This window comes from Streptomyces sp. NPDC002640 (genome assembly GCF_053592575.1).
Map to the genome: position 1 here is coordinate 1 of NZ_JBSFVZ010000020.1, position 110,240 is coordinate 110,240.

The 110,240-nt window shown below is 72.6% G+C and carries 106 protein-coding genes and 2 pseudogenes; 43 read left to right on the forward strand and 65 right to left on the reverse strand.

The genetic code is table 11. The features are described 5' to 3' along the window. Nucleotides 1-347: 347 nt before the first annotated feature. Nucleotides 348-998: a DNA-3-methyladenine glycosylase gene (locus ACWD3O_RS24135; RefSeq protein ID WP_451417322.1), complete on the reverse strand. Its 651-nt coding sequence runs from the start codon at nt 996-998 to the stop codon at nt 348-350. Between the two features lie 200 nt (nt 999-1,198). Between ACWD3O_RS24135 and ACWD3O_RS24140 the strand changes: the two genes are divergently transcribed. The 3 genes from ACWD3O_RS24140 to ACWD3O_RS24150 all read left to right on the forward strand — a co-directional run bounded on the left by ACWD3O_RS24140 (nt 1,199) and on the right by ACWD3O_RS24150 (nt 3,287). Further along, a complete protein-coding gene (locus ACWD3O_RS24140) occupies nt 1,199-1,984 on the forward strand; it encodes a sporulation protein (protein WP_451412373.1) in 786 nt (261 codons plus the stop codon). Between the two features lie 72 nt (nt 1,985-2,056). Next, on the forward strand, nt 2,057-2,596 hold the full coding sequence (locus tag ACWD3O_RS24145) for a YbhB/YbcL family Raf kinase inhibitor-like protein (protein WP_451412374.1): 540 nt from the start codon (nt 2,057-2,059) through the stop codon (nt 2,594-2,596). Nucleotides 2,597-2,774: 178 nt separating this feature from the next. Beyond that, nucleotides 2,775-3,287 (forward strand): HNH endonuclease, encoded by a 513-nt coding sequence (locus tag ACWD3O_RS24150; protein ID WP_451412375.1) that lies wholly within the window; start codon nt 2,775-2,777, stop codon nt 3,285-3,287. 153 nt (nt 3,288-3,440) lie between these two features. On the opposite strand, the gene ACWD3O_RS24155 is transcribed toward ACWD3O_RS24150, so the two are convergent. From ACWD3O_RS24155 to ACWD3O_RS24165, 3 genes are all read right to left on the reverse strand, one after another. Continuing rightward, nucleotides 3,441-4,394: an SPFH domain-containing protein gene (locus ACWD3O_RS24155; protein ID WP_451412376.1), complete on the reverse strand. Its 954-nt coding sequence runs from the start codon at nt 4,392-4,394 to the stop codon at nt 3,441-3,443. A gap of 153 nt (nt 4,395-4,547) precedes the next feature. After that, a complete protein-coding gene (locus ACWD3O_RS24160) occupies nt 4,548-4,976 on the reverse strand; it encodes an NfeD family protein (protein WP_451412377.1) in 429 nt (142 codons plus the stop codon). A gap of 90 nt (nt 4,977-5,066) precedes the next feature. Continuing rightward, nucleotides 5,067-5,864 (reverse strand): ABC transporter ATP-binding protein, encoded by a 798-nt coding sequence (locus ACWD3O_RS24165; RefSeq protein WP_451412378.1) that lies wholly within the window; start codon nt 5,862-5,864, stop codon nt 5,067-5,069. 157 nt (nt 5,865-6,021) lie between these two features. Here ACWD3O_RS24165 and ACWD3O_RS24170 point away from each other — a divergent pair, with 157 nt between their 5' ends. After that, the gene (locus tag ACWD3O_RS24170; RefSeq protein ID WP_451417323.1) at nt 6,022-6,825 is read left to right on the forward strand and encodes a hypothetical protein; all 804 of its coding nucleotides are present in this window, start codon (nt 6,022-6,024) and stop codon (nt 6,823-6,825) included. Between the two features lie 86 nt (nt 6,826-6,911). On the opposite strand, the gene ACWD3O_RS24175 is transcribed toward ACWD3O_RS24170, so the two are convergent. After that, nucleotides 6,912-7,547: a response regulator gene (locus ACWD3O_RS24175; RefSeq protein ID WP_451417324.1), complete on the reverse strand. Its 636-nt coding sequence runs from the start codon at nt 7,545-7,547 to the stop codon at nt 6,912-6,914. Further along, nucleotides 7,540-8,721 (reverse strand): GAF domain-containing sensor histidine kinase, encoded by a 1,182-nt coding sequence (locus ACWD3O_RS24180; RefSeq protein WP_451417325.1) that lies wholly within the window; start codon nt 8,719-8,721, stop codon nt 7,540-7,542. Before ACWD3O_RS24180 ends, ACWD3O_RS24175 begins: the two co-directional genes overlap by 8 nt. 453 nt (nt 8,722-9,174) lie before the next feature. Between ACWD3O_RS24180 and ACWD3O_RS24185 the strand changes: the two genes are divergently transcribed. Next, nucleotides 9,175-9,912 carry a transglycosylase SLT domain-containing protein gene (locus tag ACWD3O_RS24185; RefSeq protein WP_451417326.1) on the forward strand — a complete coding sequence of 246 codons (738 nt, stop codon included), beginning with the start codon at nt 9,175-9,177 and terminating at the stop codon, nt 9,910-9,912. Between the two features lie 114 nt (nt 9,913-10,026). Here ACWD3O_RS24185 and ACWD3O_RS24190 read toward each other — a convergent pair whose 3' ends face one another. Then, entirely contained in the window at nt 10,027-12,636 is a 2,610-nt protein-coding gene (locus ACWD3O_RS24190) for an FHA domain-containing protein (RefSeq protein WP_451417327.1), read from the reverse strand. A 287-nt stretch (nt 12,637-12,923) separates the two neighbouring features. On the opposite strand from ACWD3O_RS24190, the gene serB reads away from it, so the two are divergent. After that, nucleotides 12,924-14,135, forward strand: coding sequence for a phosphoserine phosphatase SerB (serB, locus tag ACWD3O_RS24195; protein WP_451412384.1), 1,212 nt, complete (start codon nt 12,924-12,926; stop codon nt 14,133-14,135). Nucleotides 14,136-14,180: 45 nt separating this feature from the next. On the opposite strand, the gene ACWD3O_RS24200 is transcribed toward serB, so the two are convergent. From ACWD3O_RS24200 to ACWD3O_RS24215, 4 genes are all read right to left on the reverse strand, one after another. Further along, on the reverse strand, nt 14,181-14,699 hold the full coding sequence (locus ACWD3O_RS24200; RefSeq protein ID WP_451412385.1) for a SixA phosphatase family protein: 519 nt from the start codon (nt 14,697-14,699) through the stop codon (nt 14,181-14,183). 91 nt (nt 14,700-14,790) lie between these two features. Continuing rightward, nucleotides 14,791-14,994 carry a hypothetical protein gene (locus tag ACWD3O_RS24205; RefSeq protein WP_451412386.1) on the reverse strand — a complete coding sequence of 68 codons (204 nt, stop codon included), beginning with the start codon at nt 14,992-14,994 and terminating at the stop codon, nt 14,791-14,793. A gap of 197 nt (nt 14,995-15,191) precedes the next feature. After that, nucleotides 15,192-15,302, reverse strand: coding sequence for an SGM_5486 family transporter-associated protein (locus ACWD3O_RS24210; RefSeq protein WP_356138392.1), 111 nt, complete (start codon nt 15,300-15,302; stop codon nt 15,192-15,194). A gap of 48 nt (nt 15,303-15,350) precedes the next feature. Next, nucleotides 15,351-16,742 (reverse strand): CynX/NimT family MFS transporter, encoded by a 1,392-nt coding sequence (locus tag ACWD3O_RS24215; RefSeq protein ID WP_451417328.1) that lies wholly within the window; start codon nt 16,740-16,742, stop codon nt 15,351-15,353. 90 nt (nt 16,743-16,832) lie between these two features. On the opposite strand from ACWD3O_RS24215, the gene ACWD3O_RS24220 reads away from it, so the two are divergent. Both ACWD3O_RS24220 and ACWD3O_RS24225 read left to right on the forward strand, forming a co-directional pair. Then, the gene (locus ACWD3O_RS24220) at nt 16,833-17,510 is read left to right on the forward strand and encodes a FadR/GntR family transcriptional regulator (RefSeq protein ID WP_451412388.1); all 678 of its coding nucleotides are present in this window, start codon (nt 16,833-16,835) and stop codon (nt 17,508-17,510) included. Nucleotides 17,511-17,575: 65 nt separating this feature from the next. Beyond that, a complete protein-coding gene (locus ACWD3O_RS24225; RefSeq protein ID WP_451417329.1) occupies nt 17,576-17,998 on the forward strand; it encodes a pyridoxamine 5'-phosphate oxidase family protein in 423 nt (140 codons plus the stop codon). A gap of 48 nt (nt 17,999-18,046) precedes the next feature. Here ACWD3O_RS24225 and ACWD3O_RS24230 read toward each other — a convergent pair whose 3' ends face one another. The 3 genes from ACWD3O_RS24230 to fabG form a co-directional block, all read right to left on the reverse strand. Beyond that, nucleotides 18,047-18,370, reverse strand: a complete 324-nt coding sequence (locus tag ACWD3O_RS24230; RefSeq protein WP_451417330.1) for a hypothetical protein — start codon at nt 18,368-18,370, stop codon at nt 18,047-18,049. A gap of 359 nt (nt 18,371-18,729) precedes the next feature. Beyond that, nucleotides 18,730-19,497: an enoyl-ACP reductase FabI gene (gene fabI, locus ACWD3O_RS24235; protein ID WP_451412391.1), complete on the reverse strand. Its 768-nt coding sequence runs from the start codon at nt 19,495-19,497 to the stop codon at nt 18,730-18,732. A 5-nt stretch (nt 19,498-19,502) separates the two neighbouring features. Then, nucleotides 19,503-20,222 (reverse strand): 3-oxoacyl-[acyl-carrier-protein] reductase, encoded by a 720-nt coding sequence (gene fabG / locus ACWD3O_RS24240; RefSeq protein ID WP_451412392.1) that lies wholly within the window; start codon nt 20,220-20,222, stop codon nt 19,503-19,505. Nucleotides 20,223-20,558: 336 nt separating this feature from the next. On the opposite strand from fabG, the gene ACWD3O_RS24245 reads away from it, so the two are divergent. The 3 genes from ACWD3O_RS24245 (at nt 20,559) to tyrS (ending at nt 24,890) form a co-directional block, all read left to right on the forward strand. Continuing rightward, entirely contained in the window at nt 20,559-22,082 is a 1,524-nt protein-coding gene (locus tag ACWD3O_RS24245; RefSeq protein ID WP_451417331.1) for a TldD/PmbA family protein, read from the forward strand. Then, nucleotides 22,079-23,473, forward strand: coding sequence for a metallopeptidase TldD-related protein (locus ACWD3O_RS24250; RefSeq protein ID WP_451417332.1), 1,395 nt, complete (start codon nt 22,079-22,081; stop codon nt 23,471-23,473). Before ACWD3O_RS24245 ends, ACWD3O_RS24250 begins: the two co-directional genes overlap by 4 nt. A 148-nt stretch (nt 23,474-23,621) precedes the next feature. Then, the gene (tyrS, locus tag ACWD3O_RS24255) at nt 23,622-24,890 is read left to right on the forward strand and encodes a tyrosine--tRNA ligase (RefSeq protein WP_451417333.1); all 1,269 of its coding nucleotides are present in this window, start codon (nt 23,622-23,624) and stop codon (nt 24,888-24,890) included. Between the two features lie 90 nt (nt 24,891-24,980). Here tyrS and ACWD3O_RS24260 read toward each other — a convergent pair whose 3' ends face one another. After that, a complete protein-coding gene (locus ACWD3O_RS24260; protein ID WP_451417334.1) occupies nt 24,981-25,277 on the reverse strand; it encodes a GlsB/YeaQ/YmgE family stress response membrane protein in 297 nt (98 codons plus the stop codon). Nucleotides 25,278-25,479: 202 nt separating this feature from the next. On the opposite strand from ACWD3O_RS24260, the gene ACWD3O_RS24265 reads away from it, so the two are divergent. Next, nucleotides 25,480-25,899: a DUF3099 domain-containing protein gene (locus tag ACWD3O_RS24265; RefSeq protein WP_451412397.1), complete on the forward strand. Its 420-nt coding sequence runs from the start codon at nt 25,480-25,482 to the stop codon at nt 25,897-25,899. Nucleotides 25,900-26,109: 210 nt separating this feature from the next. Then, nucleotides 26,110-26,346, forward strand: a complete 237-nt coding sequence (locus tag ACWD3O_RS24270) for a hypothetical protein (protein ID WP_451412398.1) — start codon at nt 26,110-26,112, stop codon at nt 26,344-26,346. A gap of 23 nt (nt 26,347-26,369) precedes the next feature. Here the strand turns inward: ACWD3O_RS24270 and moaA are convergent, their stop codons facing one another. The 3 genes from moaA to ACWD3O_RS24285 all read right to left on the reverse strand — a co-directional run bounded on the left by moaA (nt 26,370) and on the right by ACWD3O_RS24285 (nt 29,482). Next, the gene (gene moaA, locus ACWD3O_RS24275) at nt 26,370-27,362 is read right to left on the reverse strand and encodes a GTP 3',8-cyclase MoaA (protein ID WP_451417335.1); all 993 of its coding nucleotides are present in this window, start codon (nt 27,360-27,362) and stop codon (nt 26,370-26,372) included. 117 nt (nt 27,363-27,479) lie between these two features. Beyond that, entirely contained in the window at nt 27,480-29,102 is a 1,623-nt protein-coding gene (locus ACWD3O_RS24280; protein ID WP_451412400.1) for a solute symporter family protein, read from the reverse strand. Continuing rightward, nucleotides 29,099-29,482, reverse strand: coding sequence for a DUF485 domain-containing protein (locus ACWD3O_RS24285; protein WP_451412401.1), 384 nt, complete (start codon nt 29,480-29,482; stop codon nt 29,099-29,101). Before ACWD3O_RS24285 ends, ACWD3O_RS24280 begins: the two co-directional genes overlap by 4 nt. Before the next feature lie 286 nt (nt 29,483-29,768). Between ACWD3O_RS24285 and ACWD3O_RS24290 the strand changes: the two genes are divergently transcribed. Next, nucleotides 29,769-31,307, forward strand: coding sequence for a S8 family serine peptidase (locus ACWD3O_RS24290; protein WP_451412402.1), 1,539 nt, complete (start codon nt 29,769-29,771; stop codon nt 31,305-31,307). A gap of 222 nt (nt 31,308-31,529) precedes the next feature. Continuing rightward, nucleotides 31,530-32,552 carry a CopD family protein gene (locus ACWD3O_RS24295; protein ID WP_451417336.1) on the forward strand — a complete coding sequence of 341 codons (1,023 nt, stop codon included), beginning with the start codon at nt 31,530-31,532 and terminating at the stop codon, nt 32,550-32,552. On the opposite strand, the pseudogene ACWD3O_RS24300 reads toward ACWD3O_RS24295, so the two are convergent. The 3 genes and pseudogenes from ACWD3O_RS24300 to ACWD3O_RS24310 form a co-directional block, all read right to left on the reverse strand. Further along, a pseudogene (locus ACWD3O_RS24300) lies at nt 32,518-33,230 on the reverse strand (lysoplasmalogenase). The gene ACWD3O_RS24295 and the pseudogene ACWD3O_RS24300 sit on opposite strands and share 35 nt — an antisense overlap. Continuing rightward, a complete protein-coding gene (locus ACWD3O_RS24305; protein ID WP_451417337.1) occupies nt 33,227-34,144 on the reverse strand; it encodes a sterol desaturase family protein in 918 nt (305 codons plus the stop codon). The pseudogene ACWD3O_RS24300 and the gene ACWD3O_RS24305 overlap by 4 nt, the downstream one beginning before the upstream one ends. Nucleotides 34,145-34,273: 129 nt before the next feature. Further along, nucleotides 34,274-34,966, reverse strand: a complete 693-nt coding sequence (locus ACWD3O_RS24310) for a VIT1/CCC1 transporter family protein (RefSeq protein ID WP_451412406.1) — start codon at nt 34,964-34,966, stop codon at nt 34,274-34,276. Between the two features lie 164 nt (nt 34,967-35,130). Here ACWD3O_RS24310 and ACWD3O_RS24315 point away from each other — a divergent pair, with 164 nt between their 5' ends. Continuing rightward, nucleotides 35,131-36,150 carry a DEDDh family exonuclease gene (locus tag ACWD3O_RS24315; RefSeq protein WP_451417338.1) on the forward strand — a complete coding sequence of 340 codons (1,020 nt, stop codon included), beginning with the start codon at nt 35,131-35,133 and terminating at the stop codon, nt 36,148-36,150. A 36-nt stretch (nt 36,151-36,186) separates the two neighbouring features. Here ACWD3O_RS24315 and ACWD3O_RS24320 read toward each other — a convergent pair whose 3' ends face one another. Next, the gene (locus tag ACWD3O_RS24320) at nt 36,187-36,435 is read right to left on the reverse strand and encodes a hypothetical protein (RefSeq protein ID WP_451412408.1); all 249 of its coding nucleotides are present in this window, start codon (nt 36,433-36,435) and stop codon (nt 36,187-36,189) included. Between the two features lie 177 nt (nt 36,436-36,612). Here ACWD3O_RS24320 and ACWD3O_RS24325 point away from each other — a divergent pair. The 3 genes and pseudogenes from ACWD3O_RS24325 to ACWD3O_RS24335 all read left to right on the forward strand — a co-directional run. Next, nucleotides 36,613-36,747, forward strand: a pseudogene (locus ACWD3O_RS24325) (ribose-phosphate diphosphokinase); the annotation flags it as partial. A gap of 126 nt (nt 36,748-36,873) precedes the next feature. Continuing rightward, nucleotides 36,874-37,683: an SURF1 family cytochrome oxidase biogenesis protein gene (locus tag ACWD3O_RS24330; RefSeq protein ID WP_451417339.1), complete on the forward strand. Its 810-nt coding sequence runs from the start codon at nt 36,874-36,876 to the stop codon at nt 37,681-37,683. Nucleotides 37,684-37,711: 28 nt separating this feature from the next. Beyond that, the gene (locus ACWD3O_RS24335) at nt 37,712-38,467 is read left to right on the forward strand and encodes an SDR family oxidoreductase (protein ID WP_451412410.1); all 756 of its coding nucleotides are present in this window, start codon (nt 37,712-37,714) and stop codon (nt 38,465-38,467) included. A gap of 99 nt (nt 38,468-38,566) precedes the next feature. Here ACWD3O_RS24335 and amaP read toward each other — a convergent pair whose 3' ends face one another. From amaP to ACWD3O_RS24360, 5 genes are all read right to left on the reverse strand, one after another. Continuing rightward, nucleotides 38,567-39,154, reverse strand: a complete 588-nt coding sequence (gene amaP / locus ACWD3O_RS24340) for an alkaline shock response membrane anchor protein AmaP (protein ID WP_451412411.1) — start codon at nt 39,152-39,154, stop codon at nt 38,567-38,569. Further along, nucleotides 39,151-39,807 carry a DUF6286 domain-containing protein gene (locus tag ACWD3O_RS24345; RefSeq protein WP_451417340.1) on the reverse strand — a complete coding sequence of 219 codons (657 nt, stop codon included), beginning with the start codon at nt 39,805-39,807 and terminating at the stop codon, nt 39,151-39,153. Before ACWD3O_RS24345 ends, amaP begins: the two co-directional genes overlap by 4 nt. Further along, nucleotides 39,804-40,187, reverse strand: coding sequence for a hypothetical protein (locus tag ACWD3O_RS24350; protein WP_451417341.1), 384 nt, complete (start codon nt 40,185-40,187; stop codon nt 39,804-39,806). The genes ACWD3O_RS24345 and ACWD3O_RS24350 overlap by 4 nt, the downstream gene beginning before the upstream one ends. 2 nt (nt 40,188-40,189) lie before the next feature. Further along, nucleotides 40,190-40,372, reverse strand: a complete 183-nt coding sequence (locus tag ACWD3O_RS24355) for a hypothetical protein (RefSeq protein ID WP_356138306.1) — start codon at nt 40,370-40,372, stop codon at nt 40,190-40,192. A gap of 85 nt (nt 40,373-40,457) precedes the next feature. Beyond that, complete coding sequence (locus ACWD3O_RS24360; RefSeq protein ID WP_451412414.1) at nt 40,458-40,883, reverse strand: Asp23/Gls24 family envelope stress response protein; 426 nt, start codon at nt 40,881-40,883, stop codon at nt 40,458-40,460. A gap of 86 nt (nt 40,884-40,969) precedes the next feature. On the opposite strand from ACWD3O_RS24360, the gene ACWD3O_RS24365 reads away from it, so the two are divergent. After that, nucleotides 40,970-41,743, forward strand: coding sequence for a nucleopolyhedrovirus P10 family protein (locus ACWD3O_RS24365; protein WP_451417342.1), 774 nt, complete (start codon nt 40,970-40,972; stop codon nt 41,741-41,743). An 82-nt stretch (nt 41,744-41,825) separates the two neighbouring features. On the opposite strand, the gene ACWD3O_RS24370 is transcribed toward ACWD3O_RS24365, so the two are convergent. Both ACWD3O_RS24370 and ACWD3O_RS24375 read right to left on the reverse strand, forming a co-directional pair. Beyond that, nucleotides 41,826-42,047 (reverse strand): hypothetical protein, encoded by a 222-nt coding sequence (locus ACWD3O_RS24370; RefSeq protein WP_451412416.1) that lies wholly within the window; start codon nt 42,045-42,047, stop codon nt 41,826-41,828. Between the two features lie 37 nt (nt 42,048-42,084). Beyond that, nucleotides 42,085-43,338, reverse strand: a complete 1,254-nt coding sequence (locus ACWD3O_RS24375) for an anion permease (protein ID WP_451417343.1) — start codon at nt 43,336-43,338, stop codon at nt 42,085-42,087. Between the two features lie 303 nt (nt 43,339-43,641). Here ACWD3O_RS24375 and ACWD3O_RS24380 point away from each other — a divergent pair, with 303 nt between their 5' ends. From ACWD3O_RS24380 to ACWD3O_RS24390, 3 genes are all read left to right on the forward strand, one after another. After that, entirely contained in the window at nt 43,642-44,280 is a 639-nt protein-coding gene (locus tag ACWD3O_RS24380; protein ID WP_451417344.1) for a class II aldolase/adducin family protein, read from the forward strand. Between the two features lie 85 nt (nt 44,281-44,365). Next, complete coding sequence (locus ACWD3O_RS24385; protein WP_451417345.1) at nt 44,366-45,499, forward strand: alpha/beta hydrolase; 1,134 nt, start codon at nt 44,366-44,368, stop codon at nt 45,497-45,499. Nucleotides 45,500-45,738: 239 nt separating this feature from the next. Next, nucleotides 45,739-47,052: a hypothetical protein gene (locus tag ACWD3O_RS24390; protein ID WP_451417346.1), complete on the forward strand. Its 1,314-nt coding sequence runs from the start codon at nt 45,739-45,741 to the stop codon at nt 47,050-47,052. Between the two features lie 33 nt (nt 47,053-47,085). On the opposite strand, the gene ACWD3O_RS24395 is transcribed toward ACWD3O_RS24390, so the two are convergent. Beyond that, nucleotides 47,086-47,502 (reverse strand): VOC family protein, encoded by a 417-nt coding sequence (locus tag ACWD3O_RS24395; protein ID WP_451417347.1) that lies wholly within the window; start codon nt 47,500-47,502, stop codon nt 47,086-47,088. A 255-nt stretch (nt 47,503-47,757) separates the two neighbouring features. Here ACWD3O_RS24395 and ACWD3O_RS24400 point away from each other — a divergent pair, with 255 nt between their 5' ends. The 3 genes from ACWD3O_RS24400 to ACWD3O_RS24410 all read left to right on the forward strand — a co-directional run bounded on the left by ACWD3O_RS24400 (nt 47,758) and on the right by ACWD3O_RS24410 (nt 50,823). Beyond that, a complete protein-coding gene (locus tag ACWD3O_RS24400) occupies nt 47,758-49,356 on the forward strand; it encodes an ABC-F family ATP-binding cassette domain-containing protein (RefSeq protein WP_451412422.1) in 1,599 nt (532 codons plus the stop codon). A gap of 319 nt (nt 49,357-49,675) precedes the next feature. Next, nucleotides 49,676-49,897, forward strand: a complete 222-nt coding sequence (locus ACWD3O_RS24405) for a helix-turn-helix domain-containing protein (RefSeq protein ID WP_030578326.1) — start codon at nt 49,676-49,678, stop codon at nt 49,895-49,897. Between the two features lie 134 nt (nt 49,898-50,031). Continuing rightward, entirely contained in the window at nt 50,032-50,823 is a 792-nt protein-coding gene (locus tag ACWD3O_RS24410; protein WP_451417348.1) for an enoyl-CoA hydratase/isomerase family protein, read from the forward strand. Between the two features lie 329 nt (nt 50,824-51,152). Here the strand turns inward: ACWD3O_RS24410 and ACWD3O_RS24415 are convergent, their stop codons facing one another. Then, complete coding sequence (locus tag ACWD3O_RS24415) at nt 51,153-52,244, reverse strand: amidohydrolase family protein (RefSeq protein ID WP_451417349.1); 1,092 nt, start codon at nt 52,242-52,244, stop codon at nt 51,153-51,155. 33 nt (nt 52,245-52,277) lie between these two features. Continuing rightward, nucleotides 52,278-53,780, reverse strand: coding sequence for a PstS family phosphate ABC transporter substrate-binding protein (locus tag ACWD3O_RS24420; RefSeq protein ID WP_451417350.1), 1,503 nt, complete (start codon nt 53,778-53,780; stop codon nt 52,278-52,280). 218 nt (nt 53,781-53,998) lie between these two features. Between ACWD3O_RS24420 and ACWD3O_RS24425 the strand changes: the two genes are divergently transcribed. The 3 genes from ACWD3O_RS24425 to ACWD3O_RS24435 all read left to right on the forward strand — a co-directional run bounded on the left by ACWD3O_RS24425 (nt 53,999) and on the right by ACWD3O_RS24435 (nt 57,157). Then, the gene (locus ACWD3O_RS24425; RefSeq protein ID WP_451417351.1) at nt 53,999-55,099 is read left to right on the forward strand and encodes a pyridoxal-phosphate-dependent aminotransferase family protein; all 1,101 of its coding nucleotides are present in this window, start codon (nt 53,999-54,001) and stop codon (nt 55,097-55,099) included. A 200-nt stretch (nt 55,100-55,299) separates the two neighbouring features. Continuing rightward, nucleotides 55,300-56,019: a DsbA family oxidoreductase gene (locus tag ACWD3O_RS24430; RefSeq protein WP_451417352.1), complete on the forward strand. Its 720-nt coding sequence runs from the start codon at nt 55,300-55,302 to the stop codon at nt 56,017-56,019. A 91-nt stretch (nt 56,020-56,110) separates the two neighbouring features. Beyond that, nucleotides 56,111-57,157 carry an aminotransferase class V-fold PLP-dependent enzyme gene (locus ACWD3O_RS24435; protein WP_451417353.1) on the forward strand — a complete coding sequence of 349 codons (1,047 nt, stop codon included), beginning with the start codon at nt 56,111-56,113 and terminating at the stop codon, nt 57,155-57,157. A 69-nt stretch (nt 57,158-57,226) separates the two neighbouring features. Here ACWD3O_RS24435 and thpD read toward each other — a convergent pair whose 3' ends face one another. The 5 genes from thpD to ACWD3O_RS24460 all read right to left on the reverse strand — a co-directional run bounded on the left by thpD (nt 57,227) and on the right by ACWD3O_RS24460 (nt 61,556). Next, nucleotides 57,227-58,066 carry an ectoine hydroxylase gene (thpD, locus tag ACWD3O_RS24440; protein ID WP_451417403.1) on the reverse strand — a complete coding sequence of 280 codons (840 nt, stop codon included), beginning with the start codon at nt 58,064-58,066 and terminating at the stop codon, nt 57,227-57,229. Between the two features lie 80 nt (nt 58,067-58,146). After that, nucleotides 58,147-58,572 carry an ectoine synthase gene (locus ACWD3O_RS24445; protein WP_451417354.1) on the reverse strand — a complete coding sequence of 142 codons (426 nt, stop codon included), beginning with the start codon at nt 58,570-58,572 and terminating at the stop codon, nt 58,147-58,149. A gap of 70 nt (nt 58,573-58,642) precedes the next feature. Continuing rightward, nucleotides 58,643-59,914 (reverse strand): diaminobutyrate--2-oxoglutarate transaminase, encoded by a 1,272-nt coding sequence (gene ectB / locus ACWD3O_RS24450; RefSeq protein WP_451412429.1) that lies wholly within the window; start codon nt 59,912-59,914, stop codon nt 58,643-58,645. A gap of 97 nt (nt 59,915-60,011) precedes the next feature. After that, a complete protein-coding gene (gene ectA, locus ACWD3O_RS24455; RefSeq protein WP_451412430.1) occupies nt 60,012-60,578 on the reverse strand; it encodes a diaminobutyrate acetyltransferase in 567 nt (188 codons plus the stop codon). A 354-nt stretch (nt 60,579-60,932) separates the two neighbouring features. Further along, nucleotides 60,933-61,556 carry a TIGR03086 family metal-binding protein gene (locus ACWD3O_RS24460; protein WP_451417355.1) on the reverse strand — a complete coding sequence of 208 codons (624 nt, stop codon included), beginning with the start codon at nt 61,554-61,556 and terminating at the stop codon, nt 60,933-60,935. A 168-nt stretch (nt 61,557-61,724) separates the two neighbouring features. Here ACWD3O_RS24460 and ACWD3O_RS24465 point away from each other — a divergent pair, with 168 nt between their 5' ends. Beyond that, nucleotides 61,725-62,972 carry a TerD family protein gene (locus ACWD3O_RS24465; RefSeq protein ID WP_451417356.1) on the forward strand — a complete coding sequence of 416 codons (1,248 nt, stop codon included), beginning with the start codon at nt 61,725-61,727 and terminating at the stop codon, nt 62,970-62,972. 61 nt (nt 62,973-63,033) lie between these two features. Here the strand turns inward: ACWD3O_RS24465 and ACWD3O_RS24470 are convergent, their stop codons facing one another. From ACWD3O_RS24470 to ACWD3O_RS24480, 3 genes are all read right to left on the reverse strand, one after another. Further along, a complete protein-coding gene (locus ACWD3O_RS24470; protein ID WP_451417357.1) occupies nt 63,034-64,620 on the reverse strand; it encodes a TROVE domain-containing protein in 1,587 nt (528 codons plus the stop codon). Nucleotides 64,621-65,143: 523 nt separating this feature from the next. Further along, complete coding sequence (locus ACWD3O_RS24475) at nt 65,144-66,562, reverse strand: alkaline phosphatase PhoX (RefSeq protein WP_451417358.1); 1,419 nt, start codon at nt 66,560-66,562, stop codon at nt 65,144-65,146. Nucleotides 66,563-66,749: 187 nt separating this feature from the next. Then, nucleotides 66,750-68,210 (reverse strand): hypothetical protein, encoded by a 1,461-nt coding sequence (locus ACWD3O_RS24480; RefSeq protein WP_451417359.1) that lies wholly within the window; start codon nt 68,208-68,210, stop codon nt 66,750-66,752. A gap of 324 nt (nt 68,211-68,534) precedes the next feature. On the opposite strand from ACWD3O_RS24480, the gene dapA reads away from it, so the two are divergent. Continuing rightward, complete coding sequence (gene dapA / locus ACWD3O_RS24485; RefSeq protein ID WP_451417360.1) at nt 68,535-69,422, forward strand: 4-hydroxy-tetrahydrodipicolinate synthase; 888 nt, start codon at nt 68,535-68,537, stop codon at nt 69,420-69,422. Nucleotides 69,423-69,762: 340 nt separating this feature from the next. Here dapA and ACWD3O_RS24490 read toward each other — a convergent pair whose 3' ends face one another. The 3 genes from ACWD3O_RS24490 to dapD all read right to left on the reverse strand — a co-directional run bounded on the left by ACWD3O_RS24490 (nt 69,763) and on the right by dapD (nt 72,750). Beyond that, a complete protein-coding gene (locus ACWD3O_RS24490; RefSeq protein WP_451417361.1) occupies nt 69,763-71,007 on the reverse strand; it encodes a WD40 repeat domain-containing protein in 1,245 nt (414 codons plus the stop codon). Further along, nucleotides 71,004-71,552, reverse strand: a complete 549-nt coding sequence (locus tag ACWD3O_RS24495; RefSeq protein ID WP_451417362.1) for a SigE family RNA polymerase sigma factor — start codon at nt 71,550-71,552, stop codon at nt 71,004-71,006. Before ACWD3O_RS24495 ends, ACWD3O_RS24490 begins: the two co-directional genes overlap by 4 nt. 208 nt (nt 71,553-71,760) lie before the next feature. After that, nucleotides 71,761-72,750 carry a 2,3,4,5-tetrahydropyridine-2,6-dicarboxylate N-succinyltransferase gene (gene dapD, locus ACWD3O_RS24500; protein WP_451417363.1) on the reverse strand — a complete coding sequence of 330 codons (990 nt, stop codon included), beginning with the start codon at nt 72,748-72,750 and terminating at the stop codon, nt 71,761-71,763. Nucleotides 72,751-72,988: 238 nt separating this feature from the next. Here dapD and ACWD3O_RS24505 point away from each other — a divergent pair, with 238 nt between their 5' ends. Both ACWD3O_RS24505 and ACWD3O_RS24510 read left to right on the forward strand, forming a co-directional pair. After that, on the forward strand, nt 72,989-74,071 hold the full coding sequence (locus ACWD3O_RS24505) for a hypothetical protein (RefSeq protein ID WP_451417364.1): 1,083 nt from the start codon (nt 72,989-72,991) through the stop codon (nt 74,069-74,071). Nucleotides 74,072-74,141: 70 nt separating this feature from the next. Continuing rightward, the gene (locus ACWD3O_RS24510; protein ID WP_451417365.1) at nt 74,142-74,501 is read left to right on the forward strand and encodes a DUF2200 domain-containing protein; all 360 of its coding nucleotides are present in this window, start codon (nt 74,142-74,144) and stop codon (nt 74,499-74,501) included. A gap of 123 nt (nt 74,502-74,624) precedes the next feature. On the opposite strand, the gene ACWD3O_RS24515 is transcribed toward ACWD3O_RS24510, so the two are convergent. The 8 genes from ACWD3O_RS24515 to ACWD3O_RS24550 all read right to left on the reverse strand — a co-directional run bounded on the left by ACWD3O_RS24515 (nt 74,625) and on the right by ACWD3O_RS24550 (nt 81,174). After that, nucleotides 74,625-74,957, reverse strand: a complete 333-nt coding sequence (locus tag ACWD3O_RS24515; protein ID WP_356131074.1) for a metal-sulfur cluster assembly factor — start codon at nt 74,955-74,957, stop codon at nt 74,625-74,627. Further along, nucleotides 74,954-75,418 (reverse strand): Fe-S cluster assembly sulfur transfer protein SufU, encoded by a 465-nt coding sequence (sufU, locus tag ACWD3O_RS24520; RefSeq protein WP_451412442.1) that lies wholly within the window; start codon nt 75,416-75,418, stop codon nt 74,954-74,956. The genes ACWD3O_RS24515 and sufU overlap by 4 nt, the downstream gene beginning before the upstream one ends. A gap of 17 nt (nt 75,419-75,435) precedes the next feature. After that, a complete protein-coding gene (locus ACWD3O_RS24525) occupies nt 75,436-76,695 on the reverse strand; it encodes a cysteine desulfurase (RefSeq protein ID WP_451412443.1) in 1,260 nt (419 codons plus the stop codon). Further along, complete coding sequence (gene sufC, locus ACWD3O_RS24530) at nt 76,692-77,456, reverse strand: Fe-S cluster assembly ATPase SufC (protein WP_451417366.1); 765 nt, start codon at nt 77,454-77,456, stop codon at nt 76,692-76,694. Before sufC ends, ACWD3O_RS24525 begins: the two co-directional genes overlap by 4 nt. Before the next feature lie 7 nt (nt 77,457-77,463). Next, nucleotides 77,464-77,784 (reverse strand): bifunctional 3-phenylpropionate/cinnamic acid dioxygenase ferredoxin subunit, encoded by a 321-nt coding sequence (locus tag ACWD3O_RS24535; protein ID WP_356131066.1) that lies wholly within the window; start codon nt 77,782-77,784, stop codon nt 77,464-77,466. Next, on the reverse strand, nt 77,781-78,965 hold the full coding sequence (gene sufD / locus ACWD3O_RS24540) for a Fe-S cluster assembly protein SufD (RefSeq protein ID WP_451412445.1): 1,185 nt from the start codon (nt 78,963-78,965) through the stop codon (nt 77,781-77,783). Before sufD ends, ACWD3O_RS24535 begins: the two co-directional genes overlap by 4 nt. Before the next feature lie 62 nt (nt 78,966-79,027). Beyond that, nucleotides 79,028-80,449: a Fe-S cluster assembly protein SufB gene (sufB, locus tag ACWD3O_RS24545; RefSeq protein WP_451417367.1), complete on the reverse strand. Its 1,422-nt coding sequence runs from the start codon at nt 80,447-80,449 to the stop codon at nt 79,028-79,030. Next, on the reverse strand, nt 80,446-81,174 hold the full coding sequence (locus ACWD3O_RS24550; protein ID WP_451412447.1) for a helix-turn-helix transcriptional regulator: 729 nt from the start codon (nt 81,172-81,174) through the stop codon (nt 80,446-80,448). The genes sufB and ACWD3O_RS24550 overlap by 4 nt, the downstream gene beginning before the upstream one ends. Nucleotides 81,175-81,362: 188 nt before the next feature. On the opposite strand from ACWD3O_RS24550, the gene ACWD3O_RS24555 reads away from it, so the two are divergent. The 4 genes from ACWD3O_RS24555 to ACWD3O_RS24570 are packed head-to-tail and all read left to right on the forward strand — an operon-like array spanning nt 81,363 to nt 84,973. Further along, complete coding sequence (locus tag ACWD3O_RS24555) at nt 81,363-82,166, forward strand: aminoglycoside N(3)-acetyltransferase (RefSeq protein WP_451412448.1); 804 nt, start codon at nt 81,363-81,365, stop codon at nt 82,164-82,166. Nucleotides 82,167-82,216: 50 nt separating this feature from the next. Continuing rightward, nucleotides 82,217-83,149, forward strand: coding sequence for an ABC transporter ATP-binding protein (locus ACWD3O_RS24560; protein WP_451417368.1), 933 nt, complete (start codon nt 82,217-82,219; stop codon nt 83,147-83,149). Further along, nucleotides 83,146-83,916: an ABC transporter permease gene (locus ACWD3O_RS24565; protein WP_451412450.1), complete on the forward strand. Its 771-nt coding sequence runs from the start codon at nt 83,146-83,148 to the stop codon at nt 83,914-83,916. The genes ACWD3O_RS24560 and ACWD3O_RS24565 overlap by 4 nt, the downstream gene beginning before the upstream one ends. Before the next feature lie 55 nt (nt 83,917-83,971). Further along, nucleotides 83,972-84,973, forward strand: coding sequence for a COX15/CtaA family protein (locus tag ACWD3O_RS24570; protein ID WP_451417369.1), 1,002 nt, complete (start codon nt 83,972-83,974; stop codon nt 84,971-84,973). A 176-nt stretch (nt 84,974-85,149) separates the two neighbouring features. Here ACWD3O_RS24570 and ACWD3O_RS24575 read toward each other — a convergent pair whose 3' ends face one another. Together ACWD3O_RS24575 and ACWD3O_RS24580 are read right to left on the reverse strand one after the other, a co-directional pair. Beyond that, nucleotides 85,150-85,503, reverse strand: coding sequence for a hypothetical protein (locus ACWD3O_RS24575; protein ID WP_451412452.1), 354 nt, complete (start codon nt 85,501-85,503; stop codon nt 85,150-85,152). 97 nt (nt 85,504-85,600) lie between these two features. Continuing rightward, nucleotides 85,601-86,557, reverse strand: a complete 957-nt coding sequence (locus tag ACWD3O_RS24580; RefSeq protein ID WP_451412495.1) for a heme o synthase — start codon at nt 86,555-86,557, stop codon at nt 85,601-85,603. 418 nt (nt 86,558-86,975) lie between these two features. Between ACWD3O_RS24580 and tkt the strand changes: the two genes are divergently transcribed. From tkt to pgl, 5 genes are read left to right on the forward strand one after another with little or no spacing between them, the layout of a single operon-like run. Continuing rightward, on the forward strand, nt 86,976-89,063 hold the full coding sequence (gene tkt, locus ACWD3O_RS24585; protein ID WP_451417370.1) for a transketolase: 2,088 nt from the start codon (nt 86,976-86,978) through the stop codon (nt 89,061-89,063). Nucleotides 89,064-89,097: 34 nt separating this feature from the next. Further along, nucleotides 89,098-90,216 (forward strand): transaldolase, encoded by a 1,119-nt coding sequence (tal, locus tag ACWD3O_RS24590; RefSeq protein WP_451417371.1) that lies wholly within the window; start codon nt 89,098-89,100, stop codon nt 90,214-90,216. Between the two features lie 3 nt (nt 90,217-90,219). Further along, nucleotides 90,220-91,758 carry a glucose-6-phosphate dehydrogenase gene (zwf, locus tag ACWD3O_RS24595; RefSeq protein WP_451412455.1) on the forward strand — a complete coding sequence of 513 codons (1,539 nt, stop codon included), beginning with the start codon at nt 90,220-90,222 and terminating at the stop codon, nt 91,756-91,758. After that, nucleotides 91,755-92,900: a glucose-6-phosphate dehydrogenase assembly protein OpcA gene (opcA, locus tag ACWD3O_RS24600; protein ID WP_451417372.1), complete on the forward strand. Its 1,146-nt coding sequence runs from the start codon at nt 91,755-91,757 to the stop codon at nt 92,898-92,900. The genes zwf and opcA overlap by 4 nt, the downstream gene beginning before the upstream one ends. After that, nucleotides 92,897-93,652: a 6-phosphogluconolactonase gene (gene pgl / locus ACWD3O_RS24605; RefSeq protein WP_451412457.1), complete on the forward strand. Its 756-nt coding sequence runs from the start codon at nt 92,897-92,899 to the stop codon at nt 93,650-93,652. Before opcA ends, pgl begins: the two co-directional genes overlap by 4 nt. 95 nt (nt 93,653-93,747) lie before the next feature. On the opposite strand, the gene pgi is transcribed toward pgl, so the two are convergent. The 11 genes from pgi to ACWD3O_RS24660 form a co-directional block, all read right to left on the reverse strand. Then, the gene (gene pgi / locus ACWD3O_RS24610; protein ID WP_451417373.1) at nt 93,748-95,400 is read right to left on the reverse strand and encodes a glucose-6-phosphate isomerase; all 1,653 of its coding nucleotides are present in this window, start codon (nt 95,398-95,400) and stop codon (nt 93,748-93,750) included. 207 nt (nt 95,401-95,607) lie between these two features. Next, entirely contained in the window at nt 95,608-95,943 is a 336-nt protein-coding gene (locus ACWD3O_RS24615) for an RNA polymerase-binding protein RbpA (protein WP_003957010.1), read from the reverse strand. A 268-nt stretch (nt 95,944-96,211) separates the two neighbouring features. Continuing rightward, nucleotides 96,212-96,442, reverse strand: a complete 231-nt coding sequence (gene secG, locus ACWD3O_RS24620; protein WP_451412496.1) for a preprotein translocase subunit SecG — start codon at nt 96,440-96,442, stop codon at nt 96,212-96,214. Nucleotides 96,443-96,619: 177 nt separating this feature from the next. Further along, nucleotides 96,620-97,396: a triose-phosphate isomerase gene (gene tpiA, locus ACWD3O_RS24625; protein WP_356131037.1), complete on the reverse strand. Its 777-nt coding sequence runs from the start codon at nt 97,394-97,396 to the stop codon at nt 96,620-96,622. Between the two features lie 4 nt (nt 97,397-97,400). Then, on the reverse strand, nt 97,401-98,612 hold the full coding sequence (locus ACWD3O_RS24630) for a phosphoglycerate kinase (protein WP_451417374.1): 1,212 nt from the start codon (nt 98,610-98,612) through the stop codon (nt 97,401-97,403). A gap of 117 nt (nt 98,613-98,729) precedes the next feature. Continuing rightward, on the reverse strand, nt 98,730-99,737 hold the full coding sequence (gene gap, locus ACWD3O_RS24635; RefSeq protein WP_451412460.1) for a type I glyceraldehyde-3-phosphate dehydrogenase: 1,008 nt from the start codon (nt 99,735-99,737) through the stop codon (nt 98,730-98,732). A gap of 250 nt (nt 99,738-99,987) precedes the next feature. Next, nucleotides 99,988-100,977, reverse strand: a complete 990-nt coding sequence (whiA, locus tag ACWD3O_RS24640) for a DNA-binding protein WhiA (RefSeq protein ID WP_451412461.1) — start codon at nt 100,975-100,977, stop codon at nt 99,988-99,990. Further along, nucleotides 100,968-102,056: a gluconeogenesis factor YvcK family protein gene (locus tag ACWD3O_RS24645; protein ID WP_451412462.1), complete on the reverse strand. Its 1,089-nt coding sequence runs from the start codon at nt 102,054-102,056 to the stop codon at nt 100,968-100,970. Before ACWD3O_RS24645 ends, whiA begins: the two co-directional genes overlap by 10 nt. Next, complete coding sequence (gene rapZ / locus ACWD3O_RS24650) at nt 102,053-103,009, reverse strand: RNase adapter RapZ (protein WP_451412463.1); 957 nt, start codon at nt 103,007-103,009, stop codon at nt 102,053-102,055. The genes ACWD3O_RS24645 and rapZ overlap by 4 nt, the downstream gene beginning before the upstream one ends. Beyond that, entirely contained in the window at nt 103,006-105,513 is a 2,508-nt protein-coding gene (gene uvrC / locus ACWD3O_RS24655) for an excinuclease ABC subunit UvrC (RefSeq protein WP_451417375.1), read from the reverse strand. Before uvrC ends, rapZ begins: the two co-directional genes overlap by 4 nt. A 26-nt stretch (nt 105,514-105,539) precedes the next feature. Further along, a complete protein-coding gene (locus ACWD3O_RS24660) occupies nt 105,540-105,971 on the reverse strand; it encodes a Rieske (2Fe-2S) protein (RefSeq protein ID WP_451417376.1) in 432 nt (143 codons plus the stop codon). Nucleotides 105,972-106,084: 113 nt separating this feature from the next. Between ACWD3O_RS24660 and ACWD3O_RS24665 the strand changes: the two genes are divergently transcribed. Continuing rightward, on the forward strand, nt 106,085-106,993 hold the full coding sequence (locus ACWD3O_RS24665) for a carbohydrate kinase family protein (RefSeq protein ID WP_451417377.1): 909 nt from the start codon (nt 106,085-106,087) through the stop codon (nt 106,991-106,993). A 103-nt stretch (nt 106,994-107,096) separates the two neighbouring features. Here the strand turns inward: ACWD3O_RS24665 and uvrA are convergent, their stop codons facing one another. Next, nucleotides 107,097-110,009 carry an excinuclease ABC subunit UvrA gene (uvrA, locus tag ACWD3O_RS24670; protein ID WP_451412467.1) on the reverse strand — a complete coding sequence of 971 codons (2,913 nt, stop codon included), beginning with the start codon at nt 110,007-110,009 and terminating at the stop codon, nt 107,097-107,099. Between the last annotated feature and the right edge of the window lie 231 nt (nt 110,010-110,240).

Genomic DNA, 110,240 nt, shown 5'->3' on the forward strand with positions numbered 1-110,240 from the left:
CGTTCCGATTTCCTCGGTGCTTTCCAGTTCCAGCACCACTTTCGCGGCGCTTTTCCTTTCCGGCGGTTCCGACTCTATCAGACCCTTTCGGTGTCCGATTCCCTGTCGGAGGGGATTGCCGTGGGCTTCCGGACCAGGTCCGTGGGCCTTTCGACGTTCACTACGCTAACCAACTCCGCCACGGAACTCATAATCGAGTCGCGCAGTTCGAATTCCCGGCGTGCGGGCACGCAAGAATTCGCCCCGCTGAGGGGAGAGGTTGAGTAGTGGAGTGGCCGCACACGGTGAGGCAGAACGCCCACCGCGTCTGACGGCTCGGACTACCTTACGGACCGCTGGAGTCGGAGTCAAGCGCGGCGGCGACGCGGGACGTGGGCCCGGTACGGACTCACCGTGCGGTCGCCGTCGATCCAGTATCGCCAGGGGTGGATGTCACCGTCGCCGCCGTCGCCGGAAACGCCGGTGCGCGGGCCGTTCCGTACCTGGTCGGAGGGGACGGGCGCACCGGTGAGGACCGTCAGGGGCGACCCCGTCGAGGCGCAGGCGTCGGTGCCGTCGAGGGCGCGGTCGATGTCCAGGGCGGTGGCCAGACGGGCCGGGCCTTTGGCCAGTTCCTTGTCATGGCGTGCCGAAAGGCGACGGGTGCGGGCGAGCTCCGCACCCTCCAGGACCTCGCCCGCGCGGAGGAGGACAGCGCTCGCCCGCCCTTCCGGTCCGCAGACCAGGTTCATGCAGTGCCACATGCCGTAGGTGAAGTAGACGTACACGTGACCGGGTTGACCGAACATGACCGCGTTCCGCGCGGTGCGTCCACGGAAGGCGTGCGAGCCGGGATCGTTCGGGCCGTCGTAGGCCTCTACCTCGGTGAGACGGAGGACGATCGGACCCTCGGGCGTCGTGCGGACCAGGAGCCGGCCGAGCAGGTCGGGTGCCACCTCGAGGACGGGGCGGTCGAAGAAGGACCTGGACAGGGGCGTACGGTCGAGGCTCGCGATCATGTCCTCCGAGAGTACTGGAGCCGCGCGGGTCGCCTGCCGGGAGCGCCGATGCGGAGGATTCCGGTCCGTTCTGTGGGGATCCGGGCGACAGGAACCGTCCCACCGTCCCGCGCGTTACCAGTAATCGTCAGGAATCACAGAATTTCAGGGACTACTGAGCGGGCGCGGACCCACGGGGGCGCCTGGAAAGAGGGGAACAGATGGGGTTCAAGAAGCTGCTCGCGAGTCTCGGTGCCGGCGGCGCCTCGGTGGAGACCGTGCTGACCGAGGTCAACGTGGTGCCCGGTGGTGTGGTCCAGGGTGAGGTGCGGATCCAGGGCGGGTCCGTGGCACAGCAGATCGAGGGCCTGGCGGTCGGTCTCCAGGCGCAGGTCGAGGTGGAAGGGCCGGACGACACGGAGCACCGGCAGAACATCGAGTTCCTGAAGGTCCCGCTGGGCGGCGCCTTCCAGCTCGAGGCCGGCGCCGTGCACACCGTGCCCTTCGGCATCGACGTGCCGTGGGAGACGCCGATCACCATGATCGAGGGTTCCCCGCTGCGCGGGATGCACGTCGGGGTCACGACGGAGCTGGCGATCGCGCGGGCGGTGGACTCCTCCGACCTGGACCCGATCAACGTGCACCCGCTGCCGGCGCAGAAGGCGATCCTGGACGCCTTCGTCCGTCTGGGCTTCCGGTTCAAGAACGCGGACCTGGAGCGCGGGCACATCCGCGGTACCCGGCAGAAGCTGCCGTTCTACCAGGAGATCGAGTTCCTGCCGCCGCAGCAGTACCGGGGGCTGAACCAGGTGGAGATCAGCTTCGTCGCCGACCAGTCCGAGATGGACGTGGTGCTGGAGATGGACAAGAAGCCGGGGCTGTTCAGCGAGGGCAGCGACACGTTCCGCTCGTTCCAGGTCGGTCTGCAGAACTACCAGGCCACCGATTGGACGGCCTACCTCAACCAGTGGCTGTCCGAGGTCGGCAGCAAGCGCAACTGGTTCTAGGCTCGGACGGGACAGGTAGATCCAGAAGACCCAGTAGATCCAGCTTTCGCAACACAGCCAGGAGGTACCGAGGTGACCCAGTCCACCAGGCCGCCGCTGCCGCACGACTTCCACCCCGAGGTGCCGTCGTTCACGGTGACGAGCGACGATGTCGAGGCGGGCGGCAGGCTCGCGGACGCCCAGGTGCACGCGGCGGGCAACACGTCGCCGCACCTGCGCTGGGAGGGCTTCCCCGCGGAGACCAAGAGCTTCGCGGTGACCTGCTTCGACCCGGACGCGCCCACCGGCAGCGGTTTCTGGCACTGGGTGCTCTTCGACATCCCGGCCACCGTGACCGAGCTTCCGGTCGGTGCGGGCTCCGGGAAGTTCGAGGGGCTGCCCGAGGGCGCGGTGCACGCGCGCAACGACTACGGCACCCGCGACTTCGGCGGCGCGGCGCCGCCGCCCGGCGACGGACCGCACCGGTACGTGTTCACGGTCTACGCCGTGGACCAGGAGAAGCTCGGCCCGGACGCGGACGCCTCTCCGGCGGCCGTCGGATTCAACCTGCGCTTCCACACGCTGGCCCGGGCGCACCTGATCGGTGAATACGAGGTTCCCGCCGGAAGCTGAGTGCGCGTCAGTCCCGCGCGGCACGTTTGCCCGCCCCTGGTATTGGAATTGATCAGGGGCGGGCTTCTTTTTCTGCCGTTGGGGCGGCGGATATTGCGTTGTCCCTTGCGGCACGCCCGGCCAGAGTGGGGTTCCGGCCTGCCAGGGGGGCGGCCGGCACACGAGAGGTGGGCTGGTTGTGCGGGACACGCTGGTGCTGAACGCGAGCTTCGAGCCGCTGTCGACGGTGACGCTGAACCGTGCGGTGGTGCTGGTCCTCCAGGACAAGGCGGTCGTGGAGCAGGCCCACCCCGATCTGCGGATGCGGGCCGCCGCGGTGGACATACCCGCGCCACGGGTGATCAGGCTCTGCAGGTACGTCCGGGTGCCGTTCCGAAGACAAGCGCCATGGTCGAGGCGGGGTGTGCTGGTACGGGACCGGCACCGGTGCGCGTACTGCGGTGGGCGCGCCACCACCGTCGACCACGTCGTTCCCCGGGCGCAGGGCGGCAAGGACTCGTGGCTGAACACGGTCGCCTCCTGCGCGGAGGACAACCACCGGAAGGCGGACCGGACGCCGGAGCAGGCCGGGATGCCGCTGCTGCACCAGCCCTTCGAGCCGACGCCGGCGGACGCGATGCTGCTGGCGATGGGCGGGAACCGCGACCTCGAGGACCTGCCGGAGTGGCTGGCGGTACGGGCGGCCGCCTGAGTCCCTCCCGCATGACGGACGGCCGAGGGCCCGTCACCCCGGGCGGGTGACGGGCCCTCGGCCGTGTTCCGAAGAGCCGCGTCCCGAAGAGCCGCGTTCCGTAAGGCCGCGTTCCGAAGAGCGGAGACCGCGGCCGGAAGCCTGGGCCGCCGGTCAGTCGATGGTCGGCTTCTCGAGGCGGTCGCTGCCGCTGCCCGCGGGCCTGGGCACGGAGCCGGGTGAACCGCCGTTCTGCGGGGCGAAGTTGCCGAAGGCGCCGCCGAGGCCCTTGAGGGCGTCGCCGATCTCGCTGGGGACGATCCAGAGCTTGTTGGCGTCGCCCTTGGCGATCTGCGGCAGCATCTGGAGGTACTGGTAGGCGAGCAGCTTCTGGTCCGGGTCGCCGGCGTGGATGGACTCGAAGACCGTGCGGATGGCCTGGGCCTCGCCCTCGGCGCGGAGGGCGGCCGCCTTGGCCTCACCCTCGGCGCGCAGGATCTGCGACTGCTTCTCACCCTCGGCGCGCAGGATCTCGGACTGCCGGACACCTTCGGCCTGGAGGATCGCGGCGCGCTTGTCGCGGTCGGCGCGCATCTGCTTCTCCATCGAGTCCTGGATGGAGGTGGGCGGTTCGATGGCCTTGAGCTCGACGCGGTTGACGCGGATGCCCCACTTGCCGGTGGCCTCGTCGAGGACGCCGCGGAGGGCCGCGTTGATCTCCTCGCGGGAGGTGAGGGTGCGCTCGAGGTCCATGCCGCCGATGATGTTCCGCAGCGTGGTGACGGTGAGCTGCTCGATGGCCTGGATGTAGCTGGCCACCTCGTAGGTGGCTGCCCGGGCGTCGGTGACCTGGTAGTAGATCACCGTGTCGATGTTCACCACCAGGTTGTCCTGGGTGATCACCGGCTGCGGCGGGAACGGGACGACCTGTTCGCGCAGGTCGATGCGGTTGCGGACGGTGTCGATGAACGGCACCACGATGTTGAGGCCCGCGTTGAGGGTGCGGGTGTAGCGGCCGAAGCGCTCGACGATCGCGGCGCTGGCCTGCGGAATGACTTGGATGGTCTTGATCAGGGCGATGAAGACCAACACCACCAGAATGACCAGAACGATGATGACCGGTTCCATCGTGGCTCCCCGTACCCCTCTCGGCCGCGTCGCGGGCGGCAGATGGCGTGGTTGTCGAAGATCTTTCCGCTCGAGTCTCGCAGACCCCGGTGGCCCCTGGGGCGGGTTCCGGCCACTTGACCGGGCCGCGGGAAGGGCGGCGGGGCGGCGGGCTCACATCACGACGGCGGTCGCTCCGTCGATGTCGACGACGTCCACCTCCTCCCCGGCCTCGAATACGGTGCCGGGGTCCAGGGCCCGCGCGGACCAGACCTCGCCGGCGAGCTTGATCCGGCCGCCGCCACGGGAGTCCACCCGTTCGAGCACGACCGCCTGACGGCCGCGCAACGCGTCGACCCCGCTGGAGAGTTGGGGCCGGTTCCTGTGCCGTGCCGCGATGGGGCGCACCACGGCGATCAGGGCCACGGAGACGACCACGAAGGCCGCCACCTGCAGCACGATGCCGCCGCCGAGACCTCGGGTGATGGCCGCGGCGACCGCGCCGACGGCGAGCATCCCGAGTTCGGGCATCGCTGTGATCACCAGGGCGATGCCGAGCACCGCCGCCGCCACCAGCCACCAGACCCACGCGTCGATGTCCACGGGGTCATGGTAGGACCGCGCCCCCGTCGCCGACAGTGCGCGAACGGGGGCGCGGTGAAAGGCCGTTGGGTCGCCGGTGCCGGAGAGCTCCTAGGTGAGCGGCAGGCCGTGGGCGGTCCAGCGGTCGCCGACCTGCTCGACGACGAGGGGCAGGCCGAAGCAGTGGGAGAGGTTGCGGGAGGTGAGCTCCAGCTCGATGGGGCCGGCGGTCAGGACCTCACCCTGGCGGATCATGAGGACGTGGGTGAAGCCGGGGGCGATCTCCTCCACGTGGTGGGTCACCATGATCATGGAGGGGGCGATCGGGTCGCGGGCCAGGCGGCCCAGGCGGCGCACCAGGTCCTCGCGGCCGCCGAGGTCGAGGCCCGCGGCCGGCTCGTCGAGCAGCAGCAGCTCGGGGTCGGTCATCAGGGCGCGGGCGATCAGGGTGCGCTTGCGCTCGCCCTCGGAGAGGGTGCCGAAGGTGCGGTCGGTGAAGTCGCTCATGCCGAGGCGGTCGAGGAAGGCGGCGGCGCGCTCCTTGTCGACGTCCTCGTACTCCTCCTGCCAGGCGGCGGTCATGCCGTAGGCGGCGGTGAGCACGGTCTGCAGAACGGTCTGGCGCTTGGGGAGCTTCTCCGCCATGCCGATGCCGGCCATGCCGATGCGGGGGCGCAGTTCGAAGACGTCGGTGCCGGGCCGGCCCAGGGTCTCGCCGAGGATCGTGGCGGTGCCCTTGCTGGGGTAGACGTAGCTCGAGGCGACGTTGAGCAGGGTGGTCTTGCCCGCGCCGTTGGGTCCGAGGATGACCCAGCGCTCCCCCTCCTTGACCGACCAGGAGACCCGGTCCACCAGAGCCCGGCCCTCGCGGACCACGGATACGTCCTCAAGCTCCAGAACATCGCTCATCAGCGCGCTGTCTCCCCTTGCGTTCTCGGCCCTCCCCGTCGTGACGGCGGCGGCCGGTGTCGGCTGTCGTGTGCGCCGGCGGGCGCAGCCCTTTCGGAAAAATCTACGCCACCCGGTGTCCTGGGGAATCCAGTGGGACGGTCCTTAGGCTGGGCGCATGCTGACCGAACCACGTGCGGGGCGCCTGGCCGCCTGGGGAAATGCCCTTCTTGCCCACCTTGTACCGCCTGATGACGCGGTGGCCGCGATTGTCGGCGACGACGCGCTGCACCGGGTGGAGGGCCTGCCCGGGGAGGACCGTGCCGTAGGCCTGTCGCTGGCCCTCGGCCGGCTGCGCGCCCTGGGGGCCGCCGGGCTGCGGCTGGCGCTGCCCGCGCCGGGGCATCCGCTGGGACTGAGCGGTCCGGCGGAGTTCAACGCGCGGGCGCTCGAGGCGGAGGAGGCGGTGGTCTGCCACGGGGTGGCGCTCGGCCTGGTGCCCGAGGTGTACGAGGCGGGGCCCGAGGGGGCCGGCGGGGCGGAGGACGTGCACGTCGAGGTCGTCTGGCACTGCCTGCCGGTGCGGGAGGCGCCACCGGCCGACGTCCCCTCGCTGGGCGAGGCGGAGCGGGAGCTGGCGGAGGCGCTGCGGGAGGCGACGGAGGTGCTGACGCGGCTGGACGTGGCGGCTTCCGGGCCGGTCGCCGAGGCGGCGCTGGACGCGTACCGGGCGCGGGCGGAGCGGGCGCAGGGGCGGGACGCGCTGGCTCCGGGGTATCCGCCGCGGGCGGCGCGGGTGCTGCGGCTGGCGGAGCGGGTGGGACTGCTGGTCTCACTGGCGTACGAGCGGGGGCACGGGGGTGCGGTGAGCGCCGGGGAGATGGCGGCGCGGCGGGATGCGCTGCGCCCGGTGGAGCGGACGGCCCGGCGGGCGATGGTTGCCGCGTACAACGCGGCGGTGGAGGAGCGTCACCGGGGGTGACGGCTCTGCCCCGGCCGAACGCCCCGGCCACTCCCCCGGCCGCACCTCGCCGGCCGCGTCTCGCGCACGCACGCGCGCGCGGGTGGTCAAGGGAGGTCGTTGCGGACGGCCCAGAGGGCGGCCTGGGTGCGGTCGGAGACGTCGAGTTTCATGAGGACGGAACTGACGTGGGTCTTGATCGTCTTCTCGCTCAGGAAGAGGGAACGGGCGATCTCCCGGTTGGAGCGGCCCTCGGCGATCAGGGCGAGGACCTCGCGTTCCCGGTCCGTGAGGGCGGCGCCGCGGCCCTCGCCCGCGCCGTTCTCCTCGGAGAGGAGCACCTCGGCGACCTCCGGCTGAAGGACGGTGTGGCCCGCGTGGACGGACCGGATGGCGGTGGCGAGGGCGTCGGGGTCGACGTCCTTGTAGAGGTAGCCCGCCGCTCCGGCCCGCAGCGCGGGGACCACGGTGCGGCGCTCGGTGAAGCTGGTGACCACCAGGACGCGGGCCGGGTTGCCGAGGGCGCGCAGGCGGCGCAGGGCCTCGATGCCGTCGGAGCCGGGCATCCGGACGTCCATCAGGACGACGTCGGGCCGGAGCTCCTCGCAGCGGGTGACCCCCTCCTCCCCGTCCCCTGCCTCGCCGACGACCTCGATGTCGTCCTGCACCTCGAGGAAGGTGCGCAGGCCTCGCCGGACCACCTGGTGGTCGTCGACGAGCAGGACCTTGACCGGGTCAGCCACCGGGAACCTCCATCTCGACGACGGCGCCCTTGCCGGGCGCCGAGCTGACCGTGAGCGTGCCGCCCACGCCGGTGGCGCGGTCCCGCATGGAGACCAGGCCGAGGTGGCGGCCGGTCCTCAGGACCGCGTCGGGTTCGAATCCGCGGCCGTCGTCGGTGACGCGCAGCACGACCGACGGGCCGTGGCGTTCGAGGACGACGTCCACGGTGCTGGGCCGTCCGTGGCGCAGCGCGTTGTGCAGGGCCTCCTGGGCGACCCGCAGCAGGGCGGCCTCCTGCGCGGCGGACAGCGCGCGGACGTCGTGGCTGGTGAAGGAGACCCGGGCGGCGTGGGCGCGGTCGAGGACCTGGACCTGGCTGCGCAGGGTGGCGACCAGGCCGTCCTCGTCCAGGGCGGCGGGGCGCAGCTCGATCACCGCGGCGCGCAGTTCGTCGGCGGCCTCGGCGGCGAGCTGGGCGACCTCGCCGAGGGCCTCCTTGGCGCGGGCGGGCGCCCGGTCGACGAGGGTGGCCGCGGCCTGGGCGGTGAGGCGGAGCGAGAAGAGCTTCTGGCTGACCGCGTCGTGCAGCTCGTGGGCGAGGCGGGAGCGCTCCTCGGCGATGGTGAGCTCGCGGCTGCGCTCGTAGAGGCGGGCGTTGGTGAGGGCGATGGCGGCGTGCTGGGCGAAGAGGGAGAGGAGCTCCTCGTCCTCCTCGGTGAAGCCGCGGGAGGCGTCGGGGCCGGTGTCGCCCCGGGCGGCCCCTTCCCGCCCGGGGTCCTCCTTGTTCGCCAGGTAGAGGGCGCCGAGGATCTCCTCGCCGTCGCGGATGGGCATGCCCAGGAAGTCGGTCATCTCCGGGTGGGCGTCGGGCCAGCCCTCGAAGCGGGGGTCGGCGCGGACGTCGTCGAGGCGCTGCGGACCCTCGTGGAGCATGGCGGCGAGGATGCCGTGCTGGCGCGGGAGGGGGCCGATGGCCTTCCAGGTGGGTTCGTCGACGCCGTCGACCACGAAGCGCGCGAAGCCGCCGCAGTCGTCGGGCACGCCCAGGGCGGCGTAGCGGGCGCCGAGCAGTTCCCGGGCGCGGCACACGATCGTCTTGAGGACGTCTCCCACCTCCAGGCGCCGGCTCATGGCGAGCAGGGCGTCGCTGACGGCCGCCAGTCCGGCCGGCGAGCGGGGGGTGCCTTCGTTCATGGCGGTCACGCTACCGGCGGTCCCGGGCTGCCGGATCGGTCCCGAGGACCGTCCGAGGACCGGTCGCTGGTCCCGGTCCGTCTCCGTAATCCGCTGACGCGATGCGTTGCGCCAGCAACTCTGTGTGAAACGGAGCAGGGAGCCGTGTGAGGCCGTCCACGAGACCCCCGTCACTTACGAAGGGAGATAGGAGACAACCAGGACATTCAGGCGCCGCCTGAACAGGATCTACGTGCGCGTCTGTCCTGATTTGCCGGTTACGTTCTCCTATCCAGGATCGTAGGTCACATGATTGCCAGGCGATTTTGCGGTCGCTAAGAATTGCTCATGTCGCTCACCGCAGCGGATTCGTCCGCGGCGCAGAGACGCCCCTCGGGTGCACTTCCGTCCGGCTCGTCCGGACAGTCCGAACCCCCGGACGCCGAGCGACATCCGCGCAACGAATGAGGTTCCATGCCGAAGTTCAACCTTTCCGCTTATCGCACCGCCGTCACCAAGAAGCAGATGCAGAAGATCGGCATCGCCGGTGCCGGTGCCCTGAGCGCCGCGGCTCTCGCCTTCACCGTCGTCCCGGCCGACGCCGAGACCACCACCAACGAGGCCGCCCAGGCCAAGCCGGTGGTCTACAGCGCCGACCAGATCCAGAACGTGAAGGCCAACGTCGCCGACCAGGCCGCGGGTGCGAGCGTGAAGGCCGAGGCCGTCGCCGCCCAGCAGGCGGAGCAGAAGGCCGCGGAGAAGAAGGCCGCCGACGAGGCCGCTGCCAAGAAGGCCGCTGCCGCGAAGGCCGCCGAGGAGCGCCAGGAGAAGGAAGCCAGCCGCTCCGCCGCCCGTCCGGTCGCCAAGCAGGCCGAGACGAAGAAGGTCTACGCGAACAACCTGGACGGTTGGATCCGTGAGGCCCTCGACATCATGGACGAGAAGAACATTCCGGGTTCGTACCACGGTCTGTACAAGAACATCATGCGTGAGTCCTCGGGCAACCCGAAGGCGATCAACCTCTGGGACATCAACGCCAAGAACGGCATCCCGTCCAAGGGCCTGCTGCAGGTGATCCCGCCGACCTTCGAGACGTACCACGTCGACGGCACGCCGTACGACATCTACCACCCGGTGTCGAACATCGTGGCCGCGGCCAACTACGCCGCCGACCGTTACGGCACGATCGACAACGTCAACAGCGCGTACTGAGGCAGGCGCGGACCTCTGAGCAGGAACCGCTGACACGTTGAAAGGGCGGCACCCCCACCGGGGTGCCGCCCTCGCGTCATGTCCGGACCCGCCTCGGGGACGGGTCCGCGCGGATCACTTCCGCATGACCTCCGGCTCGTGCCGCCGCAGGAAGCGGGCCACGAAGAAGCCGCAGATCACGCCGAGACCGATCAGCGCGATCATGTCCAGCGACCAGGTGCCGAGGGTGTGCTCCCAGAGCGGGTCGTTGTCCGCACCGGCCTCCGGCGGGGCGATCCGGTTGAAGTCGAGCGTGGCGCCCGCCGCCGCGACCGCCCACCGGGACGGCATCAGGTACGAGAACTCGTTGACGCCGAGCGTGCCGTGCAGGGCGAAGAGGCAGCCGGTGAAGACCACCTGGATGATCGCGAACATCACCAGCAGCGGCATGGTCTTCTCGGCCGTCTTCACCAGCGCCGAGATGATCAGGCCGAACATCATCGAGGTGAAGCCGAGGCCCATGATCGGCAGCGAGAGCTCTATCAGCGACATTCCGCCCAGGAGGAGCCCCTCCTCGGGGATCTCCCGGCTCGCGAAGCCGATCACGCCCACGAGCAGGCCCTGGAACACCGTGATCAGGCCCAGCACGAAGACCTTGGACATCAGGTACGCCGACCGGGACAGGCCGGTGGCCCGCTCCCGCTCGTAGATCACGCGTTCCTTGATCAGCTCGCGGACCGAGTTGGCCGCGCCGGCGAAGCAGGCGCCCACGGCGAGGATCAGCAGGACCGTGGTGGCCGTGCCGTTGGGGACGATCCGGCCGGTCTGCGGGTTGAGCGGGTTGGGCAGCAGGCCGCGGTCCGGGTTGATCAGCAGGCTCACCGAGCCGATGACGGCCGGCAGGATCACCATCAGCGCGAGGAAGCCGCGGTCCGAGGCGATCACCGACACGTAGCGCCGCACCAGCGTCATGAACTGGGAGAACCAGCCCTGCGGCTTCGGCGGCCGGACGGCCTGCGGCGGCGGGGCGTACGCGAACTGCGGGGGCGCGGCGTCGGCGTCCGCGGCGTACATCTGGTAGTGCTGCGAGCCCTTCCAGCGGCCCGACCAGTCGTAGTCGCGGTAGTTCTCGAACGCCGAGAAGACGTCGGCCCAGGTGGAGTAGCCGAAGAAGTTCAGCGCCTCGTCCGGCGGGCCGAAGTACGCCACCGCGCCGCCGGGGGCCATCACCAGCAGCTTGTCGCAGATCGCCAGCTCGGCCACCGAGTGGGTGACGACCAGCACGGTGCGGCCGTCGTCGGCCAGGCCGCGCAGCAGCTGCATCACGTCGCGGTCCATGCCCGGGTCGAGGCCGGAGGTGGGCTCGTCCAGGAAGATCAGCGACGGCTTGGTCAGCAGCTCGAGGGCGACCGAGACGCGCTTGCGCTGGCCGCCGGAGAGTGAGGTGACCTTCTTGTCCTTGTGCACGTCCAGCTTGAGCTCGCGCAGCACCTCGTCGATCCGGGCCGCGCGCTCGGCGGACGTGGTGTCCGCGGGGAACCGCAGCTTGGCCGCGTAGCCGAGGGCCTTCTTGACGGTGAGCTCCTTGTGCAGGATGTCGTCCTGCGGCACCAGACCGATGCGCTGGCGGAGCTCGGCGAACTGCTTGTAGAGGTTCCGGTTGTCGTAGAGGACCTCGCCCTGGTCGGCGGGCCGGTAGCCGGTCAGCGCCTTGAGCAGGGTGGACTTGCCGGAACCGGACGGACCGATCACCGCGATCAGCGACTTCTCCGGGACGGCGAAGGACACGTCCTTGAGGATCTGCTTGCCGCCGTCGACGGTGACCGTCAGGTGGCGGGCCGAGAAGCTGACCTCACCGGTGTCGACGAACTCCTCCAGCCGGTCGCCGACCAGCCGGAACGTCGAGTGGCCGACGCCGACGACGTCGCCGGGGCCGAGGACCCGGGTGCCGCCCTTCTGGACGGGCTCGCCGTTGACGTACGTGCCGTTGTGCGAGCCGAGGTCGCGGATCTCGCAGCGGCCGTCGGGCATCGCGTGGAACTCGGCGTGGTTCCGGGAGACCTGCAGGTCCGAGACGACCAGCTCGTTCTCCAGGGCGCGGCCGATGCGCATCACGCGGCCGAGGGCAAGCTGGTGGAACGTGGTGGGGCTGCGCTCGGCGTGGACCGGCCGGCCGCCGCCGTTCTGCTGGTGCGCGGAGGGGGCCGCCCCGCCCTGCTGGGGGAAGGAGGGCTGCGCGGGCGGCGGACCCCAGCCGGGGGTGCCCTGCGGTCCGCCGCCGGCCGGGAACTGCGGCTGGACGTGCGGCGCCGGGGGCGCGGCGTGCGGCACCCGCTGCGGGGCCTGCGCGGGCTGCGGGATCGGGGCCGCCTGGGCGGGCGGGGTGTGCGCGGCCGCCTGCGCGGGCTGCGCTGCCTGCGCGGGCTGGGCGGCGGGCGCGGGCTGGGCGGCGGGCGCGGTCGAGGGGGTCAGCCGCGGGCCGTCCGTGGCGTTGCCGAGGTGGACCGGTGTTCCGGGCTGGAGCCGCGTGCGCTGGACGCGGTGGCCCTGCACGTAGGTGCCGTTGGTGGAACCGTGGTCCTCCAGCACCCAGCCGCCGTCGGCCTGGCTGACGGTCGCGTGACGCCAGGAGACCCTGGCGTCGTCGACGACCAGGTCCCCCTGCGGGTCCCGGCCGATCGTGTAGGACCTGGACGAATCGAGCGTCCAGGTCCGTCCGTTGAATTCGAGTACGAGTTCTGGCACTCCATGCCCCACTGAGTTGTCCCCCGAATTGGCCCCCGACACAGGGAGTCCAGGGATGTCGAACGTCCGGGGGAACTATCCCAGGCGGGGTGGGGGGACCGGAAGCCGGGACGGGGGACAGGTACCGAATCGCCACCTTTCCCGAACTCTTCGACAGCGCCGCGACCGTTCCGGCTCCCGTGCCCGCCCGTGCCGCCCGCGGGGCGGGGCCGCCGCGCAGGAGGGAGCGTCCGGGTGGCGGACCGGTGGGGCGGGTGGGGTGGGCGGGCGGATACGGTGGGAGGACCATGAGCGCTGCGCAGAACTCCGACGCCCCCACCCTCCTCGTCAAGATCTTCGGCAAGGACCGCCCAGGGACCACCGCCGGTCTGTTCGAGACCCTCACCGCCTACCGGGTCGACGTCGTCGACATCGAGCAGGTCGTCATCCGCGGCCGGATGGTGCTCTGCGCACTGGTCACCCAGCCCCCCTCCGGGCAGGAGGGCGACCTCCGCGCCGCCGTCCACAGCTGGGCCGGCTCCGTGAAGATGGAGGCGGAGATCCTCTCCGGCACCGGCGACAACCGCCCCCGCGGCAGCGGCCGCTCCATCGTCACCGTGCTGGGCAACCCGCTGACCGCCGAGTCGACCGCCGCGATCGCCTCCCGGATCACCGCGACCGGCGGCAACATCGACCGCATCTTCCGCCTGGCCAAGTACCCGGTGACCGCTGTGGAGTTCGCGGTCTCGGGCGTGGCGACGGAACCCCTGCGCACCGCCCTGGCCACCGAGGCCGCCGCGCTCGGCGTGGACATCGCCGTGGTCTCCGCGGGTCTGCACCGCCGCGCGCAGCGGCTGGTGGTGATGGACGTGGACTCCACGCTCATCCAGGACGAGGTGATCGAGCTGTTCGCGGCCCACGCCGGCTGCGAGGAGCAGGTCGCCGAGGTGACGGCGGCCGCGATGCGGGGCGAGCTGGACTTCGAGCAGTCGCTGCACGCCCGGGTGGCGCTCCTGGAGGGCCTGGACGCCTCGGTGGTGGAGAAGGTGCGCAGCGAGGTGCGGCTGACGCCGGGCGCCCGCACCCTGGTGCGGACCCTGAAGCGCCTGGGCTACCAGGTGGGTGTGGTCTCCGGCGGCTTCACCCAGGTCACCGACGACCTGAAGGAGCGGCTGGGGCTGGACTTCGCGCAGGCCAACACGCTGGAGATCGTCGACGGGCGCCTGACCGGCCGGGTGGTCGGCGAGGTGGTGGACCGCGCGGGCAAGGCGCGGCTGCTGCGCCGCTTCGCGGCGGAGGCGGGGGTGCCGCTGGCGCAGACGGTGGCGATCGGCGACGGCGCGAACGACCTGGACATGCTGAACACCGCGGGCCTCGGCGTCGCCTTCAACGCGAAGCCGGTGGTCCGGGAGGCCGCCCACACGGCGGTGAACGTGCCCTTCCTGGACACCGTGCTGTACCTGCTGGGGATCAGCCGCGAGGAGGTCGAGGCCGCCGACGGCGGCCTCGCCGAGCACTGACCGGTGCGCGCCGCGGAGGACGTCCTCCGCGGCGCGCACCCGTCGTCACTTCGTGGGCGCCCAGTAGTCGGTCAGCGTGCCCGCGCCGGGTTCCAGGGACTTCCAGGACCCGGTGAAGGTGAGCACCGCGAAGGCGGCGGTGGGGAAGCCGCGGCGGACCATCCGCTCCCGGGCGTCGCCCTCGTCCCCACCGGCCAGTACCTCGGTCACGCCGTGGATGCCCGGGTTGTGGCCGATCATGAGGACGTTCCGCACGTCGTCGGGCGTCTCGTTCAGCACCGCGATGAGCTCGCCCGGCGTGGCCTCGTAGATCCGCTCCTCGTAGACCGTCCGGGGACGGCGCGGGAACTCGTGGACGGCGAGCTTCCACGTCTCCCGGGTGCGGACGGCGGTGGAGCACAGGGCCAGGTCGAAGGGGATGCCGGAGTCGGCGAGCTTGCGGCCGGCGACCGGGGCGTCCATGCGCCCCCGCTCGGCGAGCGGCCGTTCGTGGTCGGCGACCTCGGGCCAGTCGGCCTTCGCGTGCCGGAAAAGGACGATCGTGCGGGGTTCTGCGACGCTCATGGATCCCAGCTTGGCACGAAAGAGGCGGCGAGGCGCAGGGAGTTGGCCGGCGTCACCGCCACGGGGCGGCGGCGGTCCTCGGCGGCCGGCCTCAGCGGCCGGCCATGTCCGCCAGACGGGTGACCAGCACGCCGATGTCCGGTCCCCCGTCGGCGGCCGGGTCGGCGACCAGCAGGAGCAGCGTCACGAAGGCCAGGACGGACGGCAGGAGGCTCCACCAGGGCAGCGTCCGCCCGGTTCCGGCGCCGTCACCGGCGGCGCGGGCGGGGCAGGAGGTCGTCGTGGGGACCGGCATGATGCCTCCGAATGGTGGGGGGCGCGTCCCGGCGGGGGCACGGCCGGTGGCCCTTCCCGGGCCACCCCACAGACGCTACGCACCGGGCGCCGGGCGTCACATCCGGTGATCCACCCATTCGACCCTGAGGACCGTCCCCTAGGGGATGGGGGGACAGCCCCACCCCCACCGGTTCCGGGCGGGCCGGAGGCGGCCCGTCAGGGTGCGGCGATCGAGGCGATCACGCCGATGATCACCATGATGAGCAGGAACGAGCTGAGAACGAGCAGCAGCTTCTTCTGGCCGTTCTGGGGGTTCGGGTCGAGCACCATGGCCCCAGTCTCGCACTCCCCCGGCGCCGTCCCGGAACCGGGTGGTCAGCGCCGCGCGGCGCCCGCCTGCTCGTCCCGCCCCTCCTGCTCCTCCTGCTCGTCCCGGGGAACGAGCTCGTCCTCGACCGTCCGGTTCTTCCCGGCCAGCACGCCGAAGATCATCTGCGGGATCATGAGGCCCGCCATCAGCGTCAGCGGCAGGCCCCAGCCGCCGCTGTGCTGGTAGAGGACGCCGACCAGCACGGGGCCGGGGATGGAGATCAGGTAGCCGGTGCTCTGGGCGAAGGCGGAGAGGCGTCCGACGCCCTCCCCGGTCCGGGCGCGCATGCCGACCATGGTCAGGGCTAGCGGGAAGGCGCAGTTGGCGATGCCCAGCAGGACCGCCCAGAGCCAGGCCCCGGCCGCCGGGGCGACGATCAGGCCGGCGTAGCCGGCGAGGCCGCTGACGCCGAGGGCGATGACCATCGGACCCTGGTGGGGCAGCCGGGCGGCCAGCCGCGGGATGACGAAGGAGAGCGGCACGCCCATCACCATGGTCACGGCGAGCAGCACCCCGGCCGTGCCGGCGGAGACCCCGGCGTCACGGAAGATCTGGGCGAGCCAGCCCATGGTGACGTAGGCGCAGGTGCCCTGGAGGCCGAAGAACACGGCGAGGGCCCAGGCGGTGCGGCTGCGGGTGATGCTCCGCATCGGCGCCTTCGCGGGCGCGGACCGCTCCGCGGCACCGCGGCGGGGGCCGGGCACCCGGTTTCCGCGGGCGCCGCGCCCGCGCACCAGCGGCAGCCAGGCGAGGCCGGCGGCCACGGCGAGCAGGGACCACGCGGCCAGGCCCAGGCGCCAGTCGCCGCCGAGGGCGCCGGTCAGCGGCACGGTGAGGGCGGCGGCCGTGGAGGTGCCGAGGGCCAGGGCCATCGAGTACAGGCCGGTCATGGAGCCGACCCGGTCGGGGAACCGTTCCTTGACGATCACCGGCATCAGGATGTTGCCGACCGCGATGCCCATCAGGGCCAGCGCGGTGGCGGCCAGCAGTCCGGCCGTGGAGCCCGTCCAGGGGCGTACGAGCAGGCCGACGGCGATGGCGGCCATGCCGGCGCAGACGACCGCGGGCGCGCCGAAGCGGCGGGCCAGCCGGGGGGCGGCGACGCCGAAGACGGCGAAGCAGAGGGAGGGCACCGAGGTGAGCAGGCCGGCCACGGCGCCGCTCATCCCGAAGCCGTCGCGGACCTCCTCGAGCAGGGCGCCGAGGCTGGTGACGGCCGGCCGCAGGTTGAGCGCCGCCAGCACCACGGCGGCCATCAGCAGGCGGGTGCGCCAGGCGGTGGACACCGCCTTCGCGGCTCCCGCGGCTCCCGCGGCGTCCGCGTCGCCGCGGGTGGTGCCCGGCCGCCGGGCCGGGTTCTCGGTCGCCTCGTAGGAGACGTTGCGCCCATCAGACATGGATCCATCATAGAATCATGGGATGATTGGCTGTCCACTTCTGCTGGTTCTCCCGGCTCCGTGCCGGCCCGCCTCGTGCGAAGGTGTGCCATGCCTCTGACCCACCCCCGCCGCTCGGCGCTGTCCGAACAGGTGATCGCGTCGTTGCGGACCCAGATCACCTCGGGCGAGTGGCCGGTCGGCTCCCGCATCCCGACCGAGCCGGAGCTGGTCGAGCAGCTGGGCGTGGCCCGCAACACCGTCCGCGAGGCGGTGCGCGCGCTCGCGCACAACGGGCTGCTGGACATCCGTCAGGGCTCGGGCACGTACGTCGTGGCCACCAGCGAGCTGGCCGGGGTGATGCACCGCCGCTTCGCCGACGCCGATCCCCGGCACGTCGCCGAGCTGCGCTCCTCGCTGGAGGCGAGCGCGGCCTCGCTGGCGGCCGAGCGGCGCACCGAGCGCGACCTGCGGCAGCTGGAGGCGCTGCTGCGGCGGCGCGACGAGGCGTGGGAGTCCGGTGACGTGGAGGCGTTCGTGACCGCGGACACCGGGTTCCACATGGCGGTGGTGGCCGCCTCCCACAACGACGTGATGACGGCGCTGTACGCGGACCTCGGCGAGGTGCTGCGGACCTGGCTGCGCGGTGACGTCGGGGCGGCGCTCACGCCGGAGACGTACATGGACCACGCCCCGCTGGTCGAGGCGATCCGGCGGGGCGACGCGACGACGGCGGCGAAGGAGGCCGCGGCGTATCCGCTGTCCTGCCGGCCGGGGCGAACGGTTTGAGCCGTTCTGCCGCCCGTCGGGTGTGTTCGGCCGCGGCGGCACACGCCGCCTTCTAGCGTCGGGGCATGGCGCTTTCCAAGGAGGAACGCGAGGCGTTCCTGGCAGAACCGTTGACGGCGGTGCTCGGTGTGGCGGCGGGGCCGGAACGGGGGCCGCTGCTGGTTCCCCTCTGGTACTTCTACGAGCCGGGCGGCCGGCCGTGGATCCTCACCGGGCGCAACTCGCGCAAGGCCGGGCTGATCGCGGAGACCGGCCGCTTCTCGCTGCTGGTGCAGCGGCTGACGCCGACGGTGCGGTACGTGTCGGTGGAGGGGCCGGTGGAGGAGTCCGTGCCCGCGACGGCGGAGCGGGTCCGGGAGATCGCGGGGCGGTACCTGTCGGGGGAGGCGCTGGAGCAGTACCTGGCGTCGCCGGTGGCCACGGAGGAGTCGGTGGTGATCCGGATGCGGCCCGAGCGGTGGACGTCGTCGGACCTCGGGGCCTGGTGACGCGGCAGGGGCCTGGCGGCGGCGAAAGGGTCCTGCCGGCGGCGGGGCTCAGGCCGGGCGGTGGCTGACCCACGCGGAGGCGACCTCCTTCCAGCACCGCCCGGTGAGCTCCACGCCGCGGGCGGGGGCGGCGTCGACCGGGGCGCCGTCGGTGTCCACGTCCCACCAGCGGGCGCACTCGACGTGCAGGCGGAGGCGGTCCGTGCGGGAGTGGGGGTTGTGGCACAGGGCGGTCACCGTGGAGCCGGTGGTCCGCACGGCGCAGTCGGCGCCGGATTCCGCGGGGGCGGGCGTGGGGGAGGCGGGGGCGATCGTCGCCAGGACTGCCGCGGTGAGCAGGGCCGCGTGCGCGGGGCGGAAACGGGGGGTCACGGTGCCTCCCGGGGGTGTGGTCGCGCTCCCAGGCTCCCCTGCGCGGAGGCGAGCCGCCCCCGCTGTTCCCCCGGCCGGGTGACGGCCCCCGCGGGGGGCCTGACCTTGGTGGGGCGAGCCGCGACGAGCGTACGGCACCGCTCGCCCGGGCCTGGTCCGGCGAGCCGCCAGCCGCGTAAGGCACCGCCCTGCGCCCGCCCGTGCCGCCCTCCGGGCGGCCCAGCCGCCCGCGGGGGTGTCCGTGCCGCCTGGCGATCGTGCCGCTCGAGCGGGTGGGGGACGTGGACGCCGGGCGCGTACGCGCGCCGCCGCCCCGCGCGGGTGGCGCGGGGCGGCGGCAGCGGGACGCGGAGAAGGGCTCAGGCGCCGATCGCGTGGAGCCCGCCGTCGACGTGGATGATCTCGCCCGTCGTCTTCGGGAACCAGTCGCTCAGCAGCGCGACGACGCCCCGCGCCGGCGGCTCCGGGTCCTCGAGGTCCCACACCAGCGGGGCCTGGTTGTCCCAGACCTTGGCCAGGTCCCCGAAGCCGGGAATGGACTTCGCGGCCATGGAGCCGATCGGCCCGGCGGAGATCAGGTTGCAGCGGATGTCCTTCTCGCCCAGGTAGCGCGCGAGGTACCGGCTGGTGGCCTCCAGCGCCGCCTTGGTCGGGCCCATCCAGTCGTACTGCGGCCAGGCGTACTGCGCGTCGAAGGTGAGGCCGACGACCGAGCCGCCGTTCTCCATGAGCGGCAGGCAGGCCGTGGTCAGCGACTTCAGCGAGAACGCCGAGACGTGCATCGCGGTGGCCACCGACTCGAACGGCGTGTTCAGGAAGTTGCCGCCGAGCGCGTCCTGCGGGGCGAACCCGATGGAGTGGACGACGCCGTCCAGGCCGCCGAGCTCGTCGCGGACCAGGCCCTCCAGGCGGTCCAGGTGCTCCTGGTTGGAGACGTCGAGCTCGATCACCTTGGTGGGCTTCGGCAGCTTCCTGGCGATCCGCTCGGTCAGCGTGGGGCGCGGGAAGGCGGTGAGGATGATCTCGGCGCCCTGCTCCTGGGCCAGCCGGGCCGTGTGGAAGGCCATGGAGGACTCCAGCAGCACACCGGTGATCAGGATGCGCTTGCCCTCGAGAATTCCGCTCATGTCGATCAGTGACCCATGCCCAATCCGCCGTCAACGGGGATGACGGCTCCAGTGATGTACGACGCCTCGTCCGAGGAGAGGAACCGCACCACGCCGGCGATCTCCTCGGCCTCGGCGTACCTGCCCAGCGGGACCTTGGACAGGAAGTCCTTGCGCGTCTCCTCGGGGAGCGAGCGCGTCATGTCGGTGTCCACGAAGCCGGGGGCGACGACGTTGAAGGTGATGTTGCGCGAGCCCAGCTCACGGGCGAGGGAGCGCGCGAAGCCGACCAGGGCGGCCTTGGAGGCCGCGTAGTTGGCCTGACCCGCCTGGCCGGCGAGGCCCACCACGGAGGAGATCAGGACGACGCGGCCCTTGCGTGCCCGCAGCATGGCCTTGTTGGCCCGCTTGACCACGCGGAAGGTGCCGGTCAGGTTGGTGTCGATGACGGAGGTGAAGTCCTCCTCCGACATCCGCATCAGGAGCTGGTCCTTGGTGACGCCGGCGTTGGCCACCAGCACCTCGACGGGACCGTGCCGCTCCTCGATCTCCTTGTAGGCCTGCTCCACCTGCTCGGTGTCGGTGATGTCGCAGCGGACGGCGAGGCAGCCGAGGTCGGCGAGCTCGGCCGGCGGCTCGCCGGAGCGGTAGGTGTACGCGACCTTGTCGCCGGCCTGGGCGAACGCGCGGGCGATGGCGAGGCCGATGCCCCGGTTGCCTCCGGTGACGAGAACCGAGCGGCTCATCCGTCCCCCTTCGTGCTTCGTTGGTCTCCCCGCCCGGCCGCGCTCTGGCGCCGACGGGCGGCTTCCTTGAAAACCTATCGGTCCGCCCGCCGCCGGGGGCCTTCGGGCACGAACAGCAGCGCACCCCCGCCCACTGTGGGGTTCCTACAGTCACGCACCGTCGCGGACGGCCCCGGGAAGCCCCGATCGTGCGGCTTGTCGCACGGGTGTCGCGGGGCCGTTGTGGCAGCCCGCCAGCGGACCGGCCCGGCGGCGGCGAAACCCGGGCACGGCACGGCCGCCCCGTGGTGTACTGCCCTGTTGTCAGCGCAGTGACCGCCTGAAGGGATGCCGTCCGTGCCCCATGAAATCGATCCGTCGTTCCTGGCACTCCCCTTGAGGGCCCTGGCCGACGCCGCGCTGGCGCGGGCCAGGGCGCTGGGCGCGGCACACGCGGACTTCCGGTTCGAGCGGGTGCGCAGCGCGGCCTGGCGGCTGCGGGACGCGCGGCCGGCCGGGTCGTCGGACACCACCGACCTCGGCTACGCGGTGCGCGTGGTGCACGGCGGCGCCTGGGGTTTCGCCTCCGGGGTGGACCTCACCATGGACGCCGCCGCCAAGGTCGCCTCGCAGGCGGTGGCGATGGCGAAGCTGACCGCCAAGGTCATCGCGGCGGCCGGGTCGGACGAGAGGGTGGAGCTGGCCGACGAGCCGGTGCACGCGGAGAAGACCTGGGTGTCCGCCTACGGGACCGACCCGTTCGAGGTGCCGGACGAGGAGAAGTCGGGGCTGCTGGCCGAGTGGAGCGCCCGGCTGCTGGCCGCCGACGGCGTGGACCACGTGGACGCCTCGCTGCTGACCGTCCACGAGAACAAGTTCTACGCGGACACCGCCGGCACGGTCACCACCCAGCAGCGGGTCCGGCTCCATCCGCAGTTCAACGCCGTCTCGGTGGACGGGTCGACCGGCGAGTTCGACTCCATGCGCACCCTGGCCCCGCCCGTGGGCCGGGGCTGGGAGTACCTGACCGGCACCGGCTGGGACTGGGACGCGGAGCTCGCCGAGATCCCGGAGCTGCTGCGCGAGAAGATGCGCGCGCCCAGCGTGCGGGCCGGGGTGTACGACCTGGTCGTCGACCCGTCGAACCTCTGGCTGACCATCCACGAGTCGATCGGCCACGCCACCGAGCTGGACCGCGCGCTGGGCTACGAGGCCGCGTACGCGGGCACCTCCTTCGCCACGTTCGACCAGCTCGGCAAGCTGAGGTACGGCTCCGAGAAGATGAACGTCACCGGCGACCGCACCGCCGAGCACGGGCTCGCGACCATCGGCTACGACGACGAGGGCGTGGCCGGCCAGTCCTGGGACCTGGTGAGGGACGGCGTGCTCACCGGTTACCAGCTGGACCGGCGGATGGCGAGGCTGACCGGCTTCGAGCGGTCCAACGGCTGCGCGTTCGCGGACTCCCCCGGGCATGTGCCGGTGCAGCGGATGGCCAACGTGTCGCTGCTCCCGGACCCGGCGGGGATGTCCACCGAGGACCTGATCGGCAGCGTGGACAACGGCATCTACGTGGTGGGCGACCGGTCGTGGTCCATCGACATGCAGCGGTACAACTTCCAGTTCACCGGGCAGCGCGCCTACCGGATCAAGGCCGGGCGGCTCGACGGCCAGGTGCGGGACTTCGCCTACCAGGGGATCACCCCGCAGTTCTGGGGGTCGATGGAGGCCGTCGGCGGCCCGCAGACCTATGTCCTGGGCGGCGCCTTCAACTGCGGCAAGGCCCAGCCGGGCCAGATCGCGGCCGTCTCCCACGGCTGCCCGTCGGCCCTGTTCCGGGGCGTCAACATCTTGAACACCACGCAGGAGGCCGGTCGATGAGCCCGCGTACCAACAAGCCGCACGAGGTCGTCGAGCGTGCCCTGGAGCTGTCCCGGGCCGACGGCTGTGTCGTGATCGCGGCGGAGACGTCCAGCGCCAACCTGCGGTGGGCGGGGAACGCCCTCACCACCAACGGCGTCACGCGGGGCCGGCACCTCACGGTGATCGCCACGGTGGACGGCAAGGAGGGCACCGCGGCGGGCGTGGTGAGCCGGGGGGCGGTCACCGCGGAGGACCTGGAGCCGCTGGTGCGGGCCGCGGAGGCGGCGGCCCGCGGCGCGGCCCCGGCCGAGGACGCGACCGAGCTGGTCACCGGGGTGCCGCACTCCCCCGGTTTCACCGAGGCGCCCGCCGAGACCACCTCCGCGGTGTTCGACGCCTTCGCGCCCGCCCTCGGAGAGGCCTTCGCCCGCGCCCGGACCGGCGGGCGCGAGCTGTACGGCTTCGCCCACCACGAGATGGTCACCAGCTACCTCGGCACCTCCACCGGGCTGCGGCTGCGCCACGACCAGCCCAACGGGACCCTGGAGATCAACGCCAAGTCCCCCGACCGGCTCCGCTCCGCGTGGGCGGGCCGTTCCACGCGGGACTTCACCGACGTCGATCCGGCCGCGCTGGACGCGGAGCTGGCCCAGCGGCTGGTGTGGGCCGAGCGGCAGGTCGAGCTGCCCGCCGGGCGGTACGAGACGCTGCTGCCGCCGTCCGCCGTGGCGGACCTGCTGGTCTACCAGCTCTGGTCGTCCTCGGCCCGGGACGCCGCCGAGGGGCGGACGGTGTTCAGCAGGCCGGGCGGCGGGACGCGGGTCGGGGAGAAGCTGACCGCGCTGCCGCTCACCCTGCGCAGCGACCCGCTGGAGCCGGGCCTGGAGTGCGCCCCGTTCGTGCTGGCGCACTCCTCGGGGGACGACGCGTCGGTGTTCGACAACGGGCTGCCGGTGTCGGCGACCGAGTGGGTGTCGGGCGGCGAGCTGCGCCACCTCACCTCCACGCGGCACAGCGCGGCGCTCACGGGGATGCCGGTGACGCCGTCGATCGGGAACCTGGTCCTCGAGGGCGGGGACGACCGGTCGCTGGAGGAGATGGTGGCCTCCACGGAGCGGGGGCTGCTGCTGACCTGCCTCTGGTACATCCGGGAGGTCGACCCGGCGACGCTGCTGCTGACCGGGCTCACCCGGGACGGGGTGTACCTGGTGGAGAACGGTGAGGTCACCGGGGCGGTGAACAACTTCCGGTTCAACGAGTCGCCGGTGGACGTGCTGGGCCGGGCCGTCGAGGCGGGGCGGACGGAGCGGACGCTGCCGCGGGAGTGGAGCGACTGGTTCACGCGGGCGGCGATGCCGGCGCTGCGGGTCCCGGACTTCAACATGAGTTCCGTGAGCCAGGGGGTGTAGGCCGGGGCGGTCCGGGGCGTTCGCCCGCCCCGGACCGTCCCGGACCGCCCCGGAAAACCCGGTCCCGGCGGGGGCGGCGGGGCGTATAACCTCGTAGGGACCGCCGGGAGGGCGGTCGCAGCAGATCGTTCTAGGAGACACGAGAACCGTGACGGACATCGTCGACGACCTGAAGTGGCGCGGGCTGTTCGCCCAGTCCACCGACGAAGACGCCCTGCGCAAGGCGCTGGCGAACGGTCCCGTCACCTTCTATTGCGGCTTCGACCCGACCGCCCCGTCGCTGCACGTCGGCCACCTGGTGCAGGTGCTCACCATGCGCCGGCTCCAGCAGGCGGGTCACCGCCCGCTGGCCCTGGTGGGCGGGGCGACGGGCCAGATCGGCGACCCCCGGCCGACCGCCGAGCGCACGCTGAACGCGCCGGAGACGGTCGCCGCCTGGGTGGACCGGCTGCGGGCGCAGATCGAGCCGTTCCTGTCCTTCGAGGGCGAGAACGCGGCGGCCATGGTCAACAACCTGGACTGGACCGCCGGCCTGTCGGCGATCGAGTTCCTGCGGGACGTCGGCAAGCACTTCCGCGTCAATAAGATGCTGACCAAGGACTCCGTGGCCCGCCGCCTGGAGTCGCAGGAGGGCATCAGCTACACCGAGTTCAGCTACCAGCTCCTGCAGGGCATGGACTTCCTGGAGCTGTACCGCCGCCACGGCTGCACGCTGCAGCAGGGCGGCAGCGACCAGTGGGGCAACCTCACGGCCGGCATGGACCTGATCCACCGCCTGGAGCCGGAGGCGCACGTCCACTGCCTGGCGACGCCGCTGATGGTGAAGGCGGACGGCACCAAGTTCGGCAAGAGCGAGGGCGGCGCCGTCTGGCTGGACCCGGAGATGACCACGCCGTACGCGTTCTACCAGTTCTGGCTGAACACGGACGACCGTGACATCAGCCGGTACCTGCGCATCCTCTCCTTCCGCTCCCGCGAGGAGCTGGAGGAGCTGGAGCGGCAGACCGAGGAGCGTCCGCAGGCGCGGGCCGCCCAGCGCGCGCTGGCCGAGGAGCTGACGACGCTGGTGCACGGCGCCGACCAGACCGCCGCCGTGATCAACGCCTCACGGGCGCTGTTCGGCCAGGGCGAGCTGGCGGAGCTGGACGAGCGGACGCTGGCCGCGGCGCTCTCCGAGGTCCCGCACGTGCGGGTCGCCGAGCTGGAAGCGGTGGTGGACCTCTTCGCCGAGGTCGGCCTGGTGGCCAGCAAGTCGGCCGCCCGGCGCACGGTCAAGGAGGGCGGCGCCTACGTGAACAACGTCAAGGTCGCCGCCGAGGACGCCGTGCCGGCCCGCGAGGACCTGCTGCACGGCCGGTGGCTGGTGCTGCGCCGCGGCAAGAAGAACCTGGCGGCCGTCGAGGTCACCGGGGCGTGACGCGCGGCGGGACGTGAGGATCGCGGCCGGCGGGCCGGGAAGGGCACTCGCCCCCTCCCGGCCCGCCGTGTCTCGTCGGTCGGTTCGCATCTAGGCGACGGTGCCGCGGGTGGAGGTGGTCCGCCTCTTGGACATGATGGCGTTCCACGCGGCGGCTCCGACGGCCACCAGGACGATCGCCGCGACCAGCTGCAGCGCGTGCCGGCCCCAGTCGATGCCTGGCGTCGCGTCGATGCCGATGCCGCGGGCGATCGCGTTGCCCGCGATCGCGCCGCCGATGCCGAGCAGCGTCGTCAGCCACAACGGAATGTTCTGCTTGCCCGGCAGGATCGCCTTGGCCAGCAGGCCGAGCACGAAACCGATGATGATCGCCCACAACCAGCCCATGGCTGCCTCCTCGTACGGATCGACGTGAGCATTACGCCCAGTCTCCGCCCGCCCTCCGTACGGCGCATGTCGGACAAGTCCGTACGCGGGACGGACCGGCCCCTCCGGTCCTGGGAGCCGCCCCGCCGCCCGCGCCCGGCGGGCCGGGGCGTACCGTGGGGGGTGCCGGTTTTGGACCGATGCTGGTGGATGGTGGAATGTGATGCGGAAGCGGCGGCAGAGCGGCTCGACGGGTCAGGTCTTCCGGATCACCGGCGCCCGCCAGAGCCTCGCGGACGACGTCCGCGGGCGGCAGCGGCGGTACGTGATCTCCATGCTGGTCCGGACCGTCTCGGTGATCCTGGCGGCCACGCTGTGGAACGTGCAGCGTCCGGTCGCCGTGGTGGCGCTGGTGCTGGGCGTCCTGCTCCCCTATGTGGCCGTGGTGATCGCCAACGCGGGCCGGGAGAACACGCCCTCGTTGCCGTCGACCTTCGTGGCCCCGCCGGTGCGGCCGATGATCGCGCCGCCCCCGGCGGACGCGGTTGCGGAGCCCGGCGGGGAGCGGTACCGGGAGCCGTACGGGGAACCCGGCCGGGAGCGGGCGGCCCGGGCCGGACAGGCGTCCGGCGAGGGCGACTGACCGCCGGTCGCGGCGGGTTCACCACCTGCCGGAACCGCCGAACGGGTCCCGCCGGACAGGGCTCGCGTGACATACTTCCCAAGCGCTCCGCATCCCCCGTCGGAGTGATGGACCGACGCCGGGCAGCTCCCCCCGTGGCTGCCCGGCGTCACCTTTTCCGGCTGTTTTCCCCCGCCTGTTTTCCGCTTCTTTCCTTCCTGTGAGACGACCGTGAGTGACGAGACCGCCGTCTGTTCCGCCAAGGGGTGCCGCGAGGCCGCCGTGTGGGTGCTGGCCTGGAACAACCCCAAGGTGCACACCCCCGAGCGCCGCAAGACCTGGGTGGCCTGCGGGGAGCACCGGGAGCACCTCTCGCAGTTCCTGGGCGTGCGCGGGTTCCTGAAGGACGTCGTGCCGCTCGCCGAGTGGCACGACGCCGAGCCGCCGCGGCGGACCCCGGCGGAGTAGGCGGCGGAGCAGGCGGCGGGCCGTCAGCCGCCGATCGCCGACATCGGCCGGTCGGGCTGGAGGAAGGCCGGGTCGTCGAGGCCGGAGCCGGCCTTCTTGCCCCACATGGCGGCGCGCCACACGCGGGCGATCTCCTCGTCGCTCGCGCCGGAGCGCAGCGCGCCGCGCAGGTCGGTCTCCTCGGTGGCGAAGAGGCAGGTGCGGACCTGTCCGTCGGCGGTGAGCCGGGTGCGGTCGCAGGCGCGGCAGAACGGCCGGGTGACCGAGGCGATGACGCCGACCCGGTGCGGGCCGCCGTCGACCAGCCAGCGTTCGGCGGGGGCGGAGCCGCGGGCGGTGTCGCCCTCGGGGGTGAGCGCGAAGCGGGTGCGCAGGGAGGTCAGGATGTCACCGGCAGTGACCATGCCCTCGCGCTTCCAGCCGTGCTGGGCGTCGAGCGGCATCTGCTCGATGAACCTCAGCTCGTAGTCGTTCTCCACGGCCCAGGCGAGCAGGTCGGGGGCCTCGTCCTGGTTGAGTTCGGGCATCAGGACGGCGTTGACCTTGACGGGCGTGAGGCCCGCCTCGCGGGCGGCGGCGAGTCCGGCGAGGACGTCGTGGTGCCGGTCGCGGCGGGTGAGGGCCTTGAAGACGTCGGGGCGCAGCGTGTCCAGGGAGACGTTGACCCGGTCGAGTCCGGCCTCCTTGAGCGCCGGCGCGATCCGTCCGAGGCCGATGCCGTTGGTGGTCAGCGACATCTCGGGGCGCGGGTCCAGCTCGGCGACGCGTTGCACGATGCCGGTCAGGCCGGGGCGCAGCAGCGGTTCGCCGCCGGTGAAGCGGACCTCGTCGACGCCGAGCAGGGTGACGGCGACGCGGATGAGCCGGACGATCTCGTCGTCGGTGAGCAGGTCCGGTTTGGCCAGCCACTGCAGGCCCTCCTCGGGCATGCAGTAGGTACAGCGCAGGTTGCACCGGTCGGTCAGCGAGACCCGCAGATCGGTGGCCACCCGGCCGAAGGTGTCGACGAGCGTCACCTGGACCCCTCCCTCGCAGTCGAGTTCCCGAGCCTCGAGCCTACGTGACGGCGGCGGCCGCGCCGCCCCGAGTCTCCCCGGGGGCGGCGCGGCCGCGCGTGCCGTGCGACGGCGGGGTCAGTGCGCTCCGGTGCCGGTGAGCGAACGGACCTCCAGCTCGGCGTACTTGCCCTTGTCGGGCTGCTCCTTGGAGAGGATGGTGCCCAGCCAGCCGAGAAGGAAGCCGACCGGTATCGAGATGATGCCGGGGTTGGACAGCGGGAACCAGTGGAAGTCGACGTCCGGGAACATGGCCGTCGGGGCGCCGGAGACGACCGGCGAGAACAGCACCAGGCCGACGGCGGTGATCAGGCCGCCGTAGATGGACCACAGCGCGCCCTGGGTGGTGAAGCGCTTCCAGAACAGGCTGTAGAGGATCGTCGGCAGGTTGGCGGAGGCGGCGACCGCGAAGGCCAGGGCGACGAGGCCGGCGACGTTGAGGTCGCGGGCGAGGGCGCCGAGGGCGATGGAGACGATGCCGATGAAGACGGTGGACCAGCGGGCCGCCTTCATCTCCTGCTTGTCGGTGGCCTGGCCCTTCTTGATCACGTTCGCGTAGATGTCGTGGGCGAACGAGGAGGAGGAGGCCAGGGTGAGGCCGGCGACCACGGCGAGGATGGTGGCGAAGGCGACGGCGGAGATCGAGGCCAGCAGGATCGCGCCCCAGGTGGAGTCGACGCCGCCGAGGTGCAGGGCGAGCAGGGGCGCTGCCGTGTTGCCCGCCGCGTTGGACTCGGTGATGTACTCGGGCTTCATCAGCGCGGCGGCGCCGAAGCCGAGGGCCAGGGTCATCAGGTAGAAGGCGCCGATGAGGCCGATGGCCCAGAGCACGGACTTGCGGGCGGCCTTGGCGGTGGGGACCGTGTAGAAGCGGATCAGGATGTGCGGCAGGCCGGCGGTGCCGAGGACCAGCGCGATGCCGAGAGAGAGGAAGTCGATCTTCGACATCTCGCTGACGCCGTACTTGAGGCCGGGCTCCAGGAAGGCGCTGCCCTTGCCGCTGTTGGAGGCGGCGGTGCCGAGCAGGTCGGAGATGTTGAAGTTGAACTTCAGCAGGACCAGGAAGGTCAGCAGCAGCGCGCCGAACATGAGCAGCACGGCCTTGACCATCTGCACCCAGGTGGTGCCCTTCATGCCGCCGATGGAGACGTACATGATCATCAGGACGCCGACCAGGGCGACGATGCCGATCTTGCCGAACTCGCTGGTGATGCCGAGGAGCAGGGCGACCAGGACGCCGGCGCCCGCCATCTGCGCGAGCAGGTAGAAGATCGACACCACGATGGTGGAGATGCCGGCCGCGGTGCGGACCGGGCGCTGGCGCATCCGGTAGGCGAGCACATCGCCCATGGTGTAGCGGCCGGAGTTGCGCAGTGGTTCGGCGACCAGGAGCAGGGCGATGAGCCAGGCGACCAGGAAGCCGATGGAGTAGAGGAAGCCGTCGTAACCGGAGAGGGCGATGGCGCCGGCGATGCCGAGGAAGGACGCGGCAGACATGTAGTCGCCGGAGATGGCGAGGCCGTTCTGGAATCCGGAGAACTGGCGGCCGCCGGCGTAGAAGTCGGCGGCGTCCTTGGTCTGGCGGCCGGCCCAGATGGTGATGGCCAGGGTGGCCACGACGAACGCGCTGAACAGGCTGATGATCAGTGTGCGGTGTTCGCTGGCCTCGTTGGCCGCGAGGAACACGAAGTCGGTGCTCACGCGCCGCCCTCCATCCGGGACTTGATGGCGTCGGCCTTCGGGTCGAGCTTGGCGGCGGCGGTGCGCGCGTACCACCAGGCGATCAGGAAGGTGCTGACGAACTGGAGAACGCCCAGGACCAGGGCGACGTTGATGTTGCCGACGACCTTGGTGCCCATGAAGCCGCCCGCGTAGTTGGACAGCAGGACGTAGAGCAGGTACCAGAGGACGAACGCGATGGTCAGCGGGAACGCGAACGAGCGGTAGGAGCGGCGTAGTTCGGCGAACTCCGCGCCTTCCTGGACCTCGACGTACTCCTCGGTGGACGGCTGCCGTGGTTGCGGCGATTCGAGCGGCGGTGCGTCTGCCACGGAGTCTCCTCGTGTGATGGATGGGGTCATAGGAAAATCAGCCTGCTTGTGACGTGGATCACTGAACAAAGTCGAGATGCTAGGGCCCCGGAACGTGATCCGACAGGGGGTCGCGGCTCTTCACCCCTTGTCCGCCTTCACGGAGCGGAGCGGCGACCGGTTCACCGTCGTCGCCATGTTCGGGAATCGTCGCGGCGGAGCGTTGCTGGCCAGCGACTTCGAGGGATAGCTTCTCTTCCTGAACCATCCGTCATGTACCTGCCCGCGACCCACCTCCGCCCGGGCGGGCTTCGATTCAGGATGATGTGGAGACCCCATGGCTCATCTGGGCTCACGACGCCGCCTGGCCCTCGCGCTGCCGGTCGCGCTGTCGCTGACCGCGTCGCTCGGCTTCCTTCCGGCCACCGCCGCGGCGGCGCCCGCCGTCGAGGTCGCCCCGGCCGCCGCCGCGGCCGAGAAGACGATGTCCTACGTCGTCAACACCAGGACGGACCGCCGCACCCTCGCCTCGGTGAAGAAGGCGATAGCCAGGGCCGGTGGTTCGATCCTCACGTCGTACGACAAGATCGGCGTGATCGTCGCCCACTCGGCCGACCCGTCCTTCGGCGCCACGATGCGCGCCGTCCGCGGTGTGGAGAGCGCGGGCGCGACCCGCACCGTGCCGTTCACGCCGGTCGCCTCCACCCAGGTCGACGCCATGGACCGCCTCGACGCCAAGGAGATCGCGAGGATCACCGAGGCCTCCGCCGACGCCGGCCTGGGCGAGCCGCTCGAGGCCGACCAGTGGGACCTGCGGGCCATCGGCGCCGACAGGGCCGCCGAGGTGAACCCGGGCAGCCCGGACGTCACCGTCGCCGTGATCGACACCGGCGTCGACGACCTGCACCCGGACCTGGCTCCCAGCTTCTCCCCCTCCCAGTCCGCCGACTGCTCCAGCGGCGTGGCCGACGCCTCCGAGGGTGCCTGGCGCCCGGTCGACCTCGACCACGACCACGGCACCCACGTCGCCGGTGAGATAGCCGCCGCCCGCAACGGCATCGGCGTGGCCGGCGTCGCGCCCGGCGTGAAGGTCGCGGGCATCACCGTGGCCCAGCCGGACGAGACCCAGCTGTTCTTCACCGAGGCGATCGTCTGCGCCTTCGTGTTCGCCGCCGACAAGGGCGTCGAGATCACGAACAACAGCTATTACACCGACCCGTGGGAGTTCAACTGCCCCGACGACGACGACCAGAGGGCTCTCCTGGACGCCGTCACCCGGGCCAAGAGGTACGCCGAGTCCAAGGGCACCCTGCACGTCGCCTCGGCCGGCAACTCGTACCTCGACCTCGACTCGGACGCCATCGTCGACGACGGCAGCCCGAACGACGGCACCCCGGTCACGCGGACCATCGACCCGCACGTCTGCCTCGACATGCCGGCCCAGCTCGACGGCGTGGTCACCGTCTCCTCGACGGGCTACTTCGACAAGAAGTCGTACTTCTCGAACTACGGCAAGGGCGTCATCGACGTCGCCGCGCCGGGGGGCGACGCGCGCCAGCTCCCGCCGGACACCCCGTCGAAGAACGGCCGCATCCTGTCCACCCTCCCGGGCGGCGGTTACGGCTGGTCCCAGGGCACCTCGATGGCCGCCCCGCACGCGGCCGCCGTCGCCGCCCTCATCAAGTCCACGCACCCGAAGGCGACTCCCGGTGCGCTGGCGGCCATGCTGAAGGCGCAGTCGACCAAGTTCCCCTGCCCCGACACGTACGACTACAACAACGACGGCGTCCAGGACGCGGTCTGCGTCGGCGGCCCGCGCGGGAACGGCTTCTACGGCGCCGGCATCGTCGACGCCCTCAAGGCCGTCACCAAGTAGCTCCGGCGGCTCCGGCCCGCCAGGCCCGCCGACGGCACCACGACCCCACCATCAAGGCACCACGGCACGACGACGTCCGCCCGGCCCCTCGGCCCGGCGGACGTCGTCGTGTCCCCGCCGGGCACGCGCGGCGGGGACCGTCGCGGTCGCGGAACGGAGCCGCGTCCGCCACTTGCCGTGGCCTGCTTGCCCGGATTCATCCCCTCCGGTGAAGATCGTCCCGTGACCTTGACGACGCCAACCCCCGGACCCGCCACGGCGCCTGACGGACCGGCGCCCCGCAGAGCTCCCGCCGGGCGGGCCGTCGCCCTGCTCGCCCTGGTGACGGCCGGTGCGCTGGTCCCGCTGCTGGGCCCGTCCGCGGCGCTGCACGGCAGCGGGGAGGCCGCGGCCCCGGGCACGCCCGGCATCGGCCTGCTGCGGGCCGTGCTGTTCGCGGCCCTCTGCGTGCCGCTGGGCGAGCTGTTCGTGGGCCGGGCGGCACGGCGGCTGCGGCCGGGGGGCGTGCTGCCGCCCGGCCGGTCCGCGTGGGCCGCCGGGGCCGGGTTCCTCGCCGCCCTGGGGCTGGCGCTGGTCGTCGCCGCCGGGAACCGGGTGCCCGGCGGCTGGGGCGACCTGGACCTGGGCGGCCTGCAGTCGCACCGGGAGGGGCTGCTGGCGCTGGTGGAGGTGAACGGCTTCCTGGTGGCGGGGCTGCTCGCCCTCTCCCGCCGCCCGGCCGCCCAGCTGTGGCCGCTGGGCGCGGTGGTCGCGGCGGAGGCGCTGCGCGCCCATCCCGCCTGGGACTACCACGACCCCCTGACCGGCGCCGCGCTCACCGCCGTCCACCTGACCTGCGGCGCGCTGTGGGCCGGCGGCCTGCTGCACGCCCTGCGCGTCCTGCGGCTCTGGCGGGCCGAGGCGCCCGCCGAGGCCGCGGCGCTGCTCGGCCGGTACGCCCGCGCGGCCGCCCTGCTGCTCGCGGCGGTCACCGCCACCGGGGTGTGCAGCGCGCTGCGCCGCATGCCGCCGGGGACGGTGCTGGAGCAGCTGGTGACCACCGCCTACGGGCGCACGCTGCTGGCCAAGGTGCTGCTGGTGGCCGCGGTGGCCGCGCTCGCCCTGTGGGCCCGGCTGCGGCTGCGCGGGGCCGCCGATCCGCTGACGGCGTGGGTCCCGGCCCGCGCGGAGGTGGCCCTGCTCGCCCTGGTGGTGGCCGCCTCCGGCCTGCTCACGGCACTGCCGGTGCCGATCCGGTGGCAGTGAGCGCCGCGGTCCGCGGCTCCCGCGGCCGCGTCCGTCCGCACACGCCCGCGACGAGCAGCGCCTGGGCCGCGATGTAGGTCGCCATCACCCACAGTCCGTGGACCGGCAGCGGGCCCCAGCCCGCCAGTTCCGCCGCGATCAGCGTGTCCGAGAGCAGGAACAGGGCCCCGCCCGCGGCGGCGAGGCGGCCCGTCCGCCCCGCGGCCCAGGCCATCGCGGTGAGCAGGCAGCTGTAGCCGGCCACCGGGACCCGCAGGTCGGCCGGCAGGTCCGGGAGCAGCAGCACCATCAGCGCCGCCAGTCCGGCCGCGTACACGACGGCCGAGCCGAGGCCCGCCGCCCTGCTCCGGTCGGTGCCGTGGCGGCGGAAGAGGACCAGGTAGGCGATATGACCCAGGGCGAAGGAGCCCATGCCGACCAGGAACGCTCCCCGCCCCAGGAGAGCATCACGTCGCCGCCCCAGCCGAAGGCCAGCGCCACCAGCAGCACGCGGGGCGCTCCGACGAGCGCGGCGGTGGCCGCCAGCAGGGGCATCAGCAGCGCCTTGGAGACCGTCTCCACCGTGCCGTGGCCGGTGGAGACCGTGACCAGGTTGACGGCGGAGGCCAGGACGAAGGCGGCGGGCAGGGCCTTGCCCAGCCACGGCGCCCGGGGTGCCGTCGTCGTCCTGATGCTCACGCGGACTCCTTCAGGGCGGCCGCGGTCGCGGCGGGGGCGGCGGGGGCGGGCGCGGTCCCGGCGGCGGGCGTGGCGGAGACGCCGGTGGCCGGCTGCCAGCCCGGCCCGCGGAACAGCCGGCCCGCGCGTTCACTCCAACTCCGCGCCGCCCGCAGGTCCTTGGCGATGGCGGCGTACTCGTGGGTGGCCACCCGGAGCGGGTTGTACGTCTCGATGTTCTTGGTCAGCCCGTACACCGGACGTTCGGTCTCCTCGGCGAAGCTGCCGAACATCCGGTCCCAGACGATCAGGATGCCGCCGAAGTTGCGGTCCAGGTAGCCGCCCTGCGAGGCGTGGTGGACCCGGTGGTGGGAGGGCGTGTTGAAGACGAACTCGACCGGCCGGGGCAGCTTGCCGATCCGCTCGGTGTGGATGCCGAACTGGTAGACCAGGTTGACCGACTGGAGGAAGGCCAGCGCCGCCGGGTGCACGCCGAGGGCGATCAGCGGCAGGTAGAACGGCCAGCCGGTGAGCGAGGTCCACGGCTGCCGCAGCGCCGTGGAGAGGTTGAACTTCCGGCTGGAGTGGTGCACGACGTGGCAGGCCCACAGGATCCGGATCACGTGGTGGCCGCGGTGCTGCCAGTAGTAGAAGAAGTCCTGGGCGAGCAGCATCAGCAGGACGGTCCACCACAGCACGGGTATCCGCAGCGGGGTGAGTTCGTGGACGACCGTGTAGATCGCCACGACGGGGATCTTCCAGAGGAAGTCCCAGAAGAGACTGCCCAGGCCCATGGTGATGCTGGTGGCGGCGTCCTTGGCCTCGTACCCCGCCGCGTCCTCGTCCGGATGGACGCGGTAGCTCACGATCTCGATCACCGTGAGCACCACGAAGGCAGGGATTGACCAGAGCACGACATCGGGCAGGTTCGGCATACCTGCACGGTAAGGGCGCTTCCCGGACCGCGGCCAGAGGTCGTTACCGACAAGTATTACCGCCGGTAGGCCCCGTTCCTCGTGGAGCCCCGCCAATACCTCCACGGCGGAGCCCCCGCCGACGCCCGGTCAGACCCCCGCCATGCCGAGCAGGTTGCCCGCGGCGTAGGTGACCGCCATCGCGAGCGCCCCGCCGCCGACGTTGCGCACCATGGCCCGGCGCGGATCGGCGGCGCCGAGGCGGGCACTGCTCCAGCCGGTGAACACCAGCGAGAGCAGCACCGAGACCACGGTGACCGGCAGCCGCCAGCCGGCCGGCGGCAGCACGATGGCGAGCAGCGGGAGCAGCGCGCCGACGGTGAAGGCGGCGAAGCTGGCGCCCGCGGCGTGCCAGGGGTTGGTCAGGTCGTCGGGGTCGATGCCGAGTTCGACGGCGGCGTGGGCGCGCACCGGGTCGCGTGCGGTGAGCTGCCGGGCCGCGTCCCCGGCGGTCTCGCGCCGCAGCCCGCGGTCCTCCAGCAGGCCGGTGAGCTTCTCCAGCTTGGCCTGCGGCCGCTCGCGCAGCCTGCGCCGCACCGTGGCGAGGGCGGCCCGCTCGGAGTCGCGCTGGGTGGAGACCGAGACGTACTCCCCCGCGGCCATGGACATCGATCCGGCCAGGAGTCCGGCGAGGCCGGCGGTCAGCAGGGCGGACCGGCTCCCGGTCGCCCCCGCCACGCCGACCACCAGGCCCGCGGTGGAGACGATGCCGTCGTTGGCGCCGAGCACGGCGGCCCGCAGCCAGTTGAGCCGGGCGGCGAGGGGCGTGCTCCCGCGCCCCATTTCATCGCGTTCGAGGGCTTCGCGCCTTTCGCGGTCTTGGCGACTTTCGCCTCGTTGCTGTCGTTCCGTCACATCCGGAGGATCGCACCGGACATGCGTCCGGTGGGGTACCGACGCTCCCCGGGGGACGGAGGTGTCGGCCCGGCCGCATATCCTCGTTGACCATGCTCGAAGACCACACGCCCGAAGCGTCCACCGCTCCCTGGCCGGCCGTGTATCCCCAGGGGTACGCGGTCGTCGACGTGGAGACCACCGGACTGGCCCGGGACGACCGCATCATCTCCGCGGCCGTGTACCGGCTGGACGCCCGCGGCGAGGTGGAGGACCACTGGTACACGCTGGTCAACCCGGAGCGCGACCCCGGGCCGGTGTGGATCCACGGGCTGACCAGCGACGCGCTGGAGGGTGCCCCGCTGTTCACGGAGATCGCCGAGGAGTTCGCGACGCGGCTGGCGGACCGGGTGCTGGTCGCCCACAACGCCGTCTTCGACTGGCAGATGATCGCCCGTGAGTACGCCCGGGCGGGCCGGGAGGCGCCGGTGCGGCAGCGCCTGTGCACCATCGCCCTGGCGAAGGCGCTGGCCCTGCCGCTCGCCAACCACAAGCTGGAGTCGCTCGCCGCGCACTTCGGCGTGGTCCAGCGGCGTGCCCACCACGCCCTGGACGACGCCCGGGTGCTGGCGGAGGCGTTCCGCCCCAGCCTGCGGGCGGCGGCGGCCACCGGGCTGCGCCTGCCGCTGCTGGAGTGCCTGCCGCTCACCGAGTGGTCCGACGGGCCGACGGCGCGGATCGGGCGGCAGCCCGGCGGACCGGGCGGTTACGGGTCCGGCGGCCACGGGTCCGGCGGTGGTTACCGGCCGACGGCGTGGAACCGTTCCCGCAAGCGGCCGCCGTGTCCGTACCCGAATCCCGGCCGCTACGTGCCGGGCGAGCCGCTCCGCCAGGGCATGCGGGTCGCCTTCTCGGGCGACACGTCGGTGGAGCGCGAGCTCCTGGAGGACCGGGCCACCGAGGCCGGGCTCCACGTGGCGGGCAGCATCTCGCGGCTGACCAGTCTGCTGGTGACCAACGACCCCGACTCGGGCACGTCCAAGACCGTCAAGGCGCGCCAGTTCGGCACGCCCGTGGTGGACGAGGCGGCCTTCGGCCAGCTGCTGGGGGACGTCGCACCGGCGGACGGCTGACCGCCCGGCGGACGGCCGGCGGGCTCCCCCGGCCGTCTAGGTGGCCGAGCCGACCTTGTCGACGATGCCCTGCTTGCCCTCCGCCCGCGCGCAGTGGGCCCCGCAGTACCAGTGGCCCTCCACCTCGACGCCCTGCCCGATGATCTGCACCCGGCAGTGCTCGCAGATGGGCGCCATCCGGTGGATCGCGCAGGCGAACGAGTCGAAGACGTGCCGCGCTCCGTCCCGGGTCTCGACCGTGAACGCCAGCTCGTAGTCATTCCCACACACTTCGCACCGTGCCATGCACCGCACTGTGCGCGGCGGGACGGGCCCGCGCAAGGCGACAGCGCCCGGCCGGGAACCGGTCCACCCGTTCACCGCACCCCGGCCGTCAGCGGACGTCGCCGAGGGAGGCCAGCAGCGTGCGCATGATCCGGTTGAGGGCCTCGACGTCCTCCGCCGCGAGGGGCGCGAGGATCCACCGACACCCTGCCGACGGCCGCGGACACCGGCCTGGACAAGGTCGAGGTGCTGTCGGTGGCCCCGCTCGTGGCCCACGCGATGCGGGAGATCTTCGAGAACGGGTCGGTGACCAGCCTGCTGCAGGACCTGTGAGCCGTGGCGCGGGCGGGCCCGGACGGTGACGTCGCACGACGGACACCGGCCGGGCCCGCCGGCCGTTCCCCGCGGGCGACCGGGGGTGACGGACGAACGGGACGCGGCGGTTGTTACCGTCGTCGTGTGTACCGCTTCCTGTTGACCCGGCAGTGGGTGATCGTCACCCTGGTCGCCCTGGCGCTCGTCCCCACCATGATCGAGCTGGGCTTCTGGCAGTGGCACCGTCATATCGACCGGGTGGCCTCCAACCAGCGCATCGAAAAGGCGCTGGAGGCCGAGCCGGTGCCGGTCGAGTCGCTGACCCGGCCGGGGGCGCGCATCGACCGCGACCTGTACTACCGGCACGTGACGGCGCGCGGCGTCTTCGAGACCGACCGCGAGGTGGTGGTGCGCCGCCGCACCAACGCCGACGACCGGGTGGGCTACCACGTGCTGACCCCGCTGCGACTGGAGGACGGCCGGTACCTGCTGGTCAACCGCGGCTGGGTGCCGGCCGACGGCAGGCAGAGCGAGTTCCCCGAGATCCCCGCCCCGCCGGGCGGCGAGGTGACGGTGACCGGCCGGCTGATGGCCGACCAGACCACCGCGGAGAGCGGCATCAAGGACCTCGACGACCTCCCCGACCGGCAGGTCATGCTGATCAGCAGCGGGTCGGAGTCCGAGCGGCTGGGCGCCGAGGTGCTCGGCGGGTACGTCGAGCTGGTCTCCCCCGCGCCCGCGGACGGCAGCCCCGAGCTGATCCCGGGCCCGGACCACGACAGCATCGGCAACCACATGGCGTACGCGATCCAGTGGTGGCTGTTCACGGGAGGCGTGCCGATCGGCTGGGTGGTGCTGGTCCGCCGCGAGGTGCGGGAACGCCGCGAACTCGCCGACGGGCCCGACGCCGGAGAAGGCGCGGCGGAGGAGAAGGCGACCCCGGCGACCGCCTGACGGCCGTACCGGGTGCAGGATGGTGGGCATGGATCTTGGACTGAAGGACCGTGTCTACGTCGTCACCGGCGGCTCCCGCGGACTGGGCAACGCCACCGCGCGCGAACTGGTCGCCGACGGGGCGAAGGTGGTCGTCTCCGGCCGTGACGAGGCCTCGGTGGCCGCGGCCGCCGCGGAGCTCGGGCCGAACGCGGTGGGCGTCGCCGCCGACAACGGCGATCCCGGGACGCCCGAACGGCTGATCGCCGCGGCCCGTGAGCACTTCGGGCGCTTCGACGGCGTGCTGATCAGCGTGGGCGGGCCGCCGGCCGGGCTGGCCGCCGACAACACCGACGAGCAGTGGCTCGGCGCGTTCGAGACGGTGTTCCTCGGCGCGGTGCGGATGGCCCGGACGGCCGCCGCGGAGCTGGGCCGGGGCGGTGTCGTCGGCTTCGTGCTCTCCAGCTCGGTGCACGAGCCGGTCTCCGGGCTGACCATCTCCAACGGGCTGCGGCCCGGCCTGGCGGGCTTCGCCAAGTCGCTCGCCGACGAGCTGGGGTCGCGGGGCGTGCGGGTGGTGGGCGTGCTGCCGTCGAGGATCGACACCGACCGGGTGCGGGAGCTGGACGCGCTCTCCGCCGATCCGGCGGCGACGCGGGCGGCCAACGAGGCGCGCATCCCGCTGGGCCGGTACGGCAGGCCGGAGGAGTTCGGACGGGTGGCGGCGTTCCTGCTGTCGCCGGCCGCCTCCTACGTGACGGGCGTGATGATCCCGGTCGACGGCGGCACCCGCCGCGGGTTCTGACGGACGGCGGTGGGCGGTGGGGGCCGCGCCTGCGCCCCCACCCCCCACCGCCGTGGCGGTGGGGGCGCAGGCGGGCTTCCCGCGCCGCGTCGGCGGGGGTCAGGACACGCGTTCGGGGCGGCGTTTGACGGCGCGCATGCGGATCTCCGAGGGTAGGGAGGTCAGTCCCACCGAGGCCCGGGCGTGGGCCAGCGTCTCGGAGGTGAGGCGGTCCAGGGTGCGCCCCGGGTCCGCGTCCGGGTCCAGCCGGACGCCCATCCGCATCCTCGGCGTCCGGCGCCGCCCGGTGAGCCGTACCCGCGCCCGGTCGACGCCGTCGAGGCCGGCGGCCTCGGCGGCGACCGAGTTCTCCAGCGCCCGCGCGCGCAGCGCGGCGCCCTCGTCGTCACCGGTGTCGACGGTGACCACCGCCAGCCGGTGCCGCTGCACCGAGCGCGTCAGCCACCACAGGGCCAGCACCAGCAGCACGGCGAGCACGGCGAACACCACGGGCCACCACCAGCCCTGGTCGCGCCACCGGGTGCGCTCCGCCGCGGTCAGCAGCACGTCGTCCCGCCCCTGGTGGATCCACCAGCCGGGGGACGGCGCGCCCAGGCCGACCGCCAGGACCGAGCCGCCCACCACCAGCAGCACCAGGCCGATCAGTCCCAGCAGCACCCGGTTGACGATCCTCAGCACCTCGTTCACCCCTTCTTCCGCTCGGGACGCCGCACCTTCACCGCGAGCGACGGCGGCCGGGACAGGCCCAGACCGCCCACCGCCTCCTCCAGCCGGCTCCGGACGTCGCCCCCGACCTCGTCGAGCTCCCTGAAGTGCGCCACGACGCGCACGTCGGCCTTCCGCCGGCGCATCCTCACCCGCGCCGCGCGCACCCCGGGCACCTCCAGCGCCCGGTCCCGGAGCACCATGGCGGCGGCCGTGCGGTCGAGCCCCGCGCGGATGTCGGGGTTGGTGCGCCGCATCGGGAGGATGCCCCGCACCCCGGGGGTGAGGGCGAGCACCAGCAGCCACAGTCCGAGCGCGGCGGCGACGCCCGCCCCGACGAGCACCCACACGTCGTCGAGCGGGCGCTGGGACAGTTCCCGGGCCAGGCGGCGGCGCACGCCGCCCAGCGCGGGGCGCCCGGCGCGGACGGCGGCCAGGTCGGCCAGGAGCAGCACGGCGGCGGCCAGCAGCAGCAGCGCGGCCACGGCCGAGGGCCGCCGCCGGGTGGACCAGAACCGCCCGGTGGCGCCCGGCTCGACCATGGTGGCCCCGGTGTCCGGCGCCTGCGGCTCCTCGGCGGTGCCTTCGGGGCGTCCGGGGCCGTCGGGGCGTTCTTCGGTGGTCGTGTCGCTCATCGCAGTTCTCCCCGGCCGGAGTGCAGCCGCTCCACGTGCAGCACGACCTCCAGCACCTTCAGTCCGGCCAGTTCCGCCACCCGTTCGGTGACCCGGCGGCGCACGGCACGGCACTGGGCGCCGAGGTCGGAGGGGTAGGCCAGTTCGCAGTTGACGGTGACCCGGGCGGTGCCGGCGTCCTGGTGGACGACGACGTTCGCGTAGGGCGGGACGGCGTCGGCCGGCAGGACGTCCAGCGCCTCACGGGCGCCCTGCGCGGCGATGCGTGCCACCACGCGGTCGGCGAGCCGGGTCTCGCCGCGTTCGGCGGCGGGTACGGAGGCCGGGCCGCCGCCCGGACCGGTGTCCGGGCGGCGGAGGGCCGTGGTCGTGTCGGGCACCGTCACCCCCGCCCGCCGCGGGGACGGAACAGGTCGCCGGCGTCCAGGTCTCCCTCCAGGAACCTGCCGACCAGGAAGCCGACGGCGCCCAGCGCCGCCACCAGCAGGAAGGCGCCGAAGCCGCCGAAGTATCCGGCGAAGCCCAGGGCCATTCCCGCGATCATGCCGATCACGGCCATGCTCATCGTGCGCTCCTCGTCGTGCGCCGCGCGGTCCGTCCGGTCCCGGACCCGCCCGTTTCGGGCCGGCGCCTCTGTTCGGTGGACCGGGTCACTGGATCCGGGGCTCCGGGGCCGACTCGTCCTCCTCGTCGGGGAGCTTGACGTCGCTCACCGCGATGTTGACCTCGACCACCTGGAGGCCGGTCATCCGCTCGACGGCGGCGACGACGTTCTCCCGGACGTCCCGGGCGACGTCGGAGATGGAGACGCCGTAGTCCACGACGATTTCCAGGTCGAGCGCCGTCTGCACCTCGCCGACCTCGGCCTTGACCCCGCGGGAGACGGCCTTGGGGCCGCCTCCGCCGGGGACGCGGTCACGCATGGCGCCGAAGGCCCGGGAGCTGCCGCTGCCCATGGCGTGCACGCCGACCACGTCGCGGGCCGCCAGACCGGCGATCTTCTCGACCACGCCGTCGGCGATCGTGGTGCGGCCCCGGGTTCCCGCGGCGCCGGTGGCGCCAGTCGTCTCACTCATAGCCGTACGTCCTTTCGGTCGTCCTCCTGCGACCACGCTAAGTGGCGTTTCCGTGACTCGCCGTTCGGATACGGCAAGGTGGAGGAATGACCTCTCATGCGCGACGGACTTCTCAGGAGTGGGCCGGGGCGGTCCGGCGGAGGACCGGGCTCGGCAGGCCGTTGCCGCTGGGCGCCCCCGGGGACGGCCTGTGGATCGCGGCGCGGCCCGCCGAGGCCGCGCTGCGCACGGCCGCGCGACAGGTGGACGGAACGCGGCTGCGGGGCCTGCGGCTGGGGCCCGCCGACCCGTCGGGCCCACGCCCGGCGCCGCCCGCGCCCGAGGCCGCGGTGGCGCCGGGCCCGCTGCGGGTGGAGGCGGCCTTCGACTCGGTGGGCGGCGGGCCGGTGACCGAGGCAGCGCGCCGGCTGCGCGAGCAGGTGGCCGCGGCGGCCGCGGAGCTCGGTCTGGCCGTCGCTGAGGTCGACCTGACGGTGGCGGACCTTCTCCTCGAGGAGTACGCCCGTCCGGGTGACGACGCCGACGAGGACGAGGCGGAGCCCTCCTCCCCGCCCGGTCCGGCGCGTCCGGCCGGCGGCCACGGGGCGCCGGCGGGGGCCGACGAGGCGCTGGTCGAGGCGGCGGTGCGGGCGGTCCCGGGTGTGCTGGAGCCGCGTGGGATGCCGGTGATGCCCGGCGGCCCGGCCCGGCGGGGCCTGCACCTGTCGCGGGAGGAGGCGACCGGACGGCGCCTGGTGCGGGTGGACGTGGCCGTGAGCCGGGCGAGGCCGCCGCTGGAGGTGGCGACCGGGGTGCGGGAGGCGGTCACGGCGGTGCTGCCGGAGGCCGCCGTGGCGGTGCTGGTCACCGCCGTGGAGTGAGCCGGGGAACGCCGAAGGGCCCGGCGGAGAGCGACTCTCCGCCGGGCCCTTCGGCGATTGCCGTGGGCCGGAGCCCGTCGGGTCAGGCCACGATCAGGTAGATCCCGAACGCCACCGCCGCCGCGCAGGCGGCGAAGCAGGTGTAGGCGCCGGCGACCGCGAGCGGGGCCGTGCCGCCGGTGCGGGCCGCCTTCTCCCGCTGGGAGAGGCCGGCGATGCCGAGGGTGAACAGGCCCACCAGGAGAACGGTGGCCACGAGGCTGACTCCGAAGACGGAGCCGAGAGCCGCCCAGTCGATGTTCATGCTGCTTCTCTTTCTGGTTCGCCGGTGTGCGGGGGCGTCAGACCTTGGCGGGCGACGTCGCGGACTCCTGGTCCGCGCCGACGGCCGGGCCGGAGGCCTGGGAGGGCATCACGCGCTCCAGCTCCTCCGCGACCGCTTGGGTCGGGGGGACGGCGACGGCGGCGACCGCGTCGGCGACGACCCCGTCCTCCTCGACGTCGTTCACGTTGGTGTGGTCCACGACCTCACGACGGGAGATCAGCCAGATGGCGAGGCTGGAGCCGACCAGGAAGACGGCCACGACCACGGTGCCCCAGGCGCCCTGCTGCGTCACGAACTCGGCGCCGGCGGCGACCAGCGCGGCGGCCGGCAGGGTCAGCACCCAGGCGACCAGCATCCGGCCGGCGGTGGACCAGCGGACCACGCCGCCCTTGCGGCCGAGGCCGGCGCCCATCACGGCACCCGAGACGGAGTGCGTGGTGGAGAGCGAGAAGCCCAGGTGGGAGGAGGCCAGGATCACGGTGGCCGCGGAGGTCTGGGCCGCGAAGCCCTGCTGCGGCTGGAGGTCGGTCAGGCCCTTGCCCATGGTGCGGATGATGCGCCAGCCGCCCAGGTAGGTGCCGAGCGCGATGGCGAGACCCGCCGAGGCGATGACCCACATCGGCGGGTCGGAGTCCGGGACGAGGACGCCGCCGGTGACCAGGGCGAGGGTGATGACACCCATCGTCTTCTGGGCGTCGTTGGTGCCGTGGGCGAGGGAGACCAGCGCCGCGGAGGCGATCTGGCCGGCGCGGTAGCCCTTCTTGGCCGTCTGCTCCTCGGTCTTCGTCCCCAGCTTGTAGGTGATCCGCGCGCCCACCGTGGCGGCGATGCCGGCCACCAGCGGGGCCGCGAGCGCCGGGATGAGCACGTTGGTGACCAGCGTGCCGCCGTGCACCGCGCCGAAACCGGCGGAGGCGACGGTGGCGCCCAGCAGACCGCCCATGAGGGCGTGCGAGGAGCTGGAGGGGAGGCCGACCAGCCAGGTCAGCAGGTTCCAGAGGATGGCGCCCACCAAGGCCGCGAAGATCACCTCGGGCTGGATCCCCGACTCGTCCACGAGTCCCTTGGAGATCGTGTTGGCGACCTCCACGGAGAGGAAAGCACCCACAAGGTTCAGCACGGCGGACATGGCCACTGCGGTCTTCGGCTTCATCGCGCCGGTGGAGATCGTGGTGGCCATGGCGTTGGCGGTGTCGTGGAAACCGTTCGTGAAATCGAACGCGAGAGCGGTGATCACCACAATCGCGAGGATCAGCGAGAAGCTTTCCATTTACCCAGGCAATCGTTCGACGTCATTGGCGATTTGAACGTAAGTAACCAGGGTGAACGGAAGGTGAACTGACGCCCTACTGACGGTTTACGGTCACCCATGCGGTCCCCACGGGAGGGGCGGAGGCCGGTCGCGGCCGCTCGGCCCAACGTGTCGACTTGTCGATACAGCCTGGTCAGAGGTGGTGCCGGGCGCCGAGAGCCGGGAGCGGTCCGCAGGAGACGGCGGCCGTCATGGAGATCCTTGTCACGCCCGGGGCCGAAGGCCGGTGGAGGCACCGGCGCGGCGGGCAGGATCCCGGACATGCGGGACACCGAACTGACGAGCGTACCGGACGAGACGGCGCGGGCCTGGCGGTGGCTGGTGGCCACCGCCCGGCGCACCGCCGAGGACGGTCTGGTGGTCGGCACCTCCGGAAACGTCTCGGTGCGGGTGGGCGAGGACCTGGTGCTGGTGACGCCGTCGGGCGTCCCCTACGACCGGCTCGGGCCCGGGCACCTGGTGGGGGTGGGGCTGGACGGGCGGCGGAGGCTGGGGACGGCGGAGCCGACCAGCGAGCTGCCGCTGCACCTGGCCGTCCACCGGGGCACCGGCGCCCGGGCCGTGGTGCACACCCACGCCGTGCACGCCACCGCCGTCTCCACGCTGGTCGACGAGCTCCCGCCGGTCCACTACATGACGGCAGCGCTCGGCGGCCCGGTGCGGGTCGCGCCGTACGCGACCTACGGGACCCCGGAGCTGGCCGAGGCCACGCTCGCCGCCCTGGAGGACCGCACCGCCTGCCTGCTGCGCAACCACGGCACGGCGCCTGCGGCACTACGGCCGGCCCGCGGAGGCCGGCACCGGCACGGACCCGGCGGGCGAGGGCTGACACCGCCGCGGACGCCCGAGGGCCGGCACGACGGACGGGCGAGGGCCGACAGGACGACGGGCGAGGGCTGACACCGCCGTGACGGGGCACACGAAGCCCTGGGAGCCGGTGGCGGCTCCGGTGGCGAGGCAAGGAGAGCTCCTTGAAACTGGACGGGTGCGCACAGTGAACCTCAAGGCCGCGACGGTCACCGCGGTCGCCGGCGCCGCGGCAGCGGTGGCCGCCGGACGACTGGCGGGCGACACCGCGCTCAGGACTTCTCCGGACCGGCCGCTGCCCACCGAGCCGCACCTCACGGTGCACGACGTCGGCGAGGACTGGATCAGCCTCACCCGCGACCTCGCGGCACTCCGCCCCGGCGTCCACGGGCTGGTCGGCAGGGACACCGGGGACGGCGGCCCGCACGCCGTGGTCGGACCGGTGCGCGACGACCTTCCGCACGCCCCCGACGCCGTGGTCCGGCGGCTCGAGCGCGTCTCCCGGGGCGTGCTGCGCCGCGGCGACCGGGTCTGGTTCTCCCCCGCCGTGCACGTCGGCAACCCGGTGACCGCGCTGGACCTCACCTACGCCGACGTGGAGGTCCCGGGCGAGCTGGGCCTGCTGCCCGGCTGGTTCCTGCCCGGGCAGCGCTCCACCTGGGTGATCGCCGCCCACGGCCTGGGCTCCACCCGCGAGCAGGTCCTCAACCTGCTCCCCTTCTTCCACGACCAGGCCTTCCCGGTGCTCGCCCTGGCCCACCGCGGGGATCCGGGAGCCCCCCGCTCCCCCGACCGCCGCTTCCACTTCGGGGAGACCGAGTGGCGGGACCTGGACGCCGCGATCCGTTACGCCGTCCGCTACGGGGCCCGCCGGGTGGTCCTGCTGGGCTGGTCGGCCGGCGCCACCATGGCCCTGCGCGCCGCCCAGCGCTCCGGGCTGCGCAGCCGGGTCGCGGGCGTGGTGCTGGACTCCCCGGTGCTGGACTGGGAGGCGACGGCCCGCACCCTGGCCACCGCCCGCGGGGTGCCCCGCGCGCTGCTGCCGCTGGCGGTGCGCGCCACCCGCGGCCGGCTCCAGGCCCACGAGGACCCGGCCTGGGACGATCCCGAGCCGCTGCGGACGCCGACCCTGATCCTGCACGGCCCGGACGACCGGGTCGCCGACTGGCAGCTCTCCCGGGCGCTGGCCGACCGCCTTCCGCACCTGGTGACCCTGCAGACCTTCCGCGGCGCCCCGCACGCCGCGATGTGGAACAGCGACCCGGCACGCTACGAGGAAGCCGTACGCCGCTTCCTCACGCCCTTCATGTGAGGCCCGGAACGGCCCTCCGAGACCCCCTTCCGAAGGCCGACCGGACGTTCCGTTTGGGTTTTCGGTCCCCCACCCGAGAGACTGCCCCCGTGACGTCCCGTATTCCGCGCGACTCCAGACTTCGACTCGTCCGCACCCGACCTCTGGCCGCCGCCCCCCGGGTGACGGACCAGCGGCGCGTCCCGAGGCCGGCTCCACGGCCGCCCGAGGGCACACCGCCGCGGTCCGCCCTGGCCGCGATGGCCCGCACCCGGCTGGCCGGCGCCGTGCGCGTCGCCCGCTGGGCCGACACCGCGCTCGGCCCCGGCACCCGGGGCGGCGCCCCCGACGGCAAGGGCACCCTGTCCGACCCGACCGCCGACCGGGCCGCCCGCGAACTGGGCCTGACCGTCGCGCAGGTCCGGTCCGACTGGGACATCGCCCGGCTGGCCGGCCTCGTCGAGGTGCACGGCGCCGACGCCCGCCCCGGCTGGCGGCTGCGCGCCTGGGACCGCGACGACAGCGCCGTGCTCCGCGGCTGGGTCGCCCTGTTCGACGCCTGGTCGCTGACCTGTGCGGAGCCCGACGGCCAGGGCGCCTCCGCGGTCGCCGACACCGTCTCCGCGATGCCCCAGGTCCTCTCCTTCCTGCAGTTGTCGGCCGGGCCCGTCCCGGTGGAGCAGCTCCTGGACCTGCTCGGCCAGCGCGTCACCGAACTGCGCACCGAACGCTGCGAGGTCCCCTACACGGCGGCTCCCGAGGCGGGGCGCGCCCCCACCGAGCCGGCCGCCGCACCACCGCGGCCGGAGGACCGGCAGGCCGCCCCGCCGGTGACCCCGGACGAGCTCGCCCCGCTGCTGGAGTGGGCGCTGGGCGCGCTGGCCGGGGTGGGCGCCCTGGAGCTGGAGGGGGACGGGCCGGCCCGGCAGGCCACCCTCACCCCGCTCGGCAGCTGGGCGGTCTGGGTCAAGCTGGAGCAGATCTGCGTGGCCGCGCAGAGCCCGGCGGGCAACATCGAGCAGGCCGCCGAGGACATGCTCCGCGGCTGTGCCCGGCTGCGTCCCAAGGCGGCGCGCGCCGAGTACCAGGCGTGGCTGGCGGCCCGCCCGGTGGGCCGGGCGGTGACCGAACTGCTGGCCGCCGCCCGCGGCGAGGACGCCCTGCTGCGCGGCCTCGCCTTCGACGCGCTGCGCGTGGTCGGGGCGCCGGCCGAGCCGGTGGTGCGGGGCGCGGCCTCGGAGGCCGCGCTGCGGCCCTATGCGCTGCTCTGGCTCGCCGAGCACGAGGGCGCCGACCCGGAGGACGCGCACCAGGTGCTCACCCGGGACGAGGCGACCTGGCTCTGGGTGGACACCGCGGCGGCCGTCGCCGACCACGGTGAGGGGCCCATGCTGGTGCGCCACCTCGAGTCCGCGCTGCAGCCGACCGTGCCCCAGCTGCTGGAGGAGGTCCGCTCCGTCGGTCACCCGCGCACCGTGCAGGTGCTGGTGGCGCTGGCCGCGGCGCATCCCGACCCGGCGCTGGCCAAGGCCGTGCGCCGGGCCGCCTTCCAGGTGCACACCGGGGGCGGTTGACCCAGCCCGGCCGGGCCGCCGTCCGGCCCCGTGTCAGTCCGGTATCTCGGGGGCGTACGTGCCGAAGCTCCACACGTTGCCCTCGAGATCGCGGGCCATGTAGTCCCGCGAGCCGTAGTCCTGGTCGGTGGGCGGCATCAGGATCTCGACGCCGTGCTCCACCGCCCGGGCGTGGTGCGCGTCGGTGTCCTCGACGACCACGTAGACCCCGGCCGGGCCGGCGTCCCGCATGGCCTCGGCGAAGACTCCGCCGTTGCCCTTCTTCGAGCCGAGCATCACCACGCCGCCGCCCTGGGCCAGCTCGGCGTGCGCCACCGTGCCGCCCTCGCCCTCGTACAGGGCGAGTTCCCGGAAGCCCAGTGCCTCGGTGAGCTGCCGCACCGCTGCCTTGGCGTCGGCGTACAGCAGCGTCGGGCACAGGCCCGGCCGTCCGTTCCGGCTGTCGGTCATCGCTCCCACCTTCCCCTTCTCACATCGGTTCCCGCGTCGGTTCTCGCGACGGTTCTCGCGTCGGCCGTTATGCCTGATGTGTGACCTTTTGCACAGTCTTGCACCCGGGTCCGACAACGCACGCCGGGAAAATTGCTTGCATACGCCCGTTAGACTTCCGTCATGGCCTTTCTCCTCGCGCACTAGACGGCGGTACGCCTCCGCGAAGCCCGTCCGCGAAGCCCGTCCGCCCTTCTCACGCCCTGGAGTCTGTCCGTGATCACCGCCACCGGCGTCGAACTGCGTGCCGGCGCACGCGTCCTCATCGAGTCCGCCAGCTTCCGCGTCGCCAAGGGCGACCGCATCGGCCTGGTCGGCCGCAACGGAGCCGGCAAGACCACGCTCACCAAGGTGCTGGCCGGTGAGGGCATCCCGGCCGCCGGTACCGTCACCCGCTCCGGCGAGGTGGGCTACCTGCCGCAGGACCCCCGCACCGGCGACCTCGATGTCCTGGCCCGCGACCGCGTCCTCTCCGCCCGCGGGCTCGACGTGCTGCTGCGCAAGATGCGGGAGAACGAGGAGCGCATCGCCAGCGGCAAGGGCGCCACGCGCGACAAGGCGATGAAGCAGTACGAGCGCCAGGAGACGGAGTTCCTCACCAAGGGCGGGTACGCCGCCGAGGCCGAGGCCGCCACCATCGCCGCCGCGCTCAACCTTCCCGACCGCGTGCTCTCGCAGCCGCTGCACACGCTCTCCGGCGGTCAGCGCCGCCGAATCGAGCTGGCCCGCATCCTCTTCTCGGACGCGGACACCCTGCTGCTCGACGAGCCCACCAACCACCTCGACGCCGACTCGATCGTCTGGCTGCGGGACTACCTGAAGAGCTACCGCGGCGGCTTCATCGTGATCTCCCACGACGTCGAGCTGGTGGAGACGGTCGTCAACAAGGTCTTCTACCTGGACGCCAACCGGGCGGCCATCGACGTCTACAACATGGGCTGGAAGCTGTACCAGCAGCAGCGCGAGGCGGACGAGAAGCGCCGCAAGCGGGAGCGGCAGAACGCCGAGAAGAAGGCCGCCGCGCTCAACGCCCAGGCCGACAAGATGCGCGCCAAGGCCACCAAGACGGTCGCCGCGCAGAACATGGCCCGCCGCGCCGAGCGGCTGCTCTCCGGCCTGGACGACGTCCGCCAGTCCGACAAGGTCGCCAAGCTCCGCTTCCCGGAGCCGGCGCCCTGCGGCAAGACGCCGCTGATGGCGGAGGGCCTGTCGAAGTCCTACGGCTCGCTGGAGATCTTCACCGACGTCGACCTGGCCATCGACAAGGGCTCCCGCGTGGTCATCCTCGGCCTCAACGGCGCGGGCAAGACCACGCTCCTGCGCATGCTGGCGGGGGTGGAGCAGCCCGACACCGGGAAGATCGTCCCCGGCCACGGCCTGAAGGTGGGCTACTACGCCCAGGAGCACGAGACCCTCGACCCGGACCGCACGGTCCTGGAGAACATGCGCTCCTCCGCGCCCGACATGGACCTGGTCGAGGTCCGCAAGGTGCTCGGCTCGTTCCTGTTCTCCGGCGACGACGTCGACAAGCCGGCCGGGGTGCTCTCCGGCGGCGAGAAGACCCGGCTGGCCCTGGCGACGCTGGTGGTCTCCTCCGCCAACGTGCTGCTGCTGGACGAGCCCACCAACAACCTCGACCCGGCCAGCCGTGAGGAGATCCTCGGGGCGCTGCGCACGTACACGGGCGCGGTGGTGCTGGTGACCCACGACGAGGGCGCCGTCGAGGCGCTGCAGCCGGAGCGGATCATCCTGCTCCCGGACGGCATCGAGGACCTCTGGGGCGCCTCGTACGCCGACCTGGTGGCGCTCGCCTGACCCGTATTGGATCATTCGGACGATCCCGGCTCCTTCATCTGTGTGAGGACTCCTGGTACCCGGGTGTGCGGTGCACACATTTCTCGGCCGGGCCCCCGCCTCGTGGGGGCCCGGCCGCTTCGCGTCCGTGACCTGCTGCTTCGCCCGGAATACCGTTCAGGCGTGCGGGTACCGGTCGACGGAATGAGACTTTCCGTATGTGCGCACGCACTCCTGTCGTCAAAAGCCGGTCCTACGGACCTTGCCGAATGGGTGGCCAGGACGGCGGCAAGGGGTGATCATGAGAGGACCAGAGCGCACTTCCCATGAGGAGGCACGGGTGGCCGAGACTCTGAAGAAGGGCAGCCGGGTGACCGGCGCCGCGCGCGACAAGCTCGCGGCAGACCTGAAGAAGAAGTACGACTCCGGTGCGAGCATCCGGGCACTGGCCGAGGAAACCGGCCGCTCGTATGGCTTCGTGCACCGGATGCTCAGCGAGTCGGGCGTCACGCTGCGTGGGCGTGGCGGCGCGACGCGCGGCAAGAAGGCGCAGTCGGCCTGAGGCCGGCCGGTCCTCGACTCCGATGACGGCGGCCACCCGGTCGGTCCTCCGACCGGCCGGGTGGTTACTGTGCAGTCACTTACCGGCGTGTCTCACGGGGACGCGTCGGCCGACCGCACCCATTCGGAGGCGTCATGACTTCGCTCGACCCTGTCCTCGACAAGGACGGCGTCCGGCTCGTCGTCGACGGTGAGACCGCGACGGTGACCTTGACCAACCCCGCCAGGCTCAACGCGCAGAGCCCGGCCCTGTGGCGTGCCCTCGCCGAGGCGGGCCGGGCGCTGCCGGGTGCCGTCCGGGTCGTCGTGCTCCGCGGGGAGGGCAAGTCCTTCTCCGCCGGGCTCGACCGCCAGGCGTTCACGCCGGAGGGCTTCCCCGGCGAGCCGTCCTTCCTGGACATGGCGCGCGGCGACGAGGCCGGGATGGACGCGATCATCGCCGGGTACCAGGAGGCGTTCACCTGGTGGCGGCGGAGCGACGTCGTGTCGATCGCGGCCGTCCAGGGCCACGCCATCGGGGCCGGGTTCCAGCTCGCCCTCGCCTGCGACCTGCGGGTGGTCGCGGACGACGTCCAGTTCGCCATGCGGGAGACCAGCCTGGGGCTGGTCCCCGACCTCACCGGCACGCAGCCGTTGGTGGCGCTCGTGGGATACGCCCGTGCGCTCGAGATCTGTGCCACCGGACGGTTCGTGGGCGCGGAGGAGGCGGTGAGCAGCGGGCTCGCCAACCTCGCGGTGGAGCGGGAGGAGCTGGACGGTGCGGTGCGGGATCTGGCCGCGGCGTTGCTGGCGGCTCCGCGGTCCGCGGTGATCGAGACGAAGGCGTTGTTGCAGGGGGCGGTGGGGCGGACGTTCGACGAGCAGCGGGCCGCGGAGCGGGCCGCGCAGGGGCGGCGGCTTCGCGACCTCGCGGGCCTGGGCGAGTAACGCCGCCGCCGTCACCCTCACGTGCCCCGGCTCCGCGCCGCCGCCCTTGCCGCGGCGCGGGGCCGCTTCCCCGCACCGCGGTGAGGTCGCGTGGGTACGGTGCCGTCTGCGCCGGGTGCCTGCCGGTGCCGCTGGTGAGGTCGCGTGCGTACGGCACCGTCTGCGCCCACCCGTGCCGCCCCAGCGGCACGATTGCCCGCAGAGTGGACACGAGCCGCCCGCGCAGGGGTGGACGCGAGTCACCCGCAAGGGTGGACACGAGCCGCCCGCGCAGGGGTGGGACGCGAGTCGCCCGCGGGGGTGGGCGTTCGGCAGGGTGCGGGGGATTGTCAGGCCACCACGTGGCCGTTGAGGACGACCCGGCGGGGTGCGGCGAGGACCGCCACGTTCTCGCGCGGGTCGGTCTCGTAGACGACGAGGTCGGCCGGCGCACCCTCGTCGAGGCCCGGCCGCCCCAGCCAGGAGCGGGCCGCCCACGACGCCGCCCCCACCGCGTCGGCGGCCGGGATCCCCGCCCGCACCAGCTCGGCGACCTCCTCGGCCACCAGCCCGTGCGGCAGCGTCCCCCCGGCGTCCGTGCCGACGAACACCGGCACCCCGGCGTTCCACGCGGACCGCACCGTGTCGTAGCGCCGCTCGTGGAGCCGCCGCATGTGGGCGGACCAGCGGGGGAACTTCTCGTCCCCGCCCGCCGCCAGCTTCGGGAAGGTCGCGATGTTGACCAGCGTCGGCACGATGGCGACGCCCCGCTCGGCGAAGAGCGGGATGGTGTCCTCGGTGAGCCCGGTGGCGTGCTCGACGCAGTCGATGCCCGCCTCGACCAGGTCCCGCAGGGAGTTCTCGGCGAAGCAGTGCGCGGTGACCCGCGCCCCCAGCCGGTGCGCCTCGGAGATGGCGGCCTCGACGGCCCCGCGCGGCCAGCAGGGGGCGAGGTCGCCCTCGGCGCGGTCTATCCAGTCGCCGACCAGCTTCACCCACCCGTCGCCGCGCCGTGCCTCCCGTGCCACGTGGGCGACGAGGTCCTCCGGTTCGACCTCCCAGGCGAAGTTGCGGATGTAGCGCCGGGTGCGGGCGATGTGCCGTCCGGCGCGGATGATCCGCGGCAGGTCCTCCCGGTCGTCGATCCACCGGGTGTCGGCGGGCGAGCCGGCGTCGCGCAGCAGCAGCGCCCCGGCCTCCCGTTCGGTCAGCGCCTGCTTCTCCGAGACGTCGTCCGGTACGGCCCCGTCCGCGCCGAGCCCCACGTGGCAGTGGGCGTCGACCAGCCCGGGCAGGACCCATCCCTCGACGGTGCGGACGTCCCGGGCGCCCACCGGGCGGTCGTGACTGATCCGCCCGCCGACCACCCAGATCTCGTCCCGGACCTCCTCGGGCCCGACCAGCACCCTCCCCTTCACCCGCAGCACCGCGTGATCGCTCATGCCCCGCACCCTAGATCCCTCACCCCGGCCGCGTCAGGAGGGCCGGCACAGCCTCGGGTTGGCGAGGTCGGCGCAGGGCCGCTGGCCGTACTCCCGGATGACGTCCTGGCCGACCTCCAGGGTCATGTACCGCAGGAACCCGGCGACCAGGGAGTCGGCCGGCGGCTGCCCGTAGGTGTAGGCGTACTCGGTGGCCCAGAACGGGTAGACGCCCCGGTCGGCGGCGTCGAGCTCGGCGGGGTGGCCGTCGATGCGGACCAGGCGGAGGCGGTCCGTCCGGGCGCCGGCGGCGTGGGCCTCCGCGTAGCCGAGGCCGCCGGGGACGGCGGCCACCGTGTCCAGCGCCTCCTGGGTGGAGCCGCGTTCGCAGCGCAGCGCGGGGTGGTCGGGGCGGGCGACCCGGGCGCGGCAGTCGTGGGAGGTGACGTTGGGTTCGGTGGCGCCGTCGAGCACGCGTTCCTCCAGCGCCCGGCGGCTGCCGGAGTTGGAGTAGCGTCCGACCAGGGCGATCGGCAGGTCGTTGCCGCCGACGTCGCTCCAGTTGCGGTACCGGCCGGCGTAGATCCGCCGGATCTGCTCCGGCGTCAGGTCCTGGACGCCCGCCGCCTCGTTGACGACCAGGGTGAACAGGGAGAACGACACGGGGCGGGGCAGGAGCTGCGGGTGGCCGTCGCCCTTGCGGCCGTCGGAGAAGGCGAGCATGGCCGGGCCGTCCTCGCCCGCCTTGCGGCCCGCCTCGTCGAGGGTGCGGACGCCCTCCTGGCTGCCGGAGGCCCGGATGTCTATCTCCACGTCCCCGGGGGCTTCGCGGCAGGCCTCGCGGTAGCTCTCGGCGGCCTTCTCCACCACGGGGCGGAAGGCGGTGGATCCGACCACGGTGAGCTTGCCGGAGGCGCAGTCCACCGCGGCCGTGGAGTTGCCCTCGGACACGTAGTACAGGGCGACGATCAGCGAAGCCATCACGGTGATCAGCGCGACCACGCCCCGGGAGACGCGGGCCCGGTAGCGGGTGCGGGTGATCCGGCCGCCCTTGATCCGGCTCACCATCACCGCGTCGGACTCGTCGCCGTCCCGCTCGGGGGCGTTGTCCCCGTCGAGTTCGTCGAGCACCACCAGCACCTTGTAGTGCTCGTTCGGGTTGAGCGGGACCCGGGGCAGCCGCAGTACGTCCGGGTCGGCCCGCTCCGGGTCCCGGTTGAGCAGCGGGATGGCGTTGGTGGGCGAGCTGGGGCCGCGGCGCGTGGGGTCGAAGGCGCGCACGACGCGGCGGCGCGGGAAGCGGACGGACAGCCCGACGGGCTCGCTCTCCATGTAGTCGTCGACGTCGACGGGCACCGAGCCGTTGTTCTCGATCCGCACCAGCACCAGGGACGGGTGCCGGGCGCCGGCGAAGTCCTCGCCGAAGGCCCGCGTGTCCATCTGGATCCGGTAGCCGAGCCGCTTCCTGCCGATGAAGAAGAACTCGTACACGCCGGCCACCGTCGGGATGACGACGCCGAGCACGGTGAGAGTGATCTCCCAGGGGATCGTGTCCATGATGCGCACAAAGTACGGTCGGCTTTTCGCCCTGGGGAGTCCGCGAGGGACGGCGACCGGTGAAGTTCACCGGCCGTTGCCGGGGCGTTCGGCCGGGGTGCGGACCGCGTACGGCAACGAGCCGGAACCGGGCGGTCCGCGGCCTCGCGCGGGCACCGGTTACCCTCGGGGCGCACCACCCGGACCACCCGCACCCACTCGGCGAAGAGAGCACCACCGTGACCCATCCCTTCCTGGACCTGGCCCCGCTCGGCGCCGCCCGTTTCGCAGCCGTCGCTGACCGGGTGGCACGGCTCCTCGGCACCACCGACGACGTCGTGATCACCCAGGGCGAGGCGCTGCTCCCGCTGGAGGGCGCGATCCGCGGGTGCGCGGGACCCGGAACGGTGGCGCTGAACGTGATCACCGGCCCGTACGGGCAGACCTTCGGCGACTGGCTGCGGGACTGCGGCGCGACCGTCCACGACCTGGCGGTCCCGTTCCACACCGCAGTGACCGCCGGGCAGGTCCGCGAGGCGCTGGCCGAGCACCCGGAGATCGACTTCGTCTCGCTGGTGCACGCCGAGGCGGCCACCGGCAACACCAACCCGGTCGCGGAGATCGGCGAGGTGGTCCGCGAGCACGGCGCGCTGCTGTACCTGGACGCGGTGGCCTCCATCGGGGCGGAGCCGGTGCTGACGGACGAGTGGGGCGTCGACCTCTGCGTGATCGGCGCGCAGAAGGCGCTGGGCGGTCCGGCGGGCGTCTCGGCGGTGTCGGTGAGCGAGCGGGCGTGGGCCCGTATGGCCGCGAACCCGAAGGCGCCCCGCCACTCCTACCTGTCGCTCCTCGACTGGAAGGAGCGCTGGATCGACCGCGGTCGCACCGCCCTGCTGCACGCTCCGGCGCAGCTCGAGATGCTGGCGCTGGAGGCCTGTGTGGAGCGGGTCGAGCAGGAGGGCCTGGACGCCCTGATGGGCCGTCACGCGGCCGCCGCCGCGGCGACCCGGGCCGGTGTGCTGACGCTGGGCGGCGGGCTGACGCCGTACGTCCACGACGCGCGGGACGCGGCGCCGGTGGCGACCACGCTGCGGACCCCGGAGGGCGTGGTGGCCTCCGACCTGGTGGCGCGGGCGCTGGCCGCGGACCCGGCGCTGCCGCTGGTGGCCGGCGGTGGCGCGCTGGCGGCCGAGATGATCCGGGTCAACCACTACGGCCGGGACGCCACGCCGGGCGCGGTCCAGGGCAGCCTGGCGGCGCTGGGGGCGGTGCTGGCGGAGCGCGGCGTCGAGGTGGACCTGGCCGGCGCGCTGCGGGCCGCCGCGGCCGCCTGGAAGTAGACCACTCCCGCACGGAGCACGGAGCACGGAGCACGGCGCCCGGACCACGGCGCCCGGCCGGCGGCCACCGCGGCCACCGGCCGGGACCTGCCGGCCCGCCCGGCCTCACCTCGCCCTGCCCCGCCCCGCCTCGGGAATGCGGTGGGTGGCCGGGCGCGTTGCCGCACCGAATACCGTCGCGAGTTTTCAGGAGTGCCCCCGTGCGTGTGGAGATCTGGTCCGACATCGCCTGTCCGTGGTGTTACGTCGGCAAGGCCCGTTTCGAGAAGGCGCTGGCCGGGTTCGCGCACCGGGACGAGGTGGAGGTCGTGCACCGGTCGTTCGAGCTGGACCCCGGGCGGGCCAAGGGGGACGTGGAGCCCGTCCTCGGGCTGCTGGCGAAGAAGTACGGCATGACCGAGGAGCAGGCGCGGGCCGGCGAGGCCAACCTGGCGGCGCAGGCGGCCGGCGAGGGCCTGCCGTACCGGGCCGAGGGCCGCGACCACGGCGGCACCTTCGACCTCCACCGGCTGCTGCAGCTCGCCAAGGAGCGGGGACGCCACTCCGAGCTGCTGGACCTTTTCTACCGGGCCAACTTCGCGGAGGAGCGGTCCGTCTTCGCCGACGCGGACGAGTACCTGGTGGAGCTGGCCGTGCGGGCCGGGCTCGACGAGGACGAGGTGCGCACGGTGCTGGGCGACCCGGCGGCGTTCGCGGACGAGGTCCGGGCGGACGAGCGGGACGCGGCGGCCCTCGGGGCGACCGGGGTGCCGTTCTTCGTGATCGACCGGAAGTACGGGGTCTCCGGGGCCCAGCCGGCGGAGCTCTTCACCCAGGCGCTCACCCAGGCCTGGGGCGAGCGGAGCCCGCTGACGGTCCTCTCCGACGGCGACGCCTGCGGCCCCGACGGCTGCGAGGTCCCGCGGCACCAGGAGGCGTGAGGCACCTGGCGGGCCCCGCCGGGCGGACGGCGGGACCCGCCGGGCGGACGCCCTGTGGACGCGGGCCGGACGGGACGGGCATCGTGAGGCCATGCCGATCCTCGACAGCGTCGTCCCGTCCGAGTTCCGTCCGGAGAGCGTGTACCTGAACACCGCGGCGGTCGGCCTGCTCCCGGCCCGCAGCGCGCGGGCGGTCCGCGCCGCGCTGGACGACGCCGCGGCCGGCCGCCCCGCCGACTTCTTCGGCCAGGCGGAGGAGGCCCGTGCCGCGTACGCCCGGATCATGGGCGTGTCCCCCGGCCGGGTGGCGGTCGGCTCGTCGGTGGTCTCCTACAGCGCCCTGGTCGCGGCCTCGCTGCCCGCGGGGGCCGAGGTGCTCACCGCGGAGGGCGACTTCAGCTCGCTGGTCAACCCGTTCCACGTGCGCGGCGACCTCAAGGTGCGCTCCGTGCCGCTGGAGCGGATCCCCGGGGCGGTGGGCGCGGGGACCGCGATGGTCGTGGTCAGCGCCGTCCAGTCCGCCGACGGGCGGCTGGTCGACCTGCCCGGGCTGCGCGCCGCGGCGGCCGCGCACGGCGCCCGGATCTGCCTCGACGTCTCCCAGGCCGCCGGCTGGCTCCCGCTGGACGCCGGCTCCTACGACTTCACGGTGACCGTCACGCACAAGTGGCTGTGCGGCATGTTCGGCCTGGCGTTCCTGACCGTGCCGGAGGACTTCGGCGGGCTGCTCCCGCTCTCGGCCGGCTGGGTGGCGGGCCAGGAGCCGTGGGCGAGCTGCTACGGGCCGGTCGCCGAACTGGCCCGCACCGCACGGCGGTTCGACGAGCCGCAGAGCATCGCCTGCGTCGCCGCCCCGCGGTCGCTGGCGCTGATCGAGGAGCTCGGGGTGGAGGCGATCCACGCCCACGACCTGGCGCTGGCGGAGCGGTTCCGCGAGGGGCTGGCGCGGCTGGGGCACGAGCCGGTGCCCTCCCCCGGGTCGGCGATCGTGTCGGTGCCGGGGCTGGGCGGACGGCAGCCCGAGCTGTCCGCGGCCGGGATCGAGGTCTCCGACCGTGCGGGCAGCTTGCGGGCCGCCTTCCACCTGCACAACGGCCCCGCGGACGTCGACCGTCTGCTCGACGTCCTGGCGCGCTGAGCGAAGGGGACGCTCAGCGCGCCGTGACGGTCGTCGACGCGGTCGCCAACGCGGCCGTCGGCGCGGTCGTCAGCGCACCGGGGTGAAGTCGCGGGCCCCGAGGAAGTCGGGGCGCCGCACCGGCGCGGCGAACGGCTCGACGGCCGCGTTCTCCACGCTGTTGAACACGATGAAGACGTTGCTGCGCGGGAACGGCGTGATGTTGTCGCCGGACCCGTGCATGCAGTTGCAGTCGAACCAGGTCGCGGAGCCGGCCTTGCCCGTGAAGAGCTTGATGCCGTGCTGCCCGGCGAGGGCGGTGAGCGCCTCGTCGGACGGGGTGCCCGCGTCCTGCATCTGCAGCGACTTCTTGTAGTTGTCCTTCGGGGTGGCTCCGGCGCAGCCGAGGAAGGTCTTGTGCGACCCCGGCATGATCATCAGCCCGCCGTTGGTGTCGAAGTTCTCGGTGAGCGCGATCGACACCGACACGGTCCGCATGTTCGGCAGCCCGTCCTCGGCGTGCCAGGTCTCGAAGTCCGAGTGCCAGTAGAACCCGGAGGCCCCGAAGCCGGGCTTGACGTTGATCCGGGACTGGTGGACGTAGACGTCCGACCCCAGGATCTGCCGGGCGCGGCCCACGACCCGCTCGTCGGCGACCAGGTTGGCGAAGAGCTCGCTGATCCGGTGGACCTCGAAGACCGACCGGATCTCCTGGGTCCGCGGCTCGACGATGGAGCGCTCGTCGGCGCGGATGCCCGGGTCGGCGACCAGGCGGTCCAGTTCCCGCCGGTAGACCTGGACCTCCTCCGGGGTGATCAGCTGGTCGACGGCGAGGAAGCCGTCCCGCTCGAAGGACACGAGGTCCTGGGGGACGATCGGGCCGGGCGCGTCGGGGCTGCCCCAGACGACGGGGTCCTGGCGGGGCACCATCACCTCCTGGGCCCCGCGGGTGGGGTACAGGTCGGTGACGCCGTTGCCTGTGGGTGCGGTCGTCGCGGTGGACACGTGTCTCAGACCTCCTCGGTGATCTGGGGGTCCCCCCGGACGAAGTCTGGGGGAGGGTAGACGCCGTTCTCGTCGTGGTCCTCCCGTCCGGTCACGGGCGGGTTGAAGACGCAGATGCAGCGGAAGTCCGTCCTGGGCCGCATGGTGTGCTTCTCGTGGCCGTCGAGGAGGTACATGGTGCCGGGCGTGATCAGGTACTTCTCGCCGGTGGTCTCGTCGGTGAGCTCGGCCTCGCCCTCGGTGCAGACCACGGCCTCGATGTGGTTGGCGTACCACATGGTGGTCTCGGTGCCCGCGTAGAGGACGGTCTCGTGCACGGAGAAGCCGACCCCCTCCTTGGCGAGGACGATGCGCTTGCTCTCCCAGGTACCGGTGGCGGCCTTCACGTGCCGGTCGGTGCCCTCGATCTCCTTGAAGGATCGGACTATCACGGTGTTGTGCGCACCTCTCTGGTGATCGTTCGTCGGCCGGGCGGGGTGGCGGCGGCAGCAGGCCGTGGCCTCACGCCGTTTCCCGCACGGCCCGGTCGAGGACGCGGAGGCCCTCGTCCAGCTCGTCGGGCGTGATCGTCAGCGCGGGGAGCAGCTTGACGACCTCTCCCTCCGGGCCGGAGGTCTCGATGAGCAGGCCGTGGTCGAAGGCGCGGCGCGCCACCCGGCCGGCCCGCTCCTTGTCGTGGAACTCCAGGCCCCACACCAGGCCGCGGCCGCGGTACTCCTTGACGTGGGGGCGGTTCTCGGCGGTGATCTGCGCCAGCGCCTGGTCGATCTGGAGGCCGCGGGCCAGGGTCTGCTTCTCCAGCGCGTCGCCCTCGGACCAGTAGGTCTCCAGGGCGGCGGTGGCGGTGACGAAGGCCGGGTTGTTGCCGCGGAAGGTGCCGTTGTGCTCGCCCGGCTCCCACACGTCCAGTTCGCCCTTGAACAGGCAGAGCGACATGGGCAGGCCGTAGCCGCTGATGGACTTGGAGACGGTGACGATGTCCGGGGTGATGCCGGCCTCCTCGAAGGAGAAGAAGGCGCCGGTGCGGCCGCAGCCCATCTGGATGTCGTCGACGATCAGCAGCATGTCCTGCCGCTCGCACAGCTCGGCGAGGGCGCGCAGCCACTCCGGGCGGGCGACGTTGATGCCGCCCTCGCCCTGCACGGTCTCGACGATCACCGCGGCCGGCTTGTTGAGGCCGGAGCCCTGGTCCTCCAGCAGCCGCTCGAACCACAGGAAGTCGGGGACCGTGCCGTCGAAGTAGTTGTCGAACGGCATCGGCGTGCCGTGCACCAGCGGGATGCCCGCGCCGGCCCGCTTGAAGGCGTTGCCGGTGACCGCGAGCGAGCCCAGCGACATGCCGTGGAAGGCGTTGGTGAAGGAGACGACGGACTCGCGGCCCTTCACCTTGCGGGCCAGCTTGAGCGCCGACTCGACGGCGTTGGTGCCGGTCGGGCCGGGGAACATGACCTTGTACGGCAGGTGGCGCGGCTGGAGCACCAGGCGGTGGAAGGTCTCCAGGAAGGCGCGTTTGGCCGTCGTCGACATGTCGAGGCCGTGGGTGACGCCGTCCCGCTCGAGGTAGTCGAGCAGGGCGCGCTTGAGGACCGGGTTGTTGTGCCCGTAGTTCAGGGAGCCGGCGCCCGCGAAGAAGTCGAGGTAGGCGCGGCCGTCCTCGTCGTACATGTGACTGCCCTGGGCGCGGTCGAAGACGGTGGGCCAGGCGCGGCAGTAGCTGCGGACCTCGGACTCCAGGGACTCGAAGACGGTCAGGTCGGGCTGGATGACGGTCACGACGTACAACTCCTCGGGAGATGTCGGAAGAAGGGAGGGTTCTCGGGCTGCTGGGGCACGGACGTTCCGGGGCGCGGTGGCTGCCTCCGGCGTCGGCTCACAGCGGTGCGATGCGGTGCAGCACCTCGGGGGCGTGGGCCTCGCCCTCGGCCGGGAACTGGTCGCCCGCGAAGAGGACCTCGCGGGTCAGGTCGGCGCCGTGGCGGGCGGCGAAGGAGGCGAAGAGGCTTTCGGAGGCCTTGTTGCCGGGCGTGATGGTGGTCTCGACGGTGTCCACGCCGAGCTCGCTCTCACGGTCGATCCGGGCCACCAGTTCGTCGAGCATCCGGCCGGCCAGGCCGTGCCCGCGGTGCCGCTCGTCCACGGCCACCTGCCACACCAGCAGGACCCGGGGGTCCTCGGGCCGCAGGAAGCCGGTCACGAAGCCGGCCACCCTGCCGTCCTCGGAACGGGCCACCGCGGAGGTGGAGGCGAAGTCACGGCACCACAGCAGATAGCTGTAGGAGGAGTTGAGGTCGAGCGTCCGGGAATCGCGGGCGATGCGCCAGAGGGAGGCGCCGTCGGCCACGTTCGGGCGGTCGACGCGGAATCCGTCACGGAATCCGCCGGTGAATTCGGAAGAGGTCGTCTGCGTCGTCGTCGGGGCTGCTTGTAGGGCAGTCATGCGAAATGAACTTACCCAGCGGGAATGAGAAATGCATTCCCACGCGGGGTTACGTGTACCGGGCACGCTGTGGTATCACGCGGGCGCGTGGCTCGCCCTACAGCGCCGTCGATTGGCGCCCTTTGTCCGGTAATTACCGCGCAAAACAGACGCCCTGTGAGTCTGATTACATTGGCGTAACACTGTCGGAACGCCCGCGATCCGCCTCCGCGATCTTCGCGGAATCTTGACGTTTGGCGCGCTGCCGTCTGGGCATGAGAGAAAAGGGAACGGGCGGACGATCGGCTATTCAATTCCCCTTCTTCCCGGCGCGGGTATTTCTCCGGACGACTGCCGGGCGACTGCTGGAATTCCTCACCGGCGCGTGTTTTCCGGCCATCGCGGGTCCCGCCCGCTCAGGCCCGCGACGCGGTCGGTCAACGGCGCGTTGTGCGGGACGGGGACGACCGGGCCGAAGATGGCGTCGCGCTCCTCGGCCGGCCCTTCGGCCGTCTCGACGAGGAAGGCGTGCGCGCTCCGGAGCGCCGCCGGGTCAGGGTGGTACTCCTGGCGGGTCGCCCGCGCCAGGTCCCAGCCGTGCACCACCAGTTCGTCCGTCGCGACGGCCTGGGCGACGGCGCCGGGCAGTTCCACTCCCCCGGCCCGGGTCGTCCCTTCCCACGCGGAGGGGTCGCGCCACGCCTCGGCCAGCTCGCCGAGCACCCGCGGCAGGCGCTCCCGCCAGCCGGGCCGCAGCTCGGGCAGGGTGCTGTCCGGCGCGGTGTCCGTGGCGGCGCCGAGGTCCTTGCGCGCGGCGTCCCGGAAGGCCACGGCCAGCCCTTCCAGGTGGGCCAGCAGATGACGGACGGCGTAGTCGGGGCAGGGCGTGGGGAGGTCCAGGGCGGCGTCGTCCACAGCGCCGGCCAGCCGGATCAGTTCGCGCGTCTGGGGGCCCATGTCGGGCTTCCGGGGGCCCAGGTCGGGCGGTGCGTCGGTCATCGGGAGCCTCCGTGGTGTGGGTGCGCCGCGCGGTGCGGTGTGCCCCGCTCGTACCGTTGGGGACCCCGCGGGGCACGGAAACTCACCGGTTCCCCGGCGATCCCACCCGTCCGGCCCCGGTAAGGGAACGGTAAAAGCGTCCCGCTCGTTCTCCCTCACATGACCGCTATGACCCCTGGCTCGAACATTCCGCTCAGCCCCGCCCGTGTGACGGTCGAGGTCGCCGCGCCGGTGCGGCTGGACGTCTCGGGCCTGATGCTCACCGCCGACGGCAAGGTGCGCTCGGACGACGACTTCATCTTCTACAACCAGCCGGCCGGTCCGGGCGTGACCTACCGCTCCGGCGGCGGGACGGCCCCGGACTCCGTCACGGTGGAGACCGCCGCCGTCCCCCCGGCCATCGAGAAGATCGTGGTGACGGCCAGTCCGGACTCCCCCGGCCAGACCTTCCAGGGCGTCGAGCCCACCGCCACCCTGCGGGACGCCGCCGACGGCTCCGTCCTCGCCACCTTCACCCCGCCCGGCCTCGGCTCCGAGACGGCGCTGCTGGTGATGGAGATCTACCGCCGCAACGGCACCTGGAAGGCCCGCGCGGTCGGCCAGGGGTACGCCGACGGACTGGCCGGCATCGCCACCGACTTCGGCGTCTCCGTGGAGGAGCCCGCTCCCGCCCCGGCGGCCCCGCCCCAGGCCGCCCCGGCCGCTCCCCCGGCCCCTCCGGCCCCCGCTCCCGCCGCGCCGCCGGTGCCGCCCGCCGCGCCCGCGCAGCCCACGATCGCGGACCCGCGCGCCTTCGCCTCCACGCCCCCGGCCGCCCCCGCCGCCCCGGCCCCGGGCAGCGGCAAGGTCAACCTGGACAAGGGCCGCGTCTCGCTGCAGAAGAACCAGACGGTCTCCCTGGTCAAGGGCGGGCAGCCGGTCCTCTCGCAGGTGCGGATGGGTCTCGGCTGGGAGCCCGCCTACCGCGGCCGGGACATCGACCTGGACGCCTCGGTCATCGCCTACGGCCCGCAGCGCAACGTCGTCGACGCCTGCTACTTCGGCAAGCTGGCCATCCTGGGCGGCGCGATCAAGCACTCCGGCGACAACCTCACCGGCGAGGGCGGCGGGGACGACGAGGTGATCGCGGTCGACCTGGGCCGGCTGCCGCAGGAGGTGACCGGCCTGGTGTTCACGGTGAACTCCTTCACCGGCCAGAAGTTCACCGAGGTCGCCAAGGCCTACTGCCGCCTGCTGGACACCGCGGGCAACGAGCTGGTCCGCTTCGACCTGACCGGCGCGGAGCCCAGGACGGGCGTGATGATGGCCAAGTTCATCCGCCAGTACTCCGGCGAGTGGGAGATGACGGCCATCGGCGAGTTCGTGAAGGCCCGCACGGTACGCGACATGCTCAAGCCGGGCGCCCAGGCGCTGTGACGCCGCCCGTGGGCTGAGGCCGGTGGCCGCGGGACCCTCCCCCGGGTCCCGCGGCCACCGGTCACTCCTCCCAGGGCCAGTCGGCCCGGCCCGCCGCCTCCAGCAGCGGCACCATGCGGAAGGCGGCGTCGGTCAGGCCGGCGAAGGTGTGCCGGGTGGCGCTGCCGGAGTCGCCGTGTCCGGCGCGGTGGCCGGCCAGGTTCCACGTGTAGACCGGCACCCGGGACGGAACCTGCCGCACCGGCGATCCGTGGCGGCTGGGCGCGTACTGCTCGTCGGTGACGATCAGCACCCGGTCGTGCCCCCGGTAGTGCGTGCGCACCGCCTCGGTGGTGTCGGTCCCGCCCAGGTCGTGGAAACGGTCCAGCACCCTGAGCACCGACTCCCCCGCCGTGAACGGCACCGCACGGCTGCTGGTGCCGAACTCCACCAGGTCGGCGTCGGTGGCCCGCAGCGCGACCGCCGTGCCGAAGACGGCCGCCGCGTCGGCCCGGGTGAGCTCGGAGCGGTCGGAGACCCGGCTGTAGAACATCGAGCCGGACCGGTCGACCAGCACCAGCGTCCGCCCCGGCAGCGCCGGCACGTCGGCCAGCGAGTGGCCGAGCGCCTGTTCCAGCGCGTACGCCCACCGCGGCGACGGCGCGTTGCGGTACGCGGACAGGTACCGGAACGGGAACTGCCGGGAGCGGGCCACCTCGGCCGGGTCGGCGATCCGTCGCGCGACCTCGGCGGCCACCTCGTCGGACACCCCCGCCCGGTCGAAGTTGCGCAGGTTGCGCACCAGCGCCATCGGCCCCATGGACGGGATGACGGCCTCCCAGGCCTCGTTGTCCATCGGCCCCTGCAGCCAGCCCGCCAGCGCCTCCCAGGTGAGCCCCGCCGCCGCCAGCCGCTCGGCGCCGCCGGGCCCGGTGACCGCGGCCCGGCGTTCCGCCACGGGCAGCGCCATCAGCGCGCGGTGCTCCCGCAGCACGGGCAGCGACGCGGGCGGCTCCGCGCTCTCCGGGTGGTGCCGGCGGTCGAGGGCGTGGCGGAACAGGTCGCCCTGCCACGGCCGCCCGGGGTCCGGGGTGGCGTGCACCAGGTTGAGGACGTCGCCGAACCGGTAGCCCTTGGAGGCGGTGTCGTACTTGAGCAGCGCCCTGCCGGTCCACAGCCGCCGGACGGCGTCGGCGATGCCCCGCTTGACCGGCTTGGGCACGGCGCGGCCGTACACGGACGTCCAGTACCCGAGCAGTTCGCCGGGCTCGTCCGGGCGCTGCAGCACGGAGGCGATCACCGCGCGGTTGGCCGGGCCGTCCGTCGCCCCGGCGTCCAGGCGGGCCTTGACGTACTCGGCCGCGCCGACCAGCGAGGCGGTGCGCATCCGGCCCTCGCCGCGCAGCCAGCGCAGCAGGCCCGCCGTCCAGGCGGGGTCGGTCACGGCGAGCCGGCGCACCAGCCGGGCGAAACGCTCGTCGCGGGCGGCGCCGGGCTCGTAGAAGGTCTTCTGGGACACGAAGTTGTCGACGGCGAGCAGGAAGAGCTCGGACCGCGCGTCCCGTTCGACGCCGCGGCCGCCCTCGTGGGTGGCGAGCGGACGCCCTGTGGTGGTCACGGGCGAGGCGGGACGGGCCGCCGCGGGCGGCCTGGTGTTGAAGCGGGCCATGGTGAATTCCCCCCGAATTCGTCGGCGTTGCGCCTTGGACGTTGCTGCGAAGGCATAGGGGGAGGCGTGGCAAAGGGAGCGTGCCCGAGATCGAGGTCGGCCGCGGGCTGTGGGTCAGCTGCTCTACTCGTCTGAGCTACACCGGTCGTGCGACCGGTGGCGGGACTCGAACCCGCGACCCGCTGAAGTAGCCGCTGCCTGCGCACCGGGCACGCACCGTCCGCCACGCCTCCCGAGATCAAGATCGGCAGCGGCACGGAGTCCTGGAAAGGGAAGTAGCCGCGGCCTGCGCACCGGGAGGTGCGGATGACGCCTGGGTGTCCAGAGATCACATCGGCGGAACCGTGTTGGTGCTCTGCCAACTGAGCTACACCGACCCGAAGTCGGTGACGGGACTCGAACCCGCGACCGCCCCATGATGAGTGGAAGTAGGTCCTGCCTGTCGCACCTGGACGGGCATGACTCTAGGAGGACGGCCGCGGGTCGCGCGAGCCGATTAACCGGGGCGGAGGGCCCCCGGAGGTCAGCCCTTCCGCCGCTGGCGCTTCCAGGGGCCGGTGATCGCCAGCAGGATGCCGGGGGTCTGGATGCAGGCGTAGAGGGTGCGGCCGTCCGGGGAGAAGGTCACGCCGGTGAACTCGCTGTCGTTGAGCTCGTTGCGGGCGATGGGGTAGGTGCGGCCGGTGTCGGTGGCGCCGAAGAGGTGGCTGAGGCCCTCGCCGTCCTCGGCGATGACCAGGCCGCCGTACGGGGACACGGTGATGTTGTCGGGGCCGTCGAAGTGGCCCTCGGCCTCCGGGTCGGGGTTCACGCCGATGAGCACCTTGAGGGTGAGGGTCCGCCGCTTCGGGTCGTAGAACCAGACGGCGCCGTCGTGGGCGGCGCCGGGGCTCTCCGAGCGGGCGTAGGAGGAGACCAGGTAGGCGCCGCCGTCGCCCCACCACATGCCCTCCAGCTTGCGGGCGCGCGTCACCTCGCCCTCGCCGAACTGCTTGCGGACCGGCACCGTGCGGGCGTCGCGGTCGGGGACGTCCATCCAGTCGACGCCGTAGACGGTGCCGATGCGGGTGGCGCGGGAGAGGTCGTCGACGAACCGGCCGGCCGAGTCGAAGCAGCGGGGCGCCTGGAGCCTGCCGGCGTCGTCGGCGAGGGTGGCCAGCCGGCCGCGGCCGTGCCGGAAGCCCTCCGGCGGGGTCCAGCGGTAGAACAGCCCGTTGGGCTTGGAGGCGTCCTCGGTGAGGTAGAGGTGGCCGCGCCTGGGGTCGACCACCACGGCCTCGTGGGCGTAGCGGCCCAGCGCCTTGATCGGCTGCGGGTCCCGGTTGGCGTGCTCGTCGAGGGGGTCGACCTCGAAGACGTAGCCGTGGTCCTTGGTCATGCCGTTCTCGCCGGCCTTGTCCTCGGTCTCCTCGCAGGTCAGCCAGGTGCCCCACGGGGTGCTGCCGCCCGCGCAGTTGGTGGCGGTGCCGGCGATGCCCACCCACTCGGTGACGTGTCCGTCGCGGCGGACCTCGACGACCGTGCAGCCGCCGGCCGCCGCCGGGTCGTAGACCAGTCCCTCGGTGAGCGGCACGGGGTGCTCCCAGCGGGAGCGTGGGCCGCCCAGTTCGTGGTTGTTGACCAGCAGGACGGTGCCGCGGCCGCCGTCGAAGGTGGCCGTGCCGTCGTGGTTGGACGGCGTGAACTCCCCGGACTCCAGGCGTGTTTCGCCGGTGCGGGTGAGGACCCGGTAGGAGAACCCGGCGGGCAGCGCCAGCAGTCCCTCGGGGTCGGGCAGCAGGGGGCCGTAGCCGGGGCCGACGGCCTCGCCGTCGGGGGTGGTGATGTCCTCGGCGGCCAGCGCGTTGGGGGCGCTGGCGAACACGCCGACGCTGCCGGCGAGCGCGATCCCGGCACCGCTGAGGGCCGACTGTCTGGCGAAGTCCCTGCGCGAGAGTGACATGGGTTCTCCTGGACGGTGAGGACGGAGAGGACGGTGGTGCCGTGCCGTGCCGCCGCCGTGGCCGCTGCCACGACGCGGCCACACCGTCGCGCCCATGTCTGAACGCCCGTTGAACACCAGGGGTGCGGGGGGAGTTCCGTTGCGTGAAGCGCGGACGGCCCGCGCGTCCCCGGTGTCCGGCCGTGGGTCAGTCGCCCTGCTGGGACCGTGCCTTGAAGGCGGCCTTCCGGGCCTCCTTGGCGATCCTCTTGTCCGGGTGGAGCCTGCCCATGGCCTCCAGCACCTCGGCGGTGGCCGGGTGGTCGACCCGCCAGGCGGTGTCGAAGAACCCGCTGTGCTGGGCGGCCAGGCCCTCGACCAACGCCACCAGTTCCACGCTGTTGCCCTCGGCGGCGAGCTGGGCGGCGAGGGTGTCGACGGTGAGCCAGAAGACCATGTCCTGGGACGGCGCCGGGATGTCCGCCGCTCCGTGCTCGGCCAGCCAGACCCGGGCCAGACCGCCGAGCTCCGGGTCGTCCAGGACCTCGCGCAGCGCCGGCTCCGCCTCCGTGCCGACCAGCGACAGCGCCTGCTGGCAGTGCAGCCGGCGCAGCGGCGCGGCCGGGTCCGCGCCCCGCGCGGCGGCCAGCAGCTCCCGTGCGGCGTCGAGCGGTGCGCGGCTCGCCAGCCACAGCTCGGTCTCCGAGCGGGCGGCGGCGGGGCCGTAGTGGGCGGTGCCGTCGAGGAGCGCGTCGGCGCCCTTGTCGGCGAGCTCGCCCACGGTGGGCGCGGCGTAGCCGGCGTCGAGGAGCCGGACGCGGAGCCCGTAGAGGCCGAGCGGGGTGAGGCGGACGACGCCGTAGCGCTCCAGGTCCTCGAGCATCTCCTCGTCCCGCGCCTGGGGGGCCGCCTCGCCCTCCTCGACGAGCAGCGCCTCGTCGACCGGCCGGAAGTCGGCCAGGCCGGTCGACCGGAGGATCCGGAACTGGTCGTCCAGCCGCATCATCGCGGTGGAGACCTCCTCCATCATCGCGTCGGTCGGCTCGGCGACGTCGGACGGCACGATCACCGAGGCGGCCAGCGCGGGCAGCGGCACGGGGGCGCCCTCGGGGGCCCGCTCGTCGGCGGTGAGCAGGTAGAGGTTGGCGAGGACCCCCTCCAGGAACTCGGCCTCGGCCTCCGGGTCCCAGTCCAGCGTGGAGAAGTCGATCTCGCCGCCCTCGTCCATCGCGTCGACCAGCTCGTCCAGGTCGGGGACGGTGGCGTCGGCGATCGCGGCGTCCAGCGCGTCCAGCCAGATCCGCAGCACGTCGGCGGGCGCGCCGGCGGTGAGCAGCGCCAGGTTCTCGCCGGCGCGGACGGTGCCCTCCTCCTCGTCCACGACCTCCACCAGGCCGGTGTCGACGGCGGCCCGCCACGCCTCGCTCGCCTCCGCCAGGGCGTCCTCGGCGGTCTCCGGGTCGGTGTCGGAGACGGGCAGGCCGAGCGTCCCGGCCGCGGCGGGGAGCTGCTCCTCGGCCAGGCCGCCGCCGGAATCCACCCGGGTGTCCGGGCCCGCCCAGCGGGCCAGCCGGGCCGCCCGGGACAGCAGAGGGGTGGCGAGCGCGTCCCGCGCCAGCTCCGCCTCGGAGGGCAGCCGTACCGGCGGCAGGGGGGTGCTGTCTGACATCGGGTGGGTTCTCCTCCGGACGGGGCCGCGTGAGGCGGGGTCGCAGGGTCTGCGCGGATCTGGTGGCGCCGCGCGGGTCGCGCAGGGCGGACGACCAGCCTAGACGGGTGACCACGGGCCCCGGGACGGCATGTCCCTCTTGCGGGGGAAGCCCCGGGAAGTCGTTGACGCGGCGTCCGGCCTTCGCCGGCCTTGCGTCGGCCTTGCGTCGGCCTTGCGTCGGCCTGGAGGGCCGGCTGCCCTCCCCACGTTTCAGTTCCGCTGACCGGTACCGGGCAGAACTTTTAAGTGGACCTTCACCGTGCGGCGGCCGACACTCCAGGCATGACGACACATCCCTTCGGTCGTGCCCTGTGCGCGATGGTCACGCCCTTCACCCCCGACGGCGCCCTGGACCTGGACGGCGCGGCCGTCCTCGCCGAGCGGCTGGTCGCGGGCGGGTGCGACGGGCTGGTGCTGGGCGGCACCACGGGCGAGTCCCCGACCACCTCCGACGCGGAGAAGGCCGCGGTGATCCGCGCGGTGCGCGCGGCGGTGGGCGACGGGCCCGCGCTGCTGGCCGGCGTGGGCACCGCGGACACCGCCCACTCCCGCGAGCTGGCCCGGCAGGCGGAGGAGGCGGGCGCGGACGGGTTGCTGGTGGTCTCCCCGTACTACAGCCGCCCGCCGCAGGACGCGCTGGAGGACCACTTCCGCGCGGTGGCGGACGCGTCGGGGCTGCCGGTGATGGTGTACGACATCCCCGGCCGCACCGGGGTGCGGATCGAGACGGCGACGATGCTGCGGCTCGCCGGGCATCCGCGGGTGGTGGCGGTGAAGGACTGCGCCTACGACCTGCTCGGCACGCAGAAGCTGCTGGCGGAGTCCGACCTCGCGGTCTACACCGGCTGCGACGAGTACGTTCTGGCTTCCTACGCGATCGGCTGCGCGGGCTACGTCGGCACGGTGGCGAACGTGGCGCCCGCGCACTTTCGGGCGATCGTGGACGCGTTCGACGCCGGGGACACGGGGCGGGCGGCGCGCCTGCAGCGGGCGGCGGTGCCGCTGATCGAGGCGATGATGTCCGCGGGCCTCCCCGGCACGGTCACCGCCAAGGCCCTCCTCGCCTCCCTCGGCCTCCCCTCCGGCCCGGTCCGCGCCCCACTCCGCCCCGCCTCCGCGGAGGCCACCGCGGACCTGCGCACCCGGTACGAGGCACTGCCCACCACCTGACCGGCACCTACCGCGCGCGTGACCGGCACCTGCCCGGCACCCGCCCCTGATCGGTACCTTCCCCGCACCTGACCGGAGCCCGAGCAGCACCTGTCCCGCGCCTGCGCGGCGCCTGCCCGGAGGCTGACCGGAGCCTGACCGAGGCCCACCCGCCTCTCCCGCGCCCGAGCGGCGAGCGCGGCCCCGGGCCGGGACGGGCCCAGCCGGGGACGGGCCCAGGCCGGGGACGGGCCCAGGCCGGGGACGGGCCCAGGCCGGGGCGGCCCGGGGCGGGACGGAAACGGGGCGGGCCCGGGGGGCGACGGGCCCGGGGCGGCGCCCCCCTCCGCCTCGCCTCGCGTCAGCGGCGGACGAACAGCGGCTTCCACCGCCCGTTGTCGTCCCCCTTGGCGCTGCGCGGACCGCTCAGCGGGACCGTCCTGTCGCTGCCGATGGTGACCAGCACCAGCCGGGTGGCGTACTCGGACGTGCTGCCCTTGCTCATGTCCCAGGCCACCAGCTGGTCCTTCCCCGCCCAGGCGACCAGTTGCTGCCCGGGGATCTCGGCGAGTTGCTTTCCGGTGCGGGCGTCCAGGATCCACGACGAGGTCTTCCGGCTCACCCCGGCGAACGGTCCCGCCACCCGCCTGCCGTCCGGCGAGATACCGGCGTCCACCGACCACTCCCAGTGCGCCTCGCCCGCCGGCGGTTCGACCGGGCGCCCTCGCAGGTCGTGGAACTCCCTCCGCGCCTCGCTGACCAGCCCGCCCTTGACGGCCCGGCCGTCCCGGGTGAACTCGAAGTCCTGCCGCGCGTTGATCGCGGACATCCCCGGCATCACCGCGTCCTCGACCGTCGGCGTCTCCACCGCACTCCAGCTGCCCCGGCCCGACGCGACGTCGACCACCCAGAACCCCGTACGGGCCGACTCCCGCGGCGGCGTCAGCTCGACCTCGCCGTTTTCCCCGGTGAACTGCTCCAGGCGGTCGGGGTTGTCGCGGTAGGTGGTGGCCAGCAGGGAGGTGCCGTCCGCCGAGAGGGCCAGCCCCGCCACGCCCTGCCGCTCGTCCCCGTCGAGTTCGATCCAGCGCTCGACCTCACGGGTCCGCAGGTCGAGCACGCCGATCCGCCGGGTCGGCAGTTCCCTCTCCAGCACCACGGCCCGCCGCCCGCCGGGGGCCACCGCGACCTCCGACCAGCGTTCGTCCTTCTCGTACGTCTGGGAGTCCGGGTCGAGCAGCCAGTAGGTGCGCCGCGATTCGCCTCCCTTCGCCCCGCCGAAGTTCACCTGGTCCATCTCCTCGTACGCGGCCATCACCACGTTCCCCGCCGCGATGACGTCCCTCGGCGGCGACTGGTCCGGATGGGCCGAGATCTCGGGCGCGGACGACCGGATCCCTCCCGAGGGGGCCGGTCCTCCCGGCAGCGGGCCCCAGAAGGCCAGCCCCACCACGGCGGCGACCGCCGTGGCCGCCGCCCCGACCCTGCGTCGCGCCCGGCGCCGGTGCGCCGCCAGCACCCGTTCGGCCAGCCGGGGGTCTCCGGGCCGCTGCGCGGCCGCCTGCTCGCGGAGTGCGTCACGCACCAGTTCCTCGACCCCGTTCACGGTCGCACCTCCACGGCGGAGCAGTCGGTGGTGGCCTGTCGCGCCGGGCCTTTCACGGCCTCCGGCATGAGCCCGCGCAGCTTCGCCAGGGAACGGTGGGTGGTGGAGCGCACGGTGCCCACGGAGCAGCCCAGCAGCCGGGCCACCTCACCCTCCGGGAGGTCCTCGTAGTAGCGCAGCACCAGCACCGTGCGCTGCCGGTCGGTGAGCGCGGCCAGCGCCTGGCGCACCAGCAGCCGGGTCTCCACCACGCTCTCGGTGTCGCCGCCCCGCGGCCGGCCCTCCGGAAGCTCGGCGACCGTCACCTCGCGGCGCGGCCACTTCAGCCGCCAGCGGCTGATCTGCTGCCGGTACAGGATGCGGCGTACGTACGCCTCGGGGTCCTCGATCCGCCGCCACTTGCCCGCGGCCTTGACCAGCGCGGTCTGCAGCAGGTCCTCCCCCGCGTGCCGGTCGCCGCCGCAGAGCAGCACGGCCGTGGTCAGCAACGCGGACGACCGGTGGTCCACGAACTCGCGGAAGCCGCGCGCGTCTTCGGCATCCATCGTCACCTTCCTCCCGGCGGCACCCGATGCCCCGCCCCTCCCCCTGTCGGACGCCTGCGGGCCACCGCCGCTATGCCTCCGCGCCGCGCCTTTCTTCCGGGGCTTCTCCGGGGCTTCTTCCTGGGCCGACACGACCGCCGCCCCGGTCCGGGTCACCACGCGGTACGTGGAGCCCGGCCGGGGCGGCGGCCGCGGTGCCTTCGAAGGGTCAGTTGTGGCTGTGCAGGACGTCGTTGAGGCCGCCCCAGACCGCGTTGTTGGGGCGGGCCTCGACCGTGCCGGTGACCGAGTTGCGGCGGAAGAGGATGTTGGAGGCGCCGCTCAGCTCGCGGGCCTTGACGACCTCGCCGTCGGGCATGGTGACCCGGGTGCCCGCGGTGATGTAGAGGCCGGCCTCGACGACGCACTCGTCGCCCAGTGCGATGCCCACGCCCGCCTCCGCGCCGACCAGGCAGCGCTCGCCGATGGAGATGATGACGTTGCCGCCGCCGGAGAGGGTGCCCATGGTGGAGGCGCCGCCGCCGATGTCGGAGCCGTCGCCGACGACCACACCGGCGGAGATGCGGCCCTCGACCATGGAGGTGCCCAGTGTGCCGGCGTTGAAGTTGACGAAGCCCTCGTGCATCACGGTGGTGCCCGCGGAGAGGTGGGCGCCGAGGCGGACCCGGTCGGCGTCGGCGATGCGCACGCCCTTGGGCACGACGTAGTCCGTCATGCGCGGGAACTTGTCGATCGAGGTGACCTGGAGGTGCAGGCCCTCGGCGCGGGCGTTGAGCCGGACCTTCTCGATGTCGTCGACGGCGACCGGGCCCAGCGAGGTCCAGGCGACGTTGGCGAGCTGGCCGAAGATGCCGTCCAGGTTCTGGCCGTGCGGCTTGACCAGGCGGTGGGAGAGCAGGTGCAGGCGCAGGTAGGCGTCGTGCGCGTCGACCGGCTTGTCGTCGAGCGAGCCGATGACCGTGCGGACCGCGACCACCTCGACGCCGCGGCGGGTGTCCGGGCCGACGGCCTTCGCGGCGCCCTCGCCGAGGAGTTCGACGGCGCGCTCGGCGGAGAGCCGCTCGGTGCCGGTCGGCCCGGGGGCGTCGGCGAGCTCGAGGGCGGGGAACCAGGTGTCGAGGACGGTGCCGTCGGCGGCGATGGTCGCGAGACCCGCGGCGACGGCGCCGGTGGTGCGGGTGGCAGTCGTGTCGGTCATGGGGAAACGCTATCCGGAGCCTCGGCCGGGAGGCGAACCGGTGTCCACGGATCGGCGTCCTTCCTTCCGGTGGCGGCCGGCGAGGGACCCGGCATGCCCGCGTACCGGGAGGCGAACTAACGTTCGCCATGTTCACGCAGCTTCACGCAGTCCACGTTCAGGCAGTCCACGTTCACGCAGGAGACGCGCCGCGGCGGCAGCCGCCCCCGCGGCGCCCAGGGGTGGGAGCAGAACCCTCATGTCGTACAACCAGCCGCCGCCCTACGACCCGCCGCCTTACGGCCCGCCTCCGCACGGCGGGCAACCGTACGGCGGGCAACCGTACGGAGCGCGGTCCTGGGCCCCGCAGCCAGGTGTCGTCCCGCTGCGCCCGCTCGGGGTGGGCGACATCCTCAAGGGCTCCTTCCTGGCGCTCGGCAGGTCCTGGCCGCAGCTGGTCGGGCTCTACCTGCTCGCCACGGTGGCGCTCGCCGTGGTGTTCCTGGCGCCGGTGCTGCTGGTCGCGGCCGGCGAAGGGGAGTCCGCCGGGTTCGGCCTGGTCGCCGTCGGCCCCTTCTGGGTCATGGCCGCCTTCGTGCTGGTCCCCGCCGTGGCGCTGGCCGCTCCGCTGACCGCGCTGCGGGAGGCGGTGCTGGGCCGCAAGGTCACCTGGTCGGTGCTGTGGGAGCGGCTCGGCTCGCGTTCGCTCCGGGTGCTCGCCACGGTGCTGCTCACCGCGTGCGTGGCGCTGCCGTTCGTCGCGGTGATCGGTCTCGGAGTGGCCGGCATCGCGGGCGGCGTCCACCTGGAGGGCGGTGGCGGCGTGGCGCTGGGACTCCTCGGCTTCCTGGTCCTCTGCGCGGGCTTCGTGGGCGCCGTCTGGACGACCTACCGGCTGATCTTCGCCCCGGCCGTCACCGTCCTGGAGGGCCTGGGCCCGGTGGCCGCCCTGCGCCGCTCGGCGGCGCTGGTGAAGGGCGACTGGTGGCGGATCTTCGGCATCTCGTACCTGATGGGCATGATCGGCGGTGGCATCGGCTACCTGGCGATGATGCTCCTGGCGTTGGCGGGCGGGCTGGTCCTCTTCCCCCTCTTCGCCTCGGCGAGCTTCGGCGGCGCCGACCAGGGGGCGTCCCTGGGAATCGCCGCGATCGTGGTCGTCGTCGTCCTGGGCCTGGTGATGAGCGCCGTCCAGGCCCTGACCTTCACCCTCGGCATCTACAGCATCGGCCTGCTCTACGTGGACCAGCGCATCCGCCGGGAGAACTTCGCCGAGGCCCTGCTGGCCTCGGCGGCCCCGTCGCCCGGCCCCCCGGCGCCCGACGCCACCCTTCCCCTCTGACCCCGCGCGTCCGAGCCCTGCCCTACCGTGAACGTGACCGACGACGTGACCGACGACGAGGGAGACACCCGTGGCCACCGACCGCATCCGACGCATGCCCTTCGCCGCCGTGTACCCGCACTACGTGACCAAGGTGGAGCGCAAGGGCCGCACGGTGGAGGAACTCCACCAGGTCATCACCTGGCTCACCGGGTACGACGACGCCGGGCTGCGGAAGGCCGTCGCCGACGAGGTCGGTATGGAGACCTTCTTCGCCGAGGCCCCCGCGATGAACCCGAACGCCACGCTGATCACCGGCGTGATCTGCGGCCACCGCGTCGAGGAGATCGAGGACCCGCTGATGCGGCGGATCCGCTGGATGGACAAGCTGGTCGACGAACTGGCCCGCGGCAAGAAGATGACCTCCATCCTCCGCGGCGGCGCCGTCTGAGCGGTCCGGGCGCGCCCCGGTCACGACGACGGCCCCCCTTCGCCGCCGGGTCCCACGTGGGGACCGGCGGTCGGAGGGGGGCCGTGAAGCGTCCTGCGTCGCCCGTGGACGTGGACGTGAACGTCAGACGTTGAAGCCCAGCGCCCGCAGCTGCTCGCGGCCGTCGTCGGTGATCTTGTCCGGGCCCCACGGCGGCATCCAGACCCAGTTGATCCGGAGCTCGCTGACCAGTCCGTCGGTGGCGGACTTGGCCTGGTCCTCGATGACGTCGGTCAGCGGGCAGGCCGCCGAGGTCAGCGTCATGTCGATCGTCGCGATGTTCGCGTCGTCGATGTGAATGCCGTAGATCAGGCCCAGGTTGACGACGTCGATGCCCAGCTCGGGGTCGACGACGTCCATCAGGGCCTCGCGGACCTCTTCCTCGGAGGCCGGCTTCATCTGCACGGTCTCGCTCATGCCGTGGTCTCCTTCTCGGTGCCGCCCAGCGCCTGGGCGGTCGCGTCCTTCCACGCCATCCAGCTCAGCAGGGCGCACTTCACGCGGGCCGGGTACTTGGAGACGCCGGCGAACGCGACCGCGTCCTCCAGCACCTCCTCCATGGCGTCGTCGGGTTCGATCTTCCCCTTGGACTGCATCAGCTCCAGGAAGGTCTCCTGGATCTTCCGCGCCTCGTCCAGCTCCTTGCCGACCAGCAGCTCGTTGAGCACGGACGCGGAGGCCTGGCTGATGGAGCAGCCCTGCCCCTCGTACGACACGTCGGTGACCTTGCCGTCGTCGTACTTCACCCGCAGGGTGATCTCGTCGCCGCAGGTCGGGTTGACGTGGTGCACCTCGGCGTCGCCATCGCGCAGACCACGCCCGTGCGGGTTCTTGTAGTGGTCCAGGATGACGTCCTGGTACATCGAATCCAGCTTCACGGCTCTGCCGCGTCCTCTCAGCCGAAGAAGTTCCGTACGTGCTCCAGGCCCTCGACCAAGGCGTCGACCTCGGCCGGAGTGGAGTACAGATAGAACGACGCTCGCGTGGTCGCGGGAATTCCGTACCGCAGGCAGACCGGCCGGGCGCAGTGGTGCCCGACCCGGACGGCGATGCCCTGCTCGTCGAGGACCTGGCCCACGTCGTGCGGGTGGATGTCGCCGAGCGTGAAGGAGATCGCCGCGCCGCGGTCCTCGGCCGTGGCCGGGCCGATGATCCGCAGGTCGGGGACCTCGATCAGGCGCTTGACCGCGTACTCGGTGATCGCCCTCTCGTGCGCGTGGATCTTCTCCATGCCGATGGCCGAGAGGTAGTCGATCGCCGCGCCGAGGCCGACCGCCTGGGCGATCGGCGGGGTGCCCGCCTCGAACTTGTGCGGGGCCGGCGCGTAGGTCGAGGAGTGCATGGACACCGTCTCGATCATCTCGCCGCCGCCGAGGAACGGGGGCAGGTCCTCCAGGAGTTCCTGGCGGCCCCAGAGCACGCCGATGCCGGTCGGGGCGCACATCTTGTGGCCGGTGAAGGCCACGAAGTCGGCGCCCAGCGCCTGCACGTCCAGCGGCATGTGCGGGGCGGCCTGCGAGGCGTCGACGCAGACCAGCGCGCCGACCTCCTGCGCCCGCCGCACGATCTCCTCGACCGGGTTGTGGGTGCCGAGGATGTTCGAGACCAGCACGAAGGAGACGATCTTCGTCTTCTCGGTGATGACCTCGTCGATGTTCGACAGGTCGAGACGGCCGTCGTCGGTGAGGCCGAACCACTTCAGCTTCGCTCCCGTGCGCTGCGCCAGCAGCTGCCACGGCACGATGTTGGAGTGGTGCTCCATCTCCGTGATGACGATCTCGGTGTCGCTGTCCACCCGGTAGGGCTCGTCGGCCCAGCCGAGCATGTTGGCGACCAGGTTGAGGGACTCCGAGGCGTTCTTGGTGAAGATCACCTCGTCGCGGCTGGGGGCGTTGACGAACGCCGCCACCTTGTCCCGCGCGCCTTCGTACAGCGCCGTGGCCTCCTCGGCGAGCACGTGCACCCCGCGGTGGACATTGGCGTTGTGTCGCTCGTAATAGGCACTGAGGGCGTCGAGCACCTGGCGCGGCTTCTGCGAGGTCGCCGCGTTGTCCAGGTACACGATCTTCTTGCCGTCGTGGACCTCGCGGTCCAGGAGGGGGAAGTCCTTGCGGATCGCCTCAAGGTCGTCGAGGAGGCCCGGCAGCTGTGTCACTCGGAAGCGCCACCCTTCGTGTAGGCCTCGTAGCCCTCGTCCTCCAGCTTGTCGGCGAGCTCCGGACCACCGGACTCGACGATGCGGCCGTTGGCGAAGACGTGGACGTGGTCGGGCTTGATGTAGCGCAGGATGCGCGTGTAGTGCGTGATCAGCAGGGTGCCGACCTCACCGGTCTCGCGCACGCGGTTGACGCCCTCGGAGACGACGCGCAGGGCGTCGACGTCCAGACCGGAGTCGGTCTCGTCGAGGATCGCCATCTTCGGCTTGAGCAGCTCCAGCTGCAGGATCTCGTGGCGCTTCTTCTCACCGCCGGAGAAGCCCTCGTTGACGTTGCGCTCGGCGAAGGCGGGGTCCATGTTGAGGCGCTCCATGGCCTCCTTGACCTCCTTCACCCAGGTGCGCAGCTTGGGGGCCTCGCCGCGGATGGCGGTGGCGGAGGTCCGCAGGAAGTTCGACACCGAGACGCCGGGGACCTCGACCGGGTACTGCATGGCGAGGAAGAGGCCGGCGCGGGCGCGCTCGTCGACGGACATCTCGATGACGTCCTCGCCGTCGAGGGTGACGGTGCCGCCGGTGATCGTGTACTTCGGGTGACCCGCCAGGGAGTAGGCGAGAGTCGACTTGCCGGAGCCGTTGGGGCCCATGATGGCGTGCGTCTCGCCCTGCTTCACGGTCAGGTCGACGCCCTTGAGGATCTCCTTCGTGGCGTTGTCGGCCTCGACGGTGACGTGCAGGTCTCGGATTTCAAGCGTTGCCATGGTGGCCTCAGGACTCCTGGGTGAGGGAGACGAGTACGTCGTCCCCTTCGATCTTTACGGGGTAAACGGGGACGGGGCGCGTCGCGGGAAGGCCGGACGGCTTGCCGGTGCGGAGGTCGAAGGCGGATCCGTGCAGCCAGCACTCGATCCGGCAGTCCTCGACCTCGCCCTCGGAGAGGGAGACGTTCGCGTGCGAGCAGATGTCGTTGATCGCGAACACCTCGCCCTCGGTGCGCACGACGGCGACCGGCGTGCCGTCGAGTTCCACCCGCTTCGGGGTGTCCTCCTCCAGCTCGCTCAGCGCGCAGGCACGTACGAAGGCCGTCATGCGACCGCGGCCTCCAGCTCCTCGTCGATCTTGGCGAGGAGGCGCTCCTCGATGTCGGCGACGCCGATCTGCTGGACCAGCTCGGCGAAGAAGCCGCGGACGACGAGGCGGCGGGCCTCGTACTCCGGGATGCCGCGGGCCATCAGGTAGAAGAGCTGCTCGTCGTCGAAGCGGCCGGTGGCGCTGGCGTGGCCGGCGCCGACGATCTCGCCGGTCTCGATCTCGAGGTTCGGCACGGAGTCCACGCGGGCGCCGTCGGTCAGAACCAGGTTGCGGTTCATCTCGTAGGTGTCGGTGCCCTCGGCGGCGGCCTCGATCAGCACGTCGCCGATCCACACCGCGTGGGCCTGCTCGCCCTGGAGGGCGCCCTTGTAGACCACGTTGGACTTGCAGTGCGGGATGTTGTGGTCGACGAAGAGGCGGTGCTCCTGGTGCTGCCCCTGGTCGGTGAAGTACAGGCCGAACAGCTCGGCCTCGCCGCCGGGGGCGGCGTACTCGACGCGCGGGTGCAGGCGCACGACGTCGCCGCCGAAGGTGACGACGACGGACTTGAAGGTGGCGTCCCGGCCGACCAGCGCGTTGTGCTGGCCGGCGTGGACGGCCTTGTCGTCCCAGTCCTGCACGGAGACCACGGTCAGCTTGGCGCCGTCGCCCAGCACGAACTCGACGTTGCCGGCGTAGACGGCGTCGCCGCTGTGGTCCATCACGACGACGGCCTCGGCGAAGGCGCCCAGCTCCACCACGGTGTGGGCGAAGCAGGTGCCGCCCTGGCCGGCGACGGAGATGCGGACCGGCTCGCCCAGCACGGTCTCCTTCGGCACGGTCACCACCGTGGCCTGCTCGAACGCCGAGTAGGCCTGGGCGGCCACCCGGTCGACCGGCTTGCCGGCCCGGCCGAGGCGGGCGTCGTCACGGCCCGCGGACTCCACCGTGACGCCCTCGGGGGCGTCGACGGTGACCTTCACGCCGTCGCCGGAGGCGGTCGCCGTGCCGTCGTGCAGACCGCGCAGGCGCGCCAGCGGGGTGAACCGCCACTCCTCCTCGCGGCCGTGCGGGACCGGGAAGTCCGACACGTCGAAGGAGGGCGGCGCGCTCATGCGCGTGGCGACGGTCGACTCGGCGGCCACCGCGATCGATCCGGCGGTGGTGGAGCCCACCGGGGTGTTCTGAGCGTCAGCCATGGCTGTCGTCATGCTCGCTTTCGTTGCTTCAGGGACTTGACGGGAGGGACGGCGGGCCGGCGTCAGCCGACCGCGCCCTCCATCTGGAGCTCGATCAGCCGGTTGAGCTCGAGGGCGTACTCCATGGGGAGCTCCTTGGCGATCGGCTCCACGAAGCCGCGCACGATCATCGCCATCGCCTCGAACTCGGAGAGACCGCGGCTCATCAGGTAGAAGAGCTGGTCCTCGGAGACCTTCGAGACGGTCGCCTCGTGGCCCATGGAGACGTCGTCCTCGCGCACGTCCACGTAGGGGTACGTGTCGGAGCGGGAGATGGTGTCGACCAGCAGCGCGTCGCAGAGGACGTTCGACTTGGAGCCCGGGGCGCCCTCGCCGATCTCGATCAGACCGCGGTAGGAGGTCCGGCCGCCGCCGCGCGCCACCGACTTCGACACGATGTTCGACGACGTGTTCGGCGCCATGTGGACCATCTTCGCGCCGGCGTCCTGGTGCTGGCCCTCGCCCGCGAAGGCGATGGACAGGGTCTCGCCCTTGGCGTGCTCGCCCATCAGGTAGACGGCCGGGTACTTCATCGTCACCTTGGAGCCGATGTTGCCGTCGATCCACTCCATGGTCGCGCCCTCGTACGCCACGGCGCGCTTGGTGACCAGGTTGTAGACGTTGTTCGACCAGTTCTGGATGGTCGTGTAGCGGCAGCGGGCGTTCTTCTTGACGATGATCTCGACGACCGCGGAGTGCAGGGAGTCCGACTGGTAGATCGGAGCCGTGCAGCCCTCGACGTAGTGCACGTAGGCGCCCTCGTCGACGATGATCAGGGTCCGCTCGAACTGGCCCATGTTCTCCGTGTTGATACGGAAGTAGGCCTGGAGCGGGATCTCCACGTGCACGCCCTTCGGCACGTAGATGAAGGAGCCGCCGGACCACACGGCCGTGTTCAGCGCGGCGAACTTGTTGTCGCCGGCCGGGATCACGGTGCCGAAGTACTCCTTGAAGAGCTCGGGGTGCTCCTTCAGGGCCGTGTCGGTGTCCAGGAAGATGACGCCCTGCTCCTCCAGGTCCTCGCGGATCTGGTGGTAGACGACCTCGGACTCGTACTGGGCGGCGACACCGGCGACCAGGCGCTGCTTCTCGGCCTCCGGGATGCCCAGCCGGTCGTAGGTGTTCTTGATGTCCTCGGGCAGTTCCTCCCAGGAGGTCGCCTGCTTCTCCGTGGACCGCACGAAGTACTTGATGTTGTCGAAGTCGATCCCCGACAGGTCCGAGCCCCAGTTCGGCATGGGCTTCTTCTCGAAGAGGTTCAGACCCTTGAGGCGCAGCTTGGTCATCCACTCCGGCTCGGACTTCTTCGCCGAGATGTCCCGGACGACGTCCTCGTTCAGGCCGCGCTTGGCGGAGGCGCCGGCCGCGTCGGGGTCCGCCCAGCCGTACTCGTACTTACCCAGACCCTCGAGTTCGGGGTGGGCAGTCTCCGTGGGGAGAGTCATGCGGGGTTCCTCCCGGCCGTGCTCGCAGATGATGAGTGATCGTTGTCGATCGTGGAAATCTTGGGGATGTACGTCGTGCAGACGCCGTCACCGTGCGCGATCGTCGCCAGCCGCTGGACGTGCGTGCCGAGCAGCTCGGAGAAGATCTCCGTCTCCGCCTCGCACAGCTGGGGGAACTCCTCAGCGACATGGGCGACCGGGCAGTGATGCTGGCAGAGCTGCTCGCCGAGTTGCGGGGAGGGAGCGCTGCGCGCACTGGCAGCGTACCCGTCCGCGGACAGCGCCCGGGCCAGCGCCTCCGCCCGGCGCTCCGGCGGTACGGCCTCGAGGGCCTTGCGGTACGCACCGGCCTGGGCGGCCAGCCGGGCCTTGGCGAACGCAGCCACCGCCCGCTCACCGCCCTCCTGCTGCGCGATCCAGCGCAGCGCGTCCTTGGCCAACTGGTCGTACGACTGGTCGAAGGCGTCGCGACCGCCGTCGGTCAGCACGAACACCTTCGCGGGACGCCCGCGCGTGCGGGCGCCGTACACCCGGCGCTCCCGTGCCTCGACCACGTCGTCGGCGACCAGCGCGTCCAGATGCCGGCGGACGGCGGCCTGGGTGAGCCGCAGCCGCCCGGCGAGTTCCGCGACGGTCGACGGGCCGTGGTCCAGGATCGAGCGCGCGACCCGGGTACGTGTGGAACGCTCCCCGGTCGCGGTTTCTTCCTGGCCGACGTTTTTCACAACGCCATTGTTGCGTAATTGCCGGGGAGCGGACAAGCCGCGCCCATCGGGGCCGACGGTGCCTTTCATCACTTAGGTACACCTAACCTGACCTGCGGAAAGCTCCCGGACGTCACCGGCCGACGCCGGACGGCCCCGGCGGCGAAATCGCTTGCGGACCGCGCGAGAGCTGCGCGACCCTTCCCGCCATGCCCTCCGCGCCGCCCGCCGGCCCCCTCGTGACCCGTCCCTCGCTCGCCGCCGACCTCCGCTCGCTGGGCGTCCGGACGGGCGACGTCCTCCTGGTCCACAGCTCCCTCAGCTCACTCGGCTGGGTGAACGGCGGCGCCGTGGCCGTCGTGCGGGCGCTGCTGGACGCGCTCGGCCCCGCCGGGACCCTGGTGGTCCCCACGCAGACCGGCGGACACTCCGACCCCGCGCACTGGGAGAACCCGCCGGTGCCCCGGGAGTGGTGGGAGACCGTCCGCGCCACGATGCCCGCCTTCGACCCGGCGTCCACGCCCTCCGCGTACATGGGAGTGGTCGCGGAGACGGTCCGCACCTGGCCCGGCGCCCGGCGCAGCGCCCACCCGCAGACCTCCTTCGCCGCCCTCGGCCCGCGCGCCGGGGAGATCACGGACGGGCACGCCCCGGACTGCGCGCTCGGCGACCGCAGCCCGCTGGCCCGGCTGGAGGAGCTCGGCGCGCGCGTCCTGCTGCTGGGCGCCGGCTACGGGGCCTGCACCGCCTTCCACCTGGCCGAGTACCGGGTGCCCTCCCCGGTCGTCGGGACGCGGGGGCGGCCAGGGCCCGACGGGTGGGAGCAGGTGACCGACGTCCTGCTCGACTCGGACGACTTCGACCGGCTCGGCGAGGCGTTCGAGACCGAGCGGCCCGCCCTCGTCGCCCGGGGCGCCGCGGGGGCGGCCGGGCTCCGGCTCTTCCCGCTCGCGGAGGCGGTCGCCTTCGCGGAGGGCTGGCTGCGGGAGCACCGCCCGCTTCCCGCCGCCTGAGGGCCACCCGGGGGCGGGGCGGGCGCCGCGCGAACCTAGACTCGGGTCCCATGCACAGCAAACCCGCGGTCCCGGTCGTCCACGTCCAGGGCCTGGTGAAGCGGTACGGGGCGAAGACCGCGGTGAACGGCCTCGATCTGGTGGCCCGGGCGGGCATCACCGCCGTCCTGGGACCCAACGGCGCCGGCAAGACCACCACCGTCGAGACCTGCGAGGGCTACCGCCGCCCCGACGCCGGCACGGTCCGCGTCCTGGGCCTCGACCCGGTCCGCGACGCCGCCGCGCTGCGCCCGCGGATCGGCGTGATGCTCCAGTCCGGCGGCGTCTACTCCGGCGCCCGCGCCGAGGAGATGCTCCGCCACGTGGCGAAGCTCCACGCCCACCCTCTGGACGTCGACGCGCTGATCGAGCGGCTCGGCCTCGGCTCCTGCGGCCGCACCTCCTACCGCCGCCTCTCCGGCGGCCAGCAGCAGCGGCTCGCCCTGGCCATGGCGGTCGTCGGCCGCCCCGAGCTGGTCTTCCTGGACGAGCCGACGGCCGGCCTCGACCCGCAGGCCCGCCGCGCCACCTGGGAACTGGTCCGCGACCTGCGCGACGACGGCGTGTCGGTCATCCTCACCACCCACCACATGGACGAGGCCGAGCAGCTCGCCGACGACGTCGCCATCGTCGACGCCGGCACGGTGATCGCCCAGGGATCCCCCGAGCAGCTGTGCCGCGGCGGCGCCGAGAACACCCTGCGCTTCTCCGGCCGCCCCGGCCTGGACGTGGGCTCGCTCCTCAAGGCGCTGCCCTCCGACGCCACCGCGGCGGAGGTCGTGCCCGGCTCCTACCGGGTCACCGGCGACGTCGGCCCGCAGCTGCTGGCCACGGTCACCTCCTGGTGCGCGCAGCACGGCGTGATGCCGGAGCGCATCGCCGTCGAGCGGCACACGCTCGAGGACGTCTTCCTGGAACTCACCGGCAAGGAGCTGCGCTCATGACCGCCACCGGGACCTACTCCCCCGCGCCCGGCGCCGCCCCGCTGGGGCGGATGATCGCCGCGCAGGCCGCCCTGGAGACCCGGATGCTGCTGCGCAACGGCGAGCAGCTGCTGCTCACCGTGGTCATCCCGACGCTGCTGCTGGTGCTGTTCAGCTCCGTCGACGTCGTGGACACCGGGGAGGGCCGGGCCGTCGACTTCCTCGCGCCGGGCGTGCTGGCGCTCGCGGTGATGTCGACGGCGTTCACCGGGCAGGCCATCGCCACCGGCTTCGAGCGCCGCTACGGCGTCCTCAAGCGGCTGGCCGCCTCGCCGCTGCCCCGCTGGGGGCTGATGACCGCCAAGACCCTGTCGGTGCTGGTGACCGAGGTCCTGCAGATCGTGCTGCTCACCGTGATCGCGTTCGCGCTGGGCTGGTCGCCCCGGGGCAACCCGCTGACCGTGCTGCTCCTGCTGGTCCTCGGCACGGCCGCCTTCTCCGGGCTGGGCCTGCTGATGGCGGGCACGCTGAAGGCCGAGGCCACGCTGGCCGCGGCGAACCTGGTCTTCCTGCTGCTGCTGGTCGGCGGCGGCGTGGTGGTGCCGCTGGAGAAGTTCCCCGAGGCCGCGCAGGCGGTACTGGGGCTGCTGCCCATCTCGGCGCTCTCCGGCGGGCTGCGGGACGTCCTCCAGGACGGCGCCGGCGTGCCGTGGGCAAACCTCGGCGTCCTGGCCGCCTGGGCGGCCGCGGGGCTCGCCGCGGCCGGGCGTTTCTTCCGCTGGGAGTAACGTCACAGGGCGCACGGCACCCCCTCGTGAAACCGTGCACAAGCCCGGCCCTACGATGGTTCCCGTGCCGAACGAGATGCCTCGCGGGGCCGCCGCAGCGGTCCGCAACCCCCTTGCCTTCATCGCCGCCCGCTGGACCCCGGACCCCCGGACGGTCCGCCGCGCGGCGCTCACCGCGCTCGTCATGTCGGTGGTCATCGTGGTCACCGGCGGCGCCGTCCGCCTGACCGGCTCCGGCCTGGGCTGCCCCACGTGGCCCAAGTGCACGGCGGACTCGATCGCCACGACGCGCGAGATGGGCTGGCACGGCGTCATCGAGTTCGGCAACCGGCTGCTGACGTACGTGCTGTGCGCGGCGGTGGGCTGGGCGATCGTCGCGGCCCGTTCCACCAAGCCGTACCGGCGTGCGCTCACCCGGCTGGGCTGGCTGCAGTTCTGGATCGTGATGGGCAACGCGGTGCTCGGCGGCGTCGTGGTGCTGGTCGGCCTCAACCCGTACACGGTGGCCGCGCACTTCCTGCTCTCCTCCGCGCTCATCGCGGCCGCCACGGTGATGTGGCACCGGGCCGGCGAGGGCGACACCGCCCCGCGGCCGCTGGTGGCGCCGTCGCTGCGGCGGCTGACCCTGGCGCTGGTCGTGGTGACCGCGCTGCTGATCGCCGTCGGCACGGTGGTCACGGGGGCGGGGCCGCACGCGGGCGACTCCAGCGACGTGCCGCGGATGCCGGTGGACTGGGAGGCGGTCACGCGGGCGCACGCGGTGCTGGCGTGGCTGACGGTGCTGCTGACCGTCGCCCTGTGGGTCGGGCTGAAGGTCTTCGACTCGCCCCCGGCGGCGCTGGCGCGGACGCGGGACCTGTTCGTGGTCCTGCTGGCGCAGGGGCTGGTCGGGTACGTCCAGTACTTCACGGACCTTCCCGAGGTGCTGGTGGGGCTCCACATGTTCGGCTCCGCGATGGTGTGGATCTACACCCTCCGGGTCCTCCTGGCCACCCGCGAACGCCCCCTCGACACCGCCCCTCCGGTCCCCACCACCCCGGAGACCGTCCCCGCCTGACCCTCTCCCCCTTTCCCCTCCTCTCCCCCGCCCCCGGCCGCAGCCCCTGCGCCGGGGGCGGCCCCGTTGCCGCGTTCCCCTGCGGATGTGGCGGAGCCGCCCCGCGGATGCGGCGGAGCCGCCTCGGCCCGGGAGGGGGCGGGAGGCGGCTCCGGAGGTGCGGGGGTGGCGGGGGGTCAGGGGTTCTTGGGGCCGCCGAGCTGGATGCCGGCCATGCGGGACCATTCGTACGGCCCCGTCTTCACCTTCGCGGCGAACTCCCCGTCGAACTCCTCGTGCACGGTGACCCCCGCCTTCGCGACGGCCGCCACGGCCACCTCGTACGTGGGCGCGACCAGGTCGCCCCAGTTGCCGTCCTCGCCCACCAGGACGATGCGCGCGCCCTTGCGGCCGAGGTGGGCCACCTGACTCTCCGCACCGCCGTGCGCCGCGGCGAAGGAACCGATCTGCTGGGCGAGCTTCGCGGCACGCCGCTCATCCCGCGCGTCCATCGGCGCGCTCGCCTCGTCAACCTGCTGCGTGTCTGCCATGGTCAGGATGCTACCGACGGGTAGCGGACGCGGCGACGCGAGGGGCGGGTGGCGTTGGCCACCCGCCCCTCGCGTCGAAGGAGAACCGCGCCTCGGCTCAGCGCAGGAAGGGGTCCACGGCGACGGCGACGAAGAGGACGGAGACGTAGGTGATCGACCAGTGGAACAGCCGCATCTCCTTGAGCTTCGCCCCCGTGACCTCCGACTTCGCCCGGCTCTGGAGCGCGTGCGCCTCCCACAGCCACCAGCCGCCCGCCGCCAGGGCGACCGCGGTGTAGAACCAGCCGGTGTAGCCGAGCGGCGTCAGCAGCAGCGAGACCGCGACCATCACCCAGCTGTAGATCACGATCTGCCGGGCGACGACCTTGTTGCTCGCCAGCACCGGCAGCATCGGCACGCCCGCGCGGGCGTAGTCCTCCTTGACCTTCATCGACAGCGGCCAGTAGTGCGGGGGCGTCCAGAAGAAGATGACGAGGAAGAGGACGACCGGCGCCCAGGAGAGCGAGTTGGTCACCGCGGACCAGCCGATCAGGACCGGCATGCAGCCGGCGATGCCGCCCCAGACGATGTTCTGCGCCGTGCGGCGCTTGAGGATCATCGTGTAGACGACCACGTAGAAGAGGAGCGCGCCCAGCGCGAGCCAGGCGGACAGCCAGTTCACCGTGAGCCCGAAGAGCAGGGTGGACCCGACGGCGAGGGCGATGCCGAAGGCGAGGCACTCGCGCGGCGACACCATGCCGGTGACCAGCGGCCGCTGCGACGTGCGGTCCATCAGCGCGTCGATGTCGCGGTCGTACCACATGTTCAGCGCGTTGGCCCCGCCGGCGGAGAGGTATCCGCCGAAGCAGGTCAGCAGGACGAGCGAGAGATCGGGAACGCCCTGTTCGGCCAGGAACATCACCGGCACGGTGGTGATGAGCAGCAGTTCGATGATCCGCGGCTTGGTCAGCGCCACGAACGCCATGGCCCGGGCCCGGAACGGCCGGCGGTGCGGCCTCGGGCTGCTCGTCCCGAATACCGCCGCTGGACGGGATTCAACGGCCGTCACGCACACCCCTGACAGAGACATCCCAGCGAGCCCCCGCCGAATCGGACCTGTCGGAAAGGTCCGGCGAAGGCTCGCGCGTACCACGCCACTCTAGACGTTGCCCAGACCCCGCGATTCGCGGGGGTGCTCTCGTGTTGGCCGCACCCTCCGGGGAACCCGTCGCCGGAGGACGCCGCGCGGAGCGGCGCGGTCCACGGACGTCTCGCGGCGCGCCCGTCCGAGGGGACGCGGCCTCATGCGGAACGCCCATGTGAGCGGGTGCGAACGCAGACGAAGTGGGCTGTGGCCACACTCTGGTCACAGGGGGGAACGCCGTGTTTGCACGGGATAGGCTCGACCCGCCGGCGGCGCGGAACCCGCCGGTGGCACCGGTGAGCGCACACCTCACCGGCTTCTGACATGTGGAGAGGAGCCCTGACCCAGGGTGAGCAACAAGCCGACCACCACAGCCCTCGAGTGGACAGAGCTGGACCAGCGCGCGGTGGACACCGCCCGCATCCTGGCCGCTGACGCCGTACAGAAGGTCGGCAACGGCCATCCCGGTACGGCCATGAGCCTCGCGCCCGCGGCGTACACGCTGTTCCAGAAGGTGATGCGCCACGACCCGTCCGACGCCGACTGGGTGGGGCGTGACCGCTTCGTCCTGTCGGCGGGGCACTCGTCCCTGACCCTCTACACCCAGCTCTACCTGGCCGGCTTCGGCCTGGAGCTGGACGACCTGAAGGCCTTCCGCACCTGGGGCTCCAAGACCCCGGGCCACCCGGAGTACGGCCACACCACGGGGGTGGAGACCACCACCGGCCCGCTGGGCCAGGGCGTCGCCAACGCCGTCGGCATGGCGATGGCCTCCCGCTACGAGCGCGGCCTGTTCGATCCCGAGGCGGCGCCGGGCGAGTCGCCCTTCGACCACTTCGTGTTCTGCGTCGCCGGTGACGGCTGCCTCCAGGAGGGCATCGCCGCCGAGGCGTCCTCCATGGCGGGCCACCAGAAGCTGGGCAACCTGGTCCTGCTGTGGGACGACAACCACATCTCGATCGAGGGCGACACCGAGACCGCGGTCTCCGAGGACGTCTGCAAGCGCTACGAGGCGTACGGCTGGCACGTCCAGCGCGTGGAGCCGAAGGCGGACGGCGACCTCGACCCGGCGGCGATCTACGAGGCCGTCCAGGCCGCGAAGGCGGTCACCGACCGGCCGTCGTTCATCGCGATGCGCTCCATCATCGCCTGGCCCGCCCCGAACGCGCAGAACACCGAGGCCGCGCACGGCTCGGCGCTCGGCGACGACGAGGTGGCCGCCACCAAGCGCGTGCTGGGCTTCGACCCGGAGCAGACCTTCGAGGTCTCCGACGAGGTCATCGGCCACACCCGCAAGGCCCTGGACCGCGGCCGCGACGCCCGCGCGGAGTGGGAGAAGCAGTTCCAGGCGTGGCGTGAGGCCAACCCGGAGCGGGCCGCCGAGTTCGACCGGATCGCCGCGGGCGAGCTGCCGGCCGGCTGGGAGGAGAAGCTCCCGGTCTTCGAGACGGGCACCTCGATCGCCACCCGTGCCGCGTCCGGCAAGGTGCTGCAGGCGCTCGGCTCGGTCGTCCCCGAGCTGTGGGGCGGCTCCGCCGACCTGGCGGGCTCCAACAACACCACCATCGACAAGACCAGCTCGTTCCTCCCCGAGGGCAACCCGCTGCCGGAGGCCGACCCGTACGGCCGGACCATCCACTTCGGCATCCGCGAGCACTCCATGGGCGCCGAGATGAACGGCATCGCCCTGCACGGCAACACGCGCGTCTACGGCGGCACCTTCCTGGTGTTCTCCGACTACATGCGCAACGCCGTCCGCCTGTCGGCCCTGATGCACCTGCCGGTGACCTTCGTGTGGACGCACGACTCGATCGGTCTCGGCGAGGACGGCCCGACCCACCAGCCGGTGGAGCACCTGGCCTCGCTGCGCGCCATCCCGGGCCTGAACATCGTGCGCCCGGCCGACGCCAACGAGACGGCGATCGCCTGGCGCGAGATCATGCGCCGCTGGACCAAGGAGTTCGGCAAGGGCGCCCCGCACGGTCTGGCGCTCACCCGCCAGGGCGTGCCGGTCTACGAGGCGAACGAGGACGCCGCGCGCGGCGGCTACGTCCTGCGCGACGCGGACGGTGGCGAGCCGCAGGTGATCCTGATCGCGACCGGCTCCGAGGTGCACCTCGCCGTCGAGGCGCGCGAGGCCCTGCAGTCCGAGGGCGTCCCCACCCGCGTGGTGTCCATGCCGTCGGTGGAGTGGTTCGACGAGCAGGACCAGGCCTACCGCGACAGCGTCCTCCCGCCGTCGGTGAAGGCGCGCGTCGCCGTGGAGGCCGGCGTCGGACTGACCTGGCACCGCTTCGTGGGTGACGCCGGCCGCATCGTCTCGCTGGAGCACTTCGGCGCGTCGGCCGACGCGAAGGTGCTGTTCCGCGAATACGGCTTCACGGCGGAGAACGTGGCCGCCCAGGCCCGGGAATCCCTCGCCTCCACGCAGCGCTGACGCTGCTACACGACCAGTAGGAGATGCAAGACACATGACAGACGCACTCAAGCGCCTCTCCGACGAGGGTGTGGCGATCTGGCTGGACGACCTGTCCCGCACGCTGATCTCCTCCGGCGCCCTCCAGGAGCTGATCGACGACCAGCACGTGGTGGGCGTCACCACCAACCCCTCGATCTTCCAGAAGGCGATCTCCGAGGGACACGGCTACGACACCCAGCTCACCGACCTCGCCGCCCGCAAGGTGACGGTCGAGGAGGCGATCCGGATGATCACGACGGCGGACGTCCGCGACGCCGCCGACGTGCTGCGCCCGGTCTTCGACGCCACCGACGGCCGCGACGGCCGGGTCTCCATCGAGGTCGACCCCCGTCTGGCCCACGACGAGCGGGCCACGGTCGCCGAGGCCAAGCAGCTCGCCTGGCTGGTCGACCGCCCGAACACCCTGATCAAGATCCCGGCGACCATGGCCGGCCTGCCCGCGATCACCGAGGTCATCGGCCTGGGCATCAGCGTCAACGTCACGCTGATCTTCTCCCTGGAGCGCTACCGCCAGGTGATGGACGCCTACCTGGCCGGCCTGGAAAAGGCCAAGGAGCGCGGCCTGGACCTGTCGAAGATCCACTCCGTCGCCTCCTTCTTCGTCTCCCGCGTGGACACCGAGATCGACAAGCGGATCGACGCCCTGGGCACCGACGAGGCCAAGGCGGTGCGCGGCAAGGCCGCCCTCGCCAACGCCCGCCTGGCCTACCAGGCGTACGAGGGGGTCTTCTCCTCGGAGCGCTGGAACGCCCTGGAGCGCGCCGGCGCCAACCGCCAGCGCCCGCTGTGGGCCTCCACCGGCGTCAAGGACAAGGCGTACAAGGACACCCTGTACGTCGACGACCTGGTCGCGCCGAACACGGTGAACACCATGCCGGGCGGCACGTTGGAGGCCGTGGGCGACCACGGGCAGATCACCGGCGACACGGTCACCGGCACGTACGAGCAGGCCCGCGCCGACCTGGACGCCGTGGAGCGTCTGGGCATCTCGTACGACGAGGTGGTGGAGCTGCTGGAGAAGGAGGGCGTCGACAAGTTCGAGGCCGCCTGGAACGACCTGCTGAACTCGACCAAGGCCGAGCTCGAGCGGCTCGCCCCGTCGGAGGGCTAGGCCTTGTCACCCTCCCCTGTCACCGGAGCCAACCCGCTCCGTGACGCCCTGGACCGACGGCTCCCGCGCATCGCGGGGCCGTCGGGCCTTGTGATCTTCGGCGTCACGGGCGACCTGTCCCGCAAGAAGCTGATGCCGGCGGTGTACGACCTCGCGAACCGCGGTCTGCTCCCGCCGGGTTTCTCCCTGGTGGGCTTCGCCCGCCGTGAGTGGGCGGACGAGGACTTCGCCCAGGTGGTCCACGACGCGGTCAAGGAACACGCGCGCACGCCGTTCCGTGAGGAGGTCTGGCAGCAGCTCGCCCAGGGCATGCGCTTCGTCCAGGGCTCCTTCGACGACGACGCGTCCTTCGAGTCGCTGCGCGACACCATCGAGGAACTGAACCGCGCCCAGGGCACGGGCGGCAACTTCGCCTTCTACCTCTCCGTCCCGCCCGGCTCGTTCCCGGTGGTCATCCAGCAGCTCAAGAAGCACGGGCTGGCCGACCAGCGCGACGGCTGCTGGCGACGCGCGGTGATCGAGAAGCCGTTCGGCCACGACCTGAAGTCGGCCGAGGAGCTGAACTCCCTGGTCCACGAGGTGTTCCAGCCGGAGCAGGTCTTCCGCATCGACCACTACCTCGGCAAGGAGACCGTCCAGAACATCCTGGCGCTCCGCTTCGCCAACCAGATGTTCGAGCCGCTCTGGAACCGGTCGTACGTCGACCACGTCCAGATCACCATGGCCGAGGACATCGGCATCGGCGGCCGGGCCGGCTACTACGACGGCATCGGCGCGGCCCGGGACGTCATCCAGAACCACCTGCTGCAGCTCCTCGCCCTCACGGCGATGGAGGAGCCCGCCTCCTTCGACGCGGACGCGCTCGCCGCGGAGAAGACCAAGGTGCTCGGCGCGGTACGGCTCCCCTCCGACCTGGGGGCCTCCACGGTGCGCGCCCAGTACACGGCGGGCTGGCAGGGCGGTGCCAAGGCCGTCGGCTACCTGGAGGAGGAGGGCATCGACCCGTCCTCCCGGACCGACACCTACGCCGCGATCAAGCTGGAGATAGACAACCGCCGCTGGGCGGGCGTCCCCTTCTACCTGCGCACCGGCAAGCGGCTGGGCCGCCGGGTCACCGAGATCGCGGTGGTCTTCCAGCGCGCCCCGCACTCCCCCTTCGGCCACACGGCCACCGAGGAGCTGGGGCAGAACGCCATGGTGATCCGCGTCCAGCCGGACGAGGGCATGACGGTCCGGTTCGGCTCGAAGGTGCCGGGCACCTCCATGGAGATCCGGGACGTCTCGATGGACTTCGCCTACGGCGAGTCGTTCACCGAGTCCAGCCCGGAGGCCTACGAGCGGCTGATCCTCGACGTGCTGCTCGGCGACGCCAACCTCTTCCCGCGCACGGAGGAGGTGGAGCTCTCCTGGAAGATCCTCGACCCGATCGAGCAGTTCTGGGACGCCCACGGCGCGCCCGCCCAATATCCGGCCGGAACCTGGGGACCCGCAGAAGCGGACGAGATGCTCGCACGAGACGGACGGAGCTGGCGCCGGCCATGAAGATCGACCTCACCGACACCACGGCCAGCAAGATCAACAAGGCACTGGTCCAGGGGCGCCGCGCACTCGGCGCCCCCGCCGTCGGCATGGTGCTCACCCTGGTCGTCGTCACCGACGAGGAGAACGCCTACGACGCCATGAAGGCGGCGGCGGAGGCGTCGCACGAGCACCCCTCGCGGCTGCTGGTGGTCATCAAGCGCCACGCCCGCTCCCCCCGCGACCGCACCCAGTCCCGCCTCGACGCCGAGGTGCGGGTGGGCGCGGACGCCGGGGCCGGCGAGACGGTGGTGCTGCGGCTCTACGGCGAGGTGGTCAACCACGCCCAGTCGGTGGTCCTGCCGCTGCTGCTGCCGGACGCCCCGGTGGTGGTCTGGTGGCCGGTCAACGCGCCGCTGGACCCGGCGAAGGACCCGCTGGGCGCGCTCGCCCAGCGCCGGGTGACGGACACCTACGCGGCCGAGGACCCGGTCGGCGAGCTGCGCGCGCTGGCCGACGCCTACACGCCCGGCGACACCGACCTGTCGTGGACCCGGATCACCCCGTGGCGGTCGATGCTGGCCGCCGCGCTCGACCAGGTGGTCTGCGAGGTCAAGGCCGTCGAGGTCGAGGGCGAGGAGTTCAACCCGAGCTGCGAGCTGCTGGCCATGTGGCTCGCCGACCGGCTCGACGTGCCGGTGCGCCGCACGTCGTCCGCGGGGCCCGGTCTGACCGGGGTGCGGATGGACACCACGTGCGGCCGGATCACCCTCGACCGGGCCGACGGCACCCTGGCCACCCTCGCCATCGAGGACCAGCCGGACCGCCAGGTCGCCCTCAAGCGGCGCGAGACCTCGGAGCTGATCGCCGAGGAACTGCGCCGGCTGGACCCGGACGAGACGTACGCGTCCACCCTCCAGTACGGGGTGGACCGGCTCTACGCGGAGGCGGACGCCGCCGAGACCTTCACGGACGGATCCTCCGACGCCTCCGACGCCGCGGACGCGTCGTCCGGGGCCGAGGGTGCCTCCGCGGTCCCGGAGGAGGGCCCGGCGCAGGCGTCGGAGCCCGTCGCCGAGGCGGTGCCGGAGGAGGACGTCGCGAAGGGGCCCGCCAAGCGGGCCGCGAAGCGGGGTCCCGCCGTGAAGCGGGCGGCGGCCAAGTGAGCGGGGGCGAGGCGCGGCTGCTGGTCCACCGCGACAAGGACCTCATGGCCCGGGCCACGGCCGCGCGGCTGATCACCGCGGTGGTCGACGCGCAGGCCGAGCGGGGGCACGCCTCCGTGGTCCTCACCGGCGGCCGCAACGGCAACGGGCTGCTGGCCGCGCTGGCCGGGTCGCCGGCGCGGGACGCCGTCGACTGGGCCCGCCTGGACCTGTGGTGGGGCGACGAGCGGTACCTGCCGTCCGGGCATCCGGACCGCAACGTCACGCAGGCCCGCGAGGCCCTGCTGGACGCCGTGCCGGTGGACCCCGCCCGGGTGCACGCGATGCCGGCCTCCGACGGGCCGCACGGCGACGACGTCGAGGCGGCCGCGGTCGCCTACGCACGGGAGCTGGCGCTGGCCGCCGGGGACGGCGCGGCGGTGCCGGAGTTCGACGTGCTGATGCTGGGCGTCGGGCCGGACACGCACGTCGCCTCCCTCTTCCCCGGGCTTCCGGGGGTGCGGGAGACGGAGCACACGGTGGTCGCGGTGCGCGAGGCGCCGAAGCCGCCGCCGGTGCGGGTGTCGCTGACGCTGCCGGCGATCCGGGCGGCGCGTCAGGTGTGGCTGCTCGCGGCGGGCGAGGACAAGGCCGACGCGGTCGCCACGGTGCTGCGCGGGGCTCCCGAGCCCGCCCGGGCACCCGCCGCGGGGGTCCACGGGCGTGAGGCCACGCTCTGGCTCCTCGACGCGGCGGCGGCGTCCAAGCTGTAGCCCCGGCCGGAGCCCCCGGTGCCGTTCCCGGTACCGGGGGCTTCGCCGTTCCCGCCCCGCGGTGGGCACGGCCCGCCCGCGGTGCGGGAACGGGGTCACCGCCCCCGCAGCTCGCGGTACTTCGCGACCAGCGCCTTGGTGGACCCGTCCAGCCCCGGCACGTCCGCCCCCTCCGTGAGCGCCGGCTCCACGCGCTTGGCGAGGACCTTGCCCAGCTCGACGCCCCACTGGTCGAAGGAGTCGATGTCCCACACCGCGCCCTGCACGAACACCTTGTGCTCGTAGAGCGCCACCAGCTGCCCCAGCACGGACGGCGTCAGCGACTCCGCGAGGATCGTGGTGGTCGGGTGGTTCCCCAGGAACGTGCGGTGCGGCACCAGGTCCTCGGCGACGCCTTCCGCGCGGACCTCCTCCGGCGTCTTGCCGAAGGCCAGCGCCTGCGTCTGCGCGAAGAAGTTGGCCATCAGCAGGTCGTGCTGCGCCTCGAGTTCCCGGCTGAGCCCCTCGACCGGCCGGGCGAAGCCGATGAAGTCGGCGGGGATCAGCTTGGTGCCCTGGTGGATCAGCTGGTAGTACGCGTGCTGCCCGTTGGTGCCGGGCGTGCCCCAGACCACCGGCCCGGTCTGCCACTCCACCGGCCGCCCGTCCCGGGCCACGTACTTGCCGTTGGACTCCATGTCGAGCTGCTGCAGGTACGCCGTGAACTTGGAGAGGTAGTGGCTGTACGGCAGGACCGCGTGCGACTGGGCGTCGTGGAAGTTGTTGTACCAGATGCCCAGCAGGCCCAGCAGGAGCGGGGCGTTGGCCTCCGGCGGGGCGGTGCGGAAGTGCTCGTCGACCAGCCGGAAGCCGTCCAGCATCTCGCGGAAGCGGTCCGGGCCGATCGCGATCATCAGCGACAGGCCGATCGCCGAGTCGTAGGAGTAGCGGCCGCCGACCCAGTCCCAGAACGCGAACATGTTCTCGGTGTCGATGCCGAACTCGGCGACCTTGCCGGCGTTGGTGGACAGCGCCACGAAGTGCTTGGCCACCGCTTCCTGGCCGGCGCCGAGCTGCCCGAGCAGCCAGGTGCGCGCCGACGTCGCGTTGGTGACCGTCTCGATCGTGGTGAAGGTCTTGGAGGCGACGATGAACAGCGTCTCCTCCGCGTCCAGCCCCTGCAGCGCCTCGTGGAGGTCGGCGCCGTCGACGTTGGAGACGAACCGGAAGGTCAGCGAGCGGTCGGTGTAGGAGCGCAGCACCTCGTAGGCCATGGCGGGGCCGAGGTCGGAGCCGCCGATGCCGATGTTGACGATGTTCCGGATGCGCCGGCCGGTGTGCCCGGTCCAGCCGCCGGAGCGGACCCGCTCGGCGAAGCCGGCCATCTTCTCCAGGACCGTGTACACCGCTGGCACCACGTCGGCGCCGTCGACCTCGATCGAGGCGTCGCGCGGGGCGCGCAGCGCGGTGTGCAGGACGGCCCGGTCCTCGGTGATGTTGATCTTCTCGCCGCGGAACATGGCGTCGCGCAGGCCGAAGACGTCACGGGCCGCCGCCAGGTCCCGCAGCAGCCGCAGGGTCTCGTCGGTGACCAGGTGCTTGGAGTAGTCGATGTGGAGGTCGCCCACGCGCAGGGTGAGGGCGGTGCCGCGGGTCGGCTCCGCGTCGAACAGTTCGCGCAGCCGCACCTCGCCGAGCGCCTCGCGGTGCTTGGCCAGAGCGTTCCACTCCGGCAGCCGGTTGAGCCTCGGACGGCTCTCTGCGTTCATCGGATCTGCCCTCTTTCGTCCTGCCGGGTCTGCGGGCCGCGTACCCGTGGTGCGGCCCCTGCCAACCTAGTTGATCAGTCCCGGAACGGCGCGATCGTCCACAGGCCGAAATCGCGTCCCGGCCGTCCGTCGCGCACCGCCGCCGGTGCGGGCCCGGGCACGCCGAACGGCCGGACGCCCGTTCGGGGTCCGGCCGTTGACGCCGTCTCAGATCTCGCCGCGCAGCTTGGCCAGTGCCTCGGCGAGGATCGCCTCGCCGTCGGCGTCGCTGCGCCGCTCGCGCACATAGGCGAGATGGGTCTTGTAGGGCTCGGTGCGCGGCGGGTCCGGCGGGTTGTCCCGGTCCTGCCCGGCCGGGAAGCCGCAGCGCGGACAGTCCCAGGTGTCGGGGACCTGCGCGTCACTCGCGAAACTCGGCTGGGTCTCGTGCCCGTTGGAGCACCAGAAGGAGATGCGCAGCCGGGGCGCGGACTCACCGCGCTCGGCCTCGCCCATCGGCCCCGCCCCGACCCGACTTCCTCGGATCGCGTTGCCACTTGCCACGGTCGTAACTCCCTGCGTGATGGTCCGCGAAGCTGGTCGGCGCAGCGCTTCGCCGCGAGCGCCCTCAGTAGGCCCGGTCAGTCTACGTAAGGCCCAACGCGCGTCCAGTGACGGGAGTTGCGGACCCCCGAACGGACGCAGGCCCCATGATAGGCCGCCTCCCAGGAGGCGCACCCGTCATGGGGCCTTGCGCGCGGAGTGGATCCGGATCGTGGCCGTCGTGCCTCTGTCTTTCGGCCGTCGACGGTCGATCAGCGTCGATTTCCGGTCAGTTGGCGACCTTCGTCAGGATGCCGAGCACCACGATGCAGGCGAACCACAGGACACCGACCACCACGGTGATGCGGTCCAGGTTGCGCTCGGCGACCGAGGAGCCGCCGACGGAGGACTGCATACCGCCACCGAACATGTCGGAGAGGCCGCCGCCCTTGCCCTTGTGCATCAGCACCAGCAGCATCAGCAGCAGGCTGAAGACGATCAGGGCGATCTGGAACCCCATAACCACGGCTGGACCAACTTCCTCGGATTCGGATGGGACGACGGGGCACCGGCGCCCCTGGCGACCCGCGCGCCGCAGGCGACACGCTGGTCAGGACACCGGACCCCGCAAGGGTACGACGGATCGCCTCCGCCGCCTACTCGCTCCCGGCAGGCATCACCCACCGGGCACGGCCGGTCACTGGTCGCGGAACCGGACGATCTTCACGAACTCGTCGACGTCCAGCGAGGCGCCGCCGACCAGGGCGCCGTCGATGTCCTGCTTCGCCATGATCTCGGCGACGTTGCCCGACTTCACGGAGCCGCCGTACTGGATGCGGATCTTGTCGGCGACGTCCTGCGAGTACAGCTCGGCCAGCTTGCCGCGGATCGCCCCGCAGACCTCCTGGGCGTCGTCGGCGCCGCAGACCTGGCCGGTGCCGATGGCCCAGACCGGCTCGTAGGCGACGACGACGGTCTCGGCCTGCTCGGCCGGGACGTCCTTGAGGCCGCCTTCGACCTGCGCGAGGGTGTGCTCGACGTGCCGGCCGGCCTGGCGGACCTCGAGCTCCTCGCCGACGCACAGGATCGGCGTCAGCTCGTGCTTGAAGGCGGCCTTGACCTTGGCGTTGACGATCTCGTCGGTCTCGTTGTGGTACTGGCGGCGCTCGGAGTGGCCGACGGCCACGAAGGAGCACTTCAGCTTGGCGAGCATGGCGCCGGAGATCTCGCCGGTGTAGGCGCCGGAGTCGTGCGCGGAGATGTCCTGGGCGCCGTACTTGACCTTCAGCTTGTCGCCGTCGACCAGCGTCTGCACGGAGCGCAGGTCGGTGAAGGGCGGCAGCACGGCGACCTCGACGGCCTCGTAGTCCTTCTCCGCCAGGGCGAAGGCGAGCTTCTGGACGTGGGCGATGGCCTCGAGGTGGTTGAGGTTCATCTTCCAGTTGCCGGCCATCAGCGGCGTGCGGGTGGTCATCGGGTCAGTCCTCCAGTGCGGCGAGGCCGGGGAGCGTCTTGCCCTCGAGGTATTCGAGGGAGGCGCCGCCACCGGTCGAGATGTGGCCGAAAGCGTTCTCGTCGAAGCCAAGCGTACGGACCGCCGCGGCGGAGTCTCCGCCGCCCACCACGGTGAAGCCCTTGGACTCGGTCAGCGCCTGGGCGACGGCGCGGGTGCCCTGGGCGAAGTCGGGGTGCTCGAAGACACCCATGGGGCCGTTCCAGAAGACGGTGGCGGCGTCGGCCAGCTTCTCGGCGTAGAGCTCGCCGCTGCGCGGGCCGATGTCCATGCCCGCCTGGTCGGCCGGCATGGCGTCGGCGGCGACGGTGTCCGGGTTCGCGGGCGCCTTCGTCCTCAGGTCCGGGAACTGGGGGGTGACGAGCGCGTCGACCGGCAGCACGATCTCGACGCCGCTCTTCTCGGCCCGCTCCATGTACTCGGTGACCGTGGCGAGCTGGTCCTCCTGGAGGAGGGAGGTGCCGACCTCGTAGCCCTTGGCCTTGAGGAAGGTGAAGGCCATGCCGCCGCCGATCAGGATGCGGTCGGCCTTGTCCAGCAGCCGGTCGATCACGGCCAGCTTGTCGGAGACCTTGGCGCCGCCGAGGACCACCGCGTAGGGGCGGGCCACCTCGTCGGTGAGCTTCTTGAGGACCTCGACCTCGGCGGCGATCAGGTAGCCGGCGTAGTGCGGCAGGCGGGTCGGCAGGTCGAACACCGACGCGTGCTTGCGGTGGACCGCGCCGAAGCCGTCGCCGACGTAGACGTCCGCGAGGGCGGCCAGGCTGTCGGCGAAGGCGCCGCGCTCGGCGTCGTCCTTCGAGGTCTCGCCCGCGTTGAACCGCAGGTTCTCGATCACGGCGACCTGGCCGTCCCGCAGGCCCTCCACGGCGGCCTGCGCCGACGGGCCGACGGTGTCCTCGGCGAAGGCCACCGGGGCCCCCAGCAGCTCGCCCAGCCGCTCGGCGGCGGGCCGCAGCGTGAAGGCGGGGTCCGGGGCGCCCTTGGGACGGCCCAGGTGCGAGGCGACGACCACCTTGGCGCCGGCCTCGGCGAGCGCCTTCACGGTCGGCAGCACGGCCCGGATGCGGCCGTCGTCGGTGATGCGGCCCTCCGCCAGCGGCACGTTGAGGTCGGCACGGACGAACACGCGCCTGCCGTTCACTCCCTCGGCGAGCAGTTCGTCGATCGTCTTCATACAGGGACTCCTCGGTGACTGAGCTGGATCGCACGTGCAGCAGGGCCCGGACGGCGCCGCACTGCGCCGTCCAAGCCCTGCTCGCACATCGGTGGATCTATACGTTACGGCTCGAACTCAGAGCTGGTTGCCCACGAAGACCGTCAGGTCGACCAGGCGGTGGGAGTAGCCCCACTCGTTGTCGTACCAGCCGATGACCTTCACGGACTTGCCCTCCTGAACCATGGTCAGCGAGGAGTCGAAGGTGCAGGAGGCCGGCTGGGAGACGATGTCGGAGGAGACGATCGGGTCCTCGGTGAAGACCAGGATGCCCTTCAGGGGACCCTCGGCGGCCTTCTGGAAGACCGCGTTGACCTCTTCCTTGGTGGTCTCGCGGGAAAGCTCCACGACCAGGTCGGTCACCGAGCCGGTGGGGACCGGGACGCGCATGGCCATGCCGTCCAGCTTGCCCTTCAGCTGCGGGAGGACCAGGGCGGTGGCCTTGGCGGCGCCGGTGGTCGTCGGGATGATGTTGACGGCCGCGGCGCGCGCCCGGCGCAGGTCCGAGTGCGGGAAGTCCAGGATGCGCTGGTCGTTGGTGTAGGCGTGGACCGTCGTCATCAGGCCCTTGACGATGCCGAAGTTCTCGTCGAGCACCTTCGCCATCGGCGCCACGCAGTTGGTGGTGCAGGAGGCGTTGGAGATGACGTGGTGATTCGCCGGGTCGTACTGGTTCTCGTTGACGCCCATCACCACGGTGAGGTCCTCGCCCTTGGCGGGGGCGGAGATCAGGACCTTCTTCGCGCCGCCCTCGAGGTGCTGGGCGGCGGCCTCGCGCTTGGTGAAGATGCCGGTCGACTCGATGACGATGTCGACGCCGAGCTCGCCCCAGGGGATGTCGGCCGGGTTCCGCTCGGAGAGGACCTTGACGGTCTTCCCGCCGACGGTGATCGAGTCGTCGGTGTGGGTGACCTCCTCGGCCAGGCGGCCCAGGACGGTGTCGTACTTGAGCAGGTGTGCGGTGGTCGCGGTGTCACCAAGGTCGTTGACAGCCACGACTTCGACGTCCGCACCCTGGTCGAGCAGAGCCCGGAAGTAGTTGCGACCGATGCGGCCGAAGCCGTTGATGCCTACGCGGATCGTCACGAACCCATCTCCTTGTTGGTGCGCCGGTACGGCAAAGCCACCGTCCGGCGAGCTGTATGAGTTGTCCCCGACCGCCTCCGACCCTACCGCTCGCAGGGCGCGGAAGTGACATTGAGATGGCCCATACCCGGCAGCGACCTCCTTACCCACCGGTAGCCGGACGGAACACGCTCTTCCGTGCAGGCGGGCGCACACATGACGACGGGGACGCGGTCGGATTCCGCGTCCCCGTTCAGCCTTTGATCACGCGTCAGCCTGCGAGGTTGTCCGCCAGTTCCTCGGACAGACCGGCCTCCGTACCAGGGATTCCGAGGTCGGAGGCGCGCTTGTCCGCCATGGCCAGCAGGCGGCGGATCCGGCCGGCCACCGCGTCCTTGGTGAGCGGCGGGTCGGCGAGCGCGCCGAGCTCCTCCAGGGAGGCCTGCTTGTGCTCCATGCGCAGCCGTCCGGCCGCCGCGAGGTGCTCGGGCACCTCGTCGCCGAGGATCTCCAGGGCGCGCTGCACCCGGGCCCCGGCGGCCACCGCGGCGCGGGCCGAGCGGCGCAGGTTGGCGTCGTCGAAGTTGGCCAGCCGGTTGGCGGTGGCGCGGACCTCGCGGCGCATCCGCCGCTCCTCCCAGGCGAGCACCGACTCGTGCGCCCCGAGCCGCGTCAACAGCGCGCCGATGGCATCACCGTCACGGACGACGACCCGGTCGACGCCGCGCACCTCGCGGGCCTTGGCCGCGATGGACAGCCGCCGCGCCGCGCCCACCAGGGCGAGGGCCGCCTCGGGACCGGGGCAGGTGACCTCCAGCGACGAGGAGCGGCCGGGCTCGGTCAGCGACCCGTGCGCCAGGAAGGCGCCGCGCCAGGCCGCCTCGGCGTCGCAGGTGGCGCCGGAGACGACCTGCGGGGGCAGTCCGCGGATCGGGCGGCCGCGGCCGTCGACCAGTCCCGTCTGCCGGGCGAGCTGGTCACCGCCCGCGACCACCCGCACCACGAACCGCGAGCCGCGGCGCAGGCCGCCGGGAGCCATCACGATCAGTTCGGAGCTGTGGCCGAAGATCTCCAGGATGTCGCGCTTGAGGCGCCGGGCCGCCATGGCGGTGTCCAGCTCGGCCTCGATCACGATGCGCCCGCTCACCAGGTGAAGGCCGCCGGCGAACCGCAGCAGGGCGGAGACCTCCGCCTTTCTGCAGCAGGTCCTGGTGACGGGGAGCCGTGAGATCTCGTCCTTCACAGCCGGCGTCATCGCCATGGGCCGATCCTTCCATGCATCCGAAAAATACGGTCGTACGCGGCTGCCAACAGCTCCGGATCGTGCCGGGGGGTTCCGTCGGTCCGGGCCACGGGGGCCAGCTCGACCGCCGCGCCGACCCGCTTGGCGGCCGCGGCGAGCGCTGCGCTGTCGGGCACGGCGGCCTCGTCGGCCAGCACCACGTCCAGGGCGAGTTTAGGGGCGTGTCGTGCCAAAACCTCCACATGACGCTGCGGGGAGAAGCCTTCGGTTTCTCCCGGCTGGGGCGCGAGGTTCAGCGAGAGCACCCGGCGCGCGCGGGTCTGCGTCAGCGCCTCGAGCAGTTCCGGCACCAGCAGGTGCGGGATCACGGACGAGAACCAGGAGCCCGGTCCGAGGACCACCCAGTCGGCGTCCAGCACGGCCTCCACGGCCTCCGGGACGGCCGGCGGGTCGTGCGGCACCAGGTGGACGGACTGCACCTCGCCGGGGGTCAGCGCCACCGTGGCCTGCCCGCGGACGGTGTCCACGTCGTCCGGGCGCGCCGGGTCGTGGCCCCGCACCAGGGCCTGGAGCTCCAGCGGCACCGCCGACATCGGCAGCACCCGGCCGTTCGCACCGAGCAGCCGGCCCACCAGGTCGAGCGCCTGCACGTGGTCGCCGAGCTGCTCCCAGAGGGCCACGATCAGCAGGTTCCCGACGGCGTGGCCGTGCAGGTCGCCCTCGGTCTGGAAGCGGTGCTGGATGACCCTGGCCCAGGTCTGGCCCCAGTCGTCGTCCCCGCACAGCGCGGCCAGCGCCTTGCGCAGGTCGCCGGGCGGCAGCACGCCCAGTTCCTGGCGCAGCCGGCCGCTGGAGCCGCCGTCGTCGGCCACGGTGACCACGGCGGTCAGGTCGCCGGTGATCCGGCGGAGCGCGGCCAGCGAGGCGGACAGACCCATGCCCCCGCCCAGGGCGACCACCTTGGGCTGGGCGCCGCGTCGGCGGGGGCGGGCTCCCCTGACCTCGGCGGGTGCGCGCACGGCGCTCCCGGCCTCCCGGCGGAAGGCGGGTGCGGCCGTGCGGCGCAGGCCCCGCAGGCGCGGGGTGTGGTGTCTCATTCGCGTCCCATGTCCCGGTGGACGACCACCGTCTCGACCCCGTCGGCGGCCAGGCGCTTGGCGAGCTTCTCCGACATGGCGACGGAGCGGTGCTTGCCGCCGGTGCAACCGACGGCCACGGTGACGTAGCGCTTGCCCTCGCGGCGGTAGCCGGCCGCGATCATGTGCAGCAGCTCGGTGTACCGGTCGAGGAACTCCTTGGCTCCTGGCTGCGAGAAGACGTAGGAGGACACCTCCTCGTTGAGGCCGGTGTACGGGCGCAGCTCCGGCACCCAGTGCGGGTTGGGCAGGAAGCGCATGTCCACGACGAGGTCGGCGTCGACGGGCAGGCCGTACTTGAAGCCGAACGACATCACGGTGGCCCGCAGCTCGGGCTCCTCGTCGCCGGCGAACTGGGCGTCCATCTTGGCGCGGAGCTGGTGCACGTTGAGGCCGGAGGTGTCGATCACCAGGTCGGCGTCGCCGCGCAGCTCGCGCAGGAGTTCGCGCTCGGCGGCGATGCCGTCGACGATGCGGCCGTCGCCCTGCAGCGGGTGCGGGCGGCGCACCGACTCGAAGCGGCGCACCAGGGCGTCGTCGGAGGACTCGAGGAAGACGAAGCGCCGCTTGACCTGGCGGGCGTCCAGCTCGGCGAGGGACTCCCGGAGGTTGTCGAAGAAGCGGCGTCCGCGGACGTCGACGACCACGGCGATCCGCGCGACGTTGCCCTGGCTGCGGGCGCCGAGCTCCACCATGGTGGGGATCAGCGCGGGCGGCAGGTTGTCGACGACGAACCAGCCGAGGTCCTCCAGGCACTTCGCGGCGGTGGACCGGCCCGCGCCGGACATGCCGGAGATGATCACCAGTTCGGGGGTGGCCGGCTCGGCCGCCACCTGGGGCGTGTCCTCCGCCGTCGTCACCTCGGCCGCTCCGTCGTCCGTCCGGGCGGTCTGCCCTGGCTGTTGCTGCGTCATGCGTGTTGCCCCCGTCTCTCGTCCTTGCTGTCCGGGGCCCCTTCCGGGTCCCCGCCGCGCGCCTTCCCGCCCGCGTCCTCTGCCAAGCCTTCACCCCGGCCGCCCGGGTGATACCGCGCCGCCCCGCCGGCCGGGTCCGCGGCGGGCACCGCGCCCGGCTCCCGCGCGGCGGGCGTGTCCGCCCCGCCGGACGCCGGGGCCGCGTTCCGCGGCCCGGGGTCCGGCTCGCGTGCCGGTGCGGGCCCTTGCGCGGGCTCGGGCGCGAGTTCCGGTTCGGGTTCCGGCTCGCGTGCCGGGGCGGGTCCTTGCGCGGGCTCGGGCGCGAGTTCCGGTTCGGGTTCCGGCTCGCGTGCCGGGGCGGGTCCTTGCGCGGCCCCCGACTCCGGTCCTCGCGCGGGTTCCGGTGCGGGTCCTCGCGCGGGTTCCGGTGCGGGTCCTCGCGCGGGTTCCGGCGCGGGTCCTCGCGCGGGTTCCGGCTCGGGGCCCGGTGCGGATGGTGCCGCCGGTTGTGCCGGGGCCGGGGCCGGGGCCGTGTCGTCCAGGATCTCGCCGGTCGCCATGTTGACGGCGGGACCGCCCGGCTCGGCGGCGGCGAGCACCGCGGCGACCGTCTCCGCCGTCTTGCGGCCTATCCCCGGAACCTCCTGGATCTGCTCGATCGTGGCCGCCCGCAGCCGCTTCACGGACCCGAAGTGCTTGAGCAGCGCCTGCTTGCGGGTCTCCCCGAGGCCGGGGACGCTGTCCAGCGGCCCGGACCGCAGCCGCTTGGCCCGCTTCCCCCGCTGGTAGGTGATCGCGAACCGGTGCGCCTCGTCGCGCACCCGCTGCAGCAGGTACAGCCCCTCGCTGCTGCGCGGGAGCACCAGCGGGTCCTCCTCGTCGGGGACCCAGACCTCCTCCAGCCGCTTGGCCAGCCCGCACACGGCGACGTCGTCGATGCCGAGCTCGTCCAGCGCCCGCCGCGCCGCGGCGACCTGCGGGCGCCCGCCGTCGACGACCACCAGCTGCGGCGGGTAGGCGAAGCGTCGCGGCCGCCCGTCCTCCTCCATGGCGGAGGCCGTCACCTCGCCGCCGACGGCGCCGTCGGCCCACTCGCCGGTCCGCTCCTTCTCGACCAGGTAGCGCCGGAACCGCCGGAAGATCACCTCGTGCATGGAGCGGACGTCGTCCTGCCCCTGGAAGCCCTTGATCTCGAAGCGCCGGTACTCGCTCTTGCGCTGGAGGCCGTCCTCGAAGACGACCATCGACGCGACCACGTCCTCACCCTGGAGGTGGGAGATGTCGTAGCACTCGATCCGCAGCGGAGCGCTGTCCAGGCCGAGGGCCTCGGCGATCTCCTCCAGCGCGCGGGAGCGGGTGGTCAGGTCGGAGGCCCGCTTGGTCTTGTGCAGCGCGAGCGCCTGCCCGGCGTTCCGCGTCACCGTCTCCATCAGCGCCTTCTTGTCGCCCCGCTGCGGCACCCGCAGCGAGACGTTCGCGCCGCGCCGGCCGGTGAGCCAGTCCTGCACCGGCTCCAGCGGCTCGGGCAGCGCGGTGACCAGCACCTCGCGGGGGACGGCGTCGCCGGCCTCCTCGCCGTAGAGCTGCTGCAGCGCGTGCTCGACCAGGTCCCCGGTGGTGACGGCCTCGACCTTGTCGGTGACCCAGCCGCGCTGGCCGCGGATCCGGCCGCCGCGCACATGGAAGATCTGGACGGCCGCCTCCAGCTCGTCCTCCGCGACGGCCACCAGGTCGGCGTCGGTGGCGTCGGCGAGCACCACCGCGTTCTTCTCCATGGCCTTGCGGAGCGCGCCGATGTCGTCGCGCAGCCGGGCGGCGCGCTCGTACTCCATGTCCTCGGCGGCGGCCGCCATCTGCTGCTCGAGGCGGCGCAGGTAGGTGCCGGTGCGGCCGCCCACGAACTCGCAGAACTCCTCGGCGAGGTCCCGGTGGTCCTCCGGCGTGATCCGGCCGACGCACGGCGCGGAGCACTTGTCGATGTAGCCGAGCAGGCAGGGCCGTCCGGTGCGGGCGGCGTTCTTGAAGACGCCGGCCGAGCAGGTGCGCACCGGGAAGACGCGCAGCATCAGGTCGACGGTGTCGCGGATCGCCCAGGCGTGGCCGTACGGCCCGAAGTAGCGCACGCCCTTCTTCTTCTGCCCGCGCATCACCTGGACGCGCGGGAACTCCTCGTTCATCGTCACCGCGAGGTAGGGGTAGCTCTTGTCGTCGCGGTACTTGACGTTGAAACGCGGGTCGAACTCCTTGATCCAGGTGTACTCGAGCTGCAGGGCCTCCACCTCGGTGGAGACCACGGTCCACTCCACGGACGCGGCCGTGGTGACCATGCTCCGGGTCCGGGGGTGCAGGTTGGCGAGGTCCTGGAAGTAGCTGGCCAGCCGCTGGCGCAGGCTCTTCGCCTTGCCGACGTAGATCACCCGGCGGTGCTCGTCGCGGAAGCGGTACACCCCGGGGGTGTCCGGAATCTCCCCCGGACGGGGGCGGTAGCTGGAGGGGTCGGCCATGCCCCCAACCCTACTGGGGGCCTCTGTCAGGACGCCTTGCCCGTGACGATCTTGCCGTTCTCGACCTCGACGGGCACTTCGGTGAGCGGAACCGTCGCCGGCGGGTTGAGCACCTGACCGCTTTCGGCGTCGAACCGGCTGCCGTGGCAGGCGCAGGTGAGGGTGGTCTTCTCCAGCCTGGTCATCGCGCAGCCGGCGTGGGTGCACACCGTGCTCCAGGCCTTCAGCGCTCCGTCGTCGGTCCGGGTGACGACGACCTTCTGCTTCGCGTAGAGCTTGACCGTGCCGGCGGGCACGTCGCCCTCGGGCCCGAGCTCGGTGCCGGCCTCGGGGGTCGCGGCCGAGGTGTCGCGGTTCTCCCCCGCCCCGGCGCAGCCCGCGAGGGCGAGGCCCGCCACGGGGGTCAGCGCGACGCCCCGCAGAACGGTACGGCGGCGGAGGTCGTCACTGCCGGACATGCGAAGCTCCCGTGGTCGGCGTGGAGTCTGGCCGCGCCCGACGATACCGGGGGCCCTCGGGTGTGCGAGCGTGGGCCCGTCCCTGCCGTGTCCCTCCGCCGAAGGAGCCGCCCGTGATCGTCGTCGCCGGTGAGGCCCTGATCGACCTGGTGCCCCACGAGCCGGGCCCGCTCTCCCCGCTGCGGCCGGTGCCGGGCGGGGGGCCGTTCAACACGGCGGTGGCGCTCGGCCGGCTGGGCGCCGAGGTGGCGTTCTGCTCGCGGATCTCCACGGACGGGTACGGGGAGGCGCTGCTGGACGCGCTGCGGGCCTCCGGCGTGGACACGGGGCCGGTGCAGCGGGGACCGGAACCGACCACGCTGGCGCTGGCCCGGCTGGACGAGACCGGTTCGGCCTCGTACGCGTTCTACGTGGAGGGCACCGCGGACCGGCTGTTCGAGGCGCCCCGTGCCCTGTCGGCGGGGACGCGGGCGGTGTCCTTCGGCACCTGCTCCCTGGTCCTGGAGCCGGGGGCGAGCGCCTACGAGGAACTGCTGCGGGACTCGGCGGCGCGGGGCCTGTTCACCGTGCTGGACCCCAACGTCCGGCCCGGGCTGATCCCCTCCCCCGGGGCCTACCGGGAACGGTTCCGGTCCTGGCTCGGGTCGGTGTCGTTGCTCAAGCTGTCCGAGGAGGACGCGCGGTGGCTGGGCGGCACGCCGCGGGAGTGGGCGGCGGCCGGGCCGGGGGCGGTGGTGCTCACCCGGGGCGCGGCGGGGCTCACGGTGGTGACGAGGGAGGGGCTGGAGCTGTCCGCGCCGGCGCCGCGGGTGCCGGTGGCCGACACGATCGGGGCGGGCGACACGGTCACGGCGGCGCTGCTGCACGGGCTGACGCTGCGGGGGGCGCTCTCGCCCGCGCATCTCGCCGCGCTCGACGGCGAGGACTGGCGTGACCTGCTCGGCCTCGCCACCCGCGCCGCGGCCTTCACCTGCACCCGCCCCGGCGCCCAGCCCCCGACCGCCGCGGAGCTGGGCCTCTGAAGGTGCTTCCGGGCGCGGTGTCCCGCACGGGTGCCGTCCGGCGGGGGCCGGGCAGGGGAACGGCCCCCGCTCCGGGAGGAGCGGGGGCCGCGGGGTGGTTGCGTCAGGACTTGCGGGCGGAGGCGCGGGAGGCGGCGCGCTTGCGCGGCTTGGCCGCCGGGGACGCGTCGCTGACCCGGTCCCCGAGGATCTCCCGGAGGAACTTGCCGGTGTGGCTGGCCGGCACCCCGGCCACCTCCTCCGGCGTGCCCTCGGCGACGACCGTGCCGCCGCCGGCGCCGCCCTCGGGGCCCATGTCGACGACCCAGTCGGCGGTCTTGATCACATCGAGGTTGTGCTCGATGACGATCACCGTGTTGCCCTTCTCGACCAGGCCGTTGAGCACCTTCAGCAGCTTGCTGATGTCCTCGAAGTGCAGGCCGGTGGTCGGCTCGTCGAGCACGTACACCGTCCGCCCGTTGGACCGGCGCTGCAGCTCCGTGGCCAGCTTGACGCGCTGCGCCTCGCCGCCGGAGAGCGTGGTGGCCGACTGTCCGAGCCGGACGTAGCCGAGGCCGACCTCGTTGAGCGTGCGCAGGTGACGGGAGATCCCGGGGATCGCCTCGAAGAAGTCCAGCGCCTCGTCGATCGGCATGTTGAGGACCTCGGCGATGTTCTTCCCCTTGTAGTGCACCTCGAGGGTCTCCCGGTTGTACCGGGCCCCGTGGCACACCTCGCACGGGACGTACACGTCCGGGAGGAAGTTCATCTCGATCTTGATCGTGCCGTCGCCGGAGCAGTTCTCGCAGCGGCCGCCCTTGACGTTGAAGGAGAAGCGGCCGGGCAGGTAGCCCCGGACCTTCGCCTCGGTGGTCTCGGCGAACAGCTTGCGGATGTGGTCGAAGACGCCGGTGTAGGTCGCCGGGTTGGACCGCGGGGTGCGGCCGATGGGCGACTGGTCGACGTGCACGACCTTGTCGACCAGGTCGTCGCCCTCCACCCGGGTGTGGCGGCCCGGCACCCGGCGGGCGCCGTTGAGCTCGCGCGCCAGGTGGGTGTAGAGGATGTCGTTGACCAGCGTCGACTTGCCGGAGCCGGAGACGCCGGTGACGGCGGTGAAGACGCCCAGCGGGAACGAGACGTCGACGTCCTTCAGGTTGTTCTCGCGGGCCCCGCGCACGGTCAGCTGCCGCGCGGCGTCGAGCGGACGGCGCAGGTCCGGCACCGGGATGGACTTCCGGCCGGAGAGGTACTGCCCGGTCTCCGACGTGGCGTTGGCCAGCAGTTCCTCGAGGGAGCCGCTGTGCACCACCGTGCCGCCGTGCTCGCCGGCGCCGGGACCGACGTCGACGATCCAGTCGGCCGCCTTCATGGTGTCCTCGTCGTGCTCCACCACGATCAGGGTGTTGCCCATGTCGCGGAGCCGGACCAGGGTCTCGATCAGGCGGTGGTTGTCCCGCTGGTGGAGGCCGATGGACGGCTCGTCGAGCACGTAGAGCACGCCGACCAGGCCGGAGCCGATCTGCGTGGCGAGGCGGATCCGCTGGGCCTCGCCGCCGGAGAGCGTGCCGGCGGCGCGGTTGAGGGAGAGGTAGTCCAGGCCGACGTCGACCAGGAAGCGCAGGCGCTCGTTGACCTCCTTGAGGACCCGCTCGGCGATCTTCTTCTCGCGCCCGGTCAGCTTGAGGGCGGCCAGGAACTCGGCGCACTCGCTGATCGAGAGGGAGGAGATCTCGGCGATGGACTTCCCGCTGACCGTGACCGCGAGGACGATCGGCTTCAGGCGCGCGCCCTCGCAGGTGGGGCAGGGCACCTCGCGCATGTAGCCCTCGAAGCGCTCGCGGCTGTTGTCCGTCTCCGCGTCCTCGTGCCGGCGCTTGACGAACGGGATGGCGCCCTCGAACGGCGTGGTGTAGCGGCGCTCGCGCCCGTACCGGTTGCGGTAGCGGACGTCGATCTGGGTCTTGTGCCCGTACAGCAGGGCCTTCTTGGCGCGGGCGGGCAGCCCGGCGAAGGGGATGTCGGTGCGGAAGCCCAGGGCGTCGGCGAGGGCGTCGACCAGGCGGCCGAAGTACTCCTTGGCGTGCCCCGCGGACCACGGGTGGAGCGCGCCCTCCTCGAGCGTCTTCTCCGGGTCCGGGACGATCAGCTCGGGGTCGACCTCCATGCGCGTGCCGATGCCGGAGCAGTCGGGGCAGGCGCCGAAGGGCGAGTTGAAGGAGAAGGAGCGGGGCTCCAGCTCCTCGAAGGAGAGGTCGTCGTACGCGCAGTACAGGTGCTCCGAGAACATCCGCTCGCGCTCGGGGTCGTCGGCCGGGAGGTCGACGAAGTCGAGGACGACCATGCCGCCGGAGAGGCCGAGGGCCGTCTCCACGGAGTCGGTGAGGCGGCGCTTGGCGGAGCTCTTCACCGTGAGGCGGTCCACGACCACCTCGATGGTGTGCTTCTCCTGCTTCTTGAGCTTCGGCGGGTCGGAGAGCTGGACCGTCTCGCCGTCCACCCGGGCGCGGCTGTAGCCCTTGGTCTGGAGGTCGGCGAACAGGTCGACGAACTCGCCCTTGCGCTCGCGCACCAGCGGGGACAGCACCTGGAACCGGCTGCCCTCCGGCAGCTCGAGGACCCGGTCCACGATGGCCTGGGGCGACTGGCGGGAGATGGGGCGGCCGCACTCGGGACAGTGCGGCTTGCCGATCCGCGCGAACAGCAGCCGGAGGTAGTCGTAGACCTCGGTGATGGTGCCGACCGTGGAACGCGGGTTGCGCGAGGTCGACTTCTGGTCGATGGAGACCGCCGGGGACAGGCCTTCGATGAAGTCCACGTCCGGCTTGTCCATCTGGCCCAGGAACTGCCGGGCGTAGGAGGAGAGCGACTCCACGTAGCGCCGCTGGCCCTCGGCGAAGATCGTGTCGAAGGCCAGGGAGGACTTGCCGGAACCCGACAGACCCGAGAAGACGATGAGCGAGTCGCGCGGCAGGTCGAGCGAGACGTTCTTCAGGTTGTGCTCGCGCGCGCCACGGACGATGAGACGGTCGGCCACGCCGTTCCGCACCTTTCTTGGGGGGAGAGGACAGGGGCGGGACCCCCGTCCCTTTTCAGCGTAGGGGGAGCCTCTGACAACACCGGGGGCTTCACCGGTTTCCGCCCTCTACAACAAATCGGACGCTTCCGGCGTTCCCGGTGTGGGCTACCGAGCTTATAGCACGCGCATTCGATTCTGAGGCGATCCCTTCCCGCTTCACCCGAACGTGTCGGACCGGGCCGCTATAGG

What these genes read in the sequence shown, in the direction of transcription:
- ACWD3O_RS24135 (WP_451417322.1), bottom strand. Translation starts at nt 998, where the DNA reads ATGATCGCGAGCCTCGACCGTACGCCCCTGTCCAGGTCCTTCTTCGAC.
- ACWD3O_RS24140 (WP_451412373.1), top strand. Translation starts at nt 1,199, where the DNA reads ATGGGGTTCAAGAAGCTGCTCGCGAGTCTCGGTGCCGGCGGCGCCTCG.
- ACWD3O_RS24155 (WP_451412376.1), bottom strand. Translation starts at nt 4,394, where the DNA reads ATGGAACCGGTCATCATCGTTCTGGTCATTCTGGTGGTGTTGGTCTTC.
- ACWD3O_RS24165 (WP_451412378.1), bottom strand. Translation starts at nt 5,864, where the DNA reads ATGAGCGATGTTCTGGAGCTTGAGGACGTATCCGTGGTCCGCGAGGGC.
- ACWD3O_RS24170 (WP_451417323.1), top strand. Translation starts at nt 6,022, where the DNA reads ATGCTGACCGAACCACGTGCGGGGCGCCTGGCCGCCTGGGGAAATGCC.
- ACWD3O_RS24180 (WP_451417325.1), bottom strand. Translation starts at nt 8,721, where the DNA reads ATGAACGAAGGCACCCCCCGCTCGCCGGCCGGACTGGCGGCCGTCAGC.
- ACWD3O_RS24185 (WP_451417326.1), top strand. Translation starts at nt 9,175, where the DNA reads ATGCCGAAGTTCAACCTTTCCGCTTATCGCACCGCCGTCACCAAGAAG.
- serB (WP_451412384.1), top strand. Translation starts at nt 12,924, where the DNA reads ATGAGCGCTGCGCAGAACTCCGACGCCCCCACCCTCCTCGTCAAGATC.
- ACWD3O_RS24200 (WP_451412385.1), bottom strand. Translation starts at nt 14,699, where the DNA reads ATGAGCGTCGCAGAACCCCGCACGATCGTCCTTTTCCGGCACGCGAAG.
- ACWD3O_RS24205 (WP_451412386.1), bottom strand. Translation starts at nt 14,994, where the DNA reads ATGCCGGTCCCCACGACGACCTCCTGCCCCGCCCGCGCCGCCGGTGAC.
- ACWD3O_RS24215 (WP_451417328.1), bottom strand. Translation starts at nt 16,742, where the DNA reads ATGTCTGATGGGCGCAACGTCTCCTACGAGGCGACCGAGAACCCGGCC.
- ACWD3O_RS24220 (WP_451412388.1), top strand. Translation starts at nt 16,833, where the DNA reads ATGCCTCTGACCCACCCCCGCCGCTCGGCGCTGTCCGAACAGGTGATC.
- ACWD3O_RS24225 (WP_451417329.1), top strand. Translation starts at nt 17,576, where the DNA reads ATGGCGCTTTCCAAGGAGGAACGCGAGGCGTTCCTGGCAGAACCGTTG.
- fabI (WP_451412391.1), bottom strand. Translation starts at nt 19,497, where the DNA reads ATGAGCGGAATTCTCGAGGGCAAGCGCATCCTGATCACCGGTGTGCTG.
- fabG (WP_451412392.1), bottom strand. Translation starts at nt 20,222, where the DNA reads ATGAGCCGCTCGGTTCTCGTCACCGGAGGCAACCGGGGCATCGGCCTC.
- ACWD3O_RS24250 (WP_451417332.1), top strand. Translation starts at nt 22,079, where the DNA reads ATGAGCCCGCGTACCAACAAGCCGCACGAGGTCGTCGAGCGTGCCCTG.
- ACWD3O_RS24260 (WP_451417334.1), bottom strand. Translation starts at nt 25,277, where the DNA reads ATGGGCTGGTTGTGGGCGATCATCATCGGTTTCGTGCTCGGCCTGCTG.
- ACWD3O_RS24265 (WP_451412397.1), top strand. Translation starts at nt 25,480, where the DNA reads ATGCGGAAGCGGCGGCAGAGCGGCTCGACGGGTCAGGTCTTCCGGATC.
- ACWD3O_RS24285 (WP_451412401.1), bottom strand. Translation starts at nt 29,482, where the DNA reads ATGACCCCATCCATCACACGAGGAGACTCCGTGGCAGACGCACCGCCG.
- ACWD3O_RS24290 (WP_451412402.1), top strand. Translation starts at nt 29,769, where the DNA reads ATGGCTCATCTGGGCTCACGACGCCGCCTGGCCCTCGCGCTGCCGGTC.
- ACWD3O_RS24305 (WP_451417337.1), bottom strand. Translation starts at nt 34,144, where the DNA reads ATGCCGAACCTGCCCGATGTCGTGCTCTGGTCAATCCCTGCCTTCGTG.
- ACWD3O_RS24310 (WP_451412406.1), bottom strand. Translation starts at nt 34,966, where the DNA reads ATGGGGCGCGGGAGCACGCCCCTCGCCGCCCGGCTCAACTGGCTGCGG.
- ACWD3O_RS24315 (WP_451417338.1), top strand. Translation starts at nt 35,131, where the DNA reads ATGCTCGAAGACCACACGCCCGAAGCGTCCACCGCTCCCTGGCCGGCC.
- ACWD3O_RS24320 (WP_451412408.1), bottom strand. Translation starts at nt 36,435, where the DNA reads ATGGCACGGTGCGAAGTGTGTGGGAATGACTACGAGCTGGCGTTCACG.
- ACWD3O_RS24335 (WP_451412410.1), top strand. Translation starts at nt 37,712, where the DNA reads ATGGATCTTGGACTGAAGGACCGTGTCTACGTCGTCACCGGCGGCTCC.
- ACWD3O_RS24345 (WP_451417340.1), bottom strand. Translation starts at nt 39,807, where the DNA reads ATGAGCGACACGACCACCGAAGAACGCCCCGACGGCCCCGGACGCCCC.
- ACWD3O_RS24355 (WP_356138306.1), bottom strand. Translation starts at nt 40,372, where the DNA reads ATGAGCATGGCCGTGATCGGCATGATCGCGGGAATGGCCCTGGGCTTC.
- ACWD3O_RS24360 (WP_451412414.1), bottom strand. Translation starts at nt 40,883, where the DNA reads ATGAGTGAGACGACTGGCGCCACCGGCGCCGCGGGAACCCGGGGCCGC.
- ACWD3O_RS24365 (WP_451417342.1), top strand. Translation starts at nt 40,970, where the DNA reads ATGACCTCTCATGCGCGACGGACTTCTCAGGAGTGGGCCGGGGCGGTC.
- ACWD3O_RS24370 (WP_451412416.1), bottom strand. Translation starts at nt 42,047, where the DNA reads ATGAACATCGACTGGGCGGCTCTCGGCTCCGTCTTCGGAGTCAGCCTC.
- ACWD3O_RS24375 (WP_451417343.1), bottom strand. Translation starts at nt 43,338, where the DNA reads ATGGAAAGCTTCTCGCTGATCCTCGCGATTGTGGTGATCACCGCTCTC.
- ACWD3O_RS24380 (WP_451417344.1), top strand. Translation starts at nt 43,642, where the DNA reads ATGCGGGACACCGAACTGACGAGCGTACCGGACGAGACGGCGCGGGCC.
- ACWD3O_RS24390 (WP_451417346.1), top strand. Translation starts at nt 45,739, where the DNA reads ATGGCCCGCACCCGGCTGGCCGGCGCCGTGCGCGTCGCCCGCTGGGCC.
- ACWD3O_RS24395 (WP_451417347.1), bottom strand. Translation starts at nt 47,502, where the DNA reads ATGACCGACAGCCGGAACGGACGGCCGGGCCTGTGCCCGACGCTGCTG.
- ACWD3O_RS24410 (WP_451417348.1), top strand. Translation starts at nt 50,032, where the DNA reads ATGACTTCGCTCGACCCTGTCCTCGACAAGGACGGCGTCCGGCTCGTC.
- ACWD3O_RS24415 (WP_451417349.1), bottom strand. Translation starts at nt 52,244, where the DNA reads ATGAGCGATCACGCGGTGCTGCGGGTGAAGGGGAGGGTGCTGGTCGGG.
- ACWD3O_RS24420 (WP_451417350.1), bottom strand. Translation starts at nt 53,780, where the DNA reads ATGGACACGATCCCCTGGGAGATCACTCTCACCGTGCTCGGCGTCGTC.
- ACWD3O_RS24435 (WP_451417353.1), top strand. Translation starts at nt 56,111, where the DNA reads ATGCCGATCCTCGACAGCGTCGTCCCGTCCGAGTTCCGTCCGGAGAGC.
- thpD (WP_451417403.1), bottom strand. Translation starts at nt 58,066, where the DNA reads ATGGTGCCCCGCCAGGACCCCGTCGTCTGGGGCAGCCCCGACGCGCCC.
- ectA (WP_451412430.1), bottom strand. Translation starts at nt 60,578, where the DNA reads ATGACTGCCCTACAAGCAGCCCCGACGACGACGCAGACGACCTCTTCC.
- ACWD3O_RS24460 (WP_451417355.1), bottom strand. Translation starts at nt 61,556, where the DNA reads ATGACCGACGCACCGCCCGACCTGGGCCCCCGGAAGCCCGACATGGGC.
- ACWD3O_RS24465 (WP_451417356.1), top strand. Translation starts at nt 61,725, where the DNA reads ATGACCCCTGGCTCGAACATTCCGCTCAGCCCCGCCCGTGTGACGGTC.
- ACWD3O_RS24470 (WP_451417357.1), bottom strand. Translation starts at nt 64,620, where the DNA reads ATGGCCCGCTTCAACACCAGGCCGCCCGCGGCGGCCCGTCCCGCCTCG.
- ACWD3O_RS24475 (WP_451417358.1), bottom strand. Translation starts at nt 66,562, where the DNA reads ATGTCACTCTCGCGCAGGGACTTCGCCAGACAGTCGGCCCTCAGCGGT.
- ACWD3O_RS24480 (WP_451417359.1), bottom strand. Translation starts at nt 68,210, where the DNA reads ATGTCAGACAGCACCCCCCTGCCGCCGGTACGGCTGCCCTCCGAGGCG.
- dapA (WP_451417360.1), top strand. Translation starts at nt 68,535, where the DNA reads ATGACGACACATCCCTTCGGTCGTGCCCTGTGCGCGATGGTCACGCCC.
- ACWD3O_RS24495 (WP_451417362.1), bottom strand. Translation starts at nt 71,552, where the DNA reads ATGGATGCCGAAGACGCGCGCGGCTTCCGCGAGTTCGTGGACCACCGG.
- dapD (WP_451417363.1), bottom strand. Translation starts at nt 72,750, where the DNA reads ATGACCGACACGACTGCCACCCGCACCACCGGCGCCGTCGCCGCGGGT.
- ACWD3O_RS24505 (WP_451417364.1), top strand. Translation starts at nt 72,989, where the DNA reads ATGTCGTACAACCAGCCGCCGCCCTACGACCCGCCGCCTTACGGCCCG.
- ACWD3O_RS24515 (WP_356131074.1), bottom strand. Translation starts at nt 74,957, where the DNA reads ATGAGCGAGACCGTGCAGATGAAGCCGGCCTCCGAGGAAGAGGTCCGC.
- sufC (WP_451417366.1), bottom strand. Translation starts at nt 77,456, where the DNA reads ATGGCAACGCTTGAAATCCGAGACCTGCACGTCACCGTCGAGGCCGAC.
- ACWD3O_RS24535 (WP_356131066.1), bottom strand. Translation starts at nt 77,784, where the DNA reads ATGACGGCCTTCGTACGTGCCTGCGCGCTGAGCGAGCTGGAGGAGGAC.
- sufD (WP_451412445.1), bottom strand. Translation starts at nt 78,965, where the DNA reads ATGGCTGACGCTCAGAACACCCCGGTGGGCTCCACCACCGCCGGATCG.
- sufB (WP_451417367.1), bottom strand. Translation starts at nt 80,449, where the DNA reads ATGACTCTCCCCACGGAGACTGCCCACCCCGAACTCGAGGGTCTGGGT.
- ACWD3O_RS24555 (WP_451412448.1), top strand. Translation starts at nt 81,363, where the DNA reads ATGCCCTCCGCGCCGCCCGCCGGCCCCCTCGTGACCCGTCCCTCGCTC.
- ACWD3O_RS24560 (WP_451417368.1), top strand. Translation starts at nt 82,217, where the DNA reads ATGCACAGCAAACCCGCGGTCCCGGTCGTCCACGTCCAGGGCCTGGTG.
- ACWD3O_RS24565 (WP_451412450.1), top strand. Translation starts at nt 83,146, where the DNA reads ATGACCGCCACCGGGACCTACTCCCCCGCGCCCGGCGCCGCCCCGCTG.
- ACWD3O_RS24570 (WP_451417369.1), top strand. Translation starts at nt 83,972, where the DNA reads ATGGTTCCCGTGCCGAACGAGATGCCTCGCGGGGCCGCCGCAGCGGTC.
- ACWD3O_RS24575 (WP_451412452.1), bottom strand. Translation starts at nt 85,503, where the DNA reads ATGGCAGACACGCAGCAGGTTGACGAGGCGAGCGCGCCGATGGACGCG.
- tal (WP_451417371.1), top strand. Translation starts at nt 89,098, where the DNA reads ATGACAGACGCACTCAAGCGCCTCTCCGACGAGGGTGTGGCGATCTGG.
- opcA (WP_451417372.1), top strand. Translation starts at nt 91,755, where the DNA reads ATGAAGATCGACCTCACCGACACCACGGCCAGCAAGATCAACAAGGCA.
- pgi (WP_451417373.1), bottom strand. Translation starts at nt 95,400, where the DNA reads ATGAACGCAGAGAGCCGTCCGAGGCTCAACCGGCTGCCGGAGTGGAAC.
- secG (WP_451412496.1), bottom strand. Translation starts at nt 96,442, where the DNA reads ATGGGGTTCCAGATCGCCCTGATCGTCTTCAGCCTGCTGCTGATGCTG.
- tpiA (WP_356131037.1), bottom strand. Translation starts at nt 97,396, where the DNA reads ATGACCACCCGCACGCCGCTGATGGCCGGCAACTGGAAGATGAACCTC.
- ACWD3O_RS24630 (WP_451417374.1), bottom strand. Translation starts at nt 98,612, where the DNA reads ATGAAGACGATCGACGAACTGCTCGCCGAGGGAGTGAACGGCAGGCGC.
- whiA (WP_451412461.1), bottom strand. Translation starts at nt 100,977, where the DNA reads ATGGCGATGACGCCGGCTGTGAAGGACGAGATCTCACGGCTCCCCGTC.
- ACWD3O_RS24645 (WP_451412462.1), bottom strand. Translation starts at nt 102,056, where the DNA reads ATGAGACACCACACCCCGCGCCTGCGGGGCCTGCGCCGCACGGCCGCA.
- rapZ (WP_451412463.1), bottom strand. Translation starts at nt 103,009, where the DNA reads ATGACGCAGCAACAGCCAGGGCAGACCGCCCGGACGGACGACGGAGCG.
- uvrC (WP_451417375.1), bottom strand. Translation starts at nt 105,513, where the DNA reads ATGGCCGACCCCTCCAGCTACCGCCCCCGTCCGGGGGAGATTCCGGAC.
- ACWD3O_RS24660 (WP_451417376.1), bottom strand. Translation starts at nt 105,971, where the DNA reads ATGTCCGGCAGTGACGACCTCCGCCGCCGTACCGTTCTGCGGGGCGTC.